The 115343-nt window shown below is 42.3% G+C and carries 116 protein-coding genes (1 of these 116 only partly in view); 85 read left to right on the forward strand and 31 right to left on the reverse strand.

The window, feature by feature from the left end:
* The first annotated feature begins 504 nt into the window (after positions 1-504).
* Positions 505-795, forward strand: a complete 291-nt coding sequence (locus AC07VD_RS08060; RefSeq protein WP_123373498.1) for a YkvR family protein — start codon at positions 505-507, stop codon at positions 793-795.
* Between the two features lie 120 nt (positions 796-915).
* Here AC07VD_RS08060 and AC07VD_RS08065 read toward each other — a convergent pair whose 3' ends face one another.
* On the reverse strand, positions 916-1101 hold the full coding sequence (locus AC07VD_RS08065; RefSeq protein ID WP_003232446.1) for a YkvS family protein: 186 nt from the start codon (positions 1099-1101) through the stop codon (positions 916-918).
* Positions 1102-1267: 166 nt separating this feature from the next.
* Here AC07VD_RS08065 and ykzS point away from each other — a divergent pair, with 166 nt between their 5' ends.
* From ykzS to pfeT, 5 genes are all read left to right on the forward strand, one after another.
* A complete protein-coding gene (ykzS, locus tag AC07VD_RS08070) occupies positions 1268-1462 on the forward strand; it encodes a protein YkzS (protein WP_003218622.1) in 195 nt (64 codons plus the stop codon).
* A 299-nt stretch (positions 1463-1761) separates the two neighbouring features.
* Positions 1762-2388 (forward strand): cell wall hydrolase, encoded by a 627-nt coding sequence (locus AC07VD_RS08075; protein ID WP_264239633.1) that lies wholly within the window; start codon positions 1762-1764, stop codon positions 2386-2388.
* Positions 2389-2505: 117 nt separating this feature from the next.
* Entirely contained in the window at positions 2506-3843 is a 1338-nt protein-coding gene (gene ykvU / locus AC07VD_RS08080; RefSeq protein ID WP_003245552.1) for a sporulation protein YkvU, read from the forward strand.
* Positions 3844-3893: 50 nt separating this feature from the next.
* Positions 3894-4391, forward strand: a complete 498-nt coding sequence (stoA, locus tag AC07VD_RS08085; RefSeq protein WP_014479641.1) for a sporulation thiol-disulfide oxidoreductase StoA — start codon at positions 3894-3896, stop codon at positions 4389-4391.
* Between the two features lie 235 nt (positions 4392-4626).
* Positions 4627-6540, forward strand: coding sequence for a metal-transporting ATPase PfeT (gene pfeT, locus AC07VD_RS08090; protein WP_494721681.1), 1914 nt, complete (start codon positions 4627-4629; stop codon positions 6538-6540).
* A 37-nt stretch (positions 6541-6577) separates the two neighbouring features.
* On the opposite strand, the gene AC07VD_RS08095 is transcribed toward pfeT, so the two are convergent.
* Positions 6578-6781 (reverse strand): hypothetical protein, encoded by a 204-nt coding sequence (locus AC07VD_RS08095; RefSeq protein WP_014476643.1) that lies wholly within the window; start codon positions 6779-6781, stop codon positions 6578-6580.
* A gap of 165 nt (positions 6782-6946) precedes the next feature.
* On the opposite strand from AC07VD_RS08095, the gene papB reads away from it, so the two are divergent.
* From papB to splB, 8 genes are all read left to right on the forward strand, one after another.
* Positions 6947-8041 carry a di/tri-peptidase gene (gene papB / locus AC07VD_RS08100; protein ID WP_494721682.1) on the forward strand — a complete coding sequence of 365 codons (1095 nt, stop codon included), beginning with the start codon at positions 6947-6949 and terminating at the stop codon, positions 8039-8041.
* Between the two features lie 281 nt (positions 8042-8322).
* Positions 8323-9288, forward strand: coding sequence for a LacI family DNA-binding transcriptional regulator (locus AC07VD_RS08105; RefSeq protein ID WP_014479644.1), 966 nt, complete (start codon positions 8323-8325; stop codon positions 9286-9288).
* A gap of 83 nt (positions 9289-9371) precedes the next feature.
* Entirely contained in the window at positions 9372-10217 is an 846-nt protein-coding gene (glcT, locus tag AC07VD_RS08110; protein ID WP_014113602.1) for a glucose PTS transporter transcription antiterminator GlcT, read from the forward strand.
* 228 nt (positions 10218-10445) lie between these two features.
* On the forward strand, positions 10446-12545 hold the full coding sequence (gene ptsG, locus AC07VD_RS08115; protein WP_003244661.1) for a PTS glucose transporter subunit IIABC: 2100 nt from the start codon (positions 10446-10448) through the stop codon (positions 12543-12545).
* Positions 12546-12642: 97 nt separating this feature from the next.
* Positions 12643-12909, forward strand: coding sequence for a phosphocarrier protein HPr (locus AC07VD_RS08120; protein WP_003154654.1), 267 nt, complete (start codon positions 12643-12645; stop codon positions 12907-12909).
* On the forward strand, positions 12909-14621 hold the full coding sequence (gene ptsP, locus AC07VD_RS08125; RefSeq protein ID WP_003218638.1) for a phosphoenolpyruvate--protein phosphotransferase: 1713 nt from the start codon (positions 12909-12911) through the stop codon (positions 14619-14621). The genes AC07VD_RS08120 and ptsP overlap by 1 nt, the downstream gene beginning before the upstream one ends.
* 90 nt (positions 14622-14711) lie before the next feature.
* Complete coding sequence (splA, locus tag AC07VD_RS08130; protein WP_003218644.1) at positions 14712-14951, forward strand: splAB operon transcriptional regulator SplA; 240 nt, start codon at positions 14712-14714, stop codon at positions 14949-14951.
* Between the two features lie 77 nt (positions 14952-15028).
* On the forward strand, positions 15029-16057 hold the full coding sequence (splB, locus tag AC07VD_RS08135; RefSeq protein WP_003245173.1) for a spore photoproduct lyase: 1029 nt from the start codon (positions 15029-15031) through the stop codon (positions 16055-16057).
* Here splB and AC07VD_RS08140 read toward each other — a convergent pair.
* Positions 16050-16751 carry a GNAT family N-acetyltransferase gene (locus AC07VD_RS08140; RefSeq protein WP_024571337.1) on the reverse strand — a complete coding sequence of 234 codons (702 nt, stop codon included), beginning with the start codon at positions 16749-16751 and terminating at the stop codon, positions 16050-16052. The two genes, splB and AC07VD_RS08140, sit on opposite strands and share 8 nt — an antisense overlap.
* A gap of 134 nt (positions 16752-16885) precedes the next feature.
* On the opposite strand from AC07VD_RS08140, the gene mcpC reads away from it, so the two are divergent.
* From mcpC to AC07VD_RS08155, 3 genes are all read left to right on the forward strand, one after another.
* Positions 16886-18853, forward strand: a complete 1968-nt coding sequence (mcpC, locus tag AC07VD_RS08145) for a methyl-accepting chemotaxis protein McpC (RefSeq protein WP_128737808.1) — start codon at positions 16886-16888, stop codon at positions 18851-18853.
* A 137-nt stretch (positions 18854-18990) separates the two neighbouring features.
* The gene (locus AC07VD_RS08150) at positions 18991-19857 is read left to right on the forward strand and encodes an NAD(P)-dependent oxidoreductase (protein ID WP_494721683.1); all 867 of its coding nucleotides are present in this window, start codon (positions 18991-18993) and stop codon (positions 19855-19857) included.
* Between the two features lie 430 nt (positions 19858-20287).
* Positions 20288-21178, forward strand: coding sequence for a Vgb family protein (locus AC07VD_RS08155; RefSeq protein ID WP_494721684.1), 891 nt, complete (start codon positions 20288-20290; stop codon positions 21176-21178).
* Between the two features lie 337 nt (positions 21179-21515).
* Here the strand turns inward: AC07VD_RS08155 and AC07VD_RS08160 are convergent, their stop codons facing one another.
* Positions 21516-22289, reverse strand: coding sequence for a CAP domain-containing protein (locus AC07VD_RS08160; protein ID WP_024573418.1), 774 nt, complete (start codon positions 22287-22289; stop codon positions 21516-21518).
* A 336-nt stretch (positions 22290-22625) separates the two neighbouring features.
* Between AC07VD_RS08160 and AC07VD_RS08165 the strand changes: the two genes are divergently transcribed.
* Complete coding sequence (locus AC07VD_RS08165; protein WP_494721685.1) at positions 22626-24749, forward strand: peptidoglycan D,D-transpeptidase FtsI family protein; 2124 nt, start codon at positions 22626-22628, stop codon at positions 24747-24749.
* A 163-nt stretch (positions 24750-24912) separates the two neighbouring features.
* Positions 24913-26733 (forward strand): sporulation histidine kinase KinA, encoded by a 1821-nt coding sequence (gene kinA, locus AC07VD_RS08170; protein ID WP_494721686.1) that lies wholly within the window; start codon positions 24913-24915, stop codon positions 26731-26733.
* 9 nt (positions 26734-26742) lie between these two features.
* On the opposite strand, the gene AC07VD_RS08175 is transcribed toward kinA, so the two are convergent.
* Positions 26743-27924, reverse strand: a complete 1182-nt coding sequence (locus tag AC07VD_RS08175; protein ID WP_494721687.1) for an aminotransferase A — start codon at positions 27922-27924, stop codon at positions 26743-26745.
* A gap of 201 nt (positions 27925-28125) precedes the next feature.
* Positions 28126-28287, reverse strand: coding sequence for a protein YkzT (locus AC07VD_RS08180; protein WP_130572300.1), 162 nt, complete (start codon positions 28285-28287; stop codon positions 28126-28128).
* A 203-nt stretch (positions 28288-28490) separates the two neighbouring features.
* Here AC07VD_RS08180 and cheV point away from each other — a divergent pair, with 203 nt between their 5' ends.
* Positions 28491-29402: a chemotaxis protein CheV gene (cheV, locus tag AC07VD_RS08185; RefSeq protein WP_014476655.1), complete on the forward strand. Its 912-nt coding sequence runs from the start codon at positions 28491-28493 to the stop codon at positions 29400-29402.
* Positions 29403-29445: 43 nt separating this feature from the next.
* On the opposite strand, the gene AC07VD_RS08190 is transcribed toward cheV, so the two are convergent.
* From AC07VD_RS08190 to AC07VD_RS08205, 4 genes are all read right to left on the reverse strand, one after another.
* Complete coding sequence (locus AC07VD_RS08190; RefSeq protein ID WP_086343783.1) at positions 29446-29910, reverse strand: YkyB family protein; 465 nt, start codon at positions 29908-29910, stop codon at positions 29446-29448.
* 125 nt (positions 29911-30035) lie between these two features.
* Positions 30036-31328 (reverse strand): MFS transporter, encoded by a 1293-nt coding sequence (locus AC07VD_RS08195; RefSeq protein ID WP_494721688.1) that lies wholly within the window; start codon positions 31326-31328, stop codon positions 30036-30038.
* Between the two features lie 75 nt (positions 31329-31403).
* Positions 31404-31898 carry a L,D-transpeptidase family protein gene (locus tag AC07VD_RS08200; protein WP_072174092.1) on the reverse strand — a complete coding sequence of 165 codons (495 nt, stop codon included), beginning with the start codon at positions 31896-31898 and terminating at the stop codon, positions 31404-31406.
* Positions 31899-31954: 56 nt separating this feature from the next.
* On the reverse strand, positions 31955-32815 hold the full coding sequence (locus AC07VD_RS08205) for a metallophosphoesterase (protein ID WP_024573035.1): 861 nt from the start codon (positions 32813-32815) through the stop codon (positions 31955-31957).
* 142 nt (positions 32816-32957) lie between these two features.
* Here AC07VD_RS08205 and fadH point away from each other — a divergent pair, with 142 nt between their 5' ends.
* From fadH to AC07VD_RS08270, 13 genes are all read left to right on the forward strand, one after another.
* A complete protein-coding gene (fadH, locus tag AC07VD_RS08210) occupies positions 32958-33722 on the forward strand; it encodes a 2,4-dienoyl-CoA reductase (RefSeq protein WP_015383534.1) in 765 nt (254 codons plus the stop codon).
* A 63-nt stretch (positions 33723-33785) separates the two neighbouring features.
* Entirely contained in the window at positions 33786-35009 is a 1224-nt protein-coding gene (locus tag AC07VD_RS08215) for an EAL domain-containing protein (RefSeq protein ID WP_494721689.1), read from the forward strand.
* Between the two features lie 649 nt (positions 35010-35658).
* Entirely contained in the window at positions 35659-35898 is a 240-nt protein-coding gene (locus AC07VD_RS08220; protein WP_003218671.1) for a YkuJ family protein, read from the forward strand.
* A 108-nt stretch (positions 35899-36006) separates the two neighbouring features.
* Complete coding sequence (locus AC07VD_RS08225) at positions 36007-36525, forward strand: ribonuclease H-like YkuK family protein (RefSeq protein WP_003232389.1); 519 nt, start codon at positions 36007-36009, stop codon at positions 36523-36525.
* 133 nt (positions 36526-36658) lie between these two features.
* Positions 36659-36856: an AbrB antirepressor AbbA gene (abbA, locus tag AC07VD_RS08230; protein WP_010886502.1), complete on the forward strand. Its 198-nt coding sequence runs from the start codon at positions 36659-36661 to the stop codon at positions 36854-36856.
* A 137-nt stretch (positions 36857-36993) separates the two neighbouring features.
* A complete protein-coding gene (gene cbpB / locus AC07VD_RS08235; RefSeq protein ID WP_003218674.1) occupies positions 36994-37437 on the forward strand; it encodes a cyclic-di-AMP-binding protein CbpB in 444 nt (147 codons plus the stop codon).
* Positions 37438-37585: 148 nt separating this feature from the next.
* Complete coding sequence (gene ccpC / locus AC07VD_RS08240; RefSeq protein ID WP_003232387.1) at positions 37586-38467, forward strand: transcriptional regulator CcpC; 882 nt, start codon at positions 37586-37588, stop codon at positions 38465-38467.
* Positions 38468-38579: 112 nt separating this feature from the next.
* Complete coding sequence (locus tag AC07VD_RS08245) at positions 38580-39056, forward strand: flavodoxin (protein WP_217017655.1); 477 nt, start codon at positions 38580-38582, stop codon at positions 39054-39056.
* Entirely contained in the window at positions 39046-39939 is an 894-nt protein-coding gene (locus AC07VD_RS08250; protein WP_041338179.1) for a WD40/YVTN/BNR-like repeat-containing protein, read from the forward strand. The genes AC07VD_RS08245 and AC07VD_RS08250 overlap by 11 nt, the downstream gene beginning before the upstream one ends.
* 15 nt (positions 39940-39954) lie before the next feature.
* The gene (locus tag AC07VD_RS08255) at positions 39955-40410 is read left to right on the forward strand and encodes a flavodoxin (RefSeq protein ID WP_032721472.1); all 456 of its coding nucleotides are present in this window, start codon (positions 39955-39957) and stop codon (positions 40408-40410) included.
* A 104-nt stretch (positions 40411-40514) separates the two neighbouring features.
* Positions 40515-41225, forward strand: a complete 711-nt coding sequence (dapD, locus tag AC07VD_RS08260) for a 2,3,4,5-tetrahydropyridine-2,6-dicarboxylate N-acetyltransferase (RefSeq protein WP_003218680.1) — start codon at positions 40515-40517, stop codon at positions 41223-41225.
* Between the two features lie 69 nt (positions 41226-41294).
* Entirely contained in the window at positions 41295-42419 is a 1125-nt protein-coding gene (locus AC07VD_RS08265) for an N-acetyldiaminopimelate deacetylase (RefSeq protein ID WP_046380993.1), read from the forward strand.
* A gap of 61 nt (positions 42420-42480) precedes the next feature.
* Positions 42481-42726 carry a YkuS family protein gene (locus AC07VD_RS08270; RefSeq protein WP_003232382.1) on the forward strand — a complete coding sequence of 82 codons (246 nt, stop codon included), beginning with the start codon at positions 42481-42483 and terminating at the stop codon, positions 42724-42726.
* Between the two features lie 36 nt (positions 42727-42762).
* On the opposite strand, the gene mscT is transcribed toward AC07VD_RS08270, so the two are convergent.
* Complete coding sequence (mscT, locus tag AC07VD_RS08275; protein ID WP_003244994.1) at positions 42763-43566, reverse strand: small-conductance mechanosensitive channel protein MscT; 804 nt, start codon at positions 43564-43566, stop codon at positions 42763-42765.
* A 235-nt stretch (positions 43567-43801) separates the two neighbouring features.
* Here mscT and ahpA point away from each other — a divergent pair, with 235 nt between their 5' ends.
* The 3 genes from ahpA (at position 43802) to rok (ending at position 45901) form a co-directional block, all read left to right on the forward strand.
* Complete coding sequence (gene ahpA / locus AC07VD_RS08280) at positions 43802-44344, forward strand: biofilm-specific peroxidase AhpA (protein WP_003245371.1); 543 nt, start codon at positions 43802-43804, stop codon at positions 44342-44344.
* 69 nt (positions 44345-44413) lie between these two features.
* Positions 44414-44860 (forward strand): thiol-disulfide oxidoreductase YkuV, encoded by a 447-nt coding sequence (gene ykuV, locus AC07VD_RS08285; protein WP_185184298.1) that lies wholly within the window; start codon positions 44414-44416, stop codon positions 44858-44860.
* A gap of 465 nt (positions 44861-45325) precedes the next feature.
* A complete protein-coding gene (gene rok, locus AC07VD_RS08290) occupies positions 45326-45901 on the forward strand; it encodes a transcriptional regulator Rok (RefSeq protein WP_003232378.1) in 576 nt (191 codons plus the stop codon).
* A gap of 40 nt (positions 45902-45941) precedes the next feature.
* On the opposite strand, the gene cse15 is transcribed toward rok, so the two are convergent.
* Positions 45942-46907, reverse strand: coding sequence for a spore protein Cse15 (gene cse15 / locus AC07VD_RS08295; RefSeq protein WP_024571970.1), 966 nt, complete (start codon positions 46905-46907; stop codon positions 45942-45944).
* A 136-nt stretch (positions 46908-47043) separates the two neighbouring features.
* Here cse15 and AC07VD_RS08300 point away from each other — a divergent pair, with 136 nt between their 5' ends.
* From AC07VD_RS08300 to sipT, 16 genes are all read left to right on the forward strand, one after another.
* Positions 47044-47643: a molybdenum cofactor guanylyltransferase gene (locus AC07VD_RS08300; protein WP_014479670.1), complete on the forward strand. Its 600-nt coding sequence runs from the start codon at positions 47044-47046 to the stop codon at positions 47641-47643.
* A gap of 50 nt (positions 47644-47693) precedes the next feature.
* Positions 47694-48713: a molybdopterin-synthase adenylyltransferase MoeB gene (locus tag AC07VD_RS08305; RefSeq protein WP_129137624.1), complete on the forward strand. Its 1020-nt coding sequence runs from the start codon at positions 47694-47696 to the stop codon at positions 48711-48713.
* 17 nt (positions 48714-48730) lie between these two features.
* Positions 48731-50023 carry a molybdopterin molybdotransferase MoeA gene (locus AC07VD_RS08310; RefSeq protein WP_124059810.1) on the forward strand — a complete coding sequence of 431 codons (1293 nt, stop codon included), beginning with the start codon at positions 48731-48733 and terminating at the stop codon, positions 50021-50023.
* Positions 49984-50505, forward strand: coding sequence for a molybdopterin-guanine dinucleotide biosynthesis protein B (gene mobB / locus AC07VD_RS08315; protein WP_124059811.1), 522 nt, complete (start codon positions 49984-49986; stop codon positions 50503-50505). The genes AC07VD_RS08310 and mobB overlap by 40 nt, the downstream gene beginning before the upstream one ends.
* Positions 50505-50978 carry a molybdenum cofactor biosynthesis protein MoaE gene (locus tag AC07VD_RS08320; protein WP_015715811.1) on the forward strand — a complete coding sequence of 158 codons (474 nt, stop codon included), beginning with the start codon at positions 50505-50507 and terminating at the stop codon, positions 50976-50978. The genes mobB and AC07VD_RS08320 overlap by 1 nt, the downstream gene beginning before the upstream one ends.
* Positions 50971-51204, forward strand: coding sequence for a molybdopterin converting factor subunit 1 (gene moaD, locus AC07VD_RS08325; protein WP_014476678.1), 234 nt, complete (start codon positions 50971-50973; stop codon positions 51202-51204). The genes AC07VD_RS08320 and moaD overlap by 8 nt, the downstream gene beginning before the upstream one ends.
* A 223-nt stretch (positions 51205-51427) precedes the next feature.
* Positions 51428-53185 carry an ABC transporter ATP-binding protein gene (locus AC07VD_RS08330; protein WP_124059812.1) on the forward strand — a complete coding sequence of 586 codons (1758 nt, stop codon included), beginning with the start codon at positions 51428-51430 and terminating at the stop codon, positions 53183-53185.
* Between the two features lie 11 nt (positions 53186-53196).
* Positions 53197-55011 (forward strand): ABC transporter ATP-binding protein, encoded by a 1815-nt coding sequence (locus AC07VD_RS08335; RefSeq protein ID WP_124059813.1) that lies wholly within the window; start codon positions 53197-53199, stop codon positions 55009-55011.
* A gap of 113 nt (positions 55012-55124) precedes the next feature.
* Entirely contained in the window at positions 55125-55820 is a 696-nt protein-coding gene (gene yknW / locus AC07VD_RS08340; protein WP_086343793.1) for a YknW family membrane protein, read from the forward strand.
* 4 nt (positions 55821-55824) lie between these two features.
* Positions 55825-56958 carry an efflux RND transporter periplasmic adaptor subunit gene (locus AC07VD_RS08345; protein WP_038829597.1) on the forward strand — a complete coding sequence of 378 codons (1134 nt, stop codon included), beginning with the start codon at positions 55825-55827 and terminating at the stop codon, positions 56956-56958.
* Positions 56959-57651 (forward strand): ABC transporter ATP-binding protein YknY, encoded by a 693-nt coding sequence (yknY, locus tag AC07VD_RS08350; protein ID WP_160831850.1) that lies wholly within the window; start codon positions 56959-56961, stop codon positions 57649-57651. It abuts the gene before it with no gap.
* Complete coding sequence (gene skiZ / locus AC07VD_RS08355; protein WP_077670695.1) at positions 57648-58841, forward strand: sporulation-delaying-protein transporter subunit SkiZ; 1194 nt, start codon at positions 57648-57650, stop codon at positions 58839-58841. The genes yknY and skiZ overlap by 4 nt, the downstream gene beginning before the upstream one ends.
* A gap of 279 nt (positions 58842-59120) precedes the next feature.
* Positions 59121-59876, forward strand: coding sequence for a DeoR/GlpR family DNA-binding transcription regulator (locus tag AC07VD_RS08360; RefSeq protein ID WP_014476685.1), 756 nt, complete (start codon positions 59121-59123; stop codon positions 59874-59876).
* Positions 59873-60784 (forward strand): 1-phosphofructokinase, encoded by a 912-nt coding sequence (gene pfkB / locus AC07VD_RS08365; protein ID WP_032725621.1) that lies wholly within the window; start codon positions 59873-59875, stop codon positions 60782-60784. The genes AC07VD_RS08360 and pfkB overlap by 4 nt, the downstream gene beginning before the upstream one ends.
* 14 nt (positions 60785-60798) lie before the next feature.
* Positions 60799-62709: a PTS fructose transporter subunit IIABC gene (locus AC07VD_RS08370; protein WP_124059815.1), complete on the forward strand. Its 1911-nt coding sequence runs from the start codon at positions 60799-60801 to the stop codon at positions 62707-62709.
* Between the two features lie 144 nt (positions 62710-62853).
* Complete coding sequence (gene sipT / locus AC07VD_RS08375; protein WP_003232348.1) at positions 62854-63435, forward strand: signal peptidase I sipT; 582 nt, start codon at positions 62854-62856, stop codon at positions 63433-63435.
* A gap of 34 nt (positions 63436-63469) precedes the next feature.
* On the opposite strand, the gene AC07VD_RS08380 is transcribed toward sipT, so the two are convergent.
* Positions 63470-63739: a hypothetical protein gene (locus AC07VD_RS08380; RefSeq protein WP_003232345.1), complete on the reverse strand. Its 270-nt coding sequence runs from the start codon at positions 63737-63739 to the stop codon at positions 63470-63472.
* 180 nt (positions 63740-63919) lie between these two features.
* On the opposite strand from AC07VD_RS08380, the gene AC07VD_RS08385 reads away from it, so the two are divergent.
* Both AC07VD_RS08385 and AC07VD_RS08390 read left to right on the forward strand, forming a co-directional pair.
* Complete coding sequence (locus tag AC07VD_RS08385) at positions 63920-65542, forward strand: ABC-F family ATP-binding cassette domain-containing protein (RefSeq protein ID WP_003232344.1); 1623 nt, start codon at positions 63920-63922, stop codon at positions 65540-65542.
* 56 nt (positions 65543-65598) lie between these two features.
* Positions 65599-66510, forward strand: a complete 912-nt coding sequence (locus AC07VD_RS08390) for a ketopantoate reductase family protein (RefSeq protein ID WP_217017672.1) — start codon at positions 65599-65601, stop codon at positions 66508-66510.
* Positions 66511-66543: 33 nt separating this feature from the next.
* On the opposite strand, the gene AC07VD_RS08395 is transcribed toward AC07VD_RS08390, so the two are convergent.
* From AC07VD_RS08395 to mreBH, 3 genes are all read right to left on the reverse strand, one after another.
* Positions 66544-67776 carry an aminopeptidase gene (locus AC07VD_RS08395; RefSeq protein ID WP_086343798.1) on the reverse strand — a complete coding sequence of 411 codons (1233 nt, stop codon included), beginning with the start codon at positions 67774-67776 and terminating at the stop codon, positions 66544-66546.
* A gap of 108 nt (positions 67777-67884) precedes the next feature.
* Complete coding sequence (locus tag AC07VD_RS08400; protein WP_003238865.1) at positions 67885-68019, reverse strand: protein YkpC; 135 nt, start codon at positions 68017-68019, stop codon at positions 67885-67887.
* 100 nt (positions 68020-68119) lie between these two features.
* The gene (mreBH, locus tag AC07VD_RS08405; protein ID WP_024572115.1) at positions 68120-69127 is read right to left on the reverse strand and encodes a cell shape-determining protein MreBH; all 1008 of its coding nucleotides are present in this window, start codon (positions 69125-69127) and stop codon (positions 68120-68122) included.
* 283 nt (positions 69128-69410) lie between these two features.
* Between mreBH and abhA the strand changes: the two genes are divergently transcribed.
* From abhA to ade, 5 genes are all read left to right on the forward strand, one after another.
* Entirely contained in the window at positions 69411-69689 is a 279-nt protein-coding gene (abhA, locus tag AC07VD_RS08410) for a transcriptional regulator AbhA (RefSeq protein WP_003244728.1), read from the forward strand.
* Positions 69690-69878: 189 nt separating this feature from the next.
* Entirely contained in the window at positions 69879-71165 is a 1287-nt protein-coding gene (gene kinC, locus AC07VD_RS08415) for a two-component sensor histidine kinase KinC (RefSeq protein ID WP_257432778.1), read from the forward strand.
* A 15-nt stretch (positions 71166-71180) separates the two neighbouring features.
* The gene (locus AC07VD_RS08420; RefSeq protein WP_130572310.1) at positions 71181-72008 is read left to right on the forward strand and encodes a gamma-glutamylcyclotransferase family protein; all 828 of its coding nucleotides are present in this window, start codon (positions 71181-71183) and stop codon (positions 72006-72008) included.
* A gap of 62 nt (positions 72009-72070) precedes the next feature.
* Positions 72071-72736 (forward strand): Ktr system potassium transporter KtrC, encoded by a 666-nt coding sequence (gene ktrC / locus AC07VD_RS08425; RefSeq protein WP_003222311.1) that lies wholly within the window; start codon positions 72071-72073, stop codon positions 72734-72736.
* Between the two features lie 155 nt (positions 72737-72891).
* Positions 72892-74625 (forward strand): adenine deaminase, encoded by a 1734-nt coding sequence (ade, locus tag AC07VD_RS08430; RefSeq protein ID WP_494721690.1) that lies wholly within the window; start codon positions 72892-72894, stop codon positions 74623-74625.
* 33 nt (positions 74626-74658) lie between these two features.
* Here ade and rnjA read toward each other — a convergent pair whose 3' ends face one another.
* Both rnjA and rnpZA read right to left on the reverse strand, forming a co-directional pair.
* Entirely contained in the window at positions 74659-76326 is a 1668-nt protein-coding gene (rnjA, locus tag AC07VD_RS08435) for a ribonuclease J1 (RefSeq protein WP_003245660.1), read from the reverse strand.
* Between the two features lie 5 nt (positions 76327-76331).
* Entirely contained in the window at positions 76332-76541 is a 210-nt protein-coding gene (gene rnpZA, locus AC07VD_RS08440; RefSeq protein ID WP_003222303.1) for an RNA polymerase subunit omega 1, read from the reverse strand.
* A 385-nt stretch (positions 76542-76926) separates the two neighbouring features.
* Here rnpZA and AC07VD_RS08445 point away from each other — a divergent pair, with 385 nt between their 5' ends.
* Entirely contained in the window at positions 76927-77700 is a 774-nt protein-coding gene (locus AC07VD_RS08445) for a Cof-type HAD-IIB family hydrolase (RefSeq protein WP_494721691.1), read from the forward strand.
* 35 nt (positions 77701-77735) lie between these two features.
* Here AC07VD_RS08445 and def read toward each other — a convergent pair whose 3' ends face one another.
* Both def and AC07VD_RS08455 read right to left on the reverse strand, forming a co-directional pair.
* Complete coding sequence (gene def / locus AC07VD_RS08450) at positions 77736-78290, reverse strand: peptide deformylase (RefSeq protein ID WP_003245474.1); 555 nt, start codon at positions 78288-78290, stop codon at positions 77736-77738.
* A gap of 109 nt (positions 78291-78399) precedes the next feature.
* Positions 78400-78558 carry a YjcZ family sporulation protein gene (locus AC07VD_RS08455; protein WP_003232317.1) on the reverse strand — a complete coding sequence of 53 codons (159 nt, stop codon included), beginning with the start codon at positions 78556-78558 and terminating at the stop codon, positions 78400-78402.
* A gap of 213 nt (positions 78559-78771) precedes the next feature.
* Here AC07VD_RS08455 and AC07VD_RS08460 point away from each other — a divergent pair, with 213 nt between their 5' ends.
* The 5 genes from AC07VD_RS08460 to lpdA all read left to right on the forward strand — a co-directional run bounded on the left by AC07VD_RS08460 (position 78772) and on the right by lpdA (position 84822).
* A complete protein-coding gene (locus AC07VD_RS08460) occupies positions 78772-79443 on the forward strand; it encodes a YkyA family protein (protein ID WP_494721692.1) in 672 nt (223 codons plus the stop codon).
* A gap of 423 nt (positions 79444-79866) precedes the next feature.
* Positions 79867-80982: a pyruvate dehydrogenase (acetyl-transferring) E1 component subunit alpha gene (gene pdhA, locus AC07VD_RS08465; RefSeq protein WP_003222294.1), complete on the forward strand. Its 1116-nt coding sequence runs from the start codon at positions 79867-79869 to the stop codon at positions 80980-80982.
* Between the two features lie 3 nt (positions 80983-80985).
* Positions 80986-81963 (forward strand): pyruvate dehydrogenase complex E1 component subunit beta, encoded by a 978-nt coding sequence (pdhB, locus tag AC07VD_RS08470; RefSeq protein WP_014113660.1) that lies wholly within the window; start codon positions 80986-80988, stop codon positions 81961-81963.
* Positions 81964-82076: 113 nt separating this feature from the next.
* Entirely contained in the window at positions 82077-83405 is a 1329-nt protein-coding gene (pdhC, locus tag AC07VD_RS08475; protein ID WP_003232311.1) for a pyruvate dehydrogenase complex dihydrolipoyllysine-residue acetyltransferase, read from the forward strand.
* 4 nt (positions 83406-83409) lie between these two features.
* Positions 83410-84822: a dihydrolipoyl dehydrogenase gene (gene lpdA, locus AC07VD_RS08480; protein ID WP_003232309.1), complete on the forward strand. Its 1413-nt coding sequence runs from the start codon at positions 83410-83412 to the stop codon at positions 84820-84822.
* 45 nt (positions 84823-84867) lie between these two features.
* Here lpdA and slp read toward each other — a convergent pair whose 3' ends face one another.
* Positions 84868-85242, reverse strand: coding sequence for a peptidoglycan-associated lipoprotein Slp (gene slp, locus AC07VD_RS08485; protein ID WP_003245672.1), 375 nt, complete (start codon positions 85240-85242; stop codon positions 84868-84870).
* A 418-nt stretch (positions 85243-85660) separates the two neighbouring features.
* On the opposite strand from slp, the gene AC07VD_RS08490 reads away from it, so the two are divergent.
* The gene (locus tag AC07VD_RS08490; protein WP_003232305.1) at positions 85661-85780 is read left to right on the forward strand and encodes a GapA-binding peptide SR1P; all 120 of its coding nucleotides are present in this window, start codon (positions 85661-85663) and stop codon (positions 85778-85780) included.
* 38 nt (positions 85781-85818) lie between these two features.
* Here AC07VD_RS08490 and speA read toward each other — a convergent pair whose 3' ends face one another.
* The gene (speA, locus tag AC07VD_RS08495; RefSeq protein WP_003244780.1) at positions 85819-87291 is read right to left on the reverse strand and encodes an arginine decarboxylase; all 1473 of its coding nucleotides are present in this window, start codon (positions 87289-87291) and stop codon (positions 85819-85821) included.
* A 184-nt stretch (positions 87292-87475) separates the two neighbouring features.
* Here speA and AC07VD_RS08500 point away from each other — a divergent pair, with 184 nt between their 5' ends.
* Positions 87476-87742 carry a UPF0223 family protein gene (locus tag AC07VD_RS08500; protein WP_010334108.1) on the forward strand — a complete coding sequence of 89 codons (267 nt, stop codon included), beginning with the start codon at positions 87476-87478 and terminating at the stop codon, positions 87740-87742.
* A 31-nt stretch (positions 87743-87773) separates the two neighbouring features.
* Here the strand turns inward: AC07VD_RS08500 and AC07VD_RS08505 are convergent, their stop codons facing one another.
* Positions 87774-88412, reverse strand: a complete 639-nt coding sequence (locus AC07VD_RS08505) for a YktB family protein (protein ID WP_015252167.1) — start codon at positions 88410-88412, stop codon at positions 87774-87776.
* Positions 88413-88651: 239 nt separating this feature from the next.
* Here AC07VD_RS08505 and AC07VD_RS08510 point away from each other — a divergent pair, with 239 nt between their 5' ends.
* From AC07VD_RS08510 to AC07VD_RS08520, 3 genes are all read left to right on the forward strand, one after another.
* The gene (locus AC07VD_RS08510; protein ID WP_009967148.1) at positions 88652-88840 is read left to right on the forward strand and encodes a YkzI domain-containing protein; all 189 of its coding nucleotides are present in this window, start codon (positions 88652-88654) and stop codon (positions 88838-88840) included.
* Positions 88841-88979: 139 nt separating this feature from the next.
* Complete coding sequence (suhB, locus tag AC07VD_RS08515) at positions 88980-89777, forward strand: inositol-1-monophosphatase (protein WP_086343803.1); 798 nt, start codon at positions 88980-88982, stop codon at positions 89775-89777.
* Between the two features lie 25 nt (positions 89778-89802).
* A complete protein-coding gene (locus AC07VD_RS08520) occupies positions 89803-90231 on the forward strand; it encodes a GNAT family N-acetyltransferase (protein ID WP_494721742.1) in 429 nt (142 codons plus the stop codon).
* A gap of 77 nt (positions 90232-90308) precedes the next feature.
* On the opposite strand, the gene AC07VD_RS08525 is transcribed toward AC07VD_RS08520, so the two are convergent.
* Positions 90309-91223, reverse strand: coding sequence for a class I SAM-dependent methyltransferase (locus AC07VD_RS08525; RefSeq protein ID WP_220396749.1), 915 nt, complete (start codon positions 91221-91223; stop codon positions 90309-90311).
* Between the two features lie 349 nt (positions 91224-91572).
* Positions 91573-93138, reverse strand: a complete 1566-nt coding sequence (gene nprE / locus AC07VD_RS08530) for a neutral metalloprotease NprE (protein WP_003245026.1) — start codon at positions 93136-93138, stop codon at positions 91573-91575.
* Between the two features lie 284 nt (positions 93139-93422).
* On the opposite strand from nprE, the gene AC07VD_RS08535 reads away from it, so the two are divergent.
* From AC07VD_RS08535 to ylaD, 4 genes are read left to right on the forward strand one after another with little or no spacing between them, the layout of a single operon-like run.
* The gene (locus AC07VD_RS08535; RefSeq protein WP_494721693.1) at positions 93423-95363 is read left to right on the forward strand and encodes a hypothetical protein; all 1941 of its coding nucleotides are present in this window, start codon (positions 93423-93425) and stop codon (positions 95361-95363) included.
* Positions 95353-95622 (forward strand): hypothetical protein, encoded by a 270-nt coding sequence (locus tag AC07VD_RS08540; protein WP_024572390.1) that lies wholly within the window; start codon positions 95353-95355, stop codon positions 95620-95622. Before AC07VD_RS08535 ends, AC07VD_RS08540 begins: the two co-directional genes overlap by 11 nt.
* On the forward strand, positions 95622-96143 hold the full coding sequence (gene ylaC / locus AC07VD_RS08545) for an RNA polymerase sigma factor YlaC (protein ID WP_494721743.1): 522 nt from the start codon (positions 95622-95624) through the stop codon (positions 96141-96143). The genes AC07VD_RS08540 and ylaC overlap by 1 nt, the downstream gene beginning before the upstream one ends.
* On the forward strand, positions 96140-96433 hold the full coding sequence (gene ylaD / locus AC07VD_RS08550) for an anti-YlaC sigma factor ylaD (protein ID WP_014476710.1): 294 nt from the start codon (positions 96140-96142) through the stop codon (positions 96431-96433). Before ylaC ends, ylaD begins: the two co-directional genes overlap by 4 nt.
* A gap of 40 nt (positions 96434-96473) precedes the next feature.
* Here the strand turns inward: ylaD and AC07VD_RS08555 are convergent, their stop codons facing one another.
* Together AC07VD_RS08555 and AC07VD_RS08560 are read right to left on the reverse strand one after the other, a co-directional pair.
* Complete coding sequence (locus AC07VD_RS08555; protein ID WP_494721694.1) at positions 96474-97085, reverse strand: hypothetical protein; 612 nt, start codon at positions 97083-97085, stop codon at positions 96474-96476.
* A 272-nt stretch (positions 97086-97357) separates the two neighbouring features.
* A complete protein-coding gene (locus tag AC07VD_RS08560; RefSeq protein ID WP_003245500.1) occupies positions 97358-97546 on the reverse strand; it encodes a YlaF family protein in 189 nt (62 codons plus the stop codon).
* Positions 97547-97658: 112 nt separating this feature from the next.
* Here AC07VD_RS08560 and typA point away from each other — a divergent pair, with 112 nt between their 5' ends.
* Together typA and AC07VD_RS08570 are read left to right on the forward strand one after the other, a co-directional pair.
* On the forward strand, positions 97659-99497 hold the full coding sequence (gene typA, locus AC07VD_RS08565) for a translational GTPase TypA (RefSeq protein ID WP_003232278.1): 1839 nt from the start codon (positions 97659-97661) through the stop codon (positions 99495-99497).
* Between the two features lie 56 nt (positions 99498-99553).
* Positions 99554-99871 (forward strand): YlaH-like family protein, encoded by a 318-nt coding sequence (locus AC07VD_RS08570; protein ID WP_003232274.1) that lies wholly within the window; start codon positions 99554-99556, stop codon positions 99869-99871.
* 55 nt (positions 99872-99926) lie between these two features.
* On the opposite strand, the gene AC07VD_RS08575 is transcribed toward AC07VD_RS08570, so the two are convergent.
* Both AC07VD_RS08575 and AC07VD_RS08580 read right to left on the reverse strand, forming a co-directional pair.
* Positions 99927-100136, reverse strand: a complete 210-nt coding sequence (locus tag AC07VD_RS08575; protein WP_003232271.1) for a YlaI family protein — start codon at positions 100134-100136, stop codon at positions 99927-99929.
* An 82-nt stretch (positions 100137-100218) separates the two neighbouring features.
* Positions 100219-100848 carry a YhcN/YlaJ family sporulation lipoprotein gene (locus tag AC07VD_RS08580; RefSeq protein WP_003232269.1) on the reverse strand — a complete coding sequence of 210 codons (630 nt, stop codon included), beginning with the start codon at positions 100846-100848 and terminating at the stop codon, positions 100219-100221.
* Positions 100849-101002: 154 nt separating this feature from the next.
* Between AC07VD_RS08580 and AC07VD_RS08585 the strand changes: the two genes are divergently transcribed.
* Entirely contained in the window at positions 101003-102331 is a 1329-nt protein-coding gene (locus AC07VD_RS08585) for a PhoH family protein (RefSeq protein WP_003245272.1), read from the forward strand.
* Between the two features lie 3 nt (positions 102332-102334).
* Here AC07VD_RS08585 and AC07VD_RS08590 read toward each other — a convergent pair whose 3' ends face one another.
* On the reverse strand, positions 102335-102820 hold the full coding sequence (locus AC07VD_RS08590; protein WP_336804971.1) for a peptidyl-prolyl cis-trans isomerase: 486 nt from the start codon (positions 102818-102820) through the stop codon (positions 102335-102337).
* Between the two features lie 102 nt (positions 102821-102922).
* Between AC07VD_RS08590 and glsA the strand changes: the two genes are divergently transcribed.
* From glsA to pyc, 4 genes are all read left to right on the forward strand, one after another.
* Positions 102923-103852, forward strand: coding sequence for a glutaminase A (glsA, locus tag AC07VD_RS08595; protein WP_003245206.1), 930 nt, complete (start codon positions 102923-102925; stop codon positions 103850-103852).
* A 97-nt stretch (positions 103853-103949) separates the two neighbouring features.
* Positions 103950-104231, forward strand: a complete 282-nt coding sequence (locus AC07VD_RS08600) for an Fpa/YlaN family protein (RefSeq protein WP_003245286.1) — start codon at positions 103950-103952, stop codon at positions 104229-104231.
* Between the two features lie 205 nt (positions 104232-104436).
* Positions 104437-105648, forward strand: coding sequence for a cell division protein FtsW (gene ftsW / locus AC07VD_RS08605; RefSeq protein ID WP_494721695.1), 1212 nt, complete (start codon positions 104437-104439; stop codon positions 105646-105648).
* A gap of 74 nt (positions 105649-105722) precedes the next feature.
* Positions 105723-109169 carry a pyruvate carboxylase gene (pyc, locus tag AC07VD_RS08610; protein WP_024573206.1) on the forward strand — a complete coding sequence of 1149 codons (3447 nt, stop codon included), beginning with the start codon at positions 105723-105725 and terminating at the stop codon, positions 109167-109169.
* Between the two features lie 385 nt (positions 109170-109554).
* Here the strand turns inward: pyc and ctaA are convergent, their stop codons facing one another.
* Positions 109555-110475 carry a heme A synthase CtaA gene (ctaA, locus tag AC07VD_RS08615; protein WP_003232254.1) on the reverse strand — a complete coding sequence of 307 codons (921 nt, stop codon included), beginning with the start codon at positions 110473-110475 and terminating at the stop codon, positions 109555-109557.
* Positions 110476-110829: 354 nt separating this feature from the next.
* On the opposite strand from ctaA, the gene cyoE reads away from it, so the two are divergent.
* From cyoE to ctaE, 4 genes are all read left to right on the forward strand, one after another.
* A complete protein-coding gene (gene cyoE / locus AC07VD_RS08620; protein WP_003232250.1) occupies positions 110830-111747 on the forward strand; it encodes a heme o synthase in 918 nt (305 codons plus the stop codon).
* Between the two features lie 239 nt (positions 111748-111986).
* A complete protein-coding gene (gene coxB / locus AC07VD_RS08625; protein ID WP_014663859.1) occupies positions 111987-113057 on the forward strand; it encodes a cytochrome c oxidase subunit II in 1071 nt (356 codons plus the stop codon).
* Positions 113058-113089: 32 nt separating this feature from the next.
* A complete protein-coding gene (ctaD, locus tag AC07VD_RS08630) occupies positions 113090-114958 on the forward strand; it encodes a cytochrome c oxidase subunit I (RefSeq protein WP_003232245.1) in 1869 nt (622 codons plus the stop codon).
* On the forward strand, positions 114958-115343 hold the 5' portion of the coding sequence (gene ctaE, locus AC07VD_RS08635) for a cytochrome c oxidase subunit III (RefSeq protein ID WP_003232244.1). Its footprint extends 238 nt past the window's final position; only the first 386 of its 624 coding nucleotides appear in the window; it begins with the start codon at positions 114958-114960; the stop codon falls past the right edge of the window. The genes ctaD and ctaE overlap by 1 nt, the downstream gene beginning before the upstream one ends.

A 115343-nucleotide genomic window follows, 5' to 3' on the forward strand; every position in this document is an offset into this window, starting at 1 on the left:
ATGATTCAAGTCATACACATGCTACCTTGATAGCAGGATTATTGCGTTTCATTCAGAATTGTTCAGGATCGATATGGAAGCGCACGAATAACTAGAACTTTAAAAGCATACACTCATATACTTCCTGAATGGATGCTGGTTTATCTAAAAAACATGATGAGAATTGATTGACCGCTCTCATTAAAGGATGGAGAAATTCAAGGCGCCAAGGTACGCATGGTGAAACATGACTTGTTGATAATCGACCATATAGTTTCCCTTAGAAATGAGGGGGTTTTTACATAAAAAAGACGAGTGAATCCTGGGGGAATTCCACTCGCCGCTTTCTAATGAAAAGACGGGATGCTGGATGGCAGCTCGTCTGTTTTATTATAATTTAACGAACGTATGTTTGTAAAGGTGTCTTTTCGAATGAATTGGTTCATATAACCGTTAAGAACAGATTCATTGTAAACATTCGCTAAGGTATGCTAAGATGCATGGACTATAAAGGAGTGATATGAAGTGAAGACATTGCGGTTAAACAATGTAACGTTAGAAATGGCTGCATATCAAGAGGAGAGCGAGCCGAAGCGAAAAATTGCATTTACCTTAAACGTTACGAGTGAGACTTACCATGATATCGCTGTCCTGTTGTATGAAAAAACGTTTAATGTCGAGGTTCCGGAACGCGATCTTGCCTTCCGGGGGGAAATGACAAATTATTCAACATCATTGACCAACCTGTACGAACCAGGGTCCGTCAGCGAGTTCTATATAGAAATAACGGAAATAGACAAAAACGCCGATTCATGATCGGTGTTTTTTATGTAAAAAAGCTGCCGGCCGGCAGCTTTTGAGAAAGCGAATTTCATATGTAAGGTGTTAAATTGTCCGTCTTGCAGTTTTTTGAATAAATGTGGAAATAAGGAGGTTTTAATAGGAGTCTCTGATGATCTTATAATTTTTATGATTAACAACTGTCAATGAATCTAACTCAAGATCCCGATAGTTATCCATGATCGTCACATCAACGATAACAGAATTCTCATTTACTTTTTCAACAACACCGGTTAATCCGTTTTTAAATTCAATGACATTCCCAACCTTAGCGATTTTCACAAGCTTCCTCTCCTTTAAACATAATAATGCCTTTTGAAAGTATTTTGCAGTATTTTCATTGAGAAGTAAAGCGATAAGGAGTTTTATCTCCCTTATGAATTGTCCTGTCGCTATAAAGATGATATATTGAGTTTCGTCTATAGAAAGAAAAGGGGGGGAATTTTTGTTGCGTCCCGAAGAAATAACAGAAATGATTGAACAGCTGCGCACCGGCGCCATAAACGAACTGAGAGTCCAGAAAGAGCATTTTCTTGATTTCAGGGCCGTGTTATCTAAACAAGATGATTTTAAACATTTCCGAGGAATTGCCCAGCAAGGCGGAGATGTTATCTTTCAATACTTAGAACAGCCAAGAAGCTGAAGGTTTCTCATACGTGAGAAGCCTTTTTATCATATATGACAGAATACAAGCCTTTTATTACAGATGTCTGTAACAGGTGTAAATAAAATGTAAAGTGCCAAATATGGATAAACATGTTTTAATTTGACAATACTTATAGAATTTCAGACTGTTTTTTTGCCATTAAGCAGTGAGTCATCCTCTTTATTCCATCCTGATACCTCCTTGGGAGAGTTGGAAAATCTTTTTCCGTGAAAATGAATGGATCTCTTGTTAAGGTTATGAAGTGTTTTTTTGGAGCACTTTAAGGAGGAAACTGTATGACAACGAAATTCACTGCTCTGGCTGTTTTTCTTCTTTGTTTCATGCCTGCAGCCAAAATTGAGCATACACAAGCTTCACTACTGAGCGCAAAGAAGACAAAACATGAAGAAGCGAATTGGCTTACACATATAGATCGAAATACGAATGAATCTTTCCCTTCACTGTCTGCTGATAAGGACAAGAAAATAAAACCGATTAAGCTATCAGCACACACTGAAAAGAAAGAGAAAGATAAACCCGACAAAACAAATGATGAGAAAGAAACATATACACAGTCTGAAAAAGAGTTGCTGTCCCGTCTCGTTCATGCAGAGGCCAAAGGAGAATCATATAAAGGCAAGGTCGCTGTAGCAAGCGTTGTACTGAACAGAACGGAGAAAAAAGGTTTTCCTGATACGATAAGAGGAGTTATTTATCAGAAAAACGCTTTTGAACCGGTCGCAAACGGGAGCATTAACCAAAAGCCTGATAAAGAATCGATTGAAGCTGCCGAAGAAGCGCTGTCCTCAAAAAATAGAGAAACAGATGCCATATTCTTTTATAATCCGAAAACAGCGTCAGATAATTGGATTCGTTCAAGAAAAATCGTAGAAAAAATCGGCAGACACGTTTTTGCCGTCTAAGCATAGAAGAGACAATTTGTCTCAGCTGTGCTTTTTTTCATATAAAGAGTAAAAATAAAATAATTTTTGAACTTGTCTCATATGATGTTGGTAGTACAAGAGACAAGGAGAGACATCATGAATCGATTTGTGAAAGGGATCATTCTTTTATCCATTGCCGCCTTTTTCGCTGAATGCCTTGAATTTGTCGTCAATATGATTTTGGCGCGGGAGCTTGGCGAGCATGGGATGGGGCTTTACATGAGTATTTTGCCCACGATCTTTTTAATTATTGTCATCGCGAGCCTGGAACTGCCGATATCCATTTCTAAATTCATTGCCGAGTCAAATCCTAAGCTTCATGAAAGCATGCTGAGGCACGCTTTCAGAATGACAGCCATTTTTACTGCTTTTTCTACTGCTGCCGCTAGTATTGCGCTTCCGTTTATTCCGGTATTTGATACATACCACCCGTTTATTAAAGGGATTGTCATCGGCTTAATTCCTGTTGTCGCCTTTACTTCAATCGCCAGGGGCTACTTTATGGGTGTGCAGAAAATGGGGAAGATCGCAATTGCCAATGTGCTGAAAAAAATCATCCAGCTCTTGTGCTTATTCCTCTTTTTTCAATGGTACTCATTTGAATTGGACATGGCCGTGCTGATTTCCTTGTTTGTTCTGGTCGTGAGTGATGTGGTCGTGCTTGTTTATTTATATTCACAATTTATCATGGCAAGGCGGGCGTTATCCGGCCAGCAGCACATTCATTTGCGCGGAAAGGATGTAAGGAAAAGACTGCTTGCTGTTTCAATTCCTACAACAGGACTGCGTATTTTTCATGCGGTTGTCAATGCAATTGAACCCTTTTTAGTAAAAGGAGCTCTTTTGGCTGCGGGCGTTGCCGGGACAGCGGCGATCGATCAATACGGAATGCTGGCAGGAGTGGCTGTGACGATAGGGTCGTTCCCTGCTTTTATTGCCCATTCGTTAATGGTCGTCATGATACCGAGTATTTCGGAAGCTTATGCACTTTCTCAGTATGACATCGTGTTAAAAAGGCTGAAGCAGTCGATTTTCATTACATTAGGTTACGGTATACCTGCCGTCTGGGTCATGTTCCAGTTTGCGGGACCTCTCACACATTTGTTTTTTCACTCTCCTGAAGCGCAGTATTACTTGCAGTTGTTGTGGCCTTACTTTCTCTTTCATCTGTTTGTCATGCCGCTGCAGGCGTGCTTAATCGGGATGGGTTTTGTGAAAGAGGCTTTTTATCACAATGTATGGAGCCATATCGTTGCGCTAAGTATGATGTATGTACTGGGATCAATGGAGAATCTGCAAATGCTCGGGATTATCCTTGGAATGAACACTGGCATGATTCTTTTGACGAGCCTGCACTATGCCACGATCTGCAAAGCATTGAAGGTATCCGTATTCCTTACGGGAGGGACCAGAACGCCGCGAATTGAAGGATGATATAGGAACTGCAGGGGCAAGCTAATTGAAAAGCATGAAAGGAAGATTCCATGTTGACGAAGCGCTTGCTTACTATATACATTATGTTATTAGGGTTGATTGCATGGTTTCCATGTGCGGCACAAGCTGAGGAAAAACAGCCTGCTGTTCCCGCTGTTTTTCTTATGAAAACGATAGAAGGGGAGGACATCTCGATTCCGAATAAAGGGCAAAAAACAATTCTCCATTTTTGGACGTCATGGTGTCCGCCCTGCAAAAAGGAGCTTCCCCAGTTTCAATCGTTTTATGATGCCCATCCATCCGACAGTGTAAAGCTGGTAACGGTGAATTTAGTGAATTCGGAACAAAATCAGCAAGTCGTTGAAGATTTTATTAAAGCAAACAAGCTGACGTTCCCGATTGTCCTTGACTCAAAAGGGGAATTGATGAAGGAGTATCATATCATTACGATCCCAACATCATTTTTGCTGAATGAAAAGGGAGAAATTGAAAAAACAAAAATTGGCCCGATGACAGCGGAACAACTGAAGGAATGGACGGAAGAATAGCTGAGAGCATAGACTCTCAGCTTTTTTCATATAGAGAAGAAGTGAATAAACATTAATGATAATTATTATCAAAAAGAAATTAAAATAATTATAATTGAAATCCTCTTCGTGCGTGCTATAATAAAGGAAGACATCAAGAAATAACTGACGATAAAGCTGCCTTTTGGGCAGCGATTTTGTTTTTATAAGAGAAATGAAGATGATTTACGTTCTCAATTAGAGAGGAGAATTCGATATGAATGAACAAGTTATCGTTCAACGCGACCCGCATGAGCCATTGAAAACAGACAAGAGGGAAAAAAACTGGGCACAGCACGCGGAGCTTATTGCAGCACTTTTATCAGGCGCTCTTATTTTGGCAGGCTGGCTCTTATCCGGATATCAGGTATTATCCATAATACTTTTCTTGCTGGCTTTTGTGATCGGCGGATTTGCTAAAGCAAAGGAAGGAATCGAAGAAACACTCGAATCCAAAACGCTGAATGTAGAACTTTTAATGATTTTCGCTGCCGTTGGTTCCGCCTTGATCGGATACTGGGCAGAGGGTGCTATTTTAATATTTATTTTTTCCTTAAGCGGAGCTTTAGAAACATACACGATGAATAAAAGCAGCAGAGATTTAACGTCTTTAATGCAGCTTGAGCCTGAAGAAGCGACATTGATGGTCAATGGTGAAACCAAAAGAGTTCCGGTTTCAGACTTGCAGGCCGGTGATATGATCGTGATCAAACCTGGAGAACGCGTAGCGGCAGACGGTATCATTGAATCGGGCTCGACAAGTCTTGACGAGTCGGCTTTAACAGGTGAATCAATGCCTGTAGAAAAAAACACAGGCGACACTGTATTCACAGGAACGGTGAATCGCAATGGCTCCTTGACTGTCCGTGTCACGAAAGCAAATGAAGATTCGTTATTCAGAAAAATTATCAAACTGGTTGAATCAGCGCAAAATAGTGTTTCACCCGCTCAGGCTTTCATCGAACGATTTGAAAATGCTTATGTGAAAGGTGTGCTAATTGCGGTGGCGCTCCTTTTATTCGTCCCGCACTTTGCGCTGGGCTGGAGCTGGAGTGAAACCTTCTACCGCGCAATGGTGTTTATGGTTGTCGCGTCACCTTGTGCGCTTGTCGCCTCTATTATGCCGGCGGCGCTGTCCCTGATTTCAAATGGCGCCCGCAACGGTATGCTTGTGAAAGGAAGCGTCTTTCTTGAACAGCTGGGCTCAGTGCAAATGATCGCCTTTGATAAAACCGGAACTGTAACAAAAGGCCAGCCTGCCGTAGAGACGATCAGAATAGCAGAAGGATTCAGTGAAGCGGAAGTTCTTGAGGCTGTCTATGCCATCGAAACGCAATCAAGCCATCCGCTCGCCCAAGCCATAACGGCGTACGCTGAAAGCCGCGGCGTGAATCAGTCCGGCTACATATCTATAGAAGAAACCTCAGGGTTTGGCGTTATGGCAGAAGTGTCGGGTGCGAAATGGAAGGTCGGTAAAGCAGGTTTTATCGGCGAGGAAATGGCAGCACAATTTATGAAACAAACAGCATCAGATGTCATTCAAAGCGGTCATACAATTGTATTTGTGAAAAAGGATGATCAAATAGCAGGCTGTATCGCACTGAAGGACCAAATCAGGCCTGAAGCAAAAGAGGTCATGGAAGAACTGAACCGACTTGGGATTAAAACGGCCATGCTGACAGGAGATCACGAAGACACGGCTCAAGCGATTGCCAAGGAAGCCGGCATGACAACTGTCGTGGCAGAATGCCTGCCTGACCAAAAAGTGAATGAAATCAAACGGTTAAAAGAAGAATTCGGAACGATTGCAATGGTGGGTGACGGAATCAATGACGCGCCGGCACTCAAAGCGGCGGATGTCGGCATTGCGATGGGCGGCGGAACAGATGTAGCACTTGAGACCGCTGATATGGTCCTCATGAAAAACGATTTGAAAAAGCTCGTAAACATGTGCCGCTTGTCTCGGAAAATGAACAGGATCATCAAACAAAATATCGTGTTTTCTCTAGCTGTAATCTGCCTGCTGATTTGTGCAAACTTTTTGCAGGTGATGGAATTGCCATTTGGCGTGATTGGTCATGAGGGCAGCACGATTTTGGTCATACTAAACGGTTTAAGACTCCTAAAATAAAACCAGCAGCCTAATCAGGCTGCTGGCTTTTTATGTATCAAGCTTTCCCTTCATTTTTGTCTTTATCAGATCTTTTCATAACTAGGATGAGAGCGAGGATGCAGCAAAGGAAACCCGCTGCACAGCCTATGATAGAGCTGTAATAATAAAAGCCCACCATCTTCATCCCGATAAAAGGAGCGGAAATTCCCAAAACCGTTAAGAGCATAACTGCTTTTCGTCTGAAAAAATTCATCAGCAAACGGAACAACCCCCCTGCGATTGAACGTTACTGTCAGTATACAGGAAGAGGAGCAGGAAATAAAATGCATTAGAAAATGAAGGCGTCGTGAAAGGCAAACACCGGTAAAACCTGTTACAATGGAAGACAGAACAATGCATTGCAAATGGCAGGGAGGAACAAGAAGTGAATAGAATACAACGCGTCTCTTCATGGCTGAAGGAAGCGGGGCATACTGCCGCATTTATTCATACGAAAGAAAATGTTTTTTACTTAACCAGTTTTTACACAGAGCCGCATGAAAGATTAATGGGGTTATTTATTTTTCAAGAAGAGGAGCCTTTCTTTGTTTGTCCAGGAATGGAAGCAGGACAGGCCCGCAACGCAGGCTGGAATCATGAAATCATTGGCTATGCGGATCACGAAAATCCGTGGGAGCTGATAGAGAAGGCTTTGAAAAAGCGAAATATCAGCATACATATGCTTGCGGTAGAAAAGGATTCAATCTTGCTGTCACGTGCAGAACAGCTGAAGCATGCGACGGGCGGGGCTCAATTTGTTTCAGCAGAAGAAACACTCAATCAATTTCGACTGATTAAAGATGACAATGAGATTCGTTTGCTGAAAGAGGCGGCAAAGCTTGCAGATTACGGTGTTGAAGTCGGCACAGCCGCTTTGCGTGAAGGCATCAGTGAAGTGGAAGTGCTCGCTCAAATTGAGTATGAGCTGAAGAAAAAAGGAATTCAGGGCATGTCTTTCTCTACAATGGTTTTATTCGGAGAAAAATCTGGCCAGCCTCATGGAAATCCTGGTACAGCCACGTTGAAAAAAGGTGATTTTGTTTTATTTGATCTCGGTGTTATTCTTGATGGCTATTGCTCTGATATTACAAGAACGTTTGCATACAAAACCATCAATCCGAAGCAGGAGGCCATTTACGAGACTGTGCTTCAAGCGGAAAAAGCCGCGATTGAGGCAAGCAAACCCGGTGTGAGAATCGGAGATCTGGATTTAACTGCCCGCGGAATCATTGAAAAAGCGGGATACGGTGACTATTTTCCTCACCGGCTTGGGCATGGACTCGGAATTTCTGTCCATGAGTATCCATCAATGAGCCAGGCCAACGATACACTGCTGCAGGAAGGCATGGTCTACACGATCGAACCGGGGATTTATGTGCCTGAGATCGGCGGCGTGCGCATTGAGGATGACGTTCACGTAACAAAGGACGGAGCAGTTGCTCTGACCCAATATCCAAAGGAATTAATCATACTGCCGTAATAGAAATAAAAAAGGACTTTGTTCTCGACATCGTCCTTTTTTATCTGCATTAAATAAAAAAATCATCAAATGTTCGAAAGGGTTTAATTTCATGTTTTTGGTTGAGAGGTTTTACAGCAAGACAGCTGCCACCGAGAACAGTGAGACATAACCCAATTAAAATGAAGAAACCCATGTGATCTTCTCCTTTCAGCTTAAAACACAAAAAGATATCTGGTACGTCCATATCATATTGTATGAAACGCATTCCAGATCAAGGGGATTTAGAAAGAAGGGAATCTATGGCTAATATTAAAGACATTGCAGAAAAAGCCGGTGTCTCTGTTACAACGGTTTCCCGAGTCATAAACAATCATCCATACGTCAGTGAAGACAAACGAAAAAGAGTGTTTGAGGCAATGGAATCATTGGAGTACACGAGAAATATTCACGCTGTACATTTGTCGAAAGGATTTTCAAACATGATTGGTGTTGTCTTGCCAACGGTTAATCTGCCATATTTTGCAGAGCTGATTGCAGGAATAGCCGACGCAGCCGCGGAATCCGGGGTTCACCTCTCTTTATTCCAAACAAACTATGAGGTACAAAAAGAAATCTTTGCGCTGTCCCAATTAAAGCAGCGCCAGGTTGACGGCCTGATTTTTTGCTCAAAGGCGCTTGCTGATGAGAAACTCATGGAATGGGAGGGCCCGATTTTGCTTTGCCAGAATTCAGATAATGCCCGCTTCCCAACCATCAGCATTCCTCACCAAGAAGCATTTCGGAACGGCTTGGACTATTTAATTGCCAAAGGGCACAAAAAAATAGCCATCTGTTTGGCAAGAAAAAAAGGCATGAACAGCCATTTTCGAATCAAAGCCTACAAAGAGGCATTGGAAGAGATCGGCGAGGCATTTCGTGAAGACTGGGTAATTGAGAAAGCGATTACAATCAATGATGGGAAGGCGCTTTTTCATAAATGGAAAACGTGGAAGGAAAAGCCGACGGCTATTTTTGTTGCCAATGACCAAGTCTCAGCAGGGCTTTTTCTTGAAGCAAAGAACCAGCGGGTGTCAGTACCGGATGAGCTTGCAATCTTAAGCGTTGATAACCACGAAATCAGCCAAGCGCTTGGAATCACAACGATCGATATTCAGACAAGGGAAATGGGAAAGCAGGCATTTGCCATACTGGAAAAAAGAATTCAAGGGCAGCCGATTGAAAGGAAAGTTCTGGATTACCGTCTCATCGAAAGATCGACTGTTTAGTGAATGCATTGAAAAAAGGTTTGACGTGCATTCCGTTCGTTATGTACGATATGAGGTATTGAATGACAAAGGAGCTGAGGATCGTGAATGGGTCCTTCACAGTGAAAAAGGTACTGAATAATAACGTATTAATTGCTTCTCATCATAAATACAGCGAAGTCGTTTTAATCGGAAAAGGTATTGGTTTCGGAAAAAAACAAGATGATGTCATTGAAGATAAAGGCTACGATAAAATGTTCATTTTAAAAGACGAGAAGGAACAAAAACAGTTTAAAAAGCTCCTTGACTATGTTGATGAAAAGCTCGTTGATATTTCAAACGATGTCATCTATCACATAAGCAATAGGACTAATCACTCATTAAATGAACATATTCACATTGCGTTGACAGACCATATCGCATTTGCGATCAAAAGGCAGCAGCAGGGATTTGATATGAAAAATCCATTTTTAATGGAGACTCAGTCACTATATCCTGAGGAGTACCAAATTGCCAAAGAAGTCATAGATATGATCAATGAAAAAGCGGGAATCTGCCTTCCAGAAGGGGAGATTGGTTTTATCGCTCTGCATATCCATTCAGCGTTGACAAACCGTCCGCTGTCCGAGGTCAATCAGCACTCTCAGCTCATGGCGCAGCTTGTCGAGGTGATTGAAGACTCATTTCAAATGAAAGTAAATAAGGAAAGTGTCAACTATTTGCGGCTGATCCGACATATCAGATTTACAATAGAAAGAATTAAAAAAGAAGAACCGACTAAAGAACCAGAAAAATTAATGTTGTTATTGAAAAATGAATATCCGCTATGCTACAATACAGCTTGGAAATTGATTAAAATCTTGCAGCAAACATTGAAGAAACCAGTTCATGAGGCGGAAGCGGTTTATCTGACGCTTCATCTGTACCGATTAACCAATAAAATTTCATAAATTCAGTTTATCCTTATAACGTGTTACTGATTCGATCAGGCATGAGTGATTGAGGGAAAAAAACGGGAAGTTCATTCTCGTTCTTTTGCGCACCCAATTTTGCTCATGCCTTTTTGTTGTGTAAAAGGGCAAATGTAAACGGTTAAACTGGAAGACTTACGCCTGTGAATTCGTTGTCATGATTTTTAGCTGTAAGGTCAGACTAGTAAAAAGAGGAGGTCAATTCTTATGTTTAAAGCATTATTCGGCGTTCTTCAAAAAATTGGGCGTGCGCTTATGCTTCCAGTTGCGATCCTTCCGGCTGCGGGGATTTTGCTTGCGATCGGGAATGCGATGCAAAATAAGGACATGATTCAGGTCCTGCATTTCTTGAGCAATGACAATGTTCAGCTTGTAGCAGGTGTGATGGAAAGCGCTGGGCAGATTGTTTTCGATAACCTTCCGCTTCTTTTCGCAGTAGGTGTAGCCATCGGGCTTGCCAACGGTGATGGAGTTGCAGGGATTGCAGCAATTATCGGTTATCTTGTAATGAATGTATCCATGAGTGCGGTTCTTCTTGCAAACGGAACCATTCCTTCGGATTCAGTTGAAAGAGCCAAGTTCTTTACGGAAAACCATCCTGCATATGTAAACATGCTTGGTATACCTACCCTGGCGACAGGGGTGTTCGGCGGTATTATCGTCGGTGTGTTAGCTGCATTATTGTTTAACAGATTTTACACAATTGAACTGCCGCAATACCTTGGTTTCTTTGCGGGTAAACGTTTCGTTCCAATTGTTACGTCAATTTCTGCACTGATTCTGGGTCTTATTATGTTAGTGATCTGGCCTCCGATCCAGCATGGATTGAATGCCTTTTCAACAGGATTAGTGGAAGCGAATCCAACCCTTGCTGCATTTATCTTCGGGGTGATTGAACGTTCGCTTATCCCATTCGGATTGCACCACATTTTCTATTCGCCGTTCTGGTATGAATTCTTCAGCTATAAGAGTGCAGCAGGAGAAATCATCCGCGGGGATCAGCGTATCTTTATGGCGCAGATTAAAGACGGCGTACAGTTAACGGCAGGTACGTTCATGACAGGTAAATATCCATTTATGATGTTCGGTCTGCCTGCTGCGGCGCTTGCCATTTATCATGAAGCAAAACCGCAAAACAAAAAACTCGTTGCAGGTATTATGGGTTCAGCGGCCTTGACATCCTTCTTAACGGGGATCACAGAGCCATTGGAATTTTCTTTCTTATTCGTTGCTCCAGTCCTGTTTGCGATTCACTGTTTGTTTGCGGGACTTTCATTCATGGTCATGCAGCTGTTGAATGTTAAGATTGGTATGACATTCTCCGGCGGTTTAATTGACTACTTCCTATTCGGTATTTTACCGAACCGGACGGCATGGTGGCTTGTCATCCCTGTCGGCTTAGGGTTAGCGGTCATTTACTACTTCGGATTCCGATTTGCCATCCGCAAATTTAATCTGAAAACACCTGGACGCGAGGATGCTGCGGAAGAAACAGCAGCACCTGGGAAAACAGGTGAAGCAGGGGATCTTCCTTATGAGATTCTGCAGGCAATGGGTGACCAGGAAAACATCAAACACCTTGATGCTTGTATCACTCGTCTGCGTGTGACTGTAAACGATCAGAAAAAGGTTGATAAAGACCGTCTGAAACAGCTTGGCGCTTCCGGAGTGCTGGAAGTCGGCAACAACATTCAGGCTATTTTCGGACCGCGTTCTGACGGGTTAAAAACACAAATGCAAGACATTATTGCGGGACGCAAGCCTAGACCTGAACCGAAAACATCTGCTCAAGAGGAAGTAGGCCAGCAGGTTGAGGAAGTGATTGCAGAACCGCTGCAAAATGAAATCGGCGAGGAAGTTTTCGTTTCTCCGATTACCGGGGAAATTCACCCAATTACGGATGTTCCTGACCAAGTCTTCTCAGGAAAAATGATGGGTGACGGTTTTGCGATTCTCCCTTCTGAAGGAATTGTCGTATCACCGGTTCGCGGAAAAATTCTCAATGTGTTCCCGACGAAACATGCGATCGGCCTGCAATCCGACGGCGGAAGAGAAATTTTAATCCACTTTGGTATTGATACCGTCAGCCTGAAGGGCGAAGGATTTACGTCTTTCGTATCAGAAGGAGACCGCGTTGAGCCTGGACAAAAACTTCTTGAAGTTGATCTGGATGCAGTCAAACCGAATGTCCCATCTCTCATGACACCGATTGTATTTACAAACCTTGCTGAAGGAGAAACAGTCAGCATTAAAGCAAGCGGTTCAGTCAACAGAGAACAAGAAGATATTGTGAAGATTGAAAAATAAGGGTGTTAGTACGCCGTGCTTGTCAGATGACAAGTACGGTTGTATGATATAATATTGTGAAGTAATTAAGCTTTAAGTTAAAAGGAGAATGATAAAAATGGCACAAAAAACATTTAAAGTAACTGCAGATTCTGGAATCCATGCTCGTCCTGCGACAGTTCTTGTACAAACTGCTAGCAAATACGACGCTGACGTTAATTTAGAATATAACGGCAAAACAGTTAACCTTAAATCTATTATGGGTGTTATGTCTTTAGGTATCGCTAAAGGCGCTGAGATCACAATCTCTGCTTCCGGAGCTGACGAAAACGATGCTCTTAACGCTTTAGAAGAAACAATGAAAAGCGAAGGACTCGGCGAGTAATGCAAGAATTAAAAGGGATTGGCGCTTCAGCCGGCATCGCGATTGCAAAAGCATACCGGCTTGAAGAGCCAGATTTAACGGTTGAAAAGAAAAACATCTCTGATTCTGAAGCGGAAGTAAGCCGTTTTGATGAAGCGATTGCACGTTCAAAAGAAGAGCTCGAAAAAATCAAAGAGCACGCTTTGAAAGAACTGGGTCAGGATAAAGCTGATATTTTTTCTGCTCACCTTTTAGTTCTCAGTGACCCTGAGCTTCTGAACCCTGTGAAAGAAAAAATCAGCACTGATTCAGTGAACGCTGAATTCGCTTTAAAAGAAACGTCTTCTATGTTCGTTACCATGTTTGAATCTATGGACAACGAATATATGAAAGAGCGTGCGGCAGATATCCGCGATGTAACAAAACGCGTAACCGGCCACCTGCTTGGCGTCGAAATTCCAAACCCAAGCATGATCTCAGAAGAGGTTATTATTGTAGCTGAAGACTTAACACCGTCTGACACAGCTCAATTAAACCGTGAGTTTGTAAAAGGATTCACTACTGATATCGGCGGACGCACATCTCACTCTGCCATCATGGCACGTTCTCTTGAGATTCCAGCAGTTGTTGGAACGAAAGCGGCTACAGGCACGATCCAAAACGGCGTGACTGTTATCGTTGACGGTATCAATGGCGATGTCATTATTGACCCATCTGCGGAAACTGTAAAAGAGTATGAAGAAAAACATAATGCTTATTTGGCTCAAAAAGCTGAGTGGGCGAAGCTTGTCAATGAACCGACTGTCTCAAAAGACGGACATCATGTAGAGCTTGCAGCGAACATCGGTACCCCTGATGATGTAAAAGGTGTTCTTGAAAACGGCGGAGAAGCAGTTGGCCTTTACCGTACAGAATTCCTTTACATGGGAAGAGATCAGCTGCCTACAGAAGATGAGCAGTTTGATGCTTACAAAACGGTTCTTGAGCGTATGGAAGGAAAATCAGTCGTCGTGCGGACACTTGATATCGGCGGAGACAAAGAGCTTCCTTACCTGCAGCTTCCTAAAGAAATGAACCCGTTCCTGGGATATAGAGCGATTCGTCTTTGCCTTGAAGAGCAAGAAATCTTCAGAACACAGCTTCGCGCGCTGCTTCGTGCAAGTACATATGGAAACTTGAAAATCATGTTCCCTATGATTGCGACAGTTAACGAATTCAAAGAAGCAAAAGCGATCCTTCTTGAAGAGAAAGAAAAGCTCGTAAAAGCGGGACAGGCTGTATCTGACGATATTGAAGTCGGAATGATGGTTGAGATTCCGTCAACTGCAGTCATCGCTGATCAGTTTGCTAAAGAGGTTGATTTCTTCAGTATCGGAACAAACGATTTGATCCAATACACAATGGCAGCTGACCGTATGAATGAACGTGTATCTTACCTGTATCAGCCATACAACCCGGCAATCCTTCGCTTAATTACACTGGTAATTGAAGCAGCACACAAAGAAGGAAAATGGGTTGGCATGTGCGGAGAAATGGCAGGAGACGAGATTGCGATTCCGATCCTTCTCGGCTTAGGCTTAGATGAGTTCTCAATGAGCGCAACGTCTATCCTTCCGGCAAGAACACAAATCAGCAAATTGTCTAAACAAGAAGCTGAGTCATTCAAAGAGAAAATCTTATCTATGAGCACGACAGAAGAAGTTGTCGCGTTCGTAAAAGAAACATTCAAGTAATGTACAAAAACCAGACGGCCTCCGGCCTGTCTGGTTTTTTTCATAAGTAAGGGTATAGAAGGACACAATAACATGGCTAGGAGGGATAGTATGTCAAACCAATTTAACGCAGGAGATACTGTTTATGTGATCTACAGAAATCCGCACGCCGCCAATGTAGCCCACATAAAGGAAGCCGAAATTGTGCACCATCCATACCATGAAGGCGAGCTTTCCCTGTTTATTTATGAAACCTATCATCCGTTCGCAGAGGACGATGCTGTGTTTGCAAGCTATGAAGAAGCTAAATCGCTTTACAAAGAACTCTTTGATATTGATCCGTATGAGTAACAAGGAAATCATTACAACTCATATCCTTTCCGCCTAGTGAGAAAAGTAACGTTAGTAAAGGAAAAGGATGTGGCATCATGCAGAACCCATTTGTTCCGCAGCTTGTATATATAGAACCGAGGGCGCTGGAATATCCGCTAGGCCAAGAATTACAAGATAAATTTGAGAATATGGGCATTGAAATCAGAGAAACAACATCCCACAATCAGGTGCGTAATATTCCTGGGAAAAATCATCTTCAGCAATATCGCAATGCGAAATCAACTTTAGTTATCGGTGTCCGGAAAACATTAAAGTTTGATTCATCCAAACCCTCGGCCGAATATGCCATTCCGTTTGCAACAGGCTGTATGGGGCATTGTCATTACTGCTACCTGCAAACAACTATGGGATCAAAGCCGTATATCAGAACTTATGTAAACGTCGAAGAGATTTTGGATCAGGCAGATAAGTATATGAAGGAGCGCGCACCAGAGTTCACAAGGTTCGAAGCATCATGTACGTCAGACATTGTAGGAATTGATCATCTGACACACACGCTGAAGCGCGCCATTGAACATTTTGGACAAAGTGATCTCGGAAAGCTCCGATTTGTAACGAAATTTCATCATGTCGATCACCTATTAGACGCAAAGCATAACGGGAAAACGAGATTCAGATTCAGTATTAATGCCGACTATGTGATTAAAAACTTTGAGCCGGGAACTTCACCTCTTGATAAGCGGATAGAAGCAGCAGTAAAAGTTGCAAAAGCAGGCTACCCGCTAGGCTTTATTGTTGCTCCGATTTATATTCATGAAGGCTGGGAAGAAGGATACAGACATCTGTTTGAAAAGCTTGATGCTGCTTTGCCGCAGGACGTTAGACATGACATAACGTTTGAATTAATTCAACACCGTTTTACAAAACCGGCCAAACGAGTGATAGAGAAAAATTATCCGAAGACGAAGCTCGAATTAGATGAAGAAAAGCGCCGTTATAAATGGGGCCGTTACGGGATCGGAAAATATATTTATCAGAAAGATGAAGAGCATGCACTTCGAGAAGCACTTGAATCCTATATTGATACCTTTTTCCCTAACGCGAAAATTGAATATTTCACTTAAACGGGCTGTTGTGATCAACAGCTCTCTTTTTATAAAAAGGATTTTTCCATTCCATCAAAACACCGTAATTCAATGATTCTTTATCCTCTACATAATTGCTGACTACACGAATAGGTGAACGCCCGCAACGGAGGAGAAAGGACAGCACAGGGTCGTTTTTCCTGCCTTCCATCACATCTTCAACGTACTGAACAGCGCTGATCTCGTGTGCGTATTTATGATATAAAGGAATGCGGCCGCCGCCGAGAAGGCGCTCCAGTCTCTTATCAACAGTCAGCTCATACATCGTATTCATCAGCCATTTTCCGATTCCAAGCTTTCGATAATGAGGAGAAACAGAAATATCCACTACATATAAAGTATTTCCATGAGGTTCATGGTTTTTAATCGATCCGTTGTCTGTTGCTTGCGCCCATGTATGATCAGGAGATTCAGGCTCAAATTGTACAATAAGAGCAGTCATGGAACCGATAATTCTGCCATTGATGAGCGCGCATAAAGCGCCTTCTGGAAAGGTTTTGATATGGCTGGCAAGCTGGTCCTCTGACCACAGCAATTCCTGGGGAAACGGAGGAGGGAAACATTCTTTTTGAAGAGAAATCAGCCTCTCGATGTCAGTCTCAGTGTAGTTTCTGATGGTCAGAGCCTCAAATTTTCTGCCGTCATGCACATACATTTGTTTTAGTATGATCATCACTCTCCTTATGTTGTTTCATTATAAATGAGATTGAATTTTCAGTAAATATATTCCGATTTTCTTATAATTTATTTTTTGATTATTCATTTTTCAAACGAAAGGGCCGATATAGAAATTAGGAGGGGATTGGTTTGTTTAAAAAACTTCACATGAAGATTGCTGTTTTTGTTTCGATTATGTTAATCGTCACAGTTGTTCTTTTAATGCTGTCTTCTTATTTGACGCTAAAACCGATGATTACAGAGGATGGGAAAAATACAACTCAAAACGTGACGCAGTCACTTGAACAAAATATTGCATTGCAATTAAAGAGTTATGCCATTTCGTTATCAAGATTGGCTAATGGGGAATTAACGCATACATTTGTAACTAAACCAAGTAAAGAAGCTTCTCGGCTGTTTCACGATGACATTAAGCAAATCAAAGAAAACGATGATTATGTTGCGATGGCTTACATAGGCACCGCAAAAAAAGAAATGTTTACATATCCAAAAGCGGATTTCGCTGAGGATTATGATCCAACATCAAGACCATGGTATAAGCTTGCAGCTGAAACCCCGGATCAAGTTGTTTGGACGGAACCTTATAAAGATGTCGTGACAGGAGACATGATTGTTACTGCATCGAAAGCGATCTTAGACGGGCAAAAAGTGATAGGGGTTGCCAGCTATGACTTGAAACTCTCTGCTATCCAGAGTATGGTCAATAAACAAAAGGTGCCTTACAATGGATTTGCCTTTTTAGCTGATACGAGCGGCAATCTGTTAGCCCATCCGTCAAATCAAGGAAAAAATATATCAAAGGATCAAACACTGCAAACCATCGCATCCGAGAAACAAGGGATACAAGATGTGAATGGAAAAATGGTTGTGTACCAAACGATTGGCGAAACGGGCTGGAAGGTCGGAACGCAGTTTGATACCGATCAATTAATGTGGATTTCAGATAAAATGAATCGGGCAAATCTTTGGATATCATTGATTGCGCTTATCATAACAATTATTCTCAGCTACTTCCTGGCCAAAACGATAACCGGTCCGATACAACAGCTGATCGCAAAAACGAAAGCTGTTTCCGCAGGCGATTTAACAGTGCGCGCGGAATCAAAATCCAAGGATGAAGTCGGTATTTTAACAAGAGACTTCAATCTGATGGTTGAAAATATGAAGGAAATGGTTGAGCAAGTGAGACTCTCTTCAGGGAAAGTATCTGACACCTCTGAACAATTAACGGCTGTCTCTGCCGAAACAAATGAAACAAGCGGACAAATTGCAAAAGCGATTGAAGAAGTAGCCGCAGGGGCATCGGAACAGGCTTCTGAAGTTGAAACCATTAATGAAAAATCGGAAAGCTTGTCAACGAAAATCAGGCAAATCGCTGAGGAGGCAGGTGGAATTAAAGAACGCTCTAAATCGTCCGAGGATGCAAGCTATAAAGGACTTGACGCGCTCGGCCAGCTGCTGATGAAATCAAACGAAGCCAATATGGAAACGAAAAAGGTTGAAACGATGCTGCTGGATTTGGAAAATCAAACTAAGAATATTGAAGAAGTCGTTACAGCGATTTCAAACATATCTGATCAAACCAACTTGCTTGCCTTAAATGCCAGTATTGAGGCAGCCAGAGCCGGAGAAAGCGGGCGCGGTTTTGCCGTCGTAGCCGATGAAGTGCGGAAGTTAGCTGAGCAATCAGCCCTTTCTACAAAGCATATCAGCGAAACTGTGAAGCTTATCCAGCTTGAGACAAAAGAGGCCTCTCACGCAATGGTTGAGGCAAGCAGAATGAATGATGAACAAAATAGTGCCATTCACGAAACTGGAGAGGTATTAAATACGATAACTGCAGAAATGCAGTCACTGGTACAAGGTATTGATCACATTTACGCGGAAATTCAAAGAATGAGTGAAGAACAGCTTGCGATATCTGAAGCTATTCAAAGCATTTCAGCCATATCACAGGAATCAGCTGCCGCAGCAGAGGAAGTGAACGCATCAACCGATGAACAGCTTGTCACCCTTGATAAAGTCAAACACTCAACGGAAACACTAAAACATGCAAGCCAAGAGCTTATGAACACAATTGCAAAATTCACATTGTAATCCAATTACATCCCCAAACATCATTTGTTTTGGGGATTTTTTATTTTATAAGATGAATAGATATGGTAGTCTAGAAAATGAAGGAAAAATGATAAATTTTAACTAAAATCTAAACGAAACATCTGGGAGGAATGACCTTGAAAAAAACAATTGGTTTTATCGGTCTTGGAGTAATGGGAAAAAGCATGGCATCACATATTCTGAATGACGGCCACCCTGTTTTGGTGTACACCCGGACAAAAGAAAAAGCAGAAAGCATACTTCAAAAAGGCGCGATCTGGAAAGATACGGTCAAAGATCTTTCGAAAGAAGCGGATGTTATCATCACAATGGTCGGCTATCCCAGTGATGTTGAAGAAGTGTATTTCGGAAGCAATGGAATTATTGAAAACGCAAAAGAAGGCGCATATCTTATTGATATGACGACATCTAAGCCTTCGCTTGCGAAGAAGATTGCTGAAGCGGCCAAAGAAAAAGCATTGTTCGCTTTAGACGCTCCTGTTTCCGGTGGAGACGTCGGTGCACAAAACGGAACACTCGCGATTATGGTCGGTGGAGAAAAAGAAGCTTTTGAAGCCTGCATGCCGATTTTCTCTTTAATGGGAGAGAATATTCAGTATCAAGGACCGGCTGGAAGCGGACAGCATACCAAGATGTGCAATCAGATTGCAATTGCAGCCGGTATGATCGGTGTTGCTGAAGCGATGGCTTATGCCCAAAAATCAGGCCTAGAGCCGAAAAATGTTCTGAAAAGCATCACAACGGGCGCAGCCGGAAGCTGGTCATTGTCAAATCTTGCTCCCCGTATGCTGCAAGGCAACTTTGAACCGGGATTTTATGTGAAGCATTTTATTAAGGATATGGGAATTGCACTAGAGGAAGCAGAATTAATGGGGGAAGAAATGCCAGGCTTGTCGCTCGCAAAATCCTTATATGACAAGCTAGCTGCTCAAGGTGAAGAAAACAGCGGAACACAGAGTATATATAAGCTTTGGGTGAAATAAAAAAAGATTGCCTGTATCCTGCAGGCAACCATCAGGCTGTCGTGAAAATCTCGACAGCCTTTTTTTGGACTATAAGTGCGTAAAAGAGAAAAATACCACTTGTTTTAAATAATTGACAAAAAGGAGACAGTATTTTACTGTTGCCTTAACGAAAAACGAAAGGGTGAAAATAAGAACATGATTCTATAATTCTAGCTTTAAGAAAGAATCAATAGCTTAACCTATACATTCAACATCAGTGACTATTTTTCTGATGATCTGAATGGCTTATTTGTTTTGTTTATTGATTTATTCTCTGAGATAGGATTATGGGGTAATGTTCTTATTACTAAAGCGGCTTTGGAGTGAAGTCGATTTAGCATTGCCTCCTATCTCAGAAAAGTGAGTATAGGAGGCTTTTTTTGTAGATTATTATTGATGGGGTATTGATATGAAGCTTGAACAGCAAGAAATAAATATTTTACATTCTGATTCTGGTCCATACGGGATAGCCATTTCACCCGAAGGAAAGGTATGGTTTACTCAACATAAAGCTAACAAGATCAGCTGTCTTGATAAGACGGGCCAAATTCAAGAGTATATTGTTCCGACACCTGATGCTGGAGTCATGTGTTTAACGGTGTCTTCAAAAGGTGATATTTGGTTTACAGAAAATAGGGCTAATAAGATAGGGAAACTGACAGCAAAACGGCAATTTATAGAATATCCATTGCCGCATCAACATTCAGCCCCATATGGGATTACGGAAGGTCCAGGCGGAGATATCTGGTTTACTGAGATAAATGGAAATCGTATAGGTAAATTGACATCAGAGGGCAAAATTCATGAATACGAACTGCCTAATGAAGGATCGTACCCTTCTTTTATTACGTTGGGTTCAGATCACTCACTTTGGTTCACTGAAAACCAGAATAATGCTATCGGCAAAATAACTGAATCAGGTGAGTTAACGGAGTTTCCAATTCCTACACCAGCAGCAGGACCAGTAGGCATTACAAAAGGGCATGATGATGCACTTTGGTTTGTAGAGATAATGGGTAATAAGATAGGTAAGATTACGGTTTCCGGTGAAATAACTGAATATGATATCCCTACACCAAATGCACGACCTCACGCTATCGCTGCAGGTGTAAAATCTGATTTATGGTTTACCGAATGGGGGGGGAATAAAATCGGAAGGCTGACAAGTGATCAAACAATTGAGGAATATACAATCAACACACCTCATGCTGAGCCTCATGGAATAGGATGCGATAATGATGGCACAGTTTGGTTTGCATTAGAATGTAACAAAATAGGGAAATTAAAATTAACTAAATAATGGGAAATGAGCTCCTTTGCACCTCATGCGAAACCCTAAGTTGCTCAACCTGACTCAAAAATTTCTCCTTTATTATAAAAAGTCAAATCTATCAATGGCATAAATCTATTGCAGCAGCTTTGCTATTGAAGGTGAAAGAAAAACGGATTTAGTGAACAAGTTCCCCTCACAGCTGGGTGAAGAAGACTGCCTTAACTTAACCTTGCTTGGCTGGGGGTCTGGCAGCTTTTTTCTGTTTCTCCATACATTTAGATGAATACAACAAAAAAGCTTGTAGAAAAAACATGGTTTTCTCTACAAGCTGAAGATTACCTGTATCGTACAGGGAATTTTTTTATTATTTTCCGATGAATTGTTGTGTCCAGATGCTTCCAGACTCAACGTAGCCAACACCGATGTGAGTAAAGTTAGGGTTTAGAATGTTTTTTCTGTGTCCTTCACTGTTCATCCAAGCTTTTACTACTTCTTCTGGTGTCTTTTGGCCCTTCGCAATGTTTTCACCTGCTGTTTTGTAGCTGATTCCGAAAGATTTCATCATATCAAACGGTGAGCCGTATGTTGGGCTTTGGTGATCAAAGTAGTTTTTGTCCTTCATATCCTGAGATTTTGCACGTGCAGATTTGCTTAACGTTTCATCAATTTGAAGCGGCTTTAATCCTTGTTTTTGTCTTTCTGCATTTGTAAGTTCAACAACTTTTTTCTCATATGCACTTACAGATGAAGGTGCAGATGTTGTTGTGTTTGTTTTTTCAGCAGTTGCAGGTGCTTTAGAAGCAGTGTTTTGATCAGCAGCTGCTTTTTCAGTAGTCTTTTGTGCAGGTTTTGCCGTTTCTGTCTTTTGAACATCCTGAACTTTCACGTTAGATTGCTTCGCATGTTTTTGAAGAAGCTGCTTAATCTCTTTTTCGTTTGCAGCGTTTAACGTTTTGATATTTGTGTTAATATGCAGTTTTTTCACTGCATCGTTAAGTGACATGTTTTGTACTGTGTTCCCCGTTTTTACTGTAACCACAGGCTGGCAGGAGAGTTCTTTCGCTGATGCTTGCTGTACGCCCCCGAATGTGAATAATCCAACCGCAGCGGCAGCAGATAAAATAAATGCTTTCTTCATTAGTTCGTAACCTCCTAGAGTTGTTTGTTTCTACAGAAAAATCATAACATAGCTTTTTTGTCATAAAGGTTCCAGCACTTTCCTTTGACAAATAGAGATTGTCATTTTCGTAAAGTAAATCCGTTGAATCACTAAGAATAAGGGAATCAGCGGTATATATGATTTTATCGTACCGTTACATATCTTCCTTTTTTTTGAACCGTTAGTTATATTTTAATGTGTTTTTATATTGACAGCTTTTTTTACTCCTTTTCGCTGTAACAACTATTACAAAGGTGTTACAATTAATCTCAGTATATGTAAATATATTGAATGATTTGAGAGGGGTAACCAGAAGTGACTGAAATAGGACGTGAACCAAAGAAAAAGAGCAAAGGAAACAGAGCAATCAGAATGAACCTTTTTTTCCTAGCTGTCTTTGTTCTATTCACTGCATTAATTTTTAAGCTCGGGGTTGTTCAAATTGTTGAAGGCGAACAGCATGAAGAAGACGCTGAGAAATCAAATGCAAAAACAGCTTACTATCCTGCGCCTCGCGGGAAGATGTACGACAGAAACCAGAAAGTTGCTGTCGACAACCAGAGCGTTCCAGAAATTGTGTATGTATCAACATCTAGCACAAAAACAGAAGATAAAATCAAAACAGCGAAGCGGCTTGCTTCTTTCATTCATATTGATACTGAATTTTTGAAGGAAAGGGATCTTCGTGATTACTGGATCGCAGCTCATCCGAAAAAAGCCGCCGCTCTGCTTAAGGAATCAGAAAGCAATCTGAAAGGAGACCAGGCTTACAAGCTTCAAATAGAGCGTGTTCCGGATCAAGAATTAAAGGCTATTCAGCAAGATGACGAAGAAATGGAAACTGCTGCGATATATACAAGGTTTTCAAGCGGAAATGCTTACGAACCTCAAATCGTAAAGGCAATGAATCCAAATAAGAGCAATAGCAATGGAAAAAACGGAGCGCTGCTTGATGAGAAGAAAAACTCCTCGCAAAGACCAAAAAATGACTTAACATATGATGAAATTTCCATTGTTTCTGAGCATTTAGAAGAACTTCCGGGAATCGATATCGTAAACGATTGGACACGAAAATATCCTTATGACAAAACCCTTTATTCTGTTTTCGGGGGCGTCACGACACCTGATCAGGGCCTGCTGAGCGACCGGAAAGATTTCTACTTAACAAGAGGCTATGCGAATAATGACAGGGTGGGAAAAAGTTATTTAGAGTATCAATATGAAGAATATTTAAATTCGCATAAAGAAAAAGTGGAATACGTAGAAGATAATAAAGGAAATGTCGTCAGCCAAAAAACCATTGATAAAGGCAGCAGGGGATACGATCTTCAGCTTGCTTTTGACATGGAGCTTCAGGCAAAGGTAGAAAAGATCATTGAAGAAGAAGTAAGAAACAGCCGTGCACGCGGAAATTACATGCTTGACAGAGCCTTTGCCGTGATGATGGACTCGAATAACGGCGATATTTTATCGATGGCAGGGAAAAAGATAGATTTAAAAACCAACAAAATTGAAGATTATGCGATAGGGGCATTTACCACCCAATATGAAATGGGATCAGCAGTAAAGGGGGCCACCGTGCTAGCCGGCTATCAGGACGGGATCCCGCATTATAAATATTTTGTTGACATGCCACTGTATTTTGCAGGAAACGGTAATAAGCCTAAGAAGTCCTATATGAATATGGGAACTATTAATGAATTAACGGCATTGCAAAAAAGCTCAAACGTATACATGTTTAATGTCGCCATGCACATTGCCGGTGTCACATACAAGCCGCATGGACCTCTTCCTGCTGACCAGAAGGATTTAAACAAAATGAGAAATTACTACAGCCAATTTGGCCTGGGAGTAAAGACAGGTATCGATCTGCCGCAGGAATCAGCCGGTATGCAAACTACACCTGATGCGGTAGGAGGGTTAATTTTAGACTTGGCCATTGGACAATACGATACATATACACCGCTTCAAATGGCTCAGTACATCTCATCAATTGCCAATGGGGGGTACCGCATTCAGCCAAGAATTGTTACAAGTGTTCATGAGCCCAGCAAAAAAGAAGGCCTTGGGAAGACCATTGAGCAAAGAAAGCCAAACATTCTCAACAAAATTAACAACTCAGAAAGTGACATTCAGCAGGTGAAGACTGGAATGAAGCTAGTTACCACTTCGGGAACAGCTAGAAATACGTTTGCAGAGGATGTTTCCGGAAAAACAGGAACTGCTCAAACATTTTATTACGGAACAAATCGTAATTGGTGGGGAAAAAGCACGTACAATCTAACATTTGTCGGCTATTATCCATCAAAAAATCCAAAAGTAGCATTCAGTGTTGTTGTCCCTTCTGTAGCGAACGACCACGACCCGATCAACAAACTCATTGCCAAAAGAGCTATACACGCCTACGCAGAGCTCGAAAAAAAACACAGTAAAAAATAAAAAACAGGGTGCACAACGAAAAGATTGTGTGCCCTTTCTTTTATTCAAAAATTGACGTTCACCATAAGAATAGAAGGAGAATACTCATTTTCTAGCGAATCATACTAGGTAAAAGTCAATCTGTATATGTCGAAACACGATGATCATGCAAAGGAGGGATTCTGTGGAACAGGATACGCAGCATGTTAAACCATTTCAAACAAAAAACGATATTCATGCAGTCTTGGCCTCGAATGGACGCATCATTTATATATCTGCCAACTCCAAACTGCATTTGGGCTATCTCCAAGGAGAGATGATCGGATCATTCCTCAAAACGTTTCTGCATGAGGAAGACCAATTTTTAGTTGAAAGCTATTTTTATAATGAACATCATCTGATGCCGTGCACCTTTCGTTTTATTAAAAAAGATCATACGATTGTGTGGGTGGAGGCTGCGGTAGAAATTGTTACGACAAGAGCTGAGCGGACAGAACGGGAAATCATTTTGAAAATGAAGGTTCTTGAAGAAGAAACAGGCCATCAATCCCTAAACTGCGAAAAACATGAAATCGAACCTGCAAGCCCGGAATCGACTACATATATAACGGATGATTATGAACGGTTGGTTGAAAATCTCCCGAGTCCGCTATGCATCAGTGTCAAAGGCAAGATCGTCTATGTAAACAGCGCGATGCTTTCAATGCTGGGAGCAAAAAGCAAGGATGCTATTATTGGAAAATGGTCCTATGAATTTATTGAAGAAGAATATCATGATATCGTGAAAAACAGGATTATACGAATGCAAAAAGGAATGGAAGTCGGAATGATTGAACAGACGTGGAAAAGGCTTGATGGCACACCTGTTCATTTAGAAGTGAAAGCATCCCCGACCGTCTACAAAAACCAGCAGGCTGAGCTGCTGCTGCTGATCGATATCTCTTCAAGGAAAAAATTCCAAACCATCCTGCAAAAAAGCCGTGAACGATATCAGCTGCTGATTCAAAATTCCATTGATACCATTGCGGTGATTCACAATGGAAAATGGGTGTTTATGAATGAATCGGGAATTTCCCTGTTTGAAGCGGCTACCTATGAGGACTTAATTGGCAAAAACATATACGATCAGCTGCATCCTTGCGATCACGAGGATGTAAAAGAGAGAATCCAAAATATCGCCGAGCAAAAAACAGAATCTGAAATTGTCAAGCAATCCTGGTTCACCTTTCAGAACAGGGTCATCTATACGGAGATGGTCTGCATTCCGACGACCTTTTTTGGTGAAGCGGCCGTCCAGGTCATTCTTCGGGACATTTCAGAGAGAAAACAAACAGAAGAATTGATGCTGAAATCGGAAAAATTATCAATTGCAGGGCAGCTCGCGGCGGGAATCGCCCATGAGATCCGCAACCCTCTTACAGCGATCAAAGGATTTTTACAGCTGATGAAACCGACAATGGAAGGCAACGAACATTACTTTGATATTGTGTTTTCTGAACTCAGCCGTATCGAATTAATACTCAGTGAATTGCTCATGCTGGCGAAACCTCAGCAAAATGCTGTCAAAGAATATTTGAACTTGAAAAAATTAATTGGTGAGGTTTCAGCCCTGTTAGAAACGCAGGCGAATTTAAATGGCATTTTTATCAGAACAAGTTATGAAAAAGACAGCATTTATATAAACGGGGATCAAAACCAATTAAAGCAGGTATTCATTAATTTAATCAAAAATGCAGTTGAATCAATGCCTGATGGGGGAACAGTAGACATTATCATAACCGAAGATGAGCATTCTGTTCATGTTACTGTCAAAGACGAAGGGGAAGGTATACCTGAAAAGGTACTAAACCGGATTGGAGAGCCATTCTTAACAACAAAAGAAAAAGGTACGGGGCTTGGATTAATGGTGACATTTAATATCATTGAAAACCATCAGGGAGTTATACATGTGGACAGCCATCCTGAAAAAGGCACAGCGTTTAAAATTTCATTTCCAAAAAAATAAAACAACGGCTTAAACGCCGTTGTTTATCGTCTGCATTGCTTCACGTTTTTTTAATACAAATAATTCTAAACGGTCCAGGCCTTCTCTCAGTGTGTCCAGCGAGTACGCAAAAGACAATCTTACATATCCTTCACCATATGTTGAGAACGAGCTGCCCGGCACGAGTGCCACACCAGCGTCTTCCAAAAGAGCCATACTAAAATCAAATGAAGTCATTCCAAATGATTTAATAGAAGGGAAGATATAAAACGCACCGGACGGTTTAACTACGTCAAGTCCCATGGAAACAAGACGGTCATAAACATAGTCCAGACGTTTTTTGTATTGTTCTCTCATAATCAATGCATCGTCAAAGCCGTTTGTGACAGCTTCAAGCGCGGCTTTTTGAGAAATGGATGAGGCGCACGACACATTGTATTGATGAACCTTTAAAATGTGCTTTGCAATGTCTTTCGGTGCGAATAAAAATCCAATTCTCCAACCGGTCATGCTGTGTGATTTTGACAAGCCGTTAATGACAATTGTTTGATCCCGCAAATGGTTTGCGATGGAGTAATGCGGTCTGTCATATGTTAATTCACTGTATATTTCATCAGACAATACGAAGACATTTCTGCCTTTTAAAAGGGCTGCGATGCTTTTCAGTTCTTCTTCAGATAAAGTCACGCCGGTAGGATTTGACGGATAAGGAAGCACGACACACTTGGTGTTGGGTGTCAGAGCATCTTCAATCAGCCGGGCGGTAAGCTTAAAGCCGTGTGACGTAGTATCAACAATGACAGGCTTGGCCCCGCACAAATTGATAATAGGTTCATAGCCTGGATAAATAGGCCCTGGCATAATGACTTCATCACCGGGAGATAAAATCGTCCGGAATGCAGCATCAATGGCTTGGCTTGCGCCTGTTGTGATGATAATTTCAGATTCAGCATCATAGTTGAAATCCGCTTTTTTCTTCATATAAAGCTGCACAGCTTGTCTCAGCTCCAGGTAGCCGGCATTCGGAGTATATGACGTCACGTTTTCATCAATGGCTTTTTTTGCGGAAGCTTTCACATGATGCGGTGTGAAAAAATCAGGCTGGCCGATTGTAAGTGAAATGACGTCTTCGTGTTGGGCTACAAGATTCGAGAATTTGCGTATTCCTGAAATTTCGATCTCTCTTGCTTTCGGATTCAGCAAATGTTCCATAATTCATCACCTTAACAAATATAATGAGTTTATCCTATTTTACCACTAGCTGATCATTTGTCACCTTTTTAACTGATATATTTCGATTGTATGCGCCTTTTTTCTAAACATACCTTTCTTTTCAGAAAAAAAGAAGACAACCAGCGATTTGATTGTCTTTATTGTATCATGTTCTATTATTGTTTATATGTGCCAATTTCATTAATAGCCATAATCAAAATGAAGGTCTTCGTGCCAAATCAGATACTGAGGATGCTCTTCTTGAAGGTCAGCTGATTCTTTCTTCATATTCAGGTAAGTTTCTTCACTGATATCCTCTAAAACAGTCATTTCGTTTTCTTTAAATATTACTAAGGTACCCATTATTTACACCCTTCTTTGGAAAAATCCTTGACTATTTTATCACTGTTAGTTGGAAAGTCAATGGTTATTAGGAAAAAAGTTTCTTTTTTGAGGAACGCGGCTTGTTGCCTTCGGAATTCGATTTTGAAGAGCTGCCATTCACTTTTTACAAATTACGCCGATATATACAGTACAATACTGAATGCGAATAGCGAGGGATTGAATTGTCGTTACAACAATACGAAATTTTATTGGATTCTGGTACAAATGAATTAGAAATTGTGAAGTTTGGCGTCGGTGAAAATGCTTTCGGAATTAACGTCATGAAGGTAAGAGAAATTATTCAGCCTGTCGAGGTGACATCAGTGCCTCACTCCCATCAGCATGTAGAAGGAATGATTAAACTCAGAGGAGAAATCCTCCCTGTGATCAGTCTCTTCTCATTTTTTGGAGTAGAGCCTGAAGGATCAAAAGATGAGAAATATATCGTGACTGAATTTAATAAACGGAAAATTGTTTTTCATGTCGGCTCTGTTTCTCAAATTCACAGAGTATCCTGGGAAGCGATTGAAAAGCCGACATCGTTAAATCAAGGAATGGAGCGGCACCTTACCGGGATTATTAAGCTCGAAGACCTGATGATCTTTTTGCCTGACTATGAAAAAATTATTTATGACATTGAATCAGATTCAGGTGTTGACACGTATAATATGCATACCGAGGGCTTCGATGAAAGAAGAACTGATAAAAAGCTTATCATTGTAGAGGACTCACCGCTTTTGATGCGCCTCTTGCAGGATGAATTAAAAGAAGCAGGGTACAACAATATCGCTTCGTTTGAAAATGGAAAAGAAGCATATGAATACATTATGAACCTTGCTGAAAACGAAACTGATTTATCAGAACAGATTGATATGATCATCACTGATATTGAAATGCCAAAAATGGACGGACACAGGCTCACAAAGCTGCTGAAAGAAAATCCGAAAAGCTCAGATGTGCCGGTTATGATTTTCTCATCGTTAATTACGGATGATCTGCGTCACCGCGGCGAAGTTGTAGGCGCAGATGAGCAAATCAGCAAGCCTGAGATCAGTGATTTGATTAAAAAAGTGGATACGTATGTTATTGAATAAATAAAAACAGCCGTTGCCAGAAAGAGGCACGGCTGTTTTTATTTTAAAAGTAACTCTCGCCAAGTTTTTTAAAGACCGGTTTATGGTAAGCTGGCTGCTGGCGATTTGGCACTAGCGGCTTTTCTTTCATGCCGACATATTCTTGCAATAGGTGTTTCGCTTTTGTTAAAGACATTTGAGCTTTAGGATTTCGGTACGATTGATTAAGTGTACCTAAATGCGGAAGATGTTCGAAGTCTTCTTTAGTTGGAGGCATGTGAAAATAGTAGTCTCCGATTGAGATAAGCACGTCCGATTGCTGTTGGCTGAACCTTGGATTTTTTGAAAAATGAAGCCCTATTTTCTTTCCTTTACCTTCTTTGACAAGCTTTTGCAAAGCCCGTTTTTTCAGCAGATATAGGTATTTAGGGTTGGGGGCGGTTTTTGCATGGCGGTTCACAGTGTAAACTGCTTTTGAAAGATTTTCTACGGTTGGCTGCAGATCTTTCGCATATGCATGGTCGTCCATTATTTCTCTCCTTTGCTCTTATCAATTTCTATATGTTTAGATTATACTTTTTTAAAGTTGAAATGCAAATATTGAATGTAAAAATGCGCTTTTTTCTAAGAAAAAAAGCGCATTTTTAACCTGCATTATACAGATCTTGCCTTCTTTTTCGGCTGTTCTTGAAATGCTTCCTGAACATTCACTTCCACAGCCTGAGCACTGTATTTAGGCAGTGCAATAAAATAAAAAATAAAAACGAGCAGGATAATAACACCCATGCCGTAATAAAGATAATCAATGTTTGAAACAAACTTAGGGAATAACAGCGCGACTAAGCCAAGTGTCAAAGACTGTGCAAACATCATAAAAGGGTCCTGCATGCCGCTTACACGTCCCATCAGTTTTGGATGAACAATTTTTGGCATCCACCCTCCGATTGCAATGTTGATCGGTCCGATGCACATTCCCAGTGCAAAAGCTGCCGCGTAATACACCCATAAAATATTGGTGTAGCCGAGGACGAAGATCAGCAAACCTGCAATGAAAATCGGTATCGACATTAAAAAGTGCGGCTTCACTTTTTTAGAGATGATCGTGCCGATTACGCTGCCTGCCAGCAGCCCAAACCCGAGTGCGATCGTAAATACAGACGTATGCCACTCATAACGGTCAGGCGCCAATCCATATTTCATTGTAAACATCGGCAATACGGCGAATCCTCCGTTGACAAATCCAAAAATGAAGAAGCCAAAAATAAGAGATGCCAGCAATTTGTTTTTTAAAATATAGAGGATGCCTTCTCTAAAGTCATTTATTGAATCCTTAACAGAAGTCTTTCTCCAGCTGAATGCACCGTTTGGCTGTCGGGCTTCTTTTGGAATCCGGCAGCTGCGGATCAGCAGCCCAGAAATGATAAAGCTGACAAAATCAAGAATAATGGCGCCTTCAATACCGATTGTGTTGTACATAAACGCGCCTATACCGACTCCAAACACCATAAAAATGCTAAAAAGCATCTGATTAAGCCCTGCCGCTTTCGCATAATGCTCCTTCGGCAGAATGGCTTGTACCAAACTGTTTTCTGCCGGAAAGAAAAACTTTGTTACAGCGCTTCTGATAAATAAGATACAAAAAACAAGAGGAATATTGCCGGTAAATAAAGTGAAAAAAAGCACGACAGTCAGGCCTGCTCTGATCCAATCACAATTTTCTGCCACCTTTTTTCTGTCAAACCGGTCCGCGACGACTCCTACGATCAGAAATACAAATATGGTCGGAAGAGAATACATCAGCTCCGCCAAGGTCGTATATGAAGGCTGGTTGCTGAATCGGTCTAGCAAAAAAAAAGCAAAGGCCATGTTGCCTACTGTCGTGCCCATTTGAGAAGCGAGTGCTGCGAAAAATAGACGAACAAAATTACGATTTTTAAATATATCCATAAAAACGCTCCTTACCCTAAAGGTCCCACTTTATCATATTATAAACCGCCTGTTTTTGAAACAAATAAGAAAACATTACCGATTAATCGTGACTCTTGTTCCGTTTGGCACAATTGAAGCAAGTTCGATCACGTCTTTGTTATGCATGCGAATGCAGCCTTTAGAAACAGCCTTACCAATCGAAGCGGGATTATTCGTCCCATGTATTCCGTAGTGCTGCTTTGAAAGGCTCAGCCAATAAGCGCCAAATGGGCCGCCGGGATTGCGCTGGCGGTTAATAATGTAAAACTCGCCAGTAGGCGTTTGCGTTAGTATTTTACCAACGGCGATGGGATAGGTTTTCATTACCCGATTATTTAGGAACAGCGTAAGGGTCTTCGCTCCGATTGAGACTGCGATATGATACGGAATTGTATAAGGGTCCGGCAGTCCGGGGATGACTATGGACTGTCCCGCAGTGAGCCCTGCCTGCAGTGACGGATTAGCCTGGAGTAATGCAGCCGTGCTGATTCTGAAATCAGCCGCGATGCTGTTCAGTGTATCACCTTGCTTCACCTGGTACGTAAGCAGTTTCCTCATCCTCCTTTTTTACTTATAAGTATTGATGAGGAGCCCATCCTGCTACATTAATTTGTGCTTTTTAAGGTGAAGACAGTGATTTCAGGCTTGGCCAGAAACCGCAAAGGCAGCCTGGTCATCCCGAGGCCTCGGTTTACGTAAATATGAGTGCTGCCCATTTGATACATTCCCTCTGTGTAGACTTTTCCATATGGAGGCGTAATAATCGGTCCGTAAAAAGGCAACTGAATCTGGCCACCGTGTGTATGACCGGAAAGCTGAAGGTTCACGGGATAATCTGTTGTTTTCAAGGCTGCATCAGGTTCATGGACGAGAAGAATGGAAAAAAGCCTGTCGCTCAGCCTTGAAAGGGTGCCTTCATAATCTGGGTTTCCCAGCATTAAGTCATCAAGCGAAGCAATCTCGATTTTGCTGCCATCTGCGAGTGACAATGTTTGATAGCCATTGCGATATACCGTGAAACCTCCGGCCGTCATCAGGCTTTTGTAAACGGCAGTTCCATAGCCTCCGTGATCATGATTGCCGTAAATACAAAGCTTGCCGAATGGAGCATTAAGCTTTCTCAATAATGGAATGACTGCCTGGTGGTGCTGGTACGTATCAGGATTATCAATAATATCACCTGTAAAAACAATGAGATCAGGTTTAGATTCATTAATTGTAAGAATGACAGTTTTTAAATCTTCGAGAGTAAAGTAATCACTCAAGTGTGCATCGCTGAACTGCACGATTTTAAAACCGTCAAATCCGTGCGGGATGAGAGAGCTTTTTATTGTGTGTTCGGTTGTCTCGATCATATGCGGCTCGAGATACCTGGCATAGCCATATCCCCCGCCGGCCGTTAAAGCCCCGGCAGCAAGAGCGCCGAACATTCCTTTTAGAAATTGTCTTCTGGACATCTTTTTCATTTCAAACCAACCTTTAATAGAGTTTTTCTATTATATCATCTATATCTGATAAAAATCTCATATGAGCATGTGCTGACAGAGGCAGGGATATAATGATAGAATATTATTGAATGAATACTCATTCACAACTGGAGGGATAAACATGGAAAAAAAGGCGGTAATTATTACCGGAGGGTCAAGCGGCATGGGAAAAGCGATGGCAAAAAAACAGGCTGAATTAGGGTGGCACGTTATGGTGACAGGGAGGAACCATGAGGCACTTGAGGAAACAAAAAAAGAAATTCAGACCTTTGAGGGACAGGTCGCTTGTTTTCAAATGGATGTCCGTTCCGATTCCGCCGCTTCAGACATGATTAAAGAAGCGATAAAAGCCTTTGGCCGGCTTGACGCGCTGATTAACAACGCGGCCGGAAACTTTATTTGTCCGGCAGAAAAGCTGACGCCCAATGGATGGAAAGCCGTTATTGAGATTGTTTTAAACGGCACATTTTTTTGCAGCCAGGCAGCGGCAAGGCATTGGATTGACCAGAAGCAGCAGGGTGTCATTTTAAATATGGCAGCCACGTACGCTTGGGGAGCGGGAGCGGGGGTCGTTCATTCCGCTGCAGCCAAAGCGGGGGTATTGTCATTGACAAGAACGCTGGCCGTTGAATGGGGGAGCAAATACGGCATTCGCACAAACGCGATAGCCCCCGGACCGATTGAACGAACAGGTGGTGCGGAGAAGCTATTTGAATCGGAAAAAGCGATGGCCCGCACGATGAACAGTGTGCCGCTCGGCCGATTGGGCACACCGGAGGAAATCGCCGCTTTGGCAGCGTTTTTGCTTTCTGATGAAGCATCCTATATAAACGGGGATTGTATCACAATGGACGGAGGGCAATGGCTGAATCCTTATCCGTTTTAAAGAATATTAATCTTTGGATTCAATGTGGTATAATCAGACAAAGATAGAGAAGCAGGTGATAACATGTTGGATCCACTTGATATTTTAACGAACATTGATGATGTCCTTCCATATTACCAGGCGATTTTTAGTGCCGAGGAGCAGAAGGTCGTCGGATATGAGGTGCTTGGACGAATTTTGGCAGATTCAGAAATCCAAAGTCTCGGGCCCTTCTTTTTAGATGCGGGGATACCCGAAGAATATAAATTAGAGGTTGATAACAGAATTATCCGCCAGGCTCTTGACCGCTTTTTAGAGGCGGATTCTGATCTGCTGATTTTTATGAATCAGGATGCCAATCTGCTGATGCTGGATCATGGTGAAAGCTTTCTGGAGCTTCTGAAAGAATATGAAGCGAAGGGAATTGAACTCCACCGTTTTGTGCTTGAAATTACAGAGCACAATTTTGAAGGGGATATTGAGCAGCTCTACCATATGCTTGCATACTATCGTACATACGGAATTAAAATCGCAGTTGACAACATCGGAAAAGAAAGCAGCAACTTGGACAGAATCGCGCTGCTCTCACCAGATCTGTTAAAAATCGATTTGCAGGCGCTGAAAGTGTCACAGCCGTCACCGTCATATGAGCATGTGCTGTACAGCATCTCTTTATTAGCAAGAAAAATCGGTGCGGCGCTGCTGTATGAAGACATTGAGGCGAACTTCCAGCTTCAGTACGCCTGGAGAAACGGAGGCCGCTATTTTCAGGGCTATTACTTAGTGTCTCCATCTGAAACGTTTCTAGAGAGAGATGTATTGAAACAAAGACTTAAAACTGAATTTCACCAATTTATCACACATGAGAAAAAGAAACTGGAGACCGTCTATGAGCACTCTGAACAGTTTTACAAACGAGTGCATCAGGATGTGACCTCTTTGAGAAAAAACAATCTGTCTTCTGATGATGACTTTATTAAAAAGCTGGCTGAAGAGCTGACAGATTGCAGCTTCAGGATTTACATGTGTGATGAAGAAGGCGATCAGCTGACGGGAAATGTGTTTAAGCAAGACGGAGAATGGATTTATCAGCCGGAATATGCGGAAAAGAACTGGAGCTGGCGCCCTTATTTTCTGGAGAACATTATGAGAATGAGAAATCTCAGAAAAGGTTTTTTCAGTGATCTGTACAGTGATTTGGAAACAGGTGAAATGATCAGAACGTTTTCATATCCGATGGATGATCAGATGTATTTATTTATAGACTTGCCTTATTCTTATTTATATGAGCAGGACGGACTGATTTAACGGCTGAAAGGCCGTTTTTTTTTATGAAATGAAAAAATATCAAAAAACGATTGACATTGATACTGAGAATCATTATCATTTAATTATAGAGAGAAGCTACTCTCTGTTCCCCAACCCCTCTATCAGATCAAGATCCGAAAAAACTTGGCGCTACCCCCGCCAAGTTTTTTATTTGTCAAAGCATAGGACAATCCAATGAAACAATAAACCTAACTAGTGGTAAACGTTTAACACGGGGAGAAACATTCAGTGCCGAACACCCCTGACACTGCTGCACGGGTAAGGAGGAAAATTCGTTCTGAAATGATTATTTATTTCAGTTCCGTTGTTTACCTCTATCCAGCATGACTCCCATTGATTATGGCCACGCGGGACTTCACCATAAAATTCAAAAGAAGGTTTTGACAAAATTGCAAAAAGGCATTCTTAATGCTGCCAAAGATTCGAAAAAAATTATAATTGTGTGCATGACATTCAAAAAAAGCCTCAAACTAAAGAAAAATAGTTTTTTTCACTTTTTTTCTTTGCTTAAATTCAGCAGTGAAAATGCCATCCTGTCCGACTTTATGGTATGATGCTCAATAGAACTTGTATTATAATAAATACTTGTTGATTTGAAGTTGCTTTTTGAAAGGAGTCTTTTTTTAGAATGTCACAATTAATGGGTATCATCACACGGCTGCAAAGTCTGCAAGAAACAGCGGAAGCGGCTAACGAGCCAATGCAGCGTTATTTCGAAGTGAATGGTGAGAAAATATGCAGTGTTAAATATTTCGAAAAAAATCAAACGTTTGAACTGACGGTTTTCCAAAAAGGTGAAAAACCTAACACATATCCGTTTGATAATATCGACATGGTTTCCATCGAAATCTTTGAACTTCTTCAGTAAGATTCCTGAAATAGGGGGAACAAGCTTCCGCCTTTGCAAAAGTAATCGAAATAAACGGTAAGGAACATACTTGTTTCATGGTTGAAATCCTTGAAAAGGAGTGTCGTGATGGCTGATTCTTTTCTGTTTTATAATCTTTCAGAAGCACAGATGACCTTTCAAGATGTGATGGAACGGCTTAAAGCCTTTGTTCAAAAGGACCCCCGTTCTTCTTATGTGTTATCGATCGGAACCGATTCACAGGTTTACCGCGATTACACAAAGTTTATTACCGCATTGCATTTGCATCGTACAGGCAAGGGAGCTTGGGGCTGCTTGAAAAATCATACAGTCGACAGACCCATACATAGCCTTCGGGAGAAGATTTCGTTAGAAACGGCGTACAGCCAAGAAACGGCCGCTCATATTCTTGATGGACACTTAATGGATATTACCGATCTGCTCCTGCCCTTTACCGGTGAGGGGGCGGATCTTACCTTTGAAGTTCACTTGGATATTGGGAAAAAAGGGCTTACAAAAGATCTGATCCAAGAAATGACTGGACGTATTACCTCCATGGGGATTGAGGCCAAAATAAAGCCGGATTCATACACTGCCTTCAGCTATGCAAATCGTTTCACAAAATAATTTGGCTGAAAAAGCCAAGGTAAATGTCGAATTATGCGGTTGACGTTTGTTATCTGATTACTTATTCTAGCGGTAGAGCTGAAAGTAAGTTGTCTTGCTTTCAGAGGTATTCAGTATAAAACAGGGGGCCTGATTGCGAATGAGTCTTATCGGTGAACGATTTACAGAAGAAGAACAAAAACTTCTGCTGAATATCCTGATCAACCATGAGTATGCCATCGAGCTATTAAGCAGTGAGATCAACGATATAGAGACAGGGACCAAAAACGTTGACGGAACCACCTACAAAAAACTTGTAACGCTATACGACCGATTTCGATTTGAAAATTAATGGGACACCCTATAATTGATACTCCACAAAGAGTATCTTTTTTATTGAAAGGAAACTTTTCGACAAATACTGATAAAGTTTATATTATTGCAATATAGGGAATGTATTGATGATGAAAATGAAAAGGGGTCGAAAACATGATAAGCTTACAATCAGATCAACTTCTTGAGGCAACAGTCGGACAATTTATGATTGAGGCGGACAAAGTAGCGCACGTGCAAGTCGGAAATAACCTTGAGCACGCATTATTAGTATTGACAAAAACCGGATACACAGCCATCCCGGTTCTGGATCCTTCCTATCGTTTACATGGCTTAATCGGGACAAATATGATCATGAACAGTATTTTTGGACTTGAGCGAATTGAGTTTGAAAAGCTTGACCAAATCACTGTTGAGGAAGTCATGCTGACCGACATTCCGCGCCTTCATATCAATGATCCGATTATGAAGGGATTCGGCATGGTCATTAATAACGGATTTGTCTGTGTTGAAAATGACGAGCAGGTATTTGAAGGGATTTTTACGAGAAGAGTCGTTTTAAAGGAATTGAATAAGCATATACGCTCGTTGAATAAGTAGGCTGTACGGCCTATTTTTATTATATAGCCAGAGCGAAAAAAAGAAAGCGCATACATAATTTAAACGAGAATAGGGCTTGAATAAGAAACTAAGATTTTATTAGAATGGGAGATAAGAAAAACTTATTGATAACAAAAAGGAGGACGACATGCAGCTTCAAGAGCTTCATATGCTCGTAGTTTTAGCTGAGGAATTAAATATGAGAAAGGCGGCAGAACGGCTTTTTGTATCTCAGCCGGCTTTATCTCAGCGCTTACAAACCATTGAAAAGGCGTGGGGAACAAAAATCTTTTTAAGATCACAAAAAGGATTAACGGTAACGCCCGCCGGTGAGAAAATCATTCAGTTTGCGAATGATGTGACATTAGAGCAGGAAAGAATAAGAGAAAATATTGACGAGCTTGAAGGTGAAATTCACGGCACATTGAAGCTTGCCGTCGCCTCCATAATCGGTCAGCATTGGCTCCCTAAAGTCCTGAAGACGTATGTGGAAAAGTATCCGAATGCAAAGATCTCGCTCATAACCGGGTGGAGCAGCGAAATGCTGAAAAGCTTGTATGAGGATCAGGTTCATATCGGCATTATAAGAGGCAACCCTGAGTGGAAGGGGCGCAAAGATTACTTAATGACAGATCATCTGTATTTAGTGGATACTGAAATTTCCTGCATCGAAGATATTGCCCATACAGAACGGCCGTTTATCCAGTTTAAAAGTGACAGCACTTATTTTCAGGAAATTCAGCACTGGTGGCATCAAAAATTTAAAACGTCGCCGAAACAGACGATATTGGTTGATCAGATTGAAACGTGCAAACAGATGGCGCTGCACGGAATCGGTTATGCTATTTTGCCGTCTGTTACCCTTCAAAATGAAGATAAAGTGAATAAAATGCCTCTTTTAGACATGAAAGGGCATCCGATCGGTCGGGATACATGGTTATTAGGCTATGAGCCTGCCTTTGAACTGAAACAAGTTCAAGCTTTTGTACAAGTGATAAAGGATATGCTGGATCAGGAAAATCCATTTTAAAGACAGCGAGGTGCTGTCTTTTTTTTTATTTATCTGTTGACAATGAAAATCATTATCATTTAAAGTGATACATATGATATTGAAAATCATTATCAATTAATGGGGTGATAACATGGCTAAAGCCTTGATTACATATGCCAGCATGTCAGGAAATACAGAAGACATTGCCTTCATAATAAAAGATACGCTTCAGGAATATGCGTTGGATATCGATTGTGTCGAGATAGACGATGCGGATGCGTCTTGTTTAACCTCCTATGATTATGTACTGATTGGCACCTATACGTGGGGGGACGGCGATTTGCCCTACGAAGCGGAGGATTTTTTCGAAGAGGTCAAACAGCTTCAGCTTAATGGTTTAAAAACAGCCTGCTTCGGGTCTGGCGATTATTCTTATCCAAAATTTTGCGAAGCGGTGAATTTGTTCAATGCCATGCTGCAAGAGGCGGGAGCTGCTGTTTACCAGGAAACACTAAAAATTGAATTAGTGCCTGAAACAGATGAAGATGTGGAAAGCTGCCGAGCGTTTGCGAGAGGTTTTCTTGCATGGGCAGATTATATGAACAAGGAAAAAAGCCATGTTTCATAAAGGAGCAACTGCTGTTACGGCATCGGCGTTTTCTGGATATTTTGTGGCGGTACAAAGAGAAGGCATTTTTCATTATTCTTTAGAGCAGGGCTGGAGAAAGCTTTTTCGTTTGAAAAGTAAGATACACTGTATCAGCTACATAGGGCCTTACTTATTTGGCGTCGGTGAAAAGGGAACAGTCATTCGTTCGGCTGATGAAGGGAAAACCTGGACGATGTCGAGCTTTCCGACAAATGCAACAGTGTGGGCGATTACCGGCAGAAACAACGGGTTTGTCTGCGCCCACGGTAAGCATTGTATTTATGTATCGGATGATTTTGGTGTCTCATGGCGCGTAGCCAAACCTTTTGCCGAATTTCATAATCCCCCTGTTATCCGGTCGCTATGCCTTCACGGGGGCAATCTTTTTATCGGCACGCAAATACACGAATATTTTGGCGGCATTTGGGCTTACGACATTAAGCGTGACAATGTCCAAATTGTCAAAAAAGAAAAAAACCGGATGACGGCATCCATGCTCGTGTTCAATGAAAATTGGCTGGTGGCGGCGATGGGTTCTGTGAAAGGAAAGCACGGTGCTGTCACTGTACGGAATCTTTTGAATGGTGAAGAATTCATCATTCAATCCAGCATGATCAGAATAGAAGAATCATTTCTTGATCTTTCAGAGGATGATGGCATTATATATGTCACTACAACACAAGATGAAAATGGTTTTTCGAGAATTTACCAGGCTGATCTCGAAGCCCGATCGTTAAAATGGTTCGATACCATTAAGGGGCATGGGTGGAGAGTGGCCAATCAGAAAGAGAATTTCTTTTGCGCAGGCTTGTATGAATGTAAATTTGTCCAGCCGTACGAAGTTTCAGCAATGATTCATTAGAGGAGGAACAAGGAATTGGCGAAGATTTTGCTCGTTTATGCAACAATGTCAGGCAACACTGAAGCTATGGCAGATTTGATTGAAAAGGGGCTTCAGGAGGCGGAAGCAGAAGTAGACCGTTTCGAAGCAATGGATATTGATGATGCCCAGCTGTTTACCGATTATGACCATATCATAATGGGAACCTACACATGGGGAGACGGAGATCTGCCTGATGAATTTTTAGATTTGGCTGAAGACATGGATGAGATTGATTTTTCCGGCAAAACATGCGCTGTATTCGGTTCCGGTGATACAGCATATGAATTTTTCTGCGGAGCGGTTGATACGCTAGAGGCAAAAATAAAAGAACGCGGTGGAGACATTGTGCTGCCTTCGGTAAAAATCGAAAATAATCCAGAAGGTGAAGAAGAGGAAGAATTAATAAACTTCGGGAGACAATTCGCAAAGAAAAGCGGGTGCGCTGTCTGATCACTAACTGGGAACTGCTAAAACGGCTGTTCCTTTTTTTCTTGTCTTTGTATCTTTCCTTTGATACAGTAATGAGGTAGAAAATCAGGAGGAGGACTATACATATGAAAATGATGGACGCAAATGAAATTATTTCATTTATTCAAAATAGTACAAAATCTACACCTGTAAAGGTTTACGTGAAAGGTGAGCTGGAAGGAATCAATTTCGGCGAATCTGCGAAAGCTTTTATCAACGGAAACACTGGTGTCGTTTTCGGTGAGTGGAGCGAAATCCAAACAGCAATCGAAGAAAACCAAAGCAAAATCGAAGACTATGTGGTTGAAAATGACCGCCGCAATTCTGCGATCCCAATGCTTGATCTTAAAAACATCAAAGCGCGTATCGAACCGGGCGCGATCATCCGCGACCAAGTTGAAATTGGTGATAACGCAGTCATCATGATGGGTGCTTCTATTAATATCGGTTCAGTCATCGGCGAAGGCACAATGATTGATATGAACGTTGTGCTTGGCGGACGAGCTACTGTCGGAAAAAACTGCCATATCGGCGCGGGTTCTGTACTTGCGGGCGTTATTGAGCCGCCATCCGCTAAACCGGTTGTGATTGAAGACGACGTCGTAATCGGCGCAAATGCTGTTGTGCTTGAAGGCGTAACAGTAGGTAAAGGAGCTGTTGTTGCTGCGGGAGCGATCGTGGTAAACGACGTTGAGCCATACACTGTCGTTGCAGGCACACCAGCTAAAAAAATCAAAGACATTGATGAAAAAACAAAAGGCAAAACTGAAATCAAGCAGGAATTACGCCAGCTGTAAGGAAAAGTTTGATAAAAAAGGCGTGGATAATATATCCACGCCTTATTCGTATAGGCAGGAGGAATAGAAATGAAGAAAGAGGAGCTCATCGCAATTCGCAGAGATCTGCATCGTATACCGGAGCTTGGATTTCAGGAGTTCAAAACCCAGCAGTATTTATTAAATGTCTTGGAACAATATCCGCAAGACAGAATTGAAATTGAGAAATGGCGAACAGGGCTTTTTGTAAAAGTGAACGGGACGGCGCCGGAAAAAATGCTGGCGTACAGAGCGGATATCGATGCGCTTTCTATAGAAGAGCAAACTGGTCTTCCATTCGCATCAGAGCATCACGGCAACATGCACGCCTGCGGTCACGATTTGCATATGACGATTGCACTCGGCATTATTGATCATTTTGTTCACCACCCAGTCAAACATGATTTGCTTTTTCTGTTTCAGCCGGCAGAGGAAGGGCCTGGCGGTGCGGAACCAATGCTTGAGAGCGATGTATTAAAAAAGTGGCAGCCTGATTTCATCACTGCGCTTCATATTGCTCCAGAGCTTCCGGTAGGCACCATTGCGACAAAAAGCGGCCTTCTATTTGCGAATACATCAGAGCTAGTCATCGATCTGGAAGGCAGAGGGGGACATGCGGCATATCCGCATTTGGCTGAGGATATGGTTGTAGCGGCAAGTACACTTGTCACTCAGCTGCAAACGATTATCTCTAGAAACACAGATCCGCTAGACAGTGCTGTTATTACAGTTGGTACCATTACCGGAGGCTCGGCACAAAATATCATTGCGGAAACGGCCCACCTGGAAGGCACAATCCGCACGCTTTCTGAAAAATCGATGAAACAGGTAAAGGAACGGATTGAAGATGTGGTGAAAGGAATCGAAATCGGATTCCGCTGCAAAGGAAAAGTGACATATCCGTCTGTCTATCACCAAGTTTACAATACGAGCGGATTAACAGAAGAATTTATGTCTTTTGTTGCTGAACATCAACTGGCGACAGTAATTGAAGCAAAAGAAGCAATGACTGGGGAGGATTTTGGCTATATGCTGAAAAAATATCCCGGCTTCATGTTCTGGCTCGGCGCTGATTCTGAACATGGGCTTCATCACGCTAAGCTGAATCCCGATGAAAATGCGATAGAAACAGCGGTTAATGTCATGACAGGTTATTTTTCTGTTTATGCCAATTAAGCACAAATGAAAGAATAAAATTCCATAAAATGAGCACTCTAGTAAACGGAGGTGTTCAAAAATGGCTAAAAAAATTGGAATTGAACAATCGTTATCAGATGTAGAAGCTGCTTTAAAAGAAAAAGGATATGACGTTGTAATGATGAAAAGCCCTGCTGATGCTCAAGGCTGTGACTGCTGTGTCGTAACAGGTCTTGATAATAATGTGCAAGGGATAGCCGATACGGTAACACAAGCACCTGTCATTACAGCTTCCGGGATGACGGCTGAAGAAATTTGCAGCGAAGTTGAAAGCAGAATTCAGTAATATAAAAACCGAAGCAAAAAGCTTCGGTTCTTTTATTTATTCTGTTTCTTTAGGGAAAGCGCGGTCGAACGCGTTCTTTATTTCTTTTCTCAACACTCGTTCGACTCGCCACTGTTCCATATTTTCTGTTTTGGCAATGACCCTGATCACAATTTCAGAAGTCCCCAGTTCTTGAATCCCGATGACATTTGGGCCTTCTTTTATTTGTGGAAGAGCCGCTGCCGTCTCATCACAAACCTGCTGTAAAATATGAATCATTTCATCAATGTTTCTTTCAGCCGGCACTTTAATATCAACAAGAGCCTGCATGGTACCACGAGAATGATTACTCACGTTTGTGATGTTTCTGTTGGGGATGTAATGCAATGTTCCGTCAAAGCTGCGGATTTGAGTTGTTCTTAAGCCAACCTGCTCGACAATTCCGTCAAAGGTGGAAACGGTAATATAGTCTCCGACATCCAATTGTTTCTCAAGCAAAATAAAAAAACCTGTCACGATGTCACTGACAAGCCCTTGGGCGCCAAATCCGACAGCCAGGCCGACGATTCCTGCCCCCGCTAAAAGAGCGCTTGGATCATAATGAAACAAATCTAGAACCATGACGAAGAATATAAAAATCAAAGTATAAGCAAATATGTTAAGAGTCAGGCTTCGGAGCGTATGTGCACGTCCTATAGACAAGCTATTCTGCTCCTCGAATTTTGCAAACAGATGTTTAATGATTTTCATGCCTAATGATCGAACGATAAAATAGAGCAATATCATAATGGCGAGTTTAATGAGCAGAACACCGGCATTTGTAATCAGTCCCGCCCAATCATATTGTTTAATAAAGTCCATGTTGAGCTCCTTTTCTAATTGATGGCTGCACATTGAGGCTAGTTACCCTGTACATGACCATGTTAAACGTTTTATTCAAAAATGTCGAAGCCAAAGACATGCATGATTTGTTAAAAATTGACTCAGGAAATCTACTTTTATATAATGGCATTGCAATATAACTAAAAATGGTTAATAACCCTTTATTTTCAAGCTATTTCGATTTTAAGCCAAACAATAAATTGGAGGGATACATATGGCAGAACGTATGGTAGGTAAACAAGCTCCTCGTTTTGAAATGGAAGCAGTCCTTGCAAGCAAAGAATTCGGCAAAGTAAGTCTTGAGGAAAACATGAAAAACGACAAATGGACAGTGCTGTTCTTCTATCCAATGGACTTTACTTTTGTTTGTCCGACAGAAATTACAGCAATGTCCGACCGCTATGACGAGTTCGAAGATCTTGATGCAGAAGTCATCGGGGTTTCAACTGATACCATCCATACTCATTTAGCTTGGATCAATACAGACCGCAAAGAAAACGGTCTTGGCCAGCTGAAATACCCGCTTGCTGCTGATACAAACCATGAGGTATCCCGGGAATATGGCGTTTTAATCGAAGAAGAAGGTGTGGCTTTGCGCGGATTGTTTATTATTAATCCTGAAGGGGAGCTCCAATACCAAACTGTTTTCCATAACAACATTGGACGTGATGTTGATGAAACGCTTCGTGTTCTCCAGGCGCTGCAAACTGGCGGACTCTGTCCGGCTAACTGGAAGCCAGGCCAAAAAACACTTTAATTCTTTCCAAGAACGAAAAGCGGTCTAGCATATTCGTTAGGCCTTTCTGTTAAATAGGAGGGAAAAGCAATGAAATTACGTCAGCCCATGCCGGAATTGACGGGAGAAAAAGCTTGGTTAAATGGTGAAGTGACGAGAGAGCAATTGATTGGGGAAAAGCCGACGCTTATTCATTTCTGGTCCATCAGCTGCCACTTGTGCAAAGAAGCGATGCCGCAAGTGAATGAATTTCGTGATAAATATAAAGATCAGCTGAATGTTGTAGCAGTGCATATGCCTCGTTCCGAAGATGATCTTGACCTTGGTAAAATTAAAGAAACAGCTGATGAACACGATATCACTCAGCCGATTTTTGTTGACAGTGACCATGCTTTAACCGATGCATTTGAAAATGAATATGTGCCTGCATATTATGTGTTTGACAAAATAGGACAGCTCCGTCACTTCCAAGCCGGCGGGAGCGGTATGAAAATGCTTGAAAAACGTGTGAACCGCGTTCTGGCTGAAACGGAATAGATATCTGGCTAAATAGTATTTCCTAAAAACCTGATCTCATCAGGTTTTTTATTTGTGCAAAAAGCAATGGAAGAAGAGTAAGAAGCTTATTTTTCCAAATTTGGGTATAGGAATTGATGATTTGTTTGATTGATACGCTAAAAAACACAGCTAATTTTTGATGTTTTTCCTCAATTTTAGATAAATCTCATATCTCATAACTCGAAAATTGTAGATATTACACTAAATTTCTTTAAAGAAGTAAGTAAAATATATATTTTCAACATTATACCAAATAAACTAGAAAGACCCTTGACCCCTTGAGAATAAAGGACTCTTTTGAAAAATAAAACTTTTTCAGAAAATAAGGAATTTTTCATAGAGTAAATATAATAGTAAAATGCTAAAATAATAGTTGATAAAATTACTTTTGTAATCTAATATCTTAATTAAAGATGTTAATTTTGATAGGGGGTACATTGAGGAATGTTTAATGAAAGAGAAGCTTTGCGCTTGCGGTTAGAACAATTAAATGAAGCTGAAGTGAAAGTCATTCGTGAATATCAAATTGAACGTGATAAAATATACGCAAAATTAAGAGAGCTGGACAGAAATGGAAGCCCTTCCGAAATCAAAAAGGATTTCCGTTCTGAAAAAAAACCTGACTCTCTGCCGGTTCTCGCTGAGCTTGCGGCTCAGGAAATCAGAAGCTATCAGCCGCAATCACAGCAGCAGTCTGTTCAGCCTCAGCTTCAATCTATTTCCTCTCTTCCTGCCGGTATACCAGACGGAACAACACGAAGAAGAAGAGGAACGGCAAGACCGGGATCAAAAGCAGCTAAGCTGCGTGAAGCTGCTATTAAAACATTAAAACGCCACAACGCGGCGATTAAGAGCTCGGAGCTTCAAAAAGAGATTGAAAAAGAAAGCGGTCTTGAAATCCCTAATATGACAACGTTTATGCAAAGCTTAATTAAAATGTACCCGGAAGTGAAAAAGCCATATCGCGGGCAGTACATTTTAGAGGGTGAAATCGAATCTGCAGAATCAGCAAATGAATAAATATAAAGAAAAACTGCTTGGCATCGCTCAAGCAGTTTTTTTATTGAGGTTTTTTCTGTGAAGGTTTGTTTTCTTTTTCAAGATTAAGCTTATACACCCACTTTTGATAAGGCTTTTCTTCAGCGGCTCTGTTTTTCAGCTCTTCGATTGTATGGCTCTTGGCCTGGTCTGATGATTGGGCGTGGGCAAGCTGTTTTTGAAGCACATGTATCTGTTTGGTGACATCTTCAAGGATGGTCTCTACATGATTTGGCTGCGCGTAGACCGCTGGAGCTTCTTCTTCCGTTTTTTCTTTTTGTTTCGTGCCGCCATCAATATCGGCAAAATGAGAAGCAATCCAGGCATCGCTTTCATCAAGCTGCCGTTTATACGATATAATAGTTTCGTGAAATAATTTTTCTTTCGTTTTTTCTATGTCTAGCAGTCTTTCTTTCGTTTCTATGATTCGATCTTTCATATGATCAACTTCTATTTTAATATGTTTTAGCTGATATTCTTTTTCTACCATTTGCTCTTTTAGACGCCCGTTTTCGGCTTTTATCAATTCGGCTTGCTGTTTTGCCTGAAGCAGTGCATTTTGTTCCTGCTCAATTGAGGCTTGAAGTTCGCTGATCCGTTTATGAAGATTTTTATTTTCTTCTTCGATTTTGACTTTAGCAATATGAAGTTTATGTTTTTCTTCGATTTCGGCTCTGCGTTTATAGGTTTCAGCAGATAGAAGCTCCTGCAAAACAACGATTTTATCAAGCAGTTCAGCTCTTATTTGGTGCAGGGTTTGGCTGGTGTGGGAGGCATGTTTTTCTTTTGTTGACATATGTGTTAATTCGGCAGACAGCTGCTGGAGCTTTTCTTTCATATCGTTATTTTCTTTGAGCAGTTTGTTATTTTTCTGATGAAAGTAGCTTGCTTCAAGTTCAGAAATCAGCTTATGGCACCTTGAAAGCTCGGATTTTAAATAAAGGTTCTCCTGAGACACGTCGTGGAAAAAAGGACCTGATCTTTTCATTCGAACCATCTCCCTCATGATGTTAACACTACAATATGCAAATACTGAACAGCTATTCCTCTTTAATAAACAGACAAGCAGTAGCGTTGAGCCTTTGCTTTTGCTATGCTTTTAACGAAACTAGAGGTGAGATGATATGAAGCATGTAAACGTACTGCTGGCAGGGGGAGCCTCGCGGCGATTTGGAGAACCGAAGGCGTTTGTCAAATGGAAGGGCAGGATGCTTTACGAATGCGCTAAAGAAGCACTTGGAGAACAAACGGTTATCATCAGCCGTCCCGAATTTATTGATAGATTTCAAGAAAACGGTGAAAATGAAGTGTATCAAGATGCTGAGCCATTTCAAGGCATGGGGCCATTGGCTGGTATATATACCGCTTTTAAAAAGACAGACGGTGATCTTTATACTGTTCTTTCCTGTGACACACCGCTGATACAAAGAAGGACGATGCTGGAGCTCAAACGTCTGATGACTGCCGGTGCGGACGCGGTAGTCCCAATTTCAGACGGACAAGTGCAGCCATTGATTGCGATTTACCACAAACGTATCATGCCAGTTCTATACGATCAGCTTTCTGAGAAGAGGTTGAGAATATCAGATTTATTAGGCAGAATTTCGGTTTGTTACGTACAGGCTGAAAATATCGGAGCAAACCCGGCAGAGTTTATCAACATTAATACACGTGATGATTTTAGCTGTTTGGAAGAAAAATCGAACTCCCTCAAGCGGGACTGACGGGGCAATAACATGATAAGATGACATAAAAGATAAGGAGAACAGGTTTGATGGAGGAACGTTATTCACGGCAAATCAGATTTAAGCAAATTGGGGAAGAGGGCCAGAAAAGACTGGCAGACAGCCATGTGCTGATTGTCGGAGCGGGAGCGCTCGGCACTGCAGGAGCTGAAGGGCTTTCGAGAGCGGGAGTGGGTACGATTACCATTATTGACCGTGACTATGTGGAGTGGAGCAATCTTCAAAGGCAGCAGCTTTATACAGAAAGCGATGCCAAACTCCGCATGCCGAAAGCCATGGCTGCCAAAGAGCATCTATCAGCGATTAACAGCGAGATACATATTGAGGCGTATGTTACCGAAGGAACAGCCGAAACGCTTGAGCCGCTGATTGAAAAAGCAGATATCGTAATCGACGCGACAGATAATTTTGAAACCCGCATGCTGATAAACGACCTTGCCCAGAAAACAAAGACACCTTGGGTCTATGGCGCCTGTGTAAGCAGCCAGGGAATGTTCATGACTGTCATTCCCGGAGAAACCCCTTGTCTGTCTTGTTTGTTTGAGCAAATTCCTGTTGGCGGGGCGACGTGTGATACTGCCGGCATTATTCCGCCTGCTGTGCATATCGTTTCAGCATATCAGCAGGCTGAGGCATTAAAGCTGTTAACCGGCCAAATAGAAGCAATACAGCGGGGTTTTGTGACATTTGATGTCTGGAACAATTCGCATATGAAGATTAACGTTAATCATGTACGCCGTGAGGATTGCCCATCTTGCGGAGCAAATGCGGTATATCCTTATCTTCAGGATTGGAACACACCAAAAGCTGCTGTACTATGCGGCCGTGATACAGTGCAGGTAAGGTCAGAATCATTAAAAAGAATCCCGAAACAGGAACTCATTAAGCGGCTGAAAACAATCGGCAAGGTCGAGGCCAATGCGTTTTTGCTGCATATTTTTTACGAGGATTTCAGAATTGTCATTTTCAATGACGGACGGGCGCTGGTGCATGGAACAAATGATGTGAAAGAAGCCAACTCCGTGTTGGCAAGAGTGATTGGATTGTAACAACAGGAGGGGTCAGAATGCTGGAGAAAAGAACACCGATACCGGTAGACGAGGCAGTTCGGCGTGTCTGCCATTTTCAAAAACAAGGTGAAACAGAATGGGTGGCGCTTGAAGACAGCCTTCATCGGTTTTTAGCCGAAGATATAACTGCGGATCACCACGTCCCTGCGTTTGACCGTTCGCCATACGATGGTTTTGCTGTCAGAGCGTGCGATACGGCAGATGCATCACGTGAAAACCCAGTTCGGTTTGAAGTTATTGACCATATTGGAGCTGGGGCAGTATCTGAAAAAGAACTTGGCCCGTTTCAGGCCGTGCGGATTATGACTGGCGCGCAAATCCCTGAAGGGGCAGATGCAGTCGTCATGATTGAACTGACTCAAACCTTTGAGGAGAATGGGAAGTCATTTATGTCTTTAAAACGCCGCTTTCAGACGGGGGATAATATTTCAAAAACAGGTGAGGACGCTCAAAAAGGGAGTGTTTTACTGAGAAAGGGTACTCGGGTGACACCAGGAGTGACGGCTCTTTTGGCAACATTCGGATACGCATCTGTGCCTGTCGTGAGAAAGCCTGTAGTCGGGATTATCGCAACCGGTACCGAATTGCTGAATGTCAGTGATCCGCTGGAACCGGGAAAAATCCGCAACAGCAATGCGAGTATGGTATATGCGCAAGCGATAGAAGCAGGCGCAACACCGCTTTATTTAGGGAAAATCTCTGATGAACTGGATAAAAGCTTTGCTGCAGTTAAAGAAGCGATGAAAAAGGTGGACTTCCTGATCACAACTGGCGGTGTGTCAGTCGGTGACTTTGACTTTTTGCCTGCGATCTATGAAAAACTCGGAGCGGACGTGCTGTTTAATAAAGTTGCCATGCGCCCGGGAAGCGTGACAACGGTGGCGCATGCAAACGATATGCTGCTGTTTGGCCTTTCAGGTAATCCGTCAGCATGCTATGTTGGTTTTGAACTGTTTGTCAAACCGATAATCCAGACATGGCTGCACAATGAAACACCGCATTCGATTTGTGCGGAAGCTGTTTTGACCAAGGATTTTCCGAAGCCGAACCCATTTACCCGATTTGTTCGTGCGCTCGTGCAACATCAGGAAGGGAAGCTGTTGGCGACACCCGTCGGATTAGATAAGTCGAGCTCCGTCACATCACTTGCAGATGCCAATGCATTTATTATCCTGCCGGGCGGCACGCGAGGCTACGAAACTGGCAGAACGGTTCAAGTGCTGCTCATCAGAGAAGAGAATGGAAGTGAATGGCCTTGGTCCGTCCTTTCCCGATCGTCCAAGTTGTAGGATTTCAAAACAGCGGGAAAACAACGTTTATTGAGCGCATTCTTGAAAAAGCCTCTGAACAGGGAGTCCATTTGGGCTGCCTGAAGCATCATGGTCACGGCGGTGAACCGCAAACGCTCACGGAAGGAAAAGACACGGACCGTTACAAGGCGGCAGGTGCTGATGTAACAGCGGTAGAAGGTGCTGGTGTGTTACAGCTGACTGCTCGCCGCAATTGGGATTTGGCACGGCTGATCGAGTTATACCAATTTCTCGAAACAGACTGTCTTCTGATTGAAGGCTTTAAAAAAGCCCCTTATCCTAAAGTGGTAATTCTAAGTGAAAAGGAAGATCTGGAAGCGCTGCAAGCAGTAAATATAATCGCCATCATCTATAGAAAAAAAGAGCATATGACAGAGCATCAGGGATTACCCGTTTTTCATGCGGATGATCCGGTTGCCGTGGATTTTGTGCTTTCACAGCTGAAGGAGGAATCTGCATAATGGAACGGTTTGAGATTACGAAAACACCCATTAATACTGAAGACATCATCAAAAAAGTGGAGAAACGGGAAGCAGGGGCAATTACGACATTTATCGGTACGGTTCGGGAATGGACAAACGGAAAAAGAACGGTTCGGCTTGAATATGAGGCATATGAACCGATGGCCGTGCAAATGCTTGCTCAAATCGGCGCTGAAATCGAAGAAAAATGGGAAGGTGCCTCAGCTGCGATCACGCACCGTATAGGTGTGCTCGATATCGGTGAAGCAGCGGTGGTGATTGCTGTATCTTCTCCCCATCGAAAAGCCGCATATGAAGCCAATGAGTATGCGATTGAACGAATTAAACAGATTGTGCCGATTTGGAAAAAAGAAATTTGGGAAGACGGTGAGCAATGGATCGGCGACCAGCTAGAAACAACAGCTTATCCGAACGGAAAACCAGACCTAAGCGAGGGAGAGCAGCATGATTAAAATTCTTTTATTTGCAGGACTGGCTGAACAGGCCGGTACACAAGCAATAGAAATAGATGTGGAACAAGCAACCACAGATGAAATAAAAGCGAGTCTAAAAGAACAATACGGTCTTGAATCTATTGATACGGCTATGATTGCCGTGAACGAAAGCTATGTAAAAGAAAATACCTCTGTATCTTCGGGTGACACGGTAGCCATCATACCGCCGGTCAGCGGGGGATGAAAACCGGACGGCATTTCAGCCGTCCGGTTTTTCTGTATTTCATTGGCATATCCCCAAGTATCCCCAGCATACAATGATTTTCTGTAAGCGTTTATTCTACATATGGTACTCCCTATAAAGTAAGAGACTCATTCCATAATTAGACTGAAATTTTGAAAAATAATAGAAATTTATTTCGGGTATCGATATAGTAAAGATGATAAATGTTGGAAAGGTGCTGGATATGGAGACATTTAAAAGATTAAAAATGTATTATTGGCCGTATAGAAAAGTGTTTATGTGGTCGCTTCTAGCCATGCTTTTGATGACTGCAATTACTGTCGTTTATCCGATTATCCTGCAAATTACGATTGATGAGATCGTGTTGGGACGACAGTATCAGCTTGCGGCGTGGGTCAGCTTAGGATTTATTGCGGTAATGGTTTTGAAAGGAACGGCTACCTTTTTTCATCAGTATTTAGGTGATATGTTCGGGATCAAATCCGTTTATCGGCTGAGAAATGGTCTGTATGAAAAACTGCAGCGGCTTTCTTTTTCTTACTATGATAACGCGAAAACAGGAGATTTGATGTCCAGGCTGACTGCTGATGTTGAAGGGCTTCGTTTTTTCTTATCATACGGTCTCGCTGAGCTCATTCGATTCGGCCTGCTGGTAGCCATCAGCCTGTCGGTTATGTTTTACTATTCTGTTCCTCTCACGCTTGTGACAATAGCTGTTCTGCCATTTCTCGCGGTTGCGGTATACCGGTTTGACAAAAGAGTCCATCCCGCCTTCAGAGGCATCCGCAAATCGTTTGCGAAACTCAATACAAAAGTCCAGGAAAATATCAGCGGCATTAATACGGTTAAATCTCTTTCAAGGGAAGATTTTCAGATCAGCACTTTCAATAAAGCCAATGCAGAATACAGGGCGCAGTATTTACAAACATCATCCATCTGGTCTGCGTATTTCCCTTTAATGGAGTTCATTGGTAACATTTGTATTGTAGCTCTCCTCTCATACGGCGGTTACTTGGTTATGCAAAATCAGCTCAATCCCGGCGAGCTTGTTGCTTTCTTCAGCCTTGTCAATTATATGATGTGGCCGATTATGAACTTAGGTTTTGTCATCAATATGTTCTCTCAAGCAAAAGCGTCAGGGGAACGCCTGCTCGACATTCTGGAAAAAGAAGAAGACATTACAGATCATCCTCATGCTTTGTATAAACAAAAATTAACCGGAGATGTCCATTTCAAAAATGTTTCTCTTGCATACGGAAAAGAACAAACAAACGCGCTGTGCAATGTAAGCTTTGAGGCAAACAGCGGGAAGGTAATCGGACTGTTGGGCCCGACAGGTTCAGGCAAAAGCTCAGTGACACAGCTTCTCACCAGATTTTACAGTCCTGTTGGCGGAATGATTACCATTGATCACAAACCAATCACAGATTATTCGTTAAAAACCCTTCGCTCCAATATCGGGGTCGTACTTCAAGAATCCTTCCTGTTTTCATCTACGATTAGATCAAATATTTCGTATGGGCGGCCGGATGCCTCAATGGAAGACGTCATCGAAGCGGCAAAAAGGGCGCAGGCTCATAACTTTATTATGGAGCTTCCTGATGGGTATGACACCATGCTGGGAGAGAGGGGAATGGGGCTTTCCGGCGGGCAGAAACAGCGTATTGCCATTGCAAGAGCCATTTGCTTGAACCCGAGCATTTTAATATTGGATGATGCCACAAGTGCAGTAGATATGCAAACGGAGCACAGCATACAGCTTGCCTTAAAAGAAGTCATGAAAAACCGCACAACCTTTATCGTCGCTCACCGCATTTCTTCACTGAAACACGCCGATGAAATTCTCGTTTTTAATAAAGGACGCATTCGTGAAAGGGGAACACATCATGAGCTCCTTGAAAAAGGCGGCTACTATAAAAAGATTTACGATTTGCAATACCGTGATGTCAAAATGATTAATGAGCCGCATGAGGTCGGATAGGGAGGGGCCAAATGAAACAAGCGAAAAAACAGGGGATTTTAGAGCGTTTCTATTACTCTTCAGATGAAATCATTGAAAAGCCGTTTAACTGGGCTCAAATGTGGCGGCTGCTGAGCTATGTCAAACCATATCGAAAAACAATTTTGCCGCTTTCTTTTCTCACCGTATTGATTGGCACTGCTGTGAAGCTTGTGATCCCCATTCTGATCGGCGTTTATGTTCTTGATCAAGCGATTACAGGGAGAAACCCGGAGCTGCTGATTCAGCTCATTTTTATTATTAGCGGTTTATATATCCTCAATTACGCCGCCAATGTGTTAAGAATCAGGTGGATGAATCAGCTTGGCCAGCATGTCATTTACGATTTGCGACAGCATTTATTTACCCATGTGCAGCGCTTATCCCATCGATTTTTTGATCAGCGGTCGGCGGGATCGATCTTAGTCAGGATCATGAATGATATTAACTCTCTTCAGGAGCTCTTTACAAGCGGAGTCATCAATTTGTTGACCGACTTGCTGCTTCTGGCCGGCGTGATTATCATTTTGTTTACGCTGAGCCCTGAGCTGACTATAGCCATCATGGTGACATTGCCGATTATGTTTTTTATTTCAACAAGTCTCAGAAAAAAAATACGCCGATCCTGGCAAACGGTACGGCTGAAGCAATCGAAGCTCAACTCTCATCTAAATGAAAGCATTCAGGGCATCCGGGTCACACAGGCATTTACGCAGGAAGAAGAAAACATGGCGTATTTTGACGGTGTCAATCAGGAGAACTACGAATCATGGCGGGAAGCAACTAGAAAAAATGCCATGTTCCGTCCGCTGGTAGAAATGACGAATGCGATTGGGACGGCTGTCTTGATTTGGTATGGAGCCACACTCATCATGAATGAAACCATTACGATTGGCGTCTTCGTTTCTTTTGCTTTCTATCTGGGAATGTTTTGGGAACCAATTTCGAGACTGGGTCAGGTCTATAATCAGCTGTTAATGGGGATGGCATCATCAGAACGGATTTTTGAGTTTCTGGACGAACAGCCAAATGTCAAGGAGAAGCCGAATGCCATTCATAAGGAAAAGATAAATGGGGAGATCAGTTTTGAAGAGGTTGAATTTTCGTATGATGAAAAACGAAAAGCCCTTCACGCCGTTTCTTTCTCTATTCCTGCAGGCTCGACGCTTGCGCTTGTCGGGCATACAGGGAGCGGGAAGACGACGATTGCCAATTTAATCAGCCGATTTTATGATGCGACCGGAGGCACCATTAAAATAGACGGTATACCGATTAAGGATCTTTCCCTTGCCAGTCTGCGCTCTCAAATCAGCATTGTCCTGCAAGATACATTTATTTTCTCTGGGACCATCATGGAAAATATTCGTTTTGGAAGGCCAAATGCTTCGGATGAAGAGGTGATGAAAGCGTCCCAAGCGGTCGGAGCGGATGAGTTTATTTCCGATTTAGCGGAAGGATACGCAACAGAGGTGGAGGAAAGGGGCAGCGTACTGTCTGCCGGTCAGCGTCAGCTCATTTCCTTTGCAAGAGCATTGCTCGCCGATCCGGCTATTATCATCCTTGACGAAGCAACGGCAAGCATTGATACAGAGACAGAAGTGAAAATTCAGCAGGCCCTAAAAACGCTTCTGAAAGGGCGTACAGCAGTGATGATTGCTCACAGATTGTCTACGATCCGCGATGCCGACCGCATCATTGTTCTTGATCACGGCAAGAAAATAGAAGAAGGAAACCATGAGCAGCTGCTCGCTAAAGAAGGCGTTTATGCCGGACTTGTGAAAGCGCAATACAGCACAGCGATAGAATAATATGAAAAGCCTTCAGTATAAATTGAAGGTTTTTGGAAATTTATTAGAAAAACATGAAACTTTTTAATATCCTTCCCGTACTATTGGTTAGATATTCTCAAGGAGGTTTTGAAATGGAAACGAATGTAGAAAAAAACAGTGGAACGGCGGCTGAAAAGCCTTCACTTTTCGGAGTGATCACAAGTCCATCCGTTCAATTTGAAAGAATTAGAGAAAGGCCGGCTGTATGGGGACCGCTTTTGATTGTCGCAGCAATTATCATCGTCGGTGCTGTGCTGCAATCACTCGGTACGGATTATAGTGAGCTTTTGAAAAGCCAGGATACGCAAGGGCTATCAGCTGAACAAAAGGAGGCTGTCGCAACAATAACCAAATTTGGCGGAATGGCAGGCGCTATTATCGGCGGTATCGCAGCATTATTTATTGCCCCTCTTATTTATTGGCTCTGTGTAAAAGCATCAGGCGGTGTTACGACATATAAAAAAATGCTTTCTCTCGGTCTGTTTGTCTCTTTGATTAGCAGTCTCGGATTATTGGTTAATGGAATCGTTGCTTTTACGACTGACGTGAATCCTCTTTACAGCACGACGTCACTGGCAGGGATTATCCCATCTGACGGGGCTCTTGCCAGCGTGTTAAATACCTTTGAAATTTTCAGCATCTGGAGCTTTGTATTATTAGCAATCGGACTTCACAAAACGGGAGGCATCTCCAAAAAAGCCGGGTGGATTTCAGCAATCATTCTATTCGGAATTTTAGTTGTATTTTCGCTCTTTTCAGGTTTAATCAATTCTGTGGCGGGTGCATAGGCTCATGAAAAAAGTCTGGATCGGAATTGGAATCGCAGTTATAGTCGCTCTTTTTGTTGGAATCAATATATACCGGTCTGCCGCTCCAACAAGCGGCAGCGCCGGCAAGGAGATACAGACGGGGAGCGTTGAAGAAAATGAAATCTCATCAACGGTTATGGTTCCTGGCACGCTAAAATTTTCAAATGAACAGTATGTTTTTTATGAAGCGGATAAAGGGACATTAGAAGACATTAAAGTAAAGGAAGGTGATAAAGTTAAAAAGGGCACGCCTTTAGTCACCTATACAAATGAGCAGCTGAGCCTGGAAAAAGAACAGAACCAGTTAACGTCTGAATCCAACCGGCTTCAAATTGACCAAATTCAAGAAAAGTTAAAAGCCTTAGACAGCAAAGAAAGAGAACTGGAAAAACAGGTAGGAAAGAAAGAAGCAGAAAAACAAATCGAATCTGAACGAACAGAGCTTCAAATGCAGAAAAAAACAGCGGAGATCGAATTAAAACAAACCGAGCTTCAGCGACAGTCACTTGCCAACCGGGTATCAGATTTAGAAGTGAAAAGCGAAATTGAAGGCACCGTTATTTCTGTCAACCAAGAAGCGGCATCCAAAAAGTCAGATATTCAAGAGCCTGTCATACATATCGGCAACCCAAAAGACCTTGTCGTCTCAGGGAAATTGTCTGAATACGATACATTGAAAGTCAAAAAAGGCCAGAAGGTCACACTCACTTCAGATGTAATACAGGGTAAAACATGGAAAGGCACGGTTTCCGCAGTCGGGCTTGTTCCGGATCAGCAGGAGAGCGCTGCGGCACAAGGAACAGAACAGGCGGTCCAATACCCGCTTCAAGTGAAAATAAAAGGAAATCTTCCAGAAGGAAAGCCAGGCTTTAAATTTATCATGAATATTGAAACAGATAAGCGGAAAGCAAATACGCTTCCTTCAAAGGCAGTCAAAAAAGAAGATGACCAATATTATGTGTATACAGTAAAAGACGGAAAAGCAAAGCGAGTTGATGTCAAAATCGGCGAAGTGACAGATGACCTGACAGAAATTAAAGAGGGGCTTACCCAAGATGATCAAGTCATTTTGAATCCATCTGATCAGGTGACTGACGGAATGGAAGTGAAATCTTAAATGATTCAGCTTTCTAATGTGCGAAAAAGCTACCAGATCGGAAAGGAAACGTTTGATGTTCTCCATTCTATTGATTTGGATATTCATCAAGGTGAATATGTCTCGATTATGGGGCCGTCAGGATCAGGGAAATCGACGATCATGAATATTATCGGCTGTCTTGATCGGCCGACTTCCGGTACATATCAATTGGACGGCGAAGACATTTCTTCATATAAAGATAAAGAACTGGCGGCAGTCCGTAACCGGTCCATCGGTTTTGTATTTCAGCAATTTCAGCTTCTTCCGCGGTTGAACGCAAAAAAAAATGTCGAGCTGCCGATGATTTATTCCGGGATAGGCAAAAAAGAACGTCAAGAGCGGGCTGAGAGAGCATTGGAAAAGGTCGGGTTAGCCAATCGAATGCTCCACATGCCCAACGAGCTGTCGGGTGGGCAGAAGCAGCGGGTGGCGATTGCGAGGGCGATCGTGAATGAGCCGAAATTGATTTTAGCTGATGAACCGACCGGTGCGCTGGATACGAAAACAAGCGAAGCGATTATGGATCAGTTTACAGCATTAAATGCCGAGGGAACGACAATCGTTCTGGTTACTCACGAGTCTGAAGTAGCAGATTGCACGAATCGGATCGTCATGGTGCGTGACGGAAACATTGTTCCTGCCAGCTCCGGACAAAGGAGTGTGGGAGAATGAGCCTGTTAGAAAACATCAGAATGGCTCTAAGCTCTGTTCTTGCCCATAAAATGCGTTCGATCTTAACGATGCTCGGCATTATCATTGGTGTAGGCTCTGTCATTGTTGTCGTTGCGGTAGGACAGGGCGGCGAGCAGATGCTGAAGCAGTCGATCAGCGGCCCGGGAAATACTGTGGAGCTGTACTATATGCCTAGCGACGAGGAGCTTGCAAGCAACCCGAACGCCGCAGCTGAATCTACGTTTACAGAAAACGATATTAAAGGTTTAAAAGGAATAGAAGGCATTAAACAAGTCGTTGCTTCGACTTCTGAAAGTATGACAGCGCGTTATCACGAAGAAGAAACCGATGCTACGGTTAACGGAATAAATGATGGATACATGAATGTCAATTCTTTAGAAATCGAAAGCGGCAGAACATTTACCGACAATGACTTTCTCGCGGGGAATAGAGCCGGAATCATCTCTCAAAAGATGGCTGAAGAACTGTTCGATAAAACCTCCCCTTTAGGTGAAGTTGTCTGGATAAACGGACAGCCCGTTGAAATTATCGGCGTGCTGAAAAAAGAAACAGGCTTGCTTTCTTTCGATTTAAGTGAAATGTATGTGCCATTTAATATGATGAAATCCTCTTTTGGCACAAGTGATTTCAGTAACGTATCATTGCAGGTCGAATCAGCAGACGACATAAAATCGGCAGGAAAAGAAGCGGCACAGCTGGTAAATGACAATCATGGCACAGAGGATTCGTATCAAGTGATGAACATGGAAGAGATTGCGGCCGGAATTGGCAAAGTAACGGCAATTATGACGACGATTATCGGCTCAATTGCAGGTATTTCCCTTTTGGTCGGCGGAATCGGTGTCATGAATATCATGCTCGTATCAGTCACAGAACGGACGCGGGAAATCGGAATCAGAAAATCCCTCGGTGCGACGAGGGGACAGATTCTGACTCAGTTTTTAATTGAATCAGTCGTATTGACGCTGATTGGCGGACTGATCGGGATTGGTATTGGATACGGAGGGGCCGCGCTTGTTTCAGCCATTGCGGGCTGGCCGTCACTCATATCCTGGCAGGTTGTATGCGGAGGCGTGCTGTTCAGTATGCTCATTGGTGTTATTTTCGGCATGCTTCCTGCAAATAAAGCCGCAAAGCTTGATCCCATTGAAGCGCTGCGTTATGAGTAGCCTCATGCAACATGCATGAGGTTTTTTTATGTTTAGTGATTTCTACTATGAATATAAAAGACTTTTTTCATTAAAATAAGAAGAAAATGTCGTACAATTGTCCTTATTTTTGTCGAATTTACAGTTTACAAACCCTATAGACATACGTTAATATGGAGAAACGTGAAAGATTTTGATAGTTATTGAATGAATTTGAATGATTTTAGTTGCCTAAACCGAAAATAGCGTTTACAATGAAATTGTATTCAAAATGAATACGTTTTCATTAGGAGGTGAAGCATGCTAACTCCTGAACGGCATCAATTGATTATTGATCAAATAGAAAAGCATGATGTGGTAAAGATTCAAGAGCTTATAAATCTGACTAATGCTTCTGAATCAACAATCAGAAGAGATTTATCGACACTTGAAGAACGCGGTTTTTTAAAGCGCGTTCATGGTGGAGCGGCCAAGCTTTCCGATATCAGACTTGAACCCGATATGCTTGAAAAATCATCCAAAAACCTTCACGATAAACTGAAGATTGCTGAAAAAGCAGCTTCTCTTTTAGAAGAAGGGGATTGCATTTACCTTGATGCAGGCACGACGACATTGCACATGATTGATTTTATGGATAAAACCAAAGATATTGTCGTTGTCACAAACGGGGTAATGCATATCGATGCATTAATAAGGAAAGAAATTTCTTTTTATCTGCTTGGAGGATACGTAAAGCACAGAACGGGCGCGATTATTGGAGGCGCTTCACTGATTGCCATGGACCAGTACAGATTTGACAAGAGTTTTCTGGGGACAAACGGTGTCCATACAGAGGCTGGATTCACAACGCCGGACCCTGATGAGGCCCTTTTAAAACAGAAAGCGATCAAACAGGCAAAACACGCTTACGTCTTAGCAGACCCTTCGAAGTTCGGAGAAATTTCATTTTCGGCATTCGCCGGAATAGGCGACGCAACAATCATTACGACTGACGCTGAAGAGCTTACATTCGATAATTACCAAGAAAAAACTGTCGTAAAGGTAGTGAAACCATGATTTACACTGTAACACTTAATCCATCTGTCGATTATATTGTTCACGTTGAAGATTTTACTGTAGGAGGCCTGAACCGTTCTTCGTATGATACCAAGTATCCAGGGGGCAAAGGCATCAACGTATCGAGACTGCTGAAAAGACACCATGTGGCGTCTAAAGCGCTCGGATTCGTCGGCGGATTTACCGGAGAATATATCAAAACATTTTTACGGGAAGAAAACCTGGAAACAGCTTTTTCTGAAGTAAAAGGGGATACCCGTATCAATGTAAAGCTGAAAACTGGTGATGAAACTGAAATTAACGGGCAGGGACCGACAATTTCGGATGAAGATTTCAAAGCCTTTTTAGAGCAGTTCCAATCTTTGCAAGAGGGAGATATCGTTGTTCTTGCAGGAAGCATTCCATCTTCACTCCCTCACGATACTTATGAAAAAATCGCAGAGGCCTGCAAACAGCAGAACGCACGAGTTGTTCTGGATATCTCAGGCGAGGCTCTTTTGAAAGCAACAGAAATGAAACCATTTTTGATGAAGCCAAATCATCATGAGCTTGGAGAAATGTTCGGCACGACCATTACATCTGTTGAGGAAGCCGTTCCTTATGGGAAAAAGCTTGTAGAACAAGGCGCTGAACATGTAATCGTATCAATGGCCGGAGACGGAGCGCTTCTGTTTACGAACGAAGCTGTTTATTTTGCTAACGTGCCAAAGGGGAAATTGGTAAACTCAGTCGGAGCAGGGGATTCCGTTGTTGCAGGTTTCCTTGCCGGAATTTCCAAACAGCTGCCGCTTGAAGAAGCATTCCGCTTAGGAGTTACTTCAGGCAGTGCTACCGCGTTCTCTGAAGAACTTGGAACAGAAGAATTTGTCCAGCAGCTTCTTCCTGAAGTTAAGGTCACACGTCTATAGAGGAGGAAACACAAGTGAAAATAACTGAGCTTTTAACGAAGCATACGATAAAGCTTAATATTGAGAGCAAAGAAAAAGAAAATGTTATTGACGAAATGGTCACTGTTCTTGATAAGGCTGGAAAGTTAAATGACCGACAAGCCTATAAAGAAGCCATTTTAAATCGCGAAAGCCAAAGCTCCACGGGTATCGGTGAAGGAATCGCTATCCCCCATGCGAAAACGGCAAGCGTTATCAACCCGGCGATCGCGTTCGGACGTTCAAAAGACGGCGTCGATTATGAATCATTAGACGGCCAGCCGGCTCACTTAGTGTTCATGATCGCGGCGACTGAAGGCGCAAACAACACTCACCTTGAAGCATTGTCAAGACTTTCAACGCTGTTAATGCGTGAAGAAATCCGTAAGCAGCTCCTTGAAGCTGAGTCTGAAGATGCCATCATCGACATTATTAATCAGCACGATAAAGATGATGACGAAGAGGAAGAGGAAGAAGAAGAAGCGGCACCAGCACCTGCCGGAAAAGGAAAAATTTTAGCGGTTACTGCATGCCCGACAGGTATTGCCCATACATTCATGGCTGCGGATGCCCTTAAAGAAAAAGCGAAAGAGCTTGGTGTGGAAATTAAGGTCGAAACAAATGGGTCAAGCGGCATTAAGCACAAGCTCACTGCCCAAGAAATCGAAGATGCACCTGCAATCATTGTCGCAGCGGACAAGCAGGTTGAAATGGAACGTTTTAAAGGCAAGCGCGTACTTCAAGTTCCTGTAACGGCGGGTATCAGACGTCCGCAAGAGCTTATCGAAAAAGCGATGAATCAAGATGCGCCGATTTATCAAGGCAGCGGCGGCGGTTCTGCAGATTCAAACGACGATGAAGAAGCGAGGGGCAAGTCTGGAAGCAGTATCGGAAACGCGTTTTATAAGCACCTGATGAGCGGTGTCAGCAACATGCTTCCGTTCGTAGTCGGCGGCGGTATTCTCGTTGCGATTTCATTCTTCTGGGGAATTCACTCTGCTGATCCGAATGATCCTAGCTACAACACGTTTGCAGCAGCATTAAACTTTATCGGCGGCGACAATGCATTAAAACTGATTGTTGCAGTTCTGGCCGGTTTCATTGCGATGAGTATTGCAGATCGTCCTGGTTTTGCGCCTGGTATGGTCGGAGGATTTATGGCAACTCAAGCGAATGCTGGATTCTTAGGCGGCTTAATTGCCGGATTCCTTGCCGGTTATGTCGTGATTTTACTGAAAAAAGTATTTACGTTTATCCCTCAGTCACTTGATGGATTAAAACCTGTTTTGATTTACCCGCTGTTCGGTATTTTTATCACTGGCGTATTAATGCAATTTGTCGTTAATACACCTGTAGCGGCATTTATGAATTTCTTAACAAACTGGCTTGAAAGCCTTGGTACTGGAAACCTTGTGTTAATGGGTATTATCTTGGGCGGCATGATGGCGATCGATATGGGCGGCCCGCTTAATAAAGCAGCCTTTACGTTCGGTATCGCCATGATCGATGCAGGCAACTATGCGCCTCATGCAGCAATCATGGCCGGCGGTATGGTTCCTCCGCTTGGTATCGCACTTGCAACAACCATTTTCAGAAACAAATTCACTCAGCGTGACCGTGAAGCTGGTATTACATGCTATTTCATGGGAGCTGCTTTCGTAACAGAGGGAGCGATCCCATTTGCTGCGGCTGATCCGCTTCGCGTCATACCAGCTGCTGTAGTCGGTGCAGCTGTTGCCGGCGGATTAACTGAATTCTTCCGAGTAACGCTTCCGGCGCCTCATGGAGGAGTATTCGTAGCTTTCATTACAAACCATCCGATGCTTTACCTTTTAAGTATCGTGATCGGTGCTGTCGTGATGGCAATTATCCTCGGTATCGTCAAAAAACCTGTTACAGAAAAATAAGAAAAAAAGCGTCCTTGGTTCGAAAGGACGCTTTTTCTTATCCGGCCGGCAGGGAGCGCGGTTAAGTTATGTATTTTATTCTTTTTTATGATAAAGTAAAAGAAGAGAAACAACTGACATAGCAATTGTCTAGGAGGAAACACTTTGACCGAGGAAAAAAATACGAATACTGAGAAAACGGCGAAGAAAAAAACCAATACGTACCTGGAATGGGGTAAAGCGATTGTCATCGCTGTTCTGCTGGCTCTCCTGATCCGTCACTTTTTGTTTGAACCGTATTTAGTTGAAGGTTCATCTATGTATCCCACATTACATGACGGAGAAAGGCTGTTTGTGAATAAAACAGTCAACTATATCGGCGAGCTGAAGCGCGGAGATATCGTTATTATCAACGGTGAAACTTCTAAAATCCATTATGTAAAAAGATTGATCGGAAAGCCTGGAGAAACCGTTCAAATGAAGGATGACACGCTTTATATAAACGGTAAAAAAGTAGCCGAGCCTTACTTGTCTAAAAACAAGAAGGAAGCAGAAAAACTTGGTGTCAGTCTGACAGGAGACTTTGGACCGGTTAAGGTTCCGAAAGGCAAATACTTTGTCATGGGAGATAACCGGCTGAATTCTATGGACAGCCGAAACGGGCTGGGACTGATCGCGGAAGATCGAATTGTCGGCACATCGAAGTTTGTCTTTTTCCCGTTTAACGAAATGCGTCAAACAAAATAAAAACGCCTTGCTGGCCTTTGGACAGCAGGCGTTTTTATTTTGAAAAAGAAGCGACTAATGCAATGCATAAAACCGTGATGAACACTGAACCGATAATAGCTAGCACACTGAAGAAAAGGTGAACCTGTTTGTTCTCTTTTCCGCGCTTTTCTAAAAGCCGTTTAGAAAAAATGTGCGAAAATATGTAAATAAGGGCTATGCCTATATATAAGCCGATATCTTTGGCGGTAAAGCCTGTTACGGCAAGGTAAAAGCCCGTAAAAAAGATCAGTAAGCAATATTCAGTAAGTGTTAAAAGCCTCAACGTGTTCCTCCATGAGAGTGTGTAATTTTCCAGGCGGATGCATTCTCTCTCTTTAATTGTAACACAGCTGGCTGGTTTGGGTGTATAAGTGTTTTCTCTCTGTTTTATCAGGGAATCATTTCTCTTGCCCTGCATTCATGGTATACTTTTATTGATGATAGACATGATGGAGGATAATAAATGATTGCTGTAAATAATGTAAGCTTGCGGTTTGCGGATCGCAAGTTATTTGAAGATGTTAATATTAAATTTACCCCAGGCAACTGCTATGGGTTAATTGGTGCAAACGGTGCCGGTAAATCAACGTTTCTAAAGGTGCTATCAGGCGAAATCGAGCCTCAGACAGGCGACGTGCATATGAGTCCTGGCGAGCGTCTTGCCGTCTTGAAGCAGAACCATTTTGAGTACGAAGAGTATGAAGTGCTGAAAGTGGTTATTATGGGCCACAAACGCCTGTATGAAGTCATGCAGGAGAAAGACGCTATTTACATGAAGCCTGATTTCTCAGATGAGGATGGGATTCGTGCTGCTGAGCTAGAAGGTGAATTTGCGGAACTGAACGGTTGGGAAGCGGAAAGTGAAGCTGCGATCCTGTTAAAAGGTCTTGGTATCTCAGAAGATCTGCACACAAAAAAGATGGCAGACCTCGGCGGTTCGGAGAAGGTAAAAGTTCTCTTGGCACAGGCATTATTCGGCAAGCCGGATGTTCTGCTGCTCGATGAGCCGACGAACCACCTGGACCTTCAGGCAATCCAGTGGCTTGAAGAGTTTCTGATTAACTTTGAAAACACAGTTATTGTCGTATCCCATGACCGTCACTTCTTAAATAAAGTATGTACGCACATTGCCGACCTTGATTTTAACAAAATTCAAATCTATGTCGGAAACTATGATTTCTGGTACGAGTCAAGCCAACTGGCGTTAAAGCTTTCTCAAGAAGCGAACAAGAAAAAAGAAGAGCAGATTAAACAGCTTCAAGAGTTTGTCGCTAGATTCAGCGCCAATGCGTCTAAATCTAAGCAGGCTACATCAAGAAAGAAACTTCTCGAAAAAATCACGCTGGATGATATTAAACCGTCTTCCCGCCGCTATCCTTATGTTAACTTCACGCCGGAACGGGAAATCGGAAATGATGTTCTTCGCGTGGAAGGCTTAACAAAAACAATCGATGGCGTAAAGGTGCTTGACAATGTCAGCTTTATTATGAATCGAGAAGATAAAATTGCTTTCACTGGCCGAAACGAACTTGCTGTTACTACGCTGTTTAAAATCATTTCCGGGGAAATGGAAGCTGACAGCGGAACGTTTAAATGGGGTGTTACCACATCTCAGGCGTATTTTCCAAAAGACAACAGCGAATATTTCGAAGGCAGTGATCTGAACCTTGTAGACTGGCTTCGCCAATATTCTCCACACGACCAAAGTGAGAGCTTTTTACGCGGTTTCTTAGGACGCATGCTGTTCTCTGGAGAGGAAGTCCACAAAAAAGCAAACGTACTCTCCGGGGGAGAAAAGGTCCGCTGTATGCTGTCGAAAGCGATGCTTTCTGGCGCCAATATTTTAATTTTGGATGAGCCGACCAACCATTTAGACCTAGAGTCCATTACAGCGCTCAATAACGGCTTAATCAGCTTTAAAGGCGCTATGCTGTTTACTTCCCATGACCATCAGTTTGTTCAGACCATTGCCAACAGAATTATAGAAATTACACCTAACGGCATCGTCGATAAGCAAATGAGCTATGACGAGTTCCTTGAAAATGCTGATGTGCAGAAAAAATTGACTGAACTATACGCGGAATAAAAAAGCAGAGATTTCTCTGCTTTTTTTGATACCTAAATATGAAAGGAGATCACAACATGAAATTTTTGGTTGTCGGAGCAGGTGGAGTAGGCGGGTATATTGGCGCACGGCTTTCGGAGAAAGGAAATGATGTGACATTTCTTGTGCGCCAAAAAAGAGCTGAGCAGCTGAAAGAAACCGGGCTTGCCATCCATAGTGAAAAAGGGAATGTATCATTTCAGCCTGAACTAATCAGTGCCGGAGAAACAGGGCAATTTGATGTCGTTATCATTGCTTCTAAAGCATACTCGCTTGGTCAAGTGATAGACGATGTCAAACCATTTATCCATCAGGAATCTGTCATTATCCCTTTCTTAAACGGGTACCGCCACTATGAGCAGCTATTTACGGCATTTTCAAAAGAACAGGTGCTGGGCGGCCTGTGTTTTATAGAAAGTGCTTTAGACAACAAAGGAGAAATTCATCATACGAGCGCATCACATCGTTTTGTATTTGGAGAATGGAACGGCGAGCGTACGGAGCGAATAAGAGCGCTTGAAGAGGCATTTTCAGGTGTGAAGGCTGAAGTCATCATTAGCGGGCATATCGAGAAGGACATTTGGAAAAAGTATCTCTTTATTGCAGCGCAAGCGGGGATCACAACGTTATTTCAACGACCGCTTGGCTCAATCCTCGCCACAGAAGCCGGACGTCACACGGCCCAAACTCTTATTGGGGAAATTTGCGCTGTTTTACGAAAAGAAGGTGTTCCGGCTGATCCGGCTCTTGAGGAAGAGAGCTTTCGTACGATGACCAGCATGTCTTACCATATGAAGTCCTCCATGCTTCGGGATATGGAAAACGGCCAAATGACAGAAGGCGACCACCTGCATGGATTTTTGCTTGAAAAAGCAAAACGTTTATCTCTCGCAGCACCAGTATTAGAAACCGTTTATGCGAATCTGCAAATGTATGAAGCAGAAAAATAAAAAAAGGAGGCGAAAAAGCCTCCTTTTATTTACTTAAAAAGCCCAATTTCCGTTTCTGAAGATAGGCTCTCTTTTCCCGTCTGCCGTAATTCCGTCAATATTCATATCCTTAGAACCGATCATAAAGTCCACGTGTGTAATGCTTTCATTTAGGCCTTCTTTGACAAGCTCTTCACGAGACATCTGCTTTCCGCCTTCAATATTAAAGGCATAGGCGCTTCCGATCGCCAAATGATTTGACGCGTTTTCATCAAACAGCGTGTTATAGAAAAGAATGTTTGATTGTGATATAGGCGAATCGTAAGGAACAAGTGCCACTTCACCTAAATAGTGAGAACCTTCATCTGTTTCCACCAGTTCTTTTAAAATATCCTCACCTTTTTCAGCTTTAATGTCGACTATACGGCCATTTTCAAATGTCAGGGTGAAATTTTCAATAATATTTCCGCCGTAGCTTAATGGTTTTGTGCTTGATACCACTCCGTCAACCCCGTCTTTTTGCGGCAGCGTGAACACTTCTTCTGTCGGCATATTGGCCATAAACTCATGGCCGTTTTCATTCACACTTCCCGCACCTGCCCAAACATGCTTCCTAGGCAGCTTAATTGTTAAATCAGTTCCTTCAGCTTGATAATGTAAGGCAGCGTAATGTCTCTCGTTCAAATGGTCAACTTTTTCATGAAGATTTTGGTCATGATTGATCCACGCCTGAACCGGGTTGTCTTCATTTACGCGCGTCGCTTTAAAAATTTCTTCCCACAGAAGGTGGATCGCTTCCTCCTCTGATTTGCCAGGAAACACCTTGTGAGCCCAGCCTGCTGATGCCGCACCTACGACAGTCCAGCTGACTTTGTCTGATTGAATATATTGTCTGTATGTATGTAATGCTTTGCCTGCTGCTTTTTGGAATGCCGCAATCCGTTTGGAATCTATACCTTTTAGCAAGTCTGGGTTTGACGACACAACAGAAATGAAAGCAGCTCCATTTTTTGCAAGCTCTTCTCTGCCTTTTGCTTCCCATTCAGGATATTCTTCAAATGCTTCAAACGGCGCTAGTTCGTATTTTAATTTGGCGACTTCGTCATCCTGCCAATTCACGGAGACGTTTTTTGCGCCCTTTTCATATGCGTGTTTTACAATTAAACGAACAAAATCCCGGACGTCTGTTGAAGCATTGACGACTACATACTGGCCTTTTTGGACATTAACGCCGACTTCTACCGCCAGCTGTGCATATGTATTTAATTTCTGTGAAAATGAATCCATGAATCATTCCTCCAAGCTTTTTTCTCATCATATCAAATATGATCCTATAAAGGAAAGAAGGAGCCCAAAGTGAAAAACCCAAAACGACACGTCTTGGGTTTTTCAATATTATGGATGATTCAGTTTTACAGTGCCGCCTGCAGGCGAATGGGGCATATTTGCCAAAGAAATGCTCATGCCTCCAAGAATAATTCCGCTTAAAATGGCTGCGATCGCTACTCTTCTTCCTAAATCTCTTAGCATCTGTTTCCTCCTTAACGTTTCTCCATTTCCCACAATATGAAGGAAGTGAGGAAAAAAGAAGCAAGAAATTTGCCGCGTGTGAGAATTTTGCGGGTAAAGACTATTTAATTGCCTTTTGCAGCTTATCAATCACTTCTAAAGAACGGCCTGTGCCGATTGCTACAGATTCAAGCGGGTTTTGCGCCACGTGTACAGGCACGACAATCTCTTCTGTGAGCCATTCTTTAATTCCATTAAGGAGCGCGCCGCCGCCTGTTAAAATAACGCCGCGATCAACAATATCTCCGCTCAATTCAGGCGGGCAGTCCTCAAGTGTCGCTCTGATGGCTTCAAGAATATGCAGTAGGGATTCACGCATTGCATCTTGAATTTCGTTGGATTGAAGCATAATGGTTTTTGGAAGACCTGTCACGAGGTCACGTCCTCGAATTTCCATTGCCTCTGGTATATGTTCAATCAGAGCATGGCCAATTTCCATTTTTACCTGCTCAGCTGTGCGTTCGCCGATCAGCAAATTGTATTTTTTACGGACGAAAGAAACGATATCCTCATCAAGCTGGTCTCCGCCGATCCTGATAGAATGGCAGGAAACAACGCCGCCGAAGGAAATAATAGCGACCTCTGTCGTCCCTCCGCCGATATCTACTACCACATTGGCAACCGGCTCATCAACTGGTAAATCCGCTCCGATGGCGGCTGCGACTGGCTCTTCGATTAAATGAACGTTTTTCGCGCCGCAATTTTTCACTGCGTCACTGATGGCGCGGCGTTCTACTGCTGTTGAGCCTGACGGTGTGCAAACGACTACGTTCGGTTTTCTGAACGACATGCCGATGCTTTTTGCGGCTTTTTTCATAATGTGCTTTAGCAGATCAGTTGTCATATCATAGTCTGCGATCACGCCATCTTTCATCGGTCTGACAGCGACAATTTTTCCCGGTGTTTTACCGATCATGTTTTTCGCGTCAGCTCCGATTGCAAGCACTGATTTTGTCGTCGTATCCACTGCGACAACAGATGGTTCATTTAGGATAATCCCTTTATTTTTGCTGTAAACAAGTATATTAGCTGTTCCTAAGTCAATCCCGATTTCAGTTGATTGAAACATGTTTTCACCCAATCTCTATCCTAATTTAATATGATTCTACATTTAAAGTTTCTCAGAAATACTGCGATTTTTGGGGGTGTGCGTCGGTAAAGAAATGTTTTTGTAAAAAATCAAGGAACTGTGTAACAGAAGTAATACATTTTTCGGTTTTATGGAAAAAATATCTTGTAATTCTTATAGAAAGCGGGAAACTTTTTCAAAGTTTCATTCGTCTACGATATATTGAGGTACATCCTTAAAACATTACATGAGAAAAGAAACATTTAAAGGAAGAAGGGTTTTTATGAAATCAATAGGTGTTGTGAGAAAAGTAGATGAATTAGGCCGCATTGTCATGCCGATTGAGTTGAGACGGGCATTGGATATTGCCATAAAAGACAGCATTGAGTTTTTTGTTGACGGAGATAAAATTATCTTGAAAAAGTACAAACCTCATGGCGTTTGTTTAATGACTGGAGAAATCACTTCAGAAAATAAAGAATACGGCAACGGTAAAATTACGCTAAGCCCTGAGGGTGCACAGCTGCTTCTCGAAGAAATTCAAGCCGCTTTAAAAGAATAAAATCATGCTAAAAAAGGCGGAGCGATATCATCTCCGCCTTTTTTGCGTGCCAATTTTTGATTACCGCCGCCTAAGATAAGACATCAAGATATTTGGTAATGAATGATTTGGGATACTTTACATATTTTACTCAATTATTTGTCGAAGAATGGTACAATAAGTAGAGAAACACAAGCGGCAGGTGGTCATATGAGAAAATATCAAGCTCGTATCATTTCCATCTTTTTGGCAATGATTTTTATAATGTTTTGGGATTATTTATTTTATTTTATAGGCAAAAATCCGATTAATTGGCCTGTTGATATTGTGTATACTGCAGTCACGCTGGTAAGTGTCTGGATGCTGGCTTATTATATTGATGAGAAACAGCAGCTGGTTAAAAAAATGAAGGATAACGAATGGAAGTATAAACAGCTTTCTGAAGAAAAAAACCGCATCATGGATAATTTGCAGGAAATCGTATTTCAAACGAATGCAAAAGGCGAAATTACATATTTAAACCAAGCGTGGGCATCAATAACCGGCTTTTCAATCAGTGAATGTATGGGAACAATGTATAACGATTACTTCATAAAAGAAAAGCACGTAGCCGACCACATTAACACCCAAATCCAAAACAAAGCGTCTTCTGGCATGTTTACGGCAAAATACGTGACAAAAAACGGCACGATTTTTTGGGGAGAAGTTCATTATAAACTTTACTATGACCGGGATGACCAATTTACAGGCAGCCTGGGTACAATGTCAGATATCACTGAGCGGAAAGAGGCTGAAGATGAGCTCATTGAGATTAATGAACGGCTGGCGAGGGAATCCCAGAAACTATCAATCACAAGTGAACTTGCCGCAGGTATTGCTCATGAGGTCAGAAACCCTTTAACATCTGTCAGCGGTTTCCTCCAGATTATGAAAACACAATATCCGGACAGAAAAGACTATTTTGACATCATCTTTTCAGAGATTAAAAGAATCGATTTAGTGCTCAGCGAGTTGCTGCTGCTTGCAAAACCGCAGGCAATCACATTTAAAACACACCAGCTTAATGAGATCTTGAAACAAGTCACGACATTGCTTGATACCAATGCCATTCTGTCCAATATCGTCATAGAGAAAAATTTCAAAGAGACAGATGGCTGTATGATTAATGGAGACGAAAATCAGCTGAAGCAGGTCTTTATCAACATCATTAAAAACGGAATTGAGGCAATGCCAAAGGGCGGTGTCGTAACCATTTCAACTGCTAAAACCGCCTCTCATGCAGTGATAAGCGTAAAGGATGAAGGAAACGGCATGCCGCAGGAAAAGCTGAAGCAGATTGGCAAACCTTTTTATTCAACAAAAGAAAAGGGCACTGGACTGGGACTTCCCATTTGTTTGAGAATCCTGAAGGAACATGACGGGGAATTGAAAATCGAAAGTGAAGCTGGAAAAGGCAGCGTCTTTCAAGTGGTTTTGCCTTTAAAATCAGACAGCTGAGAGGAGAAAAATAAAGTGAACTCGCTTCTGTTTGTATACGGGACATTAAGAAAGCATGAAAAAAACCATCATTTGCTGGCACAATCGGCATGTATCAATGAGCAGGCGAGAACAAAGGGAAGTTTGTTTGCTGCAAAAGGGGAGCCCACAGCTGTTTTAAATGGTGAAGGCTATATATACGGCGAAGTATATGAAGCGGATGAATTGTGTATACATAAGCTCGATCAATTTTTTCAAGGATATCATAAACAAACGGTGTTTGTAGAAACGGATGTCGGGATTAAAAATGCGCTTATTTATTTTATGAACAAAGAAGGGTGTGCCGGTTTTACGAAAATAAGCAGCGGCGACTGGAAAGAACATCAGATGATCAGCAAATCGAAAAATCCCATTTATTATTTTGCCTATGGATCATGCATGGATAATGCCCGCTTTCAAAAAGCGGGAGTCGATCACTATTTTCAAGATCCAGTAGGAAGAGCTGTTTTAAAAGGATACACAACCCGCTTCACGCTAAAAAGGGAAGACGGTTCAAGAGCGGACATGTTGGAAGACGGAGGAACAACAGAAGGCGTTTTATACCGTATCCCTTATTCTGCTCTCTCCTATCTATATAAAAGGGAGGGCGTCGAATCTCTTACGTATCGGCCGGCATTTGTAGACGTTGAAGCTGGCGGAAGGCACTACAAAGACTGTTTAACCTTTCTCGTCCTCCAAAAAGAAGCGGAAATTGCCCCGCCTCAGCACTATCAGATTGAAATCGAACGCGGAGCGGAGCTGTATTTGTCGCCTGAGTTTACTGAAAAGCTCAAGCGGCATATGAATTCGCTGCCAAAAGGATAACACTGTAACAAAAGAATATGATAAAATTTGATCAATATCATGTCATATAAAGGAGCACCACGATGAAAAAAGAATTTGCGGTAATTGGGCTGGGCCGTTTTGGTGGCAGTATTTGCAAAGCATTAAGCGAAGAAGGCGTCGAGGTTATGGCAATGGATATCGATGAAGATAAAGTCAACGAGTATGCCAAGATTGCATCTCACGCAGTTATCGGTGATTCGACAGACGAATCTGTCCTGAAAAATTTAGGCCTGCGAAATTTTGACCACGTTATTGTAGCAATCGGGGAAAATATTCAAGCGAGTATTTTAACGACACTCATTCTGAAAGAACTTGGCGTCCATACGATTACAGTTAAAGCGCAGAACGATTATCACGAAAAAGTGCTGTCTAAAATTGGCGCGGATCACATCGTCCACCCGGAACGCGATATGGCAAAACGAATTGCGCATAATATCGTGTCCAACAATGTACTTGACTATTTGGAGCTGTCTGAAGAGCATAGTCTTGTTGAAATCGTAGCTAACAGCCGCCTGGCTGGAAATACGCTTCTCGATTTAGATATTCGCGCAAAATATGGTATTAACATCGTAGCCATAAAAAGGGGCAAGGAAGTCATCGTATCACCGCTTGCAACCGAAGTCATCCACCAAGAAGATATACTCATTGTTATTGGATCAGTTACAGACATCTCCCGTTTCGAAAAAAGAGTTCTTCATACAAAATAGCAGCCAAATAAGCCGTCCTCAAAGGGCGGTTTTTCATATTATCAGAATATAACAACTTTAATGAACTGAGCGTCAATTTCTTAAAATTTTATTGACTAAGCACAGGCGTTCCGATAGCATATTGTACCATATAATAAAAAAGAGGAGGGGCCTATTTGAATAAAGAAGCGCTAGTCAATAGGCTGAATGCTTCAGCCAAAAGACAAAAAGCTGATATCGTCATTAAGAACGGAAAAATCATGGACGTATATAATCAAGAATGGATATATGAAGATATTGCGATTACAGATGGAGTTATTGTAGGCCTCGGTGAGTATGAAGGCGAAAATATCATTGATGCAGAGGGACAAATGATTGTTCCGGGTTTTATTGATGGACATGTACATATTGAGTCGTCAATGGTTACACCGATTGAGTTCGCTAAAGCAGTGTTGCCTCATGGCGTGACGACGGTTGTTACAGATCCGCATGAGATCGCGAATGTGTCTGGTGAAAAAGGGATTGAGTTTATGCTTGAACAAGCTCGGCATACACCGCTGAATATCCATTTTATGCTTCCTTCCAGTGTGCCTGCCGCAAGTTTTGAGCGATCAGGCGCAATTCTTAAAGCTGCCGATCTCAAGCCTTTTTATGAAGAAGAAGAAGTATTAGGGCTGGCTGAAGTTATGGATTATGTGTCGGTTCAGAAGGCTGAAGAAGACATGGTTCAGAAACTGCTCGATGCCCGTGTTGCAGGAAAACGGATAGACGGTCATTTAGCTGGTTTATCAACAGACCTCATTAACATTTACAGAACCGCCTTTGTCTTAAACGACCATGAAGTAACATCGAAGGAAGAAGCCCTTGATCGTATCAGAAGAGGCATGTATGTCATGATGCGTGAAGGATCAGTCGCTAAAAACACGCTCAATGTGCTGCCGGCGGTGAATGAAAAGAACGCACGCCGGTTCTTTTTCTGTACGGATGATAAGCATGTGGATGATTTATTGTCAGAGGGAAGTGTAAACCATCAGGTGAAAATGGCGATTCAAGCCGGACTTAATCCGTTTTTAGCCTATCAGCTAGGAAGCCTCAATGCAGCCGAATGCTACGGATTAGATACAAAGGGAGCGATTGCCCCGGGTTTTGACGCTGATTTGCTCTTTGTATCTGATCTGGAAAATGTCACTATCACAATGACGATGGTAAAAGGGCAGACTGTTGCTGAAGACAGCAAAGCGGTCTATCAGGATCATGCATCAACTGCAGCACCAGATCAGGCACTGCTTGATTCTGTTAAGCTTGCTGCTCCTCTTAACAAACAGGATTTTCATATGCCAATCGATTCAGAGCAGCAAATCAATGTCATTGAAATCATACCAAATCAGCTTGAAACACGATTAGCACAAGTTCCGGCTCCTGATGCCCGCGAATTTAAGCCTGACACTGAGCTTGATTTGTTAAAGATTGCAGTTGTTGAGCGGCATAAAGGATTAAAAGAAACCGGACTTGGTGTTGTGAAAGGATTTGGATTCAAGAGCGGAGCGATTGCTACAACCATTTCACACGACTCCCATAATATTATTGCCGTCGGAACGGATGATGAGGATATCGCGGCGGCAGTTAATAAGCTGCAGGAAATTGGCGGAGGATTAACGATTATAAAAAATGGGGAAGAGCTCCATTCAGTACCGCTGCCGATTGCAGGGTTATTATCCGACCAATCTGCAGAGCAAGTGAATCAAAGCTTGCTGACGCTTCATGATAAATTGCCGTTAATCGGTTTCACAGGCGGATTTAATCCATTTTTGACATTGTCGTTTTTAGCTTTGCCTGTCATTCCTGATATTAAAATGACGACTACGGGATTATTCGATGTAAAATCATTTCAACACATATCACTACAATAAAAAGAGGCACTCCCTTAGGGAGTGCCTCTTTTTTTAAACCTCCATAATGATCGGCAGGATCATTGGACGGCGCTTTGTTTTTTCGTACAAGAAAGGTGCAAGCGTGTCTGTAATTTCGTTTTTGATTTCAGACCATTGAGTCGTTTTTCGTTCCATTACTTTTTGTAAGTGATTTGAAATGAGCTCTTGAGCATCGTTGATCAAGTCGCCAGATTCTCTCATGTACACAAATCCTCTGGAAATCAAATCAGGACCCGCTGAAATCTTGAAGTCGTCCATGTCAATGCTGACAACAACGATGACAAGTCCTTCTTCAGAGAGAATTCTGCGATCACGAAGTACGATATTGCCAATATCACCGATACCGCTTCCGTCAATGTACACTGAACCGGACGGGATTTTTCCTGCAACTGAAGCCTCATCGCCTTTAAGCGCTAATACTTCACCATTATCCATGATAAAGCAGTTTTCCTCTGGGATGCCACAATCTGTTGCAAGTTTGACATGCATCTTTTGCATTCTGTACTCACCGTGAATCGGCATGAAGAATTTAGGCTTGATTAAGCGAAGCATCAGCTTCTGTTCTTCCTGTCCGCCGTGACCGGATGTATGGATATCGTTAAGAGGGCCGTGAATAACCTCAGCACCCGCACGATACAGCTGGTTGATTGTTCGACTCACGCTGATTGTGTTGCCTGGGATAGGGGATGAAGAAAATACGACCGTATCCCCAGGATTGATTGAAATTTGGCGGTGTGTGCCGTTTGCAATTCTTGATAACGCCGCCATTGGTTCCCCTTGGCTTCCTGTACATAAAATTGTTACTTTATTAGCAGGCATACGATTGATTTCGTTATGCTCAATAAACGTATTTTTAGGACAGTTAATATAACCGAGTGTCTGTCCAATTTCGATAGCCGATTCCATACTGCGTCCAAATACGGCAACTTTTCTTCCATTTTGTACAGCAGCTTCAATTACCTGCTGCAAGCGGTGAATATTCGACGCAAATGTGGCGAATATAATTCGGCCGTCCACCTTGCGGAAAATGTCATGAATGCTTTCTCCTACACGGCGCTCAGACATGGTAAACTCCGGATTTTCACTGTTTGTGCTGTCTGAAAGAAGGCACAAAACGCCTTCTTTACCGATTTCGGCCATTTTCGTTAAGTTTGCCGGCTCGCCGACTGGAGTAAAGTCGAATTTGAAATCCCCAGTATGTACGATGTTTCCGGGCGGCGTTTTTACAACAATGCCGTAGGAATCCGGAATACTGTGTGTTGTTCTAAAGAATGACACAGCCGTTTTGCGGAACTTTACAATATCATCCTCGCCGATAATGTTCAGTTTCGTCTGTCTCAATAATCCATGCTCTTCAAGTTTATTCCGAAGTAAGCCGATCGCGAGTTTTCCGCCGTATACAGGAATATTCACTTGTCTGAGCAGGTATGGAATACCGCCGATGTGGTCTTCGTGCCCGTGGGTGATGAAAAGCCCTTTAATTTTATCTTCGTTTTTGACTAAATACGTATAATCAGGGATGACGTAGTCAATTCCGAGCAGTTCGTCCTCGGGAAACTTGATCCCCGCATCAATCAGTACAATTTCATCCTGGAATTGCACCGCGTACGTATTTTTACCGATTTCGCCCAAACCTCCGAGGGCGAAAACAGCAGTCTGATCATTTTTTACAAATTTCATACCGCTCATAACTCCAATACTTTAAAATTTTCGCTCTGTTGTTCATATTCTAAGAATGCACCATCAACAGGTGTAATAAACTCAATATTAAATTTCTTTTCTTTCAGCTTTGTTCTGACGTCACGCTCAGATACGCCTTCAATATAAAGTGAATCTGTCTTTTCCCGAACAGGTACTTCGTCAGCCTTCTCTTGATAAAATACCTTATAAATCATTCCAAATCTCTCCTTAAATGCCGTATGTTAGACTCGCTCATTCTATTATATTCGAAAACGGAATATAAGGAAAGCCTTGAGCAAAATAAGGATCTCTCAAATAGTGAAAGATCCCTTGTCAGGCAATTGCTTTCTTACGGAGCATTCCGTTCCATTGTCTTCTGAGTTTCTTTCTTAATTTACGCAGCATTAGCCAGTCCCTCCTTTAATGAAAAATTTGTCCCAGAGTTCTTTTATACAAATAGTATACGGAGATTGAGGAAGACTTTTCGTGGTTATAAATGGAATTTAATATGATTTTTGAACGAAATTGTTTGCTGAATGACAATCTTTTTGTATGATGAGGGTGGGAATTGCAGACCAAGACGATAAAGGGGAAGTTGCGATGGATTCAAAATTAATCTTTTTTGATATTGACGGCACAATATATGATCATGATAAGAATATACCGGAAAGTACGAGAAAAACCGTGGCGGAGCTGCAGCGCCAAGGGCATCATGTGTTTATTGCCAGCGGCCGATCTCCATTTTTGGTTAAGCCGATTTTGGAGGAGCTGGGCATCCACTCATTTATTTCCTACAATGGACAGTTTGTTGTCTTTGAAAATCAAGTGATTTATAAAAATCCGCTGCCTGAAGATGCAATCAGGCGATTATTAAAGCAGGCGGATGAAGGCAAGCATCCTGTTGTGTTTATGGCTGAGGACACGATGAAAGCGACTGTTGCGGATCACCCTCATGTTCTTGAGGGAATTGGCAGCCTTAAAACCGATTACCCAGAGACCGATGACCTTTTTTATGAAGGAAAAGACATTTTTCAGCTTCTTTTATTTTGTCAGGATGAAGAAGAAAAAGCTTATGCCGCTTTTCCTGAGTTTGATCTAGTTCGCTGGCATGAGCTATCGACTGATGTTCTGCCGCACGGAGGTTCGAAGGCAGAAGGAATCAAAAAAGTGATTGAGCGTCTTCCGTTTGATATCGGCGATACATATGCTTTCGGCGACGGATTAAATGATCTGCAAATGATTGAATATGTAGGGACAGGCGTTGCTATGGGAAATGCTGTTCCCGAACTGAAAGAAATCGCGGACTTTGTAACAAAGCCGGTGGACGAGGATGGAATTGCATACGCTGTCAAAGAATTGGGCCTTTTAAAATAAAGAAATGGCTGGCATTGTGCCAGCCGTTTTTTCTTTTAGCGCTCAATTGCGATTGCATTTTCAGGTTCTTTGAAAGGATTTTCCTTGTCAATATGATCATAGAACATAACGCCGTTCAAATGATCGATCTCATGCTGAAACACAATAGCCGGAAATCCTTTTAAACGAATATCAATATTTTCGCCTTCTAGTGTTGTTCCTTTTACTCTGATGCGAGCATAGCGGGGAACATAACCGGGAATCGCTTCATCTACAGAGAGGCAGCCCTCGCCGCTTGTTAAGTAGCTTTTTTCAACTGAATGGCTGACGATCTTAGGATTAAACAGAGCATAGCTGTATAGTTTACCGGAAGCATCTTCCGCATGAACGGCGATCATTCGTTTTTTGATATTAATTTGAGGAGCTGCGAGTCCTACGCCAGGGCGCAGCTTGTATTTTTCGGCTAATTCCGGATTTTGACTGTTTTTAACAAATTCGATCATGTCGGCCAGCTGCTGTTTTTCTGCATCAGTTGGAGGCAGCTCAACAGGTTCGGCAGTCTCTCTGAGGGCTGGATGGCCGTCACGTACGATGTTTTCCATAGTAATCAAGAAACTTCACTCCTAAAGCTTAATATGTAAATTATATCGGATTTCTTCACAAAGGTGCAACGAAACGAATGACCAGCCGTATATGGCTGGTCAATTTCATGCTGTGTGGTTAGCAACAGCCTCCGCCTAAATAAGCAGCTCCGACAATGATTAACAGAATGAATAAAACAACGATTAGCGCAAAGGTGCGGCCGTAGCCATATCCGCAGCCACCATATCCGTAACCACCATAACTGCAGCAGCCTCCGCCGTAACCATATCCATACATATTACATAACCTCCTCTTTTAATTACGCCAGAGCCTTTATAAGTAGGCATAGCGTCTAATATAACCTATGTAAAAACAAAAAAGTTGTATGGTCATCTGTCCTGATTTTTCACTTTTTTGATTTAATTTCAGTATTGCATTTATACAGCACGGCTATTGCCAAATGTCCCCATGGATTCTATAGTAGAAATTGTCAAGATTGGGGGATTTAACGTGAAAGACGCTATAAAACGGCTGCCTGGAATCAAGATCGGAGCTTTTTGTGCCATGGCACTGATATTAACAGGATGCATGGGACAGGACCCGGTTGATTCACTTCATCATTCATTAGAAAAAGCCGCGGAATCGGAAAAGCCGTTTCAAGAAGAACAAAACACACTCAAAGAATTAGAGGCCAAAGAAAATCAGCTTTACGATAGTGTTATGAAGCTCAATATGGATGATTATAAAAAAATTGTTGCTTTATCTAATAAGGCGCTTGAAAATGTCAGCAAGCGCGAAGAACACCTAAAGCTTGAAAATGACAGCATGAAAAAATCGGAAACAGAATTTGAGGAAGCAAAAACGTCAGCGGAACATATTAAGGAAAAAGACATAAAAGAAAAGGCCGATGCCGCAGCAAACCATATGGAGAAAAGATATACATCATATGGCACCATGTATAAAGAGTATAAAAAAGCGCTTGAGCTTAATAAAAAACTGTATATGCAGCTGAAAGACAAAGACTTGACAAGAGATGATCTGGATCAGCAGATCGATAAAGTCAATGCTTCTTATGAAAAGATCCTTAAATATAGCGGAGAATTTAATGAACAAACCGAAAAATATAATAAAGCCCGGGAAGATTTATATGATGCTGCAGGCTATCGTGTGAAAAAGAGCTGACTCGATCAGCTCTTTTTTTGAATATAATGCGATACAGATTTCGTTCAAAATTTTCATTTCTATTGTAGTACAGCATAGTAAGGTATACTAGTACAGTTTTGGGTGCGGTTGGCATCTGTTTTTTTGCTGAAAATGTAAAGCGAATACATTTATTGAAAATCAGCGATGAAAACGATTGACGGTTCTTCTTTATTTGGTGTAAACTAATCCATGTTAAGCGGTGTTGTATTAGTTTTTTACAACTTCGAAATAATACAGTTCAAAGCAGAGTGTAACTATCCTACATAAAAGGTTTTGGCAAACTGGGGATCGGCTAAAATATAATACGACTTACTGCTGATACTTTAGGGTACCCTAAGTTTGTATGTATAAAAGGAATGCACGTCTAATGACTGTTTAAAAGAAAGGAAGAGGTGACTTAGTATGGCTGCAAAAACGAAAAAAGCTATCGTTGACAGTAAGAAGCAATTTGATGCCATTAAAAAGCAGTTCGAAACGTTCCAAATTTTAAATGAAAAGGGAGAAGTCGTGAATGAAGCGGCGATGCCTGATTTAACTGATGATCAATTAAAAGAGCTAATGCGCCGCATGGTATTTACGCGTGTGCTTGACCAACGCTCTATCTCATTAAACCGTCAAGGACGTCTCGGATTTTACGCTCCTACTGCGGGTCAAGAAGCTTCTCAGATTGCAACGCATTTCGCGCTTGAAAAAGAAGACTTTGTTCTTCCTGGATACCGTGATGTGCCTCAGTTAATTTGGCACGGCCTTCCATTATATCAAGCGTTTCTTTTCTCTCGCGGACATTTCAGAGGAAACCAAATGCCTGATGATGTGAATGCCCTTTCTCCACAAATCATTATCGGTGCTCAATACATTCAAACTGCCGGTGTTGCGCTAGGTCTTAAAAAACGCGGTAAGAAAGCTGTCGCAATCACTTACACTGGTGATGGCGGAGCTTCTCAAGGGGACTTCTACGAAGGAATTAACTTTGCTGGAGCTTATAAAGCACCTGCAATCTTCGTGGTGCAAAACAACCGTTACGCGATTTCAACTCCTGTTGAAAAACAATCTGCAGCTGAAACAATTGCACAAAAAGCTGTAGCTGCCGGTATTGTCGGCGTACAAGTAGACGGAATGGATCCGCTTGCTGTATACGCAGCAACTGCTGAAGCACGCGAGCGCGCAATCAACGGCGAAGGTCCAACACTAATTGAAACACTTACATTCCGTTATGGCCCGCACACAATGGCTGGTGACGATCCTACTAAATATCGTACAAAAGAAATCGAAAATGAGTGGGAACAAAAAGATCCGCTTGTACGTTTCCGTGCGTTCCTTGAAAACAAAGGCTTATGGTCTGAAGAAGAAGAAGCAAAAGTAATTGAGGATGCGAAAGAAGAAATTAAGCAAGCGATCAAAAAAGCTGATGCTGAACCGAAGCAAAAAGTAACTGATTTAATGAAAATCATGTACGAAAAAATGCCTCACAACCTTGAGGAGCAATTTGAAATTTATACACAGAAGGAGTCGAAGTAAGCCATGGCGCAAATGACAATGATTCAAGCAATCACGGATGCGTTACGCACAGAACTGAAAAATGACGAAAATGTCTTAGTTTTCGGAGAAGACGTTGGTGTAAACGGCGGCGTATTCCGTGCGACAGAAGGATTGCAAAAAGAATTCGGTGAAGACCGTGTGTTTGACACGCCACTTGCTGAATCTGGTATCGGCGGTCTTGCCCTTGGTTTAGGCTTAAACGGCTTCCGTCCGGTAATGGAAATCCAATTCTTCGGATTTGTTTATGAAGTAATGGATTCAGTTTCTGGCCAAATGGCTCGTATGCGCTACCGTTCTGGCGGACGCTGGACTTCACCTGTAACAATTCGTTCTCCATTCGGCGGCGGTGTTCATACTCCTGAACTTCACGCTGACAGCTTGGAAGGTCTTGTTGCACAACAGCCTGGTATCAAAGTTGTTATTCCATCAACTCCTTACGATGCCAAAGGACTTTTAATTTCTGCGATCAGAGACAATGATCCTGTTGTCTTCTTAGAGCATATGAAGCTTTACCGTTCTTTCCGTCAGGAAGTTCCTGAAGAAGAATACACAATTGAGCTTGGAAAAGCTGACGTGAAACGTGAAGGTACTGATCTTTCAATCATCACTTACGGCGCAATGGTTCATGAATCATTAAAAGCTGCTGAGGAGCTTGAAAAAGACGGCATTTCTGCTGAAGTTGTCGACCTTCGTACAGTAAGCCCACTTGATATCGATACAATTATCGCTTCTGTAGAAAAAACAGGACGCGCGATTGTCGTTCAAGAGGCACAAAAACAAGCCGGTATTGCTGCAAACGTAGTTGCAGAAATTAATGACCGTGCGATCCTGAGCTTGGAAGCACCTGTACTTCGCGTTGCAGCGCCAGATACAGTATTTCCTTTCTCTCAAGCGGAGAGCGTATGGCTTCCAAACCATAAAGACGTTCTTGAAACAGCAAGAAAAGTGCTTGAATTTTAATCAAACTGCATAATCGAGAGGGAAGATGAACTTTTCCCTCTATTATATATCTGTTTTCAATGCTTACGATGTAAACTTTAAAATTGCTTAATCAAACTAGGAGGTCGAGAACTGTGGCATTTGAATTTAAACTTCCAGATATCGGGGAAGGTATCCACGAAGGCGAAATCGTAAAATGGTTTGTCAAGCCTAACGACGAGGTAGACGAAGATGATGTACTGGCTGAAGTCCAAAATGATAAAGCAGTAGTAGAAATTCCTTCACCTGTTAAAGGAAAAGTATTAGAATTAAAAGTTGAAGAGGGAACGGTTGCAACTGTTGGACAAACGATTATTACGTTTGATGCACCTGGTTACGAAGATCTTCAATTTAAAGGCAGCGACGAGTCTGACGATGCGAAAACTGAAGCACAAGTTCAGTCAACTGCAGAAGCTGGACAAGACGTTGCGAAAGAAGAGCAAGCTCAAGAGCCTGCAAAAGCTACTGGCGCAGGACAGCAGGATCAAGCTGAAGTTGACCCGAACAAACGCGTGATCGCTATGCCTTCCGTACGTAAATATGCTCGTGAAAAAGGCGTAGACATCCGTAAGGTTACTGGTTCAGGCAACAACGGACGTGTTGTAAAAGAAGATATCGACAGCTTTGTAAACGGAGGAGCGCAAGAAGCTGCACCGCAAGAAACAGCTGCACCACAAGAAACAGCTGCTAAACCGGCTGCTGCACCAGCTCCAGAGGGCGAATTCCCAGAAACACGCGAAAAAATGAGCGGTATCCGTAAAGCAATTGCAAAAGCGATGGTTAACTCTAAACACACTGCTCCTCACGTAACGTTAATGGACGAAGTGGACGTAACAAACCTTGTTGCACATCGTAAACAGTTCAAACAGGTTGCTGCTGATCAAGGAATCAAGCTGACTTACTTGCCTTACGTTGTAAAAGCTCTTACATCTGCACTGAAAAAATTCCCTGTTTTAAACACGTCAATTGACGATAAAACAGATGAAGTCATCCAAAAACATTACTTCAACATCGGTATCGCTGCTGACACTGAAAAAGGCTTGCTTGTACCGGTTGTGAAAAATGCAGATCGTAAATCTGTCTTTGAAATTTCTGATGAAATCAATGGCCTTGCAACAAAAGCTCGTGAAGGCAAGCTTGCTCCAGCTGAAATGAAAGGCGCATCTTGCACAATTACAAACATCGGTTCTGCCGGCGGACAATGGTTCACTCCGGTTATCAACCATCCAGAAGTTGCGATTCTTGGTATCGGACGCATTGCAGAAAAAGCGATTGTTCGTGATGGCGAAATCGTAGCAGCTCCAGTCTTAGCTCTTTCTCTCAGCTTCGACCACCGTATGATCGACGGAGCAACTGCGCAAAATGCATTAAATCACATCAAGCGTTTACTGAACGATCCACAATTAATTTTAATGGAGGCGTAATGTTATGGTAGTAGGAGATTTCCCTATTGAAACAGATACTCTTGTAATTGGTGCGGGACCTGGCGGCTATGTAGCTGCCATCCGCGCTGCACAGCTTGGACAAAAAGTAACAGTCGTTGAAAAAGCAACTCTTGGAGGCGTTTGTCTGAACGTTGGATGTATTCCTTCAAAAGCGCTGATCAATGCAGGTCACCGTTATGAGAATGCAAAACATTCTGATGACATGGGAATCACTGCTGAGAATGTAACAGTTGATTTCACAAAAGTTCAAGAATGGAAAGCTTCTGTTGTCAACAAGCTTACTGGCGGTGTAGCAGGTCTTCTTAAAGGCAACAAAGTAGATGTTGTAAAAGGTGAAGCTTACTTTGTAGACAGCAATTCAGTTCGTGTGATGGATGAGAACTCTGCTCAAACATACACGTTCAAAAACGCAATCATTGCTACTGGATCTCGTCCTATCGAATTGCCAAACTTCAAATATAGTGAGCGTGTGCTGAATTCAACTGGCGCTTTGGCTCTTAAAGAAATTCCTAAAAAGCTCGTTGTTATCGGCGGCGGATACATCGGAACTGAACTTGGAACTGCGTATGCTAACTTCGGTACTGAACTTGTTATTCTTGAAGGCGGAGATGAAATTCTTCCGGGCTTCGAAAAACAAATGAGTTCTCTCGTTACACGCAGACTGAAGAAAAAAGGCAACGTTGAAATCCATACAAACGCGATGGCTAAAGGCGTTGAAGAAAGACCAGACGGCGTAACAGTTACTTTCGAAGTAAAAGGCGAAGAAAAAACTGTTGATGCTGATTACGTATTGATTACAGTAGGACGCCGTCCAAACACTGATGAGCTTGGTCTTGAGCAAGTCGGTATCGAAATGACGGACCGCGGTATCGTGAAAACTGACAAACAGTGCCGCACAAACGTACCTAACATTTATGCAATCGGTGATATCATCGAAGGACCGCCGCTTGCTCATAAAGCATCTTACGAAGGTAAAATCGCAGCAGAAGCTATCGCTGGAGAGCCTGCAGAAATCGATTACCTTGGTATTCCTGCGGTTGTTTTCTCTGAGCCTGAACTTGCATCAGTTGGTTACACTGAAGCACAGGCGAAAGAAGAAGGTCTTGACATTGTTGCTGCTAAATTCCCATTTGCAGCAAACGGCCGCGCGCTTTCTCTTAACGAAACAGACGGCTTCATGAAGCTGATCACTCGTAAAGAGGACGGTCTTGTGATCGGTGCACAAATCGCCGGAGCAAGTGCTTCTGATATGATTTCTGAATTAAGCTTAGCGATTGAAGGCGGCATGACTGCTGAAGATATCGCGATGACAATTCACGCTCACCCAACATTGGGCGAAATCACAATGGAAGCTGCTGAAGTGGCAATCGGAAGTCCGATTCACATCGTAAAATAATTTTCATATCAAAAACAGCCCTCGCTCAAAGCGGGGCTGTTTTTTTTATTTTGACAGCACATGCTGTAATGGTTTAATGATGTCTTCTTTCTTTTTCACACATCCCTCGATTTTCACCACGACATGGCGCTGATCAACAACCATAAGGGTAGGGACAGTTTCAATCTCATCTTCCCAGCCTTCTTTTTTATCATAGACCTTCATTTTATCTATTTGCTCGGGATAATCTTTTTCTAAATCAAGCAGTGCATCGTAATAAGGCGCTTCCTGGTCTATTTGGTTCTCATCAGAAAAAAACAGGATTTGTGTATGATGAATGTTGTCAATCCGGCTTTTTTTCATCGGATTGATGGTGGAAAGCGTACAGCCCGATAAAGCAAATACTATTATCAGCATGGGGAATACCGCGCGATATCGCATCTATCTTCTCCTCTGTATAAACAGTAGTTAACTAGCTTTAGTTTATCACGAGAGGCGGCTTAATCTGCTTCTTGTTACCTAATTGTTATATAATTGAAACCGTTTTTAAAGTGAGATTACATATTATATCAATCGTTTAAAATAGCAACCTGGGGTATATTGAATTTTTTGCTGCATTCTTGGATGAAAGTTCAAGAAAACGTGAAATTACATTATGTGCTGTGGCATATATATCGAGTAAAGCTTCGTATGTAAGAAGATATTGTATGAGGGAAAATGGAAAAGCACGGTCTATATGATGATCTAAAATCAAATGTGTTATACAGTTTGTTGTTGACATTTTAAATGTGACATATTAATATAATAACAACAAAAGAAATTAAGCGTTTTCAAATTTCAAAGAAATGGGGAATAAGAGATGGGTACGATTGTTTGCCAAGATTGCAACGAAGCCATTCATTACTTTGAAGATGAGAAAGTGACAACATTATACGGAACATGCTGCGGACAATGTCAATGTCCTGTTGATGAAGAGTAAAAAAAGCATGCGGCTTTAAGCCGCATGCTTTTTATTTTTTATTGAATTGCTTTTTGTTCTTTGATGACTCGGATCATATGTAAAGTCGAGTCCTCAGGTCCTTGAACAGGGAGGCCTGCGTCAAGGTTTTTAAAAATGTAGCTGATGTTTTCTTCTGTAATAATTTCTCCTGGAATGAAGATTGGAATACCAGGTGGATATACCATGACAAATTCAGCAATAATCCGTCCGGATGCTTCTTTTAATGGGATGACTTCCGTATTTGCATAAAAAGCATCACGCGGAGTCATTGCCAATAAAGGTATTTCTGGAAGCAGAACCTCAGTTTGCTGATGTGTTACATCTTGTTCTGACATTTGCTGTGCGATCTCAGTTAAAGCCTCTACAAGCCGGTCTGCATCATTTTGGCTGTCACCAGGAGTGAAAATACACAAAATATTGTACAGATCAGAGAGCTCAACCTCAATATTAAAGGATTCACGAAGCCATTTTTCCACGTCATGTCCTGTCAGGCCAAGACTTTTCACAGAGATAATCAATTTTGTCGGATCATAGCTGTAAGCTGCTTTCGACCCAAGAATCTCAGAACCGACACAATAAATGCCTTCAATCTGATTGAGGCGATCTCTCGTCTGATTGGCAAGCTTGAGTGTTTCCTCAGCAAGCTGGCGGCCTTCTGTTGCAAGGCGTTTTCTGGCAACATCCAAAGAAGCGAGAAGCAAGTAAGAAGTTGACGTAGTTGTCAGCATGCTCAGGATGGATTGCACTCTGTCTTTAGATACAAGGCCTTCTCTCATGTTTAAAATAGAGCTTTGTGTCAGTGATCCGCCCAGTTTGTGGACACTTGTCGCTGCTATGTCCGCTCCTGCCTGCATAGCCGATAGCGGCAATTCGTCGTGAAAATGAATGTGAACGCCGTGTGCTTCATCCACAAGCACTGGCACATCAAACGAATGAGCGAGTTCTACGATGCTTTTTAAGTCGGCTGCAACACCGAAATATGTCGGGTTGATGACGAGAAGCCCTTTTGCATCCGGATGTTCGGTAAGCGCCCGTTTAGCAGATTCAAGTGTAATGCCGTGGGAGATGCCCAACTCATTGTCAATTTCAGGATGAATAAAAATTGGAACCGCTCCGGAAAATACAATAGCTGTCATAATTGATTTATGAACATTTCTTGGAATAATAATTTTATCGCCAGGTCCGCAAACAGCCATTACCATTGTCATAATGGCGCCGCTTGTTCCTTGAACAGAAAAAAATGTGTGATCCGCGCCAAATGCTTCAGCAGCCAGATCTTGTGCTTGTTTAATAATGCCTTTTGGCGCGTGCAGATCGTCTAATGGTTCAATATTAATCAAATCTATGCTTAACGCGTTTTCACCGATAAATTGTCTGAATTCTGGGTCCATTCCTGCCCCTTTTTTATGGCCGGGAATGTGGAATTGAACAGGCTGTCTGCTTGCATGCTTTTTCAGTCCTGTGTATAAGGGTGTTTCATGTTGCGACAATTGTTTTCCCACCTTTGTAATCATACCTATGCATAATAGTGTGTATTAAAATCAGTTTCTCAACCGTTTTTTAGACGTAAAACAAATGAATTATATTATGAACTTGAAAGAATGTAAAGAACAATTTATGATCAAATGAAGATGCTTTCTCTTAAGGGAAGTAAATCTACAAGGAGTGAAGAAAATGGAGTATCAATATCCGATGAATGAAGATTGGACAACCGAAGAAGCAGTGGATGTGATTGCATTTTTCCAGCAGGTTGAGCTTGCATATGAAAAAGGGGCGGATCGTGAAGAACTGCTTAAAGCTTACCGCCGTTTCAAGGAAATTGTACCGGGGAAGGCCGAGGAAAAAAAGCTATGTGGCGAGTTTGAGGAACAAAGTACATATTCTCCTTATCGCACGGTCAAACAGGCGAAAGAATCTGATCAGGCGAAGATTAAGATGTAGGAAAAAGAGCCGGGGATGTCCCGGCTCTTTTTTATGCTTGTGATACTTTTTGGGTGAGACGGTACAGAAAAGCAAGCTGCTTAAAGGCATCGTCGATACGCTGAAGGAATTCCTGGTTATTCATATTCAGCACTTCTTCTTTTTGGAGCTGGATGCCGCATAACAGCTCGGCTTTCTTTACAGTCTGCAAACGCTCAAACAGTGTCTTCAGCTGTTCCTTGTCCATTTCAGACTGTTTATGTACTCCCGGTTTTGTGTGATCTGCAGACCAAACGAAGCTGTCAGGGATATTTTTCGTAATGGTTTCTTGGTTCACTTCAAGCAATTTGCCGTATTCTTCTTTGATAGGGGATTCATAAATAATCGCGAACCATACAAAGACGTGGCTTTCCCATAAACCAATTTGGAAATGCGGCAGTTTTTTATAGCCTCTTTTGCTGTTTGCGAACGCCACCCAGCTGTCAGCCGGGGGATTGACGGATCTTCTTGCGTGCTTCGCCACATGCGGAAACATTTCATCTCCGGTTAAAGCTGATAAAGTTGGGGCAAAATGTTCGCCTAGAGCTGTAAGCTTCGGACGGACCGTCTCTTTTAATACTTCCATGCGCGCGTCTAAGCCTTCTATTGTAAATGTGTTAAAGTCTTCTTCAGTGAAACGCATTTGTGTCATGATTTTCCTCCTTCATGCTAAGTATACATATTTTATCACAGTTCATACGAGCTTCAAAAAGATTGAGCACGTTTGAAGTAAGGGGAAATGTGGTAATAAACGAGTAGGTAAACACACAATTTTCAGAATCATGTTGCGCGTAAATAGAACAATCATACGATATAAGAAGTAATCATTGTTGAATGGCAAAATGGGATGCTTTTTTACAAACAAATGATCTCTGGAAGGGGCGAAAGACAATGAGGCAAGTTGTAAAAGAGGGATTTAAGGAAGAGAAAAACAATCGTGTTGCTGTCTGGAGACTAGAGGTTGATTATGAATTGGCAACCCTATATGAAGCAATGCAGAAAGAAAATGAAGAGCAGATTGAACAAAGCAAAAACAAACTTGAGCGACTTAGAAAAGAATGGATTCGTCTTAACGGGTAAAAAAGCGATAGTGAAAACGAACCGCATGAATGGTTCGTTTTTACGTGAGAAGGGATATTTTTCATTTTCCTTGCTTTTTCATTGCCGTTATCAGTATCCTATAAAATAAAAGGTCTACATAGAAGAGAGGTACGAACGAATGACAAATTGGACGGAAATTGATGAGATTGCAAAGAAATGGATAAGAGAAGCAGGCGCGAGAATTAAACAATCCATGCATGAAAGCCTGACAATTGAAACGAAATCAAATCCGAATGATTTAGTCACCAATATTGACAAAGAAACCGAAAAGTTTTTCATTGATCGAATTCAAGAAACATTTCCGGGACATCGGATACTCGGTGAAGAGGGGCAAGGAGACAAAATCCACTCACTTGAGGGAGTCGTATGGATTATTGATCCGATTGATGGGACGATGAATTTTGTGCACCAGCAAAGAAATTTTGCGATTTCCATTGGGATTTTTGAAAACGGTGAAGGGAAAATCGGTTTAATTTATGATGTGGTGCACGATGAGTTGTATCACGCATTTAGCGGCAGAGGAGCTTATATGAATGAAACGAAGCTGGCTCCATTAAAAGAAACCGTCATTGAAGAAGCGATACTTGCCATTAATGCAACATGGGTAACGGAAAACAGAAGAATTGATCAAAGTGTGTTAGCGCCACTTGTGAAAAGAGTCAGAGGCACACGCTCCTACGGTTCTGCCGCTTTAGAGCTGGCAAATGTCGCGGCAGGAAGAATAGATGCTTACATCACGATGCGGCTTGCGCCATGGGACTACGCAGCCGGCTGTGTGCTGTTAAATGAAGTAGGAGGCACCTATACGACCATTGAAGGAGAGCCGTTTACCTTTTTAGAAAACCACAGTGTGCTAGCCGGAAACCCATCTATACATAAAACGATATTTGAAGAGTATCTTCATGCTCGGAAGTAGGCCATTTGAGCAGGATGATCTCAGCTTGTTAGAAAAGCTCGCGGAGGCTCATCCTGTATGGAAAGAGGAGGAGTTTGGAGATAAAGATGCAGAAGACTATATCATTTCCTACTCCATGTACAACGGTTCATGGCTTGTATGGGAAAAAGACGGTATGCCTGTTGCCGTCAGCTACCATCTCGAGTGGTCTCCTTCAAACGGTAAGCCGTGGCTCGGAACGGTCCTGATTGACCCGGTTGAAGAAAAAAAGGGGCATGCGAAGATGATCATTGAACAGATCAGCAAATTGCTTAGAGCGAAACATAAAGCGATGTTTGCGGGAGTTCCCATTGAGCGCAGGGAATGGGTACTGTTTTTAAGCCAATGCGGCTTTGAACAGCTGAAAACGGAAAAAGATGAGAAAGGCAAATCATTTATGATCCTGGTGAAGCCTTTAGCAGAAGCTGCCATATGATAATGGCAGCTTATTTGCTGCATGCGGGTTCAATAAAAAGCCTCTCAAACATTGAGAGGCTTCTGATAATTTGAAAATTATTTTTTTACCGCATGAATATAATGAATCGTTTCAAACGCTGACAAATTGTCTTTTCGATTACTAAAGAAAAGGTCATTAATGTCGTCTGGTGATAGATGTTCATAGATCAGTAAACCAGATGACTCTAACAGATGTTCAATCTCTTGATAAGTGAAACATGATTTCATCGGTTCCCCGCTTGCGGCAGCCATCTTCACCATATGTTCAACTCGATTTGACGTCCCTTTTGCTGTAAAAAGTGTTTCGTCCGCATAATCAAAAACAATAGAGCTTCCAGGCGGGACATGAGAAAATAAATTGCTGATCAAGCTTGCATTTTCTTCCCGTGTTACATAATAAGACACTCCGAGGAGGCTGAAGAATGTTTTTGTGTTTTTAAATCCTTCATCTAAGAGAGGATCATACGAAAACGTTTTGGTGAAATCCATAGGAACAAAATGAAGATGACCCGGAATTGTCAGATTTGCATCCTTCAGCTTATTTTTTTTCAATTGCTGTGTAGCCGGATGATCAACCTCGAAAACCTGTAAGCTGTTTTCTAATTCTGGATGCCGAAAGCAGAAAGTATCCAGTCCCGCTCCAAGAATGACATACTGTTTTGCCCCCAGGATTAATTCGTTGTGCAAGACTTTTTCACAATAAGAAGCACGTGCTAGGGGCGTGGGAGACAGCTGGATTTGTGCAACCCATTTTAATATTTTTTCAGGATCATTTTGAAGACGTTCGGCGATCTCTTTGTTGAAAAACGATATTCCTTGAATCATATTTTTACTGATGTCGATAAACTCTTTTTCGTTAATGAGATCTTTTGCGATAAAATCATCAAAAATAAGAGGTGTGTCATATCGGCTGTGATATGCACGGGCAAAAGCTGAAATTAGAGACGTTAAGCTGGACTCATTTTTCCTCATGAAATGATCCTCCACAAAAAATAAGATTCCCCTGGCCAGGAGAATCTTATTATACATACAAATATATTAATAGTAAATTTTAGCATAAATAATTTTTTTTGTCAATGTTTTTGCTCTTAACTGGATGCGCGATCCTTCACATAGCCACGTGACCTGTAGCAGAATTCGTCTATCAATTATGTGGACTGAATCATTAGCTTTTATAAAATGCGCACTTGTGGCTGCATCCCTCTTTTGCAAATCAGGAGCGGTTTCTGTCTCATGGCAGCATCTTTTCGTCGTTTCTGCTGAGAGAGAAATCAAGATATGTAACAAAAAAAGCCTGAGGGATCTCAGGCTTTTCCTAATATTACAATCCAACAGCATTCCAGGCTGCTTCAACTTTAGCGGCATCAGTTGAGCCGTAGAGGTCACGGGCAGACTGAATGAGAGCTGCCTTGGCATCTTTGAACGTGGAAGAAGGCGTGAGGTACGTTGTTAACGCACGGTAATAGATTTGCTGTGATTTAGATACACCAAGTTTTGTGATGGTGTTGTAAGCGGCTTTGTTTGGAATTCCGCTGTTTGTGTGTACACCGCCATAATCGCCTTCATCTGTGTTTGGAAGGTTTCTGTAATTGGCGTAATTGTCAGGCTGGTTGTATTTTGTAGGGTTGGACAGGCTGCGAAGAGCAGGCTGGCTGACCGTAATGTCTTCACCGATGTCCCAGTCTTCTGTATCGTTAAAATACCCGAATACGTCAGAGAAAGACTCGTTTAATGCACCTGGCTGATTTTCATAAATCAAGTTGGCTGTTTCTTGGGTGACGCCATGTGTCATTTCATGCGCTGTCACATCTAATGAGCCGGAAAGCGGAGAGAAGAATGAACCGTCACCATCACCGTAAATCATCTGGTCTCCTGTCCATGCAGCGTTATTGTATTGAGTGCCGTAGTGAACGGAAGAAACGATTTTACTGCCTTTGTTATCATAGCTGTTTCGTTTAAAGTTTGAATAAAAATAATCGTACACTTTACCGAGGTTATAGTGTGCGTCAACGGCTGCCCGCTGTGATGAAGATGTAAATGTTTTCGTTGTGCTTGAGACAAGCGTTCCCGGAAGGCGGCTTTGTCTGTTTTGCAAGTCATATGTGATGATTTGGGTGCCAGTTGGTTTTGAAAGATCTCTTAGAACATATTTTCCGCCTTCATAAGAGATGTTCAATGGAACAGTTGCGCCCTTTAGAGTTGTTCCGCTTCCAGTGGCGGCGGCATGTTCTACTTTATTTTGCTGTTTTAAAATGCTGCCTGTTTCGGCGTCAACTAAGACTTCCCAGTTTGCAGGTTCAGGCTCGACATAGCGAATCGTCACGTCGTAAGCAAGACGATAGCTGCCGTCTTTTGTTTCTATCGCTTTCAATTCGGCTTTATTGCTGTTTTTGGCCGCTCCGTTAGAAACAGCGTCTGGTGATTTGCCGATAGCTTTGAAAGCGAGTGCCAGTGCTTTTTCAGAAGAGACTTTTTGGCTGTTATCTGTTTTTGCAGCAGATTGATTGTGTAATTCACCATTGACCGCATAGACATTATCGGATTTATCGACGTGAACGATCACTTGCGAATCTTTAATTGGCACTCCGTTAACGACAGGCGCATATCGAAAGTGCTTGTATCCAAGGGCATCAGTCGTACTTTCAACAAGCTTTAGCCTTTTGGAAGGGTCACCTTTAAAAATGTTGCTGTTCTTTTTCAAAAACTGCTTGACAGCCTTGTCATTTGGTGCAGAGAGTTCTGATTGCGCAATCGCGTTTTTGGAGAGGAAATTTGTTTGATTCTCTTTAAGCTGATGACCTTCAGCAGCCTGAACACCAGGAAGGCTGATTGATAAACTCATAAACGAAGCAGCGACAGCAACAGACAATTTCTTACCTAAACCCACAATAAATCCCCCTTTTTGAAAATACTGAAAACTTTATATTGTTATATTAAACTAGCATTCTGGAATACTCAACAAAAACTAACATAACTAGACAAAATTGATAGTATTGTCCTGTGTTTGTTTTTGTTGAATAATATCAAGATGAGTCAAGTGTCATGTGGTGGTTCATTCAAGAGTTATGTTTTTTGCATATCAAGGGGAAGATGAGATATTTTTGTTTCATCTTGAAACTTTTTGAAAAGTCCGCTGTCTAACCGAATGAGGCCTTAATAAGAAGTAAAGGATTGTTGTTCGTGTTGGAGTTATTCAGTCATTATGTATTGCATTTCGAACGTTATTTTATATTAAGCAGACAAAGCACCCTGCTGATTCAATGGTCAATTGTTGTTCTGGCGGGCTTATATCTTTTGGTGCATCATCCCAAAATGAACCGGCAGCGCACAATGTTCTTGGCGGGTGTTATATTGCGGATTGTGCTGCTGGCGGGAGTGTCTGTTGAACTTATTCACCAGGTGCAATCAACAAACTTCACCAGCGCTTACTTAAGAGAGGACGGAAAAGAACTGTTGCCGCTGCTGCATTTTTTGTTATACGGATATGTGCTGCTGACGGCTTTTCACTATATGCTGATGCCGCGTGATCATGGCGGAAAGGGTAAGTTTTATACGTTCGACCTTGCCGTTGTCAGTTTGCCAATCGTACAAATGATTTTTAGTTTCTTTTCGTATTGGAAGGAATACCCGGATGGGATGGAGCCGATTGCATTCGTGTTTCTGTTTTTCATCATCACTCTTCCCATTGCGTTGAATGTAGTGTTTTTCAAGCTGTATTGGAGAACGGATAAGATCTTACTAGGCTTATTTTATACGCTGATTATCGGACTGCTTGTCTTGCTGCTTGCGCCATATCCCAATCAAATCTCAAAAAATTATGGTGCAGTAATGCCATATACGATTTATTTGGCAATGGCGGGATTTTTGATGAGCTATCATCTGTTCCAAAAGTCAGGAAAGGTTTATGTGCGTGTGAATAAGTGGCTGCCGATGGCTGTCATGGTGTTTTTTGTCCTGCTGTTAAATCCGATATATAACATAGGAACGGCTGCTTTCGCTGTATCAAAGCCAGCAAATGTCCATGATTCATTCAATTTTGTCGGGGAGCACATTTCATCAGAAAAAGCGGAACAGATACTAAAGTCATTTTTTCCTACGGATGAAACACTTTATTTGCACGATACAAACATGGATGTGCATTATTTCTACTCATTTGAAAGCAAAGGTTATAAAGCTGAGGTAGATGAAGTATCGCAGCTGATTCGTAATTATGAATACTTACAAAAAGCGCATGGGAAAAAGCTAACGAACCAGGAGTACAAGCGAAAGTCCATCGCTTTCCTTGAGCGACACGGACGTGTGTTACATAAGGATCATATCGAAACAAAGGTATCTCAAGAAGACGGCCAGACAGTCGTACGTATTTACCTGAAAAATCAACTTCATAAAAAAGATCATGCTGATGATGGCGCGGTATTTTATTGGGAAAAGGAAACCTTAATGGGTTTTAGTGAAGATCCTTCGATTTATCAGCTTGACTCTCTTCTGCATGTTCATATAACAGAACAAAACATTCACGACAAAGTGGAACAAATGTTTACAGCGCTGAACATATCAAAACAGCCTTATCAGATCACTGATATTGAAAGCGACAGCCTGCTCGGAAGCATGGTGAGAGTGGAAACAAAAGGTGGAATTGTTTTGGAATTTGAGGGCGAATCCGGTTGTTTACATAGCCTTTCGCTTCCGATGAAAAAGAATATCTCAATGGCTAACAGCCGGCTGCAGCATCAGATATTATCGATCTTCGATGCTCGTGGATCAGAAAAGAAGAAAAAAAGCAGTCAGGGTGACATGGTGATGTATACTGATTCTTCTAAAACATATGAGTTTTTTGAAGATCAAGGTCAGCTAAACGTTTATGTATACAGCGATAGACCTGATCAGTCATTCCCCTATACATATCGTAATGGAACATTGGCTTACGAAAAAGTAGCTTCTCTATATCAGGATGTCATTTACAAAAAGCGTATGCGCCCGATTATCGTTCAAAGAGGGGATGAACGGCATTATGCATGGCTGATCATTATTCAGCCGTTTGGTTCAAATCGCCATGATGCCTATGTAGTGGATGGAGAAACACAAGAGGTGAAAAGTCTTTATGAATCATAAAGAAAAAGAGTCTGTTTTTGTAGACCTATACGACCTGTATAAAGAAGGAGAGCTAGAGGATGAATCAATGGAATGGATGAAACAGCATGAATCCCAATTCCAAAAGAATGCGGAAGACTTAAAGAGTAAAACTTGTTTAAAGAGAAGTCCCGGTGCTGAAGAAGAAAGCCAAATCAGATATATGAAAGTATACCTGTCTTCCATGTATATCTGTTTCATTTTATTGGCCATTTGGATGACGGTGTGGTTTTACTTTTAATGAAGCATAGGGATTCCATTGAGGACTTGTATCGGCAGTATTATCAAGAAATTTTAAATTATTTATTCAGAAGGACTCATCATCTTGAAACAGCCAAGGACTTAGCGCAGGACACGTTTGTGAAAGCTCTTAACGGTCTGGCTTCGTTTAGGGGGCATTCTTCCATCAGAACATGGCTCTACACCATTGCGCATCATACCTTTATCAATTGGTACCGCAGGGATGTAAAATACCAATTTACTGATATCAGCAAAAATGAAGGGTTAACGCAAACAACTTATGAGCAGCCTGAACAGTATCTGTCACGGACGGTGAAAAGCGAAACACTGCGGCAGGAGCTCCTGAAGTTAAAAGATCAGCATCAATCCGTTTTGATTTTAAAAGAATTCCAAGAGCTTTCTTATGAAGAAATCGCTGAGATATTAGGATGGAGTCTTTCTAAGGTGAAAACCACATTGCACCGGGCTAGATTAGAGCTAAAGAAAAACATGACGAAAAGTAGAGAGGAGGAGCGGATATGACCTGCTTTCTAGTAAGAGACCTGCTTCCTCTGTATCTTGAAGGTGATTGTAAAAGAGAAACGGAACACGTTATAGAAGAGCATTTAAAAATGTGCAGCAGCTGCAGAGACATGTATGACACGATGGCTGAGCCATTTGAATTGGAAAGCGAACAGGCCGTTGAGGAGGCTTTTCTGCCGGAAGAAGAACTGCGTTTTAAACAGAGGTACTATGGATTACTGATTATGAAAGCCGCCTGCTGGTTTGGAGCGGCGGTTGCCGTGATGCTGATCATCAAACTGCTGATATAAAAAAAAGCGCTTGTCCGATTCCGGCAAGCGCTTTTTCACATTAAGCCTGGGGATGAATCATATCGTAAATAGCGGCAAGCTGTTCTTGTGACAGGGCACTGAAGAGTTTTTCATAAACGTCAGCTTGCAGTGGCGTTGCACCTGCTTGTAGCGCTGCGTCTTTATCATAGCTGTACACATCATCTTGTAGCACAATGGCTGCTTGAAGAATGTGAATCTTGAGAGAAACAGCGGAGAAAAATTGTTCAAGTGCAAGTGCTTCTTTTTCTGTGAAGCCAAGTTCAACTGCTTTTTCTGTATCAAATTTGTAATTTCCATCCTCGAGATACACACATTGTGAAACAATGCTGAAAAATTCTGATGTCGATTCCCAGAGTGTAGCAATTACCTGAGCCTCTTCTTTTGTCATTCCTAACTCGACAGCTTTTTCGCTGTCAAAATAATATACACTGTCTTGTTCGTATATACATTGATTTAATATATCAATGAATGTATTGAGATCTTCGTTAGTGCTCGCCTGATGCTGGAGTTGAACAGCAGTGTTATCAACCAGTGTTTTTGCGCTGGCTGCATCAGGACCGAACGTTAATAGAGCAGCTGAGGTCATTGCGGCAGTCGTTAACATAGCTTTTTTTACAAATGTTTTCTTCATGTTTCTTCTCTCCCTTTTATGAATTGTGCTACAAATTCCATTATAGGGAGTAGTTTCCGGTGGAGGAATAGGCGCTATGGTATTTTATGCGTATCGTTGCCGAACTACTTTTTGAAGGCTGCACGTGTGATCGTTAGAACGATTGTCTATGTATAAAGGCTGTTTTGCATCTTCCTGACTAAGAAACAGGGGAGATAAGGCTTAAAGAAATGAAAAACACCGCTTTCTTTGCGGTGTTTTTTGATTACAATGTCGCCGGCGGGGCAATGCTTTTAATCAAGCAAGCCTTGTTCGCGCATTTTCTTTTTTAATGTAAATCCGCCGCCCATGACAGCGCAAACAAGTACAATGCTGGCGATAATGCCTGCAGGGCTTTTTTCAGCGATAAAGACGCCGATCAGCATAATGCTGAAAACCGCTGCAAATGCAAATAATAGTAAAAGCCAATTCATTTTTTTCATAATTTCCATCCCCTTTTACGTCTTATATTAAGTTTACAGAAAAACGTGACGCTTTTAAAGAGGATGTGTGATATAATATGAAAGTTATCTAATTTTTTTAGGAGATGAAAAAGTGAAACTTCGAAATGATCTTCGCAACATCGCGATTATTGCCCACGTTGACCATGGGAAAACGACTCTAGTCGATCAGCTTTTACATCAGGCTGGTACGTTCCGTGCCAACGAACAGGTTGCTGAACGCGCAATGGACTCTAATGATCTTGAACGCGAACGCGGCATTACAATATTGGCGAAAAATACTGCGATTAACTATAAAGATACACGTATCAATATTTTGGACACCCCTGGACACGCAGACTTTGGGGGAGAAGTAGAACGGATTATGAAAATGGTTGACGGCGTAGTGCTTGTCGTTGACGCATATGAAGGCTGTATGCCTCAAACTCGTTTTGTTCTGAAAAAAGCTCTTGAGCAAAACCTGAACCCTGTTGTTGTTGTAAACAAAATTGACCGTGACTTTGCTCGTCCAGAGGAAGTTATCGATGAAGTTCTGGATCTGTTCATTGAGCTTGATGCCAATGAAGAGCAGCTCGAGTTCCCGGTGGTATATGCTTCCGCGATTAATGGAACAGCGAGTCTTGATCCGAAACAACAGGATGAAAATATGGAAGCTTTATATGAAACCATTATTAAGCATGTTCCGGCACCTGTTGATAATGCAGAGGAGCCGCTTCAGTTCCAAGTTGCCCTTCTTGACTACAACGACTATGTAGGCCGTATCGGAATCGGACGCGTATTCCGCGGCACAATGAAAGTCGGACAGCAGGTTTCTCTTATGAAGCTTGACGGAACGGCAAAGTCATTCCGTGTTACAAAGATTTTTGGTTTCCAAGGCTTAAAGCGTGTGGAAATTGAAGAAGCAAAAGCGGGAGACCTCGTTGCGGTTTCCGGAATGGAAGATATCAACGTTGGTGAAACGGTATGTCCTGTAGACCATCAAGATCCGCTTCCAGTGCTTCGCATTGATGAGCCGACACTTCAAATGACATTTGTCGTGAATAACAGTCCGTTTGCAGGCCGTGAAGGCAAATATGTAACGGCCCGCAAAATCGAAGAGCGTCTTCAATCACAGCTTCAGACGGATGTGAGCTTGCGTGTTGAGCCAACAGCTTCTCCTGATGCTTGGGTTGTTTCAGGACGCGGTGAGCTCCACTTGTCAATTTTAATTGAAAATATGCGTCGTGAGGGCTATGAGCTTCAAGTGTCAAAACCTGAAGTTATTATCAAAGAAATCGACGGCGTACGCTGTGAGCCTGTTGAACGTGTGCAAATTGATGTTCCTGAAGAGCATACTGGCTCTGTCATGGAATCAATGGGTGCCCGCAAAGGCGAAATGGTTGATATGATCAACAACGGAAACGGCCAAGTCCGTCTCATCTTTACAGTTCCTTCCCGCGGATTGATCGGTTACTCTACAGAATTCCTATCATTAACACGCGGATTCGGTATTTTGAACCATACGTTTGACAGCTACCAGCCGATGCAGGCGGGCCAAGTCGGCGGACGCCGTCAAGGTGTACTTGTGTCAATGGAAAACGGAAAAGCAACATCATACGGTATTCAAGGAATTGAAGACCGCGGTGTCATCTTCGTTGAGCCGGGTACTGAAGTATACGAAGGAATGATCGTTGGAGAGCATAACCGTGACAACGACCTTGTTGTTAACGTCAGCAAAATGAAACAGCAAACAAACGTCCGTTCTGCGACAAAGGATCAGACAACTACAATTAAAAAAGCGCGCATCATGTCTCTTGAGGAGTCTCTAGAGTACTTAAACGAAGATGAATATTGTGAAGTAACACCTGAATCCATCCGTTTAAGAAAGAAAATCCTCAATAAGAACGAACGTGAAAAAGCAGCTAAAAAGAAAAAAACAGCAGGATTGTCTTAATCTCGTGCAGAATTTGAAAAGATAGAACCCGTACGTTTACAGGGGAGGGAATCTTTTTGAATGACGTAAGCGAACGCCTGTCGTTCTTCGCCGCTCTATATCAAGTAGACCGGCAGCCTGCGGCAGGCATGTGGCTGCTGTACGGCACGATTTTTGTGTTGGCCGTTATTGTATTTAAGCTTGGATTTGCTAAACGGCTTCCTGTATTAAAATCTGCAGTGGTGTATGTATTTTTGGCTTTGGGCTGCACTGTTTTGACTTTTTTAGGGGTGTTTTTGCCCGTGGCAGAAGGATTGGTCGTCGCTGCGCTGATTTTAATCATTTACAAAATCCGGCTGTATCAGTCGAAAAAAGGACAGTCTGCAAAATCATAAAAGACTCAGCTGAAAGCTGAGTCTTTTTTGTGTTCTGTATGGTTAAGCGGACGCTTTATTTTTTGACTTTTTCTTTTTTCTGCTGTCCCGGGTGAAAAGTAAATTTTCCCGTTTTCAGCCGTTCCTCTGTTTTTTTGGCAATCCGATCGTGGCATTCCTGGCACATATATGTATGGATCGGGCGGTTTCGAAGCCGTTTCGCGATCAGGGTATCATCATCAATTGTTTCAATTTTATCGCAAATAGAACATTTGACCCTCATCATATCACCTCTTTCACTAACATGTATTATAGCACGGATCAGAAGCTGTCCAAAATAAGAAAAAGCTAAAGCGCAAGGCTATAGCTTAGTCATTGTTGTTCTTTTTCATATGATGATCAGATTGATCGTTTTGCTCCTTCTCCATTTCCTGTTGCTGTTTTCTATTTAATTGGTCATTTTGCTGCTTTGTTTGCGGTTCGTCTTCATTGTCAATCACATCGTTAGGCACTTCGGGAAGCACTCGGCCGACAATTGCAGCTAATTCATCCAGTATACCTGTTACCGGATGGCCCTCGCTGATTTCTCTGCTCATTTCACGAAGGCGGCTGACCGTATCGGGATCAGCAATGACTACTGCGTTGGCGCCATATCGATCATTCTTTAGCGCCTGAGCTACAGAATATTTAATGGTTTCCACTTTGCTTCTGTCCAAAGTATCATCGACATCAATCCCAACAACAGCATAGCCTCCCAGCACAACGGCTGTTGCATCCTTGACGTCGGGGTTTTTTTCAGCAACGCTGACAAGATGCTTGGCAATATCCGTTCTTGTTCCATTGTCTTTTGTTTCTTGAGTTGTGTCCTTTACGTGAATCGGTTTAGTCTCCTGCTGTCTTGTTGATTCTTTTTCAACATTCTGGCCCTGTTTTCCTTGTTGATAGGCACAAGCGGACAGGATAAGTGTCAGCTGTATGATAATGAAAAGAATTCGCACTTGCGGGTTCCCTCCTTAAAATGCTTTCATTAATTTTATTGTTGAATTAACCTTCTATCTTTATGCACAAAAACATATATTTTAGCAGGCATTCACCTTTTTCATCAAAAGAGAAGCAGGAAGAACTTTGACCCTTATATCAGGAGGCTGAGACTTGAGTAAAATTTATGTGTTAGATACGAATGTGTTATTACAGGATCCTAACGCGATATTTTCTTTTGAAGAAAATGAGGTTGTCATCCCTGCTGTCGTTTTAGAAGAGGTTGATTCAAAAAAACGGTATATGGACGAAGTTGGGAGGAATGCAAGGCACGTATCTAAGCTAATCGATGCGCTAAGACAAAAGGGCAGGCTGCATGAGCATGTACCGCTTGACACCGGCGGCACACTGAGAATTGAACTGAATCATCGTTCGTTTCACCAGCTGCAAGAGATCTTTATTGAAAAGACGAACGATAATCGCATATTAGCCGTTGCGAAAAACTTAAGCCTCGAGGAAGAAACCAAGGAAAATGGCAGGCCGGTTATCCTTGTCAGTAAGGATGTACTGGTCAGGGTTAAAGCCGACGCAATCGGACTGCTTGCTGAAGATTTCTTGAATGACCGTGTTGTGGACAATGATGAAATGTACAGCGGCTATAAAGATTTATATATCAGCCAGCAGCTGTTCAGCTCTTTTTACGGGAAAAATCAAATTTCAGTAAACGATGTGAAACAGCATGCGTTTTATCCGAATCAGTTTGCTTTAATGAAGGATGAGCTAGGAGGGTCCTCCTCGGCAGTCGGAATTGCAGACAAAACCGGAACGGTATTAAAAAGACTCGTATTTGATGATGAACATATATGGGGAATCAGGCCGAAAAATGTACAGCAGACAATGGCATTAGAGCTTTTGCTGCGGGAAGATATTCCGCTTGTCACCCTGATCGGAAAAGCGGGAACCGGCAAGACGCTCTTAGCTTTGGCGGCGGGGCTATTACAGACAGAAGACTTGGGAATATATAAAAAGCTGGTCGTCGCAAGGCCGATTGTTCCTGTTGGCAAGGACATCGGGTATTTGCCAGGCGAAAAAGAGGAAAAGCTAAAGCCTTGGATGCAGCCGATTTTTGACAACTTAGAGTTTCTGTTTAATGCGAAAAAACCAGGGGAGCTTGATGCTATTTTGGCGGGAATTGGCTCAATTCAGGTAGAGGCGCTGACTTATATCAGAGGGAGAAGCATTCCAGATCAATTTATTATCATTGATGAAGCGCAAAATTTGACCAGGCATGAGGTGAAAACTTTGCTGACGAGAGTCGGTGAAGGCAGTAAAATTGTCTTAATGGGTGACCCTGAACAAATTGATCACCCATATTTAGACAGTCTGAACAATGGTTTGGCCTATGTGGTTGAGCGGTTTAAAGGACAACCCATCTCAGGCAGCGTGAAACTGTTAAAAGGTGAGAGATCAGGTCTCGCCCAGCTCGCAGCTGATTTGCTGTAACGTTTAAATGATTTCGATCTCTTTTACATCGGTAATCGGCTGTTTGTGATGAATTGGATCTTCAAAGTAAATATGCACGGGGCCGCCTTCTTGAATCGGCTTGCCTGCCTCACTGAAATGGACAATACTGTTCAGAGCGGTTTCCAGAGAAACGGCGGCCTTTCCCGAACTTGTGACAAATACACATTGTGTCGCAGAGCTGTTCGGCTCAGCATTTTTCAGGACAGTCCCAAGTCTCATTGCGAAACTGCCGTTCATCAGTTTTTGCTTCTCATATTGTTTTTCCGTCTTTAATGTAGGCGGCGCAATTCGCCCCTCTCTGATGACGCGTTCCGGATCAAGGTCGGATTCATCCCCGGCTGGTTGTAAATATGTGTCTTGACTGACCCCTTTGCGGTCAAACGAAAATTTGCGATCATCAAAAATCCATACGCTTGGATCAATGGTAATTGGATATGTAACATTGCCTTTTACTTGGATAACGCTCATGATATGACCCCCTTCTCTCAAAATTATAAAAGTTTTCGCATGAATTGTCACTTTGTGTACAAATTATGTGTATTGAAATGCTGAGGGAACGAGGGTGTTTGCATGGTATGTCAGCATAATGATGAGCTTGAAGCCTTAGTGAAAAAGGCGAAAAAAGTAACGGACAAGGGGGAGGTAGCCAGCTATATTCCCGCCTTGGCAAAAGCTGATAAACACGACCTGTCAGTGGCGATTTATTATTCCAATAATGTTTGTCTGTCAGCAGGTGACGTAGAAAAAACATTTACGCTTCAAAGTATATCGAAAGTCCTTTCCCTTGCTTTGGTGTTAATGGAATACGGCAAAGATAAGGTCTTCAGTTATGTTGGACAGGAGCCGACCGGTGATCCGTTTAATTCAATTATCAAGCTCGAAACAGTGAATCCGAGCAAGCCGTTAAACCCTATGATTAATGCCGGGGCATTGGTAGTGACAAGTCTGATAAGAGGAAGAACGGTGAAAGAGAGACTTGATTATTTGCTTTCTTTTATCAGAAGGCTGACAAACAACCAAGAGATTACATACTGCCGGGAAGTGGCTGAATCTGAATACAGTACTTCAATGATTAATCGGGCAATGTGTTATTATATGAAGCAGTACGGCATTTTTGAAGATGATGTAGAGGCAGTAATGGATTTATACACGAAGCAATGCGCGATTGAGATGAACAGCTTGGATTTAGCGAAAATCGGATCTGTATTTGCATTGAACGGCAGACATCCAGAGACTGGGGAGCAAGTCATCTCAAAAGATGTCGCTAGAATTTGCAAAACGTTTATGGTGACGTGCGGAATGTACAATGCAAGCGGGGAATTCGCAATTAAGGTCGGAATTCCTGCGAAAAGCGGCGTATCCGGCGGGATAATGGGCATTTCGCCTTACGATTTCGGGATCGGCATATTCGGCCCCGCATTAGACGAAAAAGGGAACAGCATTGCAGGTGTAAAGCTTTTGGAAATAATGTCTGAGATGTACAGGCTGAGTATTTTTTAATTTATGTCATATGCTTAAATCCTCTTGCATTTTCTGTTGATACCCTTTATGATAAATAGAAGAATTAGGTACTCGCCTGGGGAACGGAGGGATACTTTTGGCTTCAGAGATGATAGTTGACCATCGGCAAAAAGCTTTTGAACTCTTAAAAGTGGACGCTGAGAAGATTTTGAAGCTGATCCGAGTACAAATGGATAACTTAACGATGCCTCAATGTCCTCTATATGAAGAGGTTTTAGATACTCAAATGTTCGGGCTTTCGAGGGAAATCGATTTTGCTGTCCGCCTGGGATTGGTTGATGAAAAAGACGGTAAAGACCTTTTATACACATTGGAACGCGAATTGTCTGCTTTACATGACGCGTTTACAGCTAAATAAATGATAAAACTCAAACTTATTAACAGTTTGGGTTTTTTTATAACCGCTATTTTTCTCTCATCTCATAAAAGACGGTCTTTTTTTACACATTCCTTCCGAATCGTATAGAGATTCTTCGTCTCGTTTGATAAATTGTAGTAAAATAAAAAAGATAAATACATAAAAACCATAGATAATGGAAGTTAGAAGCAGGGAAGAGGATGTTATGTTAAAAAAAATGCTAAAATCTTATGATTACTCACTGATATTCGCAATCGTTTTATTATGCGGATTCGGTTTAGTGATGGTATACAGCTCAAGCATGATTACGGCTGTCTCCCGGTATGGAGTAAGCAGTAATTTTTTCTTCATGCGGCAGCTGTTTGCTTTAATTGCGGGTGGCGCTCTATTTATTCTCATGGCGTTGTTTCCTTATAAAGCACTGGCCCATCAAAGGTTTCAGAAGGGGATACTGCTTGTATCTGTTCTTGCGCTTATCTCACTGTTTGTATTCGGGCATGTTGCCGGAAACGCGCAAAGCTGGTTTAAAATCGGCGGAATGAGTATTCAGCCGGGGGAGTTTGTGAAACTGGTCGTGATTTTATACCTTGCAGCCGTATATGCAAAAAAACAAAGTTATATCGACCATCTGTTAACGGGAGTAGCCCCTCCGGTAGTCATGACGCTTATAATTTGCGGGTTAATTGCCATGCAGCCAGATTTCGGTACAGCCATGATTATAGGGTTAATTGCGACGTGCATGATCTTGTGCTCCGGTTTCAGCGGAAAGACGCTGATGAGGCTTGTAATACTGGGAGGAATTGTTTTCATTTTAGTCAGCCCGATTATCTATTTGAATCAAGACAAAATTTTAACTGAAGGCCGTTTGGCGCGTTTTGAGAGTCTTGAAGACCCATTTAAGTATGCAAATTCATCAGGTTTGCAAGTGATCAATTCTTATTATGCGATCAGCTCAGGCGGCATTTTCGGCCTGGGGCTCGGTGAAAGTATCCAAAAATACGGATATCTGCCTGAATCACACACTGACTTTATTATGGCTGTCATTGCTGAAGAGCTCGGCATTTTTGGGGTATTGTTTGTGATTTTCTTATTGGGTTTTGTCGTCATAAAAGGTTTTTATATTGCCAGAAAATGCGAGGACCCGTTTGGAAGTCTTCTGGCGATCGGCATTTCAAGCATGATTGCCATCCAGTCGTTTATTAACCTTGGCGGTGTCAGCGGATTAATTCCGATTACAGGGGTTACGCTGCCATTTATCAGTTACGGGGGCTCTTCTTTAGTGCTGCTGCTGGCAAGTATGGGGATATTAGCGAATATCAGCATGTTTGTGAAATATTCAGAGAATAAGAAAAAGAGAGAGCCCTTGGCGCCGAAGGGAATGAAAAAGAAACAGCTCAAAAAAACTGTTTATCAGTAAAAAACAAGTGTGTACAGGGGAAGGATATTCCGCTATGATAGATTATATTCCATTCGGGTAAGGGGGAGAAAAGTTTGTCTCAGCAATCGATACAAAAAGTATTAGTAGCAAACAGGGGAGAAATTGCAATCCGAATATTCCGGGCGTGTACCGAGTTGAATATTCGTACAGTTGCGGTCTATTCAAAAGAAGATTCCGGTTCCTACCATCGGTATAAAGCGGATGAAGCATACTTGGTCGGTGAAGGGAAAAAACCGATTGATGCTTACCTGGATATTGAAGGTATCATTGATATTGCGAAAAGAAACAAAGTCGATGCAATTCATCCGGGATACGGTTTCTTATCTGAAAATATTCATTTTGCGAGACGATGTGAAGAAGAAGGCATCGTATTCATAGGGCCAAAATCCGAGCATCTCGATATGTTTGGTGACAAGGTAAAAGCGCGTGAGCAGGCAGAAAAAGCGGGAATCCCCGTGATTCCGGGAAGCGATGGTCCTGCCGAAACGCTTGAAGCCGTCGAACAATTTGGACAAGCTAACGGTTATCCGATCATCATTAAAGCCTCGCTTGGCGGCGGCGGCCGCGGTATGCGGATTGTCAGATCTGAAAGTGAAGTCAAAGAAGCATATGAGCGTGCTAAATCAGAGGCGAAAGCAGCCTTTGGCAATGATGAAGTTTATGTAGAAAAATTAATTGAGAATCCAAAACATATTGAGGTTCAGGTCATTGGAGACAAGCAGGGAAATGTCGTCCATCTTTTTGAGAGGGATTGTTCCGTTCAAAGACGCCATCAAAAGGTCATTGAAGTGGCGCCGAGTGTCTCGCTGTCACCTGAATTAAGGGACCAAATTTGTGAGGCGGCAGTTGCGCTTGCCAAAAATGTAAACTATATAAATGCGGGGACGGTCGAATTCCTTGTTGCAAACAACGAGTTCTACTTTATTGAAGTAAATCCTCGCGTACAAGTTGAACACACGATAACAGAAATGATTACTGGTGTCGATATTGTTCAAACTCAGATCCTTGTTGCCCAAGGGCACAGCCTTCACAGCAAAAAAGTAAATATTCCTGAGCAAAAGGACATTTTTACAATCGGCTATGCCATTCAGTCACGGGTTACGACTGAGGATCCGCAAAATGATTTCATGCCTGATACAGGAAAAATCATGGCTTACCGCTCAGGCGGCGGTTTTGGTGTCCGTCTTGATACCGGAAACAGTTTCCAGGGCGCCGTGATCACACCATACTATGATTCACTTCTCGTTAAGCTTTCAACTTGGGCTTTAACGTTTGAACAGGCAGCTGCCAAAATGGTGCGAAACCTTCAGGAGTTCAGAATCAGAGGCATAAAAACGAACATTCCGTTCCTTGAGAACGTTGCAAAACATGAGAAGTTCCTGACAGGGCAATATGATACGTCTTTCATTGATACAACGCCTGAATTATTTAATTTCCCTAAACAAAAAGACCGCGGAACGAAAATGCTCACTTACATCGGCAATGTGACAGTAAACGGCTTCCCCGGAATCGGGAAAAAAGAAAAACCGGCGTTTGACAAACCGTTAAGCGTAAAGGTAGACGTTGATCAGCAGCCTGCCAAAGGAACAAAGCAAATTCTCGATGAAAAAGGTGCAGAAGGGCTTGCAAATTGGGTTAAGGAGCAGAAATCTGTCCTTTTAACTGATACGACATTCAGGGATGCCCACCAATCGTTATTGGCAACTAGAATCAGATCGCATGATTTGAAAAAAATCGCAAATCCGACGGCTGCGTTATGGCCTGAACTATTCAGTATGGAAATGTGGGGAGGCGCGACCTTCGATGTAGCCTACCGATTCCTGAAAGAAGATCCGTGGAAGCGTTTGGAAGATCTTCGCAAAGAAGTGCCGAATACCTTATTCCAGATGCTGCTTCGCTCATCAAATGCGGTCGGCTATACGAATTATCCGGACAATGTGATTAAAGAATTTGTGAAGCAATCAGCTCAATCCGGTATTGATGTGTTTCGTATTTTCGACAGCTTAAACTGGGTAAAAGGGATGACGTTAGCCATTGATGCCGTTCGGGATACCGGCAAAGTGGCAGAAGCTGCGATTTGTTATACGGGAGATATCCTTGACAAGAACCGGACGAAGTACGATCTTGCTTATTATACATCGATGGCGAAGGAGCTTGAGGCGGCCGGAGCCCATATTCTCGGGATTAAAGATATGGCAGGGCTGTTAAAACCGCAGGCTGCATATGAACTTGTTTCTGCGTTGAAAGAAACGATCGACATTCCGGTTCACCTTCATACGCATGATACGAGCGGAAACGGTATTTATATGTATGCGAAAGCTGTTGAAGCCGGCGTTGATATCATAGACGTGGCGGTCAGCTCAATGGCGGGATTAACGTCACAGCCTAGCGCGAGCGGATTTTATCATGCGATGGAAGGCAACGACCGCCGTCCGGAAATGAATGTCCAAGGCGTTGAATTGCTGTCCCAATATTGGGAGTCGGTGCGTAAATATTATAGTGAATTTGAAAGCGGAATGAAGTCTCCGCATACTGAAATTTATGAGCACGAAATGCCAGGGGGCCAATACAGCAACCTGCAGCAGCAAGCCAAGGGAGTAGGCCTTGGCGACCGCTGGAACGAAGTCAAGGAAATGTACAGACGCGTGAACGATATGTTCGGTGACATCGTCAAGGTAACGCCTTCCTCAAAAGTAGTCGGAGATATGGCACTCTACATGGTGCAAAACAATCTGACTGAAAAAGACGTTTACGAAAAAGGCGAATCTTTAGATTTCCCTGATTCTGTCGTGGAGCTTTTCAAAGGAAATATCGGCCAGCCTCATGGCGGATTCCCGGAAAAACTGCAAAAGCTGATCTTAAAAGGGCAGGAGCCGATTACAGTCAGACCGGGCGAACTGCTTGAGCCGGTGTCATTTGAAGCGGTCAAACAGGAATTTAAAGAGCAGCATAACTTGGAAATTTCAGATCAGGATGCTGTGGCGTATGCCCTTTATCCTAAAGTCTTCACTGATTATGTGAAAACGACAGAAAGCTACGGAGACATTTCGGTATTAGATACACCGACATTCTTCTACGGTATGACATTAGGTGAAGAGATAGAAGTTGAAATTGAGCGCGGCAAAACGCTGATCGTTAAGCTGATTTCAATCGGTGAGCCTCAGCCTGACGCCACTCGCGTCGTTTATTTCGAACTGAACGGGCAGCCGCGTGAAGTAGTCATTAAAGATGAAAGCATTAAGTCTTCCGTTCAGGAAAGGCTGAAAGCAGACCGGACAAATCCAAGCCACATCGCGGCTTCCATGCCTGGAACCGTTATTAAGGTATTGGCTGAAGCAGGCACAAAAGTCAATAAAGGTGATCATTTGATGATTAATGAAGCGATGAAAATGGAAACAACGGTTCAGGCTCCTTTCTCAGGAACAATCAAGCAGGTTCATGTGAAAAATGGCGAGCCGATCCAAACGGGAGATCTGCTTCTCGAAATTGAAAAAGCATAAAAAAAACAAGAGTGTATATCAATGATATACACTCTTGTTTTTTTATAGAAAATGTGGAGTGAAACAGATGGTTAGAAGAGATATAAGGGGACTTCAGAGATTATAGAGTACTGTCACAAGCCCAAAATATTAGATGCTTTGTAGTAGTCCATGCATATTTCTTTAAGCACTATCTGATTTTCCAATGGCCAAAAGGCTTTAATACTTATGTTCGCGGACTATAGATGCATATGAAATTTCTATAATCACGATGAGAAAGGGGACAGACCGAAGTGAGCCGCTCACTGATCATCAAGTTCAGCGAAGGCTGGCCATTGAAACAATAAAGCGCCAAAACAAGACATGAAAAAAGACCAAAGCCGCCTAAGGCTTTGGTCTTGAGTCCTTATGATTGCCTAGATTCGTAACGGAAACGAGCAATCAATAATAAGAAGTAGCATAGAACGCCAAACAGACAGGCAATAAAGAACGAGTGGGCAAGTGCAAAGCCCAGAGCCAGTTCAGAGTATACGATCATAATCCCGGACAGTGCCTGTAATGTAATGAAAATAAGACATGAGATCCATCCCCAAAAGATCTGTTTTTGATCTTTATAGGAGATAATAGCATGAACAGCGGCAACAATAATCCATACAAATAACAGTAAGGCTGCTGCTCTGTGGCCCATTTGCACCCATTCATGGAATTGGGTCGGAAGTCCATTGTTCAGCGGGCTGCACAGCGGCACATCAGGACATGCCAGACTTGATTCAGTGTGTCTTACATATGCGCCTGTATACACAACGATATAGGAATATATCAAAATTCCTATCATGTGAAATTGCATCTTTTTGCCGATTTGAAGCGGCTTAACCAGTGTTCTGACTGATTTATCAGCTTCAAATATGAGCAATGTCAAAATAAGCACTGAAGCAAAAGAAATTAATGAGATGCCGAAGTGAAGCGCCATAATCAGCGCGTTCGAACCGAATACGACAGCCAATGCGCCAAGCAATGCCTGAAGAAATAAAAAGATAATTGACATGATCGCGAGAAACGTTGTTTCACGGAAAATCGGCGTGATTTTTCTCCATGACCAAAACGCAAGGCTTAGCACAAGGATAATAGAGATTCCGCTTGCGAATCGGTGGCTCCATTCAATAATTGAAGCCGGATTCAGTTCAGGGAAAAAACGGCCGTGACACAGCGGCCACTGTCTGCCGCATCCTTGGCCGGAACCTGTTTTTGTAACGAGGGCACCCCCGATTAAAACAATTAGCATGACAAATGTCGTCAGAACACCGAGAGCTTTTAATGCTTTATTCATACAATATTCACCTTCTTAACATACTGCTGCAATTTTATATACGTTCCAAGTGTAAGCGAATATGTGTTTTGTGGCAATTCCCAGAGCCTTTTGTTCACAAAAATATAATAGAATGACGGCTTCTGGAAAATGTACACTTGATTATTCATGCCGGGTCTGATAGAAATAAGGTAAACGCAATGCCGATTTGGAGATTGCCTTCATCTTTGGTAAAATTCATAAAAAGTTCACAAATAAATTCCTGTTTGTCGTTTAATATTTAATAGGATGTTTTTTTACAAGATGTTATCTTGTATGATAGAGTTGCAGGTTATTTTATTCTCCTGCGTTAGGTTTGTAAGGGAGGTTTACGTTATGGCTAACTCCAGAATCTTAAATGATACAGCTATAGACGGACAAATTGAAGAAACAACGGCATGGAAAGATTTTCTGTCCCTTATTAAAATAGGGATCGTCAATTCTAACCTCATCACGACTTTCACTGGAATGTGGCTTGCACTGCATATATCCGGTTTAAGTTTTTTAGGCAATATAAACACCGTTCTTCTTACGTTAATCGGGTCTTCACTGATTATTGCGGGCTCCTGCGCGATCAATAACTGGTATGACCGGGACATTGACCATCTTATGGAGCGTACGAAAGTAAGACCGACGGTTACGGGTAAAATTCAGCCGAGTCAGGCGTTATGGTCTGGAATTTTGCTGGTTGCTTTAGGATTGATCATGCTGCTGATGACAACTGTCATGGCTGCTGTTATCGGTTTTATCGGAGTCTTTACGTATGTTGTATTGTACACAATGTGGACGAAACGCCGCTATACGATTAACACAGTAGTAGGAAGCGTTTCCGGTGCAGTGCCGCCGCTTATTGGATGGACGGCAGTGGAAGGGAATATCGGTGTCGTAGCATGGGTGTTATTCATGATTTTATTTATTTGGCAGATTCCTCACTTCTTAGCATTGGCTATTAAGAAAACTGAGGATTACAGAGCTGCAAATATTCCGATGCTTCCTGTCGTATACGGATTTGAAGTGACAAAAAGACAAATTATTGTGTGGGTTGCATGCCTGATGCCGCTTCCGTTTTTCCTTGGTAGCCTGGGTCTTCCAATTGTCATTCTCGGCTTGCTGTTAAATATCGGCTGGCTGATTCTTGGCTTAATGGGATTCCGCTCCAAGAATATCATGAAGTGGGCAACGCAGATGTTCGTTTACTCGCTTAACTACATGACAATCTATTTCGTTGCCATGGTTGTCTTGACGCTTTTCTAAAAGATAGATATGATGCTTGTTTTATCGCTTCAAAATAAACGATGACAACTAGTAAATGCCGCCTTGACCTCTTGTTTAATCAGGCGGCTTTACTTTTATACATAGATGGCATTTTGAGTAAAAAAACTCATAATTTAAGAGAAGAGGAAATGTAAGTGCTTTATTGGTGATAGGTTGGATGGCGATAGATTTCGATCCGCTTTCCGCCTTTGTATTGACCAGAAAAGGGGTTGGGTGAAATGGTAAAGCATTGGCGTCTTATTTTATTATTAGCCTTAGTGCCGCTTCTATTAAGCGGATGTGGAAAACCTTTTTTATCCACGCTCAAGCCTGCTGGCGAGGTGGCTGATAAACAGTATGACCTGACAGTGCTCAGCACATTGATTATGGTGGTTGTTGTTGCAGTAGTATCTGTTATCTTCTTTTATGTGATTGTGAGATTCAGAAGATCACGGGTCGGTGAGAACACGATACCGAAACAGGTAGAGGGGAATAAATTTTTAGAAATCACATGGACCGTGATCCCGATTTTGCTGCTCATTATTCTTGTGATTCCTGTTGTATTATATACGCTGGAGCTAGCGGACACATCACCAATGGATAAAAAAGGCCGCAAAGCTGAGGATGCTCTTGTAGTCAATGTTAGGGCAAATTTATACTGGTGGGAGTTTGAGTACCCTGATTACGGCATTATCACAAGCCAGGAGCTGATTGTACCGACAGATCAGCGTGTATATTTTAATTTAAAAGCCTCTGATGTAAAACATTCCTTCTGGATTCCTTCAGTTGGAGGAAAACTTGATACGAATACGGATAATGAAAATAAGTTCTTCCTGACATTTGATTCAAAACGAAGCAAAGAGGCAGGAGATATGTTTTTTGGGAAGTGTGCAGAGCTTTGCGGCCCTTCACATGCGCTGATGGATTTTAAGGTGAAGACAATGTCTGCAAAGGAATTTCAGGGCTGGACAAAAGAAATGAAGAACTATAAATCTACAGCAGAGAGCGATTTGGCTAAGCAGGGTGAAGAACTGTTTAAAGAGAAAAACTGCCTGAGCTGCCATGCGGTAGAGCCGAATGATAAGCGTGCAGAAGCCGCTAGAACGGCACCTAACTTGGCGACCTTTGGTGAAAGGACAAAAGTGGCAGGGGTGAAAGAGGCCAACAAAGAAAATGTGAAGGCTTGGCTGAAGGACCCTGACAGCATAAAGCCGGGGAACAAAATGACAGGCACATATCCAAAGCTCTCAGACAGCGAAACAGATGCGCTTTATGAATACTTAAAAGGCTTAAAAGCGGAAAGCAAGTAGGGAAGAAAGGGAGATATTGGGGGAGGTCACATATGTTGAATGCGCTTACAGAAAAGCGGACGCGCGGATCTATGCTTTGGGATTATTTGACGACGGTGGACCATAAAAAAATCGCGATTCTTTATTTAGTGGCAGGGGGATTCTTCTTTCTTGTCGGGGGAATTGAAGCGATGTTTATCAGAATTCAGCTTGCAAAGCCGGAAAATGCGTTTCTCAGTGCTCAAGCGTACAATGAAGTAATGACTATGCACGGAACGACGATGATCTTTCTTGCTGCGATGCCGCTCTTATTTGCCTTGATGAATGCGGTTGTGCCTTTGCAGATCGGGGCTCGGGACGTTTCGTTTCCATTTTTAAACGCGCTTGGTTTTTGGCTCTTCTTTTTCGGGGGCATTTTCTTAAATCTAAGCTGGTTTTTGGGCGGAGCGCCAGATGCGGGCTGGACGTCATATGCCTCACTTTCGCTTCATTCTAAAGGGCACGGCATAGACTTTTTCGTCCTCGGACTCCAAATATCGGGGCTCGGGACGCTGATAGCCGGGATTAACTTTTTGGCCACGATTATCAACATGAGGGCTCCGGGCATGACGTATATGAGGCTGCCTTTGTTTACATGGACGACATTTGTGGCCTCGGCATTGATTTTGTTTGCGTTTCCGCCGCTTACGGTCGGATTGGCTCTCATGATGCTGGATCGGCTGTTCGGAACCAATTTCTTTAATCCGGAGCTTGGCGGAAATACGGTCATTTGGGAACATTTATTTTGGATCTTCGGCCACCCGGAGGTTTATATCTTAATTTTGCCTGCATTCGGTATTTTTTCTGAGGTCATCCCTGTGTTCGCCAGAAAGCGTTTGTTTGGCTATTCTTCAATGGTTTTTGCAATCGTGCTCATCGGCTTTCTGGGCTTTATGGTTTGGGTGCACCACATGTTCACGACTGGTCTCGGCCCAATTGCAAATGCGATTTTTGCGGTTGCAACAATGGCTATCGCGATTCCGACCGGGATTAAGATTTTTAACTGGCTGTTGACGATTTGGGGAGGAAATGTGAAGTATACAACCGCTATGCTGTATGCTGTCTCATTTATTCCATCCTTTGTGCTCGGCGGTGTGACGGGAGTCATGCTGGCAGCTGCTGCGGCTGATTATCAGTTTCATGATACGTATTTTGTGGTTGCGCACTTCCACTACGTCATTATTGGCGGCGTTGTATTCGGCCTTTTAGCCGGTGTTCATTTCTGGTGGCCGAAAATGTTCGGTAAAATTCTGCATGAAACGATGGGGAAAATTTCATTTGTATTGTTTTTTATCGGCTTTCACCTCACGTTTTTCATTCAGCATTTTGTCGGCTTAATGGGGATGCCGCGCCGGGTTTATACGTTTTTGCCAGGACAGGGTCTGGAAACCGGCAACTTGATCAGTACAATCGGGGCGTTTTTTATGGCGGCAGCTGTTATTCTTCTGCTGGTCAATGTCATATGGACATCGGTAAAAGGTGAATATGTAGGTGCTGATCCATGGCATGACGGACGTACGCTGGAATGGACCGTTTCTTCACCGCCGCCGGAGTATAACTTTAAACAGCTTCCTTTTGTCAGAGGACTTGATCCGCTTTGGATCGAGAAGCAGGCAGGGCACAAATCAATGACGCCGGCGGAACCGGTTGATGATATTCATATGCCAAACGGCTCAATCCTGCCGCTCATCATTTCCTTCGGCCTTTTTGTCGCAGCGTTCGGGCTGCTGTACAGAAGTGATTACGCTTGGGGTCTGCCGGTGATCTTTATCGGGCTCGGCATCACATTTATTACGATGCTGCTTCGTTCAGTAATTGATGATCACGGCTATCATATTCATAAAGAGGAACTGCCGAACGATGATAAAGGGGTGAAGGCATAATGCAAGTTCAAGAAAAATTCACCGCAGAAACCTTTCCAGCTTCTCCTGAAAAAGTAACCTTGGAAGGGAAAAATAAATTTTTAGGCTTTTGGCTTTTTCTTGGCGGAGAGACTGTTCTGTTTGCGTCTCTCTTCGCCACGTTTCTTGCGCTCCGGAATTCAAATGCCGGTGATCCGCCTACGACGGAAATGTTCGATGTGACACTTGTATTCATTGCCACAATGCTTCTATTAACGAGCAGTTTAACGAGTGTGTACGCGATGTACCACATGAAGAACTTTTCCTTCGGCAAGATGCAGCTTTGGCTGGGAATTACGATTTTATTGGGGGCGGGCTTTTTAGGACTGGAAATCTATGAGTTCAAGCATTACACCCATGAATTTGG

Source organism: Bacillus sp. GW821-FHT01G09, from assembly GCF_059422205.1.

Excerpts from the sequence above, each read along its gene's own strand:
- AC07VD_RS08075 (WP_264239633.1), top strand. The coding sequence starts at position 1,762 with ATGACAACGAAATTCACTGCTCTGGCTGTTTTTCTTCTTTGTTTCATG.
- ykvU (WP_003245552.1), top strand. The coding sequence starts at position 2,506 with ATGAATCGATTTGTGAAAGGGATCATTCTTTTATCCATTGCCGCCTTT.
- stoA (WP_014479641.1), top strand. The coding sequence starts at position 3,894 with ATGTTGACGAAGCGCTTGCTTACTATATACATTATGTTATTAGGGTTG.
- pfeT (WP_494721681.1), top strand. The coding sequence starts at position 4,627 with ATGAATGAACAAGTTATCGTTCAACGCGACCCGCATGAGCCATTGAAA.
- AC07VD_RS08105 (WP_014479644.1), top strand. The coding sequence starts at position 8,323 with ATGGCTAATATTAAAGACATTGCAGAAAAAGCCGGTGTCTCTGTTACA.
- ptsG (WP_003244661.1), top strand. The coding sequence starts at position 10,446 with ATGTTTAAAGCATTATTCGGCGTTCTTCAAAAAATTGGGCGTGCGCTT.
- AC07VD_RS08120 (WP_003154654.1), top strand. The coding sequence starts at position 12,643 with ATGGCACAAAAAACATTTAAAGTAACTGCAGATTCTGGAATCCATGCT.
- ptsP (WP_003218638.1), top strand. The coding sequence starts at position 12,909 with ATGCAAGAATTAAAAGGGATTGGCGCTTCAGCCGGCATCGCGATTGCA.
- splA (WP_003218644.1), top strand. The coding sequence starts at position 14,712 with ATGTCAAACCAATTTAACGCAGGAGATACTGTTTATGTGATCTACAGA.
- splB (WP_003245173.1), top strand. The coding sequence starts at position 15,029 with ATGCAGAACCCATTTGTTCCGCAGCTTGTATATATAGAACCGAGGGCG.
- AC07VD_RS08140 (WP_024571337.1), bottom strand. The coding sequence starts at position 16,751 with ATGATCATACTAAAACAAATGTATGTGCATGACGGCAGAAAATTTGAG.
- AC07VD_RS08155 (WP_494721684.1), top strand. The coding sequence starts at position 20,288 with ATGAAGCTTGAACAGCAAGAAATAAATATTTTACATTCTGATTCTGGT.
- AC07VD_RS08160 (WP_024573418.1), bottom strand. The coding sequence starts at position 22,289 with ATGAAGAAAGCATTTATTTTATCTGCTGCCGCTGCGGTTGGATTATTC.
- AC07VD_RS08175 (WP_494721687.1), bottom strand. The coding sequence starts at position 27,924 with ATGGAACATTTGCTGAATCCGAAAGCAAGAGAGATCGAAATTTCAGGA.
- AC07VD_RS08180 (WP_130572300.1), bottom strand. The coding sequence starts at position 28,287 with ATGGGTACCTTAGTAATATTTAAAGAAAACGAAATGACTGTTTTAGAG.
- AC07VD_RS08190 (WP_086343783.1), bottom strand. The coding sequence starts at position 29,910 with ATGGACGACCATGCATATGCGAAAGATCTGCAGCCAACCGTAGAAAAT.
- AC07VD_RS08195 (WP_494721688.1), bottom strand. The coding sequence starts at position 31,328 with ATGGATATATTTAAAAATCGTAATTTTGTTCGTCTATTTTTCGCAGCA.
- AC07VD_RS08205 (WP_024573035.1), bottom strand. The coding sequence starts at position 32,815 with ATGAAAAAGATGTCCAGAAGACAATTTCTAAAAGGAATGTTCGGCGCT.
- fadH (WP_015383534.1), top strand. The coding sequence starts at position 32,958 with ATGGAAAAAAAGGCGGTAATTATTACCGGAGGGTCAAGCGGCATGGGA.
- AC07VD_RS08215 (WP_494721689.1), top strand. The coding sequence starts at position 33,786 with ATGTTGGATCCACTTGATATTTTAACGAACATTGATGATGTCCTTCCA.
- AC07VD_RS08220 (WP_003218671.1), top strand. The coding sequence starts at position 35,659 with ATGTCACAATTAATGGGTATCATCACACGGCTGCAAAGTCTGCAAGAA.
- AC07VD_RS08225 (WP_003232389.1), top strand. The coding sequence starts at position 36,007 with ATGGCTGATTCTTTTCTGTTTTATAATCTTTCAGAAGCACAGATGACC.
- cbpB (WP_003218674.1), top strand. The coding sequence starts at position 36,994 with ATGATAAGCTTACAATCAGATCAACTTCTTGAGGCAACAGTCGGACAA.
- ccpC (WP_003232387.1), top strand. The coding sequence starts at position 37,586 with ATGCAGCTTCAAGAGCTTCATATGCTCGTAGTTTTAGCTGAGGAATTA.
- AC07VD_RS08245 (WP_217017655.1), top strand. The coding sequence starts at position 38,580 with ATGGCTAAAGCCTTGATTACATATGCCAGCATGTCAGGAAATACAGAA.
- AC07VD_RS08250 (WP_041338179.1), top strand. The coding sequence starts at position 39,046 with ATGTTTCATAAAGGAGCAACTGCTGTTACGGCATCGGCGTTTTCTGGA.
- dapD (WP_003218680.1), top strand. The coding sequence starts at position 40,515 with ATGAAAATGATGGACGCAAATGAAATTATTTCATTTATTCAAAATAGT.
- AC07VD_RS08265 (WP_046380993.1), top strand. The coding sequence starts at position 41,295 with ATGAAGAAAGAGGAGCTCATCGCAATTCGCAGAGATCTGCATCGTATA.
- AC07VD_RS08270 (WP_003232382.1), top strand. The coding sequence starts at position 42,481 with ATGGCTAAAAAAATTGGAATTGAACAATCGTTATCAGATGTAGAAGCT.
- mscT (WP_003244994.1), bottom strand. The coding sequence starts at position 43,566 with ATGGACTTTATTAAACAATATGATTGGGCGGGACTGATTACAAATGCC.
- ahpA (WP_003245371.1), top strand. The coding sequence starts at position 43,802 with ATGGCAGAACGTATGGTAGGTAAACAAGCTCCTCGTTTTGAAATGGAA.
- ykuV (WP_185184298.1), top strand. The coding sequence starts at position 44,414 with ATGAAATTACGTCAGCCCATGCCGGAATTGACGGGAGAAAAAGCTTGG.
- rok (WP_003232378.1), top strand. The coding sequence starts at position 45,326 with ATGTTTAATGAAAGAGAAGCTTTGCGCTTGCGGTTAGAACAATTAAAT.
- cse15 (WP_024571970.1), bottom strand. The coding sequence starts at position 46,907 with ATGAAAAGATCAGGTCCTTTTTTCCACGACGTGTCTCAGGAGAACCTT.
- AC07VD_RS08300 (WP_014479670.1), top strand. The coding sequence starts at position 47,044 with ATGAAGCATGTAAACGTACTGCTGGCAGGGGGAGCCTCGCGGCGATTT.
- AC07VD_RS08305 (WP_129137624.1), top strand. The coding sequence starts at position 47,694 with ATGGAGGAACGTTATTCACGGCAAATCAGATTTAAGCAAATTGGGGAA.
- AC07VD_RS08310 (WP_124059810.1), top strand. The coding sequence starts at position 48,731 with ATGCTGGAGAAAAGAACACCGATACCGGTAGACGAGGCAGTTCGGCGT.
- mobB (WP_124059811.1), top strand. The coding sequence starts at position 49,984 with ATGGCCTTGGTCCGTCCTTTCCCGATCGTCCAAGTTGTAGGATTTCAA.
- AC07VD_RS08320 (WP_015715811.1), top strand. The coding sequence starts at position 50,505 with ATGGAACGGTTTGAGATTACGAAAACACCCATTAATACTGAAGACATC.
- moaD (WP_014476678.1), top strand. The coding sequence starts at position 50,971 with ATGATTAAAATTCTTTTATTTGCAGGACTGGCTGAACAGGCCGGTACA.
- AC07VD_RS08330 (WP_124059812.1), top strand. The coding sequence starts at position 51,428 with ATGGAGACATTTAAAAGATTAAAAATGTATTATTGGCCGTATAGAAAA.
- AC07VD_RS08335 (WP_124059813.1), top strand. The coding sequence starts at position 53,197 with ATGAAACAAGCGAAAAAACAGGGGATTTTAGAGCGTTTCTATTACTCT.
- yknW (WP_086343793.1), top strand. The coding sequence starts at position 55,125 with ATGGAAACGAATGTAGAAAAAAACAGTGGAACGGCGGCTGAAAAGCCT.
- AC07VD_RS08345 (WP_038829597.1), top strand. The coding sequence starts at position 55,825 with ATGAAAAAAGTCTGGATCGGAATTGGAATCGCAGTTATAGTCGCTCTT.
- yknY (WP_160831850.1), top strand. The coding sequence starts at position 56,959 with ATGATTCAGCTTTCTAATGTGCGAAAAAGCTACCAGATCGGAAAGGAA.
- skiZ (WP_077670695.1), top strand. The coding sequence starts at position 57,648 with ATGAGCCTGTTAGAAAACATCAGAATGGCTCTAAGCTCTGTTCTTGCC.
- AC07VD_RS08360 (WP_014476685.1), top strand. The coding sequence starts at position 59,121 with ATGCTAACTCCTGAACGGCATCAATTGATTATTGATCAAATAGAAAAG.
- pfkB (WP_032725621.1), top strand. The coding sequence starts at position 59,873 with ATGATTTACACTGTAACACTTAATCCATCTGTCGATTATATTGTTCAC.
- AC07VD_RS08385 (WP_003232344.1), top strand. The coding sequence starts at position 63,920 with ATGATTGCTGTAAATAATGTAAGCTTGCGGTTTGCGGATCGCAAGTTA.
- AC07VD_RS08390 (WP_217017672.1), top strand. The coding sequence starts at position 65,599 with ATGAAATTTTTGGTTGTCGGAGCAGGTGGAGTAGGCGGGTATATTGGC.
- AC07VD_RS08395 (WP_086343798.1), bottom strand. The coding sequence starts at position 67,776 with ATGGATTCATTTTCACAGAAATTAAATACATATGCACAGCTGGCGGTA.
- AC07VD_RS08400 (WP_003238865.1), bottom strand. The coding sequence starts at position 68,019 with ATGCTAAGAGATTTAGGAAGAAGAGTAGCGATCGCAGCCATTTTAAGC.
- mreBH (WP_024572115.1), bottom strand. The coding sequence starts at position 69,127 with ATGTTTCAATCAACTGAAATCGGGATTGACTTAGGAACAGCTAATATA.
- abhA (WP_003244728.1), top strand. The coding sequence starts at position 69,411 with ATGAAATCAATAGGTGTTGTGAGAAAAGTAGATGAATTAGGCCGCATT.
- kinC (WP_257432778.1), top strand. The coding sequence starts at position 69,879 with ATGAGAAAATATCAAGCTCGTATCATTTCCATCTTTTTGGCAATGATT.
- ktrC (WP_003222311.1), top strand. The coding sequence starts at position 72,071 with ATGAAAAAAGAATTTGCGGTAATTGGGCTGGGCCGTTTTGGTGGCAGT.
- rnjA (WP_003245660.1), bottom strand. The coding sequence starts at position 76,326 with ATGAAATTTGTAAAAAATGATCAGACTGCTGTTTTCGCCCTCGGAGGT.
- rnpZA (WP_003222303.1), bottom strand. The coding sequence starts at position 76,541 with ATGATTTATAAGGTATTTTATCAAGAGAAGGCTGACGAAGTACCTGTT.
- AC07VD_RS08445 (WP_494721691.1), top strand. The coding sequence starts at position 76,927 with ATGGATTCAAAATTAATCTTTTTTGATATTGACGGCACAATATATGAT.
- AC07VD_RS08455 (WP_003232317.1), bottom strand. The coding sequence starts at position 78,558 with ATGTATGGATATGGTTACGGCGGAGGCTGCTGCAGTTATGGTGGTTAC.
- pdhA (WP_003222294.1), top strand. The coding sequence starts at position 79,867 with ATGGCTGCAAAAACGAAAAAAGCTATCGTTGACAGTAAGAAGCAATTT.
- pdhB (WP_014113660.1), top strand. The coding sequence starts at position 80,986 with ATGGCGCAAATGACAATGATTCAAGCAATCACGGATGCGTTACGCACA.
- lpdA (WP_003232309.1), top strand. The coding sequence starts at position 83,410 with ATGGTAGTAGGAGATTTCCCTATTGAAACAGATACTCTTGTAATTGGT.
- slp (WP_003245672.1), bottom strand. The coding sequence starts at position 85,242 with ATGCGATATCGCGCGGTATTCCCCATGCTGATAATAGTATTTGCTTTA.
- AC07VD_RS08490 (WP_003232305.1), top strand. The coding sequence starts at position 85,661 with ATGGGTACGATTGTTTGCCAAGATTGCAACGAAGCCATTCATTACTTT.
- AC07VD_RS08500 (WP_010334108.1), top strand. The coding sequence starts at position 87,476 with ATGGAGTATCAATATCCGATGAATGAAGATTGGACAACCGAAGAAGCA.
- AC07VD_RS08505 (WP_015252167.1), bottom strand. The coding sequence starts at position 88,412 with ATGACACAAATGCGTTTCACTGAAGAAGACTTTAACACATTTACAATA.
- AC07VD_RS08510 (WP_009967148.1), top strand. The coding sequence starts at position 88,652 with ATGAGGCAAGTTGTAAAAGAGGGATTTAAGGAAGAGAAAAACAATCGT.
- suhB (WP_086343803.1), top strand. The coding sequence starts at position 88,980 with ATGACAAATTGGACGGAAATTGATGAGATTGCAAAGAAATGGATAAGA.
- AC07VD_RS08525 (WP_220396749.1), bottom strand. The coding sequence starts at position 91,223 with ATGAGGAAAAATGAGTCCAGCTTAACGTCTCTAATTTCAGCTTTTGCC.
- AC07VD_RS08540 (WP_024572390.1), top strand. The coding sequence starts at position 95,353 with ATGAATCATAAAGAAAAAGAGTCTGTTTTTGTAGACCTATACGACCTG.
- ylaC (WP_494721743.1), top strand. The coding sequence starts at position 95,622 with ATGAAGCATAGGGATTCCATTGAGGACTTGTATCGGCAGTATTATCAA.
- ylaD (WP_014476710.1), top strand. The coding sequence starts at position 96,140 with ATGACCTGCTTTCTAGTAAGAGACCTGCTTCCTCTGTATCTTGAAGGT.
- AC07VD_RS08555 (WP_494721694.1), bottom strand. The coding sequence starts at position 97,085 with ATGAAGAAAACATTTGTAAAAAAAGCTATGTTAACGACTGCCGCAATG.
- AC07VD_RS08560 (WP_003245500.1), bottom strand. The coding sequence starts at position 97,546 with ATGAAAAAAATGAATTGGCTTTTACTATTATTTGCATTTGCAGCGGTT.
- AC07VD_RS08575 (WP_003232271.1), bottom strand. The coding sequence starts at position 100,136 with ATGATGAGGGTCAAATGTTCTATTTGCGATAAAATTGAAACAATTGAT.
- AC07VD_RS08590 (WP_336804971.1), bottom strand. The coding sequence starts at position 102,820 with ATGAGCGTTATCCAAGTAAAAGGCAATGTTACATATCCAATTACCATT.
- glsA (WP_003245206.1), top strand. The coding sequence starts at position 102,923 with ATGGTATGTCAGCATAATGATGAGCTTGAAGCCTTAGTGAAAAAGGCG.
- ftsW (WP_494721695.1), top strand. The coding sequence starts at position 104,437 with ATGTTAAAAAAAATGCTAAAATCTTATGATTACTCACTGATATTCGCA.
- ctaA (WP_003232254.1), bottom strand. The coding sequence starts at position 110,475 with ATGAATAAAGCATTAAAAGCTCTCGGTGTTCTGACGACATTTGTCATG.
- cyoE (WP_003232250.1), top strand. The coding sequence starts at position 110,830 with ATGGCTAACTCCAGAATCTTAAATGATACAGCTATAGACGGACAAATT.
- coxB (WP_014663859.1), top strand. The coding sequence starts at position 111,987 with ATGGTAAAGCATTGGCGTCTTATTTTATTATTAGCCTTAGTGCCGCTT.
- ctaD (WP_003232245.1), top strand. The coding sequence starts at position 113,090 with ATGTTGAATGCGCTTACAGAAAAGCGGACGCGCGGATCTATGCTTTGG.